Origin of the sequence: Paraburkholderia acidicola, from assembly GCF_002362315.1 — a bacterium.
Taxonomy (GTDB): domain Bacteria; phylum Pseudomonadota; class Gammaproteobacteria; order Burkholderiales; family Burkholderiaceae; genus Paraburkholderia; species Paraburkholderia acidicola.
The window spans coordinates 1,083,718-1,198,538 of record NZ_MTZV01000004.1 but is presented as its reverse complement, the minus strand read 5'-3'; the positions used below and the strand labels follow the sequence as shown (position 1 = coordinate 1,198,538).

Sequence of the window (114,821 nt, the reverse complement as noted above, 5' to 3'; positions counted from 1 at the left end):
CGCCCGACTCGAAAAGCGGCTGAACATCCGGCTCTTCAACCGGACGACCCGCGCGGTTTCCCTCACTGAAGAAGGACGACGGTTCTACGAGCAGGTCATGCCGCACCTGAGGGGCATGGAAGAAGCCGCCACCGCTGCGGCGGGCGGCGGCGCGACAGTACGCGGGAAGCTGCGGATCAATCTCGATCCGGCTTTTCTGCGCATCGCGCTAGGCCCAAAGCTCGACGAATTCATGGATGCGCATCCCGAACTCGAAATCGAGTTCATCGCGAGAGATCAACTGGGCGACCTCATCATGGACGGCTTCGATCTGGCCTTGCGATTCGGCGAACCGCGCTCATCGAGTCTGATCGCGCGAAAGCTTCTGGACACCCCCGTTGTCACCGTTGCGGCACCGTCCTACCTCGCACGTCACGGGCGGCCAGCAGAGCCTCAGGATCTGGGGCGCGGGGAACATCGGTGTATCGAGTTCCGCAACCCGGAAACCGGAAAGCCGTACCCGTGGGAGTTTCATCGCAAGCGCAAAAAGCTTGTTGTCGAGACGAATGGAAAGCTGACGGTGAACGATCCGAGCGCGCTCTTCAACGCGTGTCTGGCCGGCTCGGGCATCGCGCAGATGCTGCTGCTTGGAGCGGAACCTTTGATCCGGGAGGGACGGCTTGTCAATCTGTTCCCGGACTGGCCGGATGAGCGCTTCCCGTTCTATGCGTACCATCCATCGCGACACCACACACCGGCCAAGACAAGGGTATTTCTCGACTTCATCGTTGCCTTGACGAAGACGAGCTAATCAATGCGGCAAGCGATTGGCGACCTTGTCGATGCCGGCCTGGGCGCAGACTTCGTCCTTGTCGCCGCCAGGCGCACCGCCGATACCCAGCGCTCCCACGATCTCGCCGTTTGCCTTAAAGGCGACGGCGCCCGGCAACGCCATCACGTTATGGACGGTAGCCAGTTGCGGAGCAAACGGATTCGTTTTGACCAGTTCAAAGAATCCGCTTGATTTGTCGAAGCCAAATTCAGGCCCGAGTGTCACCACGGTAAACGCCTTGCGCAGGCTCGATTCGCCGGTGTGCACGGTACTTCCATCGCCGCGCAGTACAACCTGCGGAATGCCATCCATATCGAGCACCGTTGCCGTCACCCGATAATTTTTTGCCTCGCATACGCGGACGGCCTCTTGCGCCGCTTCGACCGCAAGCGACAGCGGCAGCACGTAGTGATAGCCCGCGGGCGGCGGAGCTTCAGCGTGCGCGGACGCGCTAAATGCTGCGAGGATGGCGAGTGAGTACAACGCGAATAGACGTTTCATGATGTGCCTGCCGTGTGGATGAGGGATGGGTCCGGTCAGGCGGCATCGCGCAACAGGTCGTGCGAGACTGTATGAGAGAGGCCGCTTACCGACGAGCCACTATATCGCTGGCGATCGTCGGCAAGAACGGCACTCGATGGAACATCAGTTTTGCGCGGCAGTTGTGTTTCGGTAACGGAAGCAGCAGCCAGCCATTCCCGTTGATCGCCGTCCGATACGCTAGATACTCAGCGATATCGGGCCGAGAAGGGCCTTGTAGCCATCGTCGAACAGGTACCACACGTCATACTGCCCGGACGACAGCGCAGTGTTGCCGCTACGGCTCGCCAGCGTCACCGATCCAACGCCCCTGGGCGCATACACCCACGCCAGCGATGCTGACGTGCCTGGCTTTACTCCCTTCGCGTACACGCCTACCCAGTTCTTCGGGCTATGCAGCCATGGCGGCGCGACGTAGTCGAAACGGAGCGTGGCATAGGTCGAACCTTGCATGACAAGTGCTGGGACGAACTGGGTGGTGTTCCCGATAGCCGAATCCGTATACAGCGTTCCCGACTGCTGCTGCACGCAGCCCGCGACACGGCGGAAAAAGTTTGCATCGTCGGGGACACGAATACTCGCGTCGTACCAGCCTGCGTCGCCTAGCCACGTTACGTCGCTGGTTGCGCCCGCGGCGACGGTAGTCGCGGTGTAGGCATTCTTTCCGTACGCGTTATCGGTGAGCTGAAACGTAGCCGCTTGACTGCCTCGGGTGTTGTCAAGCGTGATACGAACGTTGCCGTTCTGGACGTCGTAGCACAACGTGATTTCGACAAGCGACCCCGATGTTCCCGACGAACCGATACTGCCGCGAAATTCCTGCAGAAAACCGTTAGGCCCCGAGACCGAAAAGTCGTAGCTACCGTCAGCGTTCAACGGCAACGTGTCCTGGAGAGCCGCACACCGGCTCGCCGACGCCGCAATCGTGTACGGCCTGGGCGCAGTCGTTGCGTTCCCCGCTCTGACCTGCAGACTCGTCCCCGCTGTTCCCGTGTTGGTGAACGTCAGCGACAACCCTTTCGCCGTTCTGTTCACCTGACCCGCCACGAAGAACTCATAAGGCAACCGACACGCAGGACGCCGGTTGACCGGTTGAACCGGCATCGTCTGCGTGCTGGGTGGGTACGCACCTACCACCGGCCCGCTCGGATTCATATTGCTGGCGGCAGCGGCAATCGATAACGCCGACGAATCCGCGGCAGCAAAATTGAACGCCGATGTCAGGTCGCCGCAGACGGCGCGACGCCATGGCGTGATGTTCGTCTCTTGCAGCGGGGACGTTGCGGTACTGAATCGCGCTTCGATGAAACGGATGATGGAGGTATGGTCGAGCACCTCCGAATTGACGTTGCCGCCCTTCGACCACGGCGACACGACGATCATCGGAACACGCGGTCCGAGACCAAACGGCTGATCGCCTGACAGCGAGCCGTCCGATGCAGTTCCGCTGCTGCTATAGAACTCTGCAGCCGTACTGACGTTGGATTTTCCGTTCGTCGACGCAGGCGGCACCGGCGGCGGAACGTGATCGAACAACCCGTCGTTTTCGTCGTAGGTGATCAGGAAAACGGTACTCGCCCACACCGCGGGATTCGACGTCAGTGCATTCAGCACGTTGTTGACGTACCACTCGCCGCCGCTTGCGGCCCACGACGGATGTTCGCAATAGGCATATGGCGCAACGATCCACGAGACCTGTGGCAGCGTGTTGTTGGCTACGTCGTTCTGCAGTTGCGTGAAGAGCCCGACATCGTATTCTTTGCCTTGTCCTGTCGGATCGATCTGTGTGCCGTTGAACGCGGGAGAGAGCGGATCGGTTGCGCCGAGACTCTGATACTGCGTGAAGTTCAGCAACGCGTTGTCGCCGTAATTACCGTTCCACCACAGGTCACTCGACGTCCCCGTCGCATACTCGCCGACACCACTGTTTGCACCGAGCCCCTGACCCTTGTCCTGATAGACCTTCCAGCTGATGCCGGCCTTGTTGAGGCGCTCAGGCAGCGTCTTCCAGTTGTATCCAGAGGTGCTGTTATCGGTGTGAGGCGACGAACCTGAGACGTTGCCGCAGCAACCGGTCCAGAGATAGATCCGGTTAGGATCGGTCGGCCCGAGCATCGAGCAATGGTAGCTGTCGCATACCGTGAAGGTTTGCGCGAGCGCGTGGTAGTACGGGATGTCCTGGTTCGTGAAGTAGGCCATCGTCGACGAGCCCTTTGCACTGACCCAGCTGTCGTACCACCCTTTGTTCCATGCACTGTGCGTCGAGGTCCAGTCGTGAGCGAGATCCGCGTAATAGATATCGGCGTTCGATGTACTCGACGATGATCCGGGTCTGAACGGCAACACATACGATGACGACGACGTTTGATACCAGGCGGGATAACCGCTCGGCAACACAACCGGGCGAGGATCGCCGAAACCGCGAACGCCCGGCACGTTACCGAGGTAATGATCGAACGAGCGGTTTTCCTGCATCAGGATCACGACGTGCTTGACGTCCTGGATCGTGCCGGTGGGACCGGCGGCGGGTATCGATTGCGCTCTAAGAATGCTTTCCGGCAACACGGTGGCCGTGGCCGATGCGCCTGCAAGCTTGAGGGCATCGAGCAGAAACTGACGTCGGGACGAGGTTTTTTTTAGCATGATCTCTCTTTAGTGCGGATCGGAATCCGGACACACGAACTTGATCAAAACGCGTGCGTGGGCTTAAAGCACACGGACAGCACACCGGGCGATACGGCGTTGTCGTTATGAACAGGAGGCTGCTGCGCAGTGCCAGACGGGGGCCGACGCAGTAGAGGTGCCGGTGCCGGCCGCAGCCGTCGGCTGAGTTGCCGCTGTATTGCCAGAGGTTGGCGATACTGGAGGAGAGGCGCCGTTACTGCCCGATGACGAGGCTGAGGACGACGTCGAGTTGCTAACCGCCGCTATATGCGAGTCACCGCCGCCGCATGCACCAAGCGAGCCGCATAGCACGGCTGCGATCAGGCACGCTGTTGTTTTGCTATTTGTTGTCATGCTCCTCCCTGTGAGGTCAAACTCGAAGACCCGCCTGGCCGTCCGGAAAATACGCGCCGCGGGTTCTGATGAATTTTTCGGAAGCAGAAAGGCAGATCAAGCAGGGACGCCCGTGTGCTAAACCGATCGCACAAGTATCCACACTCTGTATGACAGTTAAGTTTTAGATGCTGGTTGAATGTCGTGCAGCGTAAATCCGCCATCGTCTTGATGGAATGCGACCTACCGGTCTCTTCGATGGTGTGATGGGGAGATTGCCGCAGCGTTCTGCAATCAATGCGGCAATCCGGTGGTGCGGGCTATGGGCGGAAACGAAGTATTGCGGTGCGACAGGCGATGTCGGGGGAGGACAATACAACACAACGTGGATCGGCAGACGCGTCGCTATCACGTCTGCTGCAGGAAGCGTGTGATGTGCGCAGCGATTGCTGCTGGCGCATCGTCATGGCAGTAATGGCCCACTCCAGCCAACCTGTGTATCTCGGCTCGCGGAAACACCTCGCTAAATAGCGGAAGAAAGTGCTCCGCATGCAGCGTGCGATCGGCCATCCCCCAGATCGCCAGCGCAGGCCTAGATTGAATCGTGCGCAAAGCGGTCGCGTCGGGCGTTTCGAAACGGTGTGCGCCAATGGCAAAGCCTTTGGCCCAACCGATCACACCAGCGCAGTCCGCGGGTGTCGCGAAGCGCGAGCCGTAAGCGCGTAACCAGGTGTCGTTGATCAGCGCATGCTTCTCGAAGCCGTTGATCTTTAACGTACTCAGAATGTTGAAGCCGAGTTCGCCAAGCACCGCTTCGAGACGCCCTTCAGGCTCCGCGTTCAGGATCCATCTAAACCACGGCGAGATTTCCGCATTCGCGTTCAGGCGGTCGATCAGCGTGGCTTGCCCAAACGGCGTGGGCCCGTTGGTGCTGATGATGCGCCGGATGCGATCCGGATGTCGCGCCGCCAGACCCATCCCCACTGGTCCACCGAAATCATGCAGGACCAGCGTGATCGCACGCAGATCCAACGCCAGCACGAAACGCTCGAGATTGTCGATGTGATCCTGCAGCCAGTAGCTGCGATCCTGTGGCGTCTCGCTCTTGCCAAAGCCCATGTGATCGGGCGCGATGACGCGATAGTTGCCCCTGAGCGTGGCAATCAGATCTCTGTACAGATAACCCCATGTCGGTTCGCCATGAAGACACAGCACGATCTGTCCGTCGACGGGACCTTCGTCGACGTAATGCATGCGGAAACCAGGTGCGTCGGTAAACCGCGGCTCGTAGGGAAACGTGCCGTCAAACGTATCGTCGGATCGCGTCATGAAGTGTCCTTACTCGAACAAGTAGCCAAACCTGCCTGGAGATTCATGTTGCATATTGCAACTGGTACGTTTTATAGCAGAGTAAGTTTTATATTGCAACTACATGCCGAGATGGTGGAATAGCAAGGACAGTGCTTACTGTCTCAGACAAAAATCGACAAAACAGGACAGTGGCGCCGCGAGCCGTCGCTACAATTTTCCTGCACCTATTGCATTCCAGATTCACACCGATAAACCACCTAAAAGAAGGGATCTGTCATGTACGGAAAATTGCTGTGTTCGTGCGTATTGGCTCTTATGCTCGCCGCATGTGGAGGAGGCTCAGGCTCGGACGCTCTGGGCACATCTGCCAAGGCGCTCACTCAGTCCCCGCAGCAAAACGCGAGCTGGAAGCCGCTGGTTCCCGGCACGAGCTGGCAGTGGCAACTCGATGGCAACACGATCAACGAGACCATCCTCGATGGCGTAAAAAATGCGCGCAAGATGTATGACGTCGACATGGAGCAAACCGATGCACAGACCATCGCGCGGCTGAAGGCAAAGGGTATTTATGTCGTCTGCTATATGGAGGTCGGTGGCTGGGAAAGCTACCGTGACGATCACGACAAGTTTCCGCCCAGCGTGCTCGGTAATCCTATCGACGGCTACAAAGACACCGAGCGCTGGCTCGACATTCGCCAGACAGCGATCCTGATGCCGATCATGCTGGCGCGTCTCGATCGGGCGAAGGCCAAGGGCTGCGATGGCGTGGAACCCGATCTTGACGACTCGTACGCCGAGGACACGAGTTTCCCGATCACACTCGATGATCAACTCCACTACAACGCAGCACTAATCAGTGCCGCGCACGATCGCGGTATGTCGATGGGCTTGAAGAACGGGCCGAAGATCGCCACCGCGATGGCGACAGTGGCCGACTGGGCACTCAGCGAGCAATGCAACCATGACCATGTGTGCGGCGGCTATGCCAGCTTCATCGCGCTGAACAAGGCTGTGTTCAACGTCGAGTACACGCGGCCGGATCACATGAAACTGACGGACTTCTGTCCCGCGGATAACAAGGCCAATTTCGACGGCATCCTGAAGTTGTCGAGTGACACGCTCGCGGCTTTGCCGCGCTCGGCATGCCGGTTCGAGTAAACGCATGATTTACCGGGGCCGTGCAGGCCCTGGTTCAACTATCGGGATTCAACTCAGCTCACATGCACGTCACTGGTAAAATCGCGCACCGTCTACGACAGCAGCGAGTTTCCTATGAGTTACCAGAATCGTCAGTGGTTTTACGTCAAACGCCCCGAAGGACGTGTCAGCGACGCGCATTACGAACTACGCGAGAGCGAGATCGACGCGAGTTTGTCGTCGAACGAGGTGCTGATCCGCGCGCGTATTGTCAGCGTGGATCCGTACATCCGGATTCAGCAGCACGAGCGCAATACCTACGATGTGCCGCATCCACTCGGCATCGTGCAGCGTGCGGGTGTGGTCGGCGAAGTGGTTGCGTCGGCCAGTCCGCTCTTCAAGCAGGGCGACTGGGTGTCGGCGTATAGCGGCTGGCAGTTGTACGCGAGGTGCCATCACAGCGAGCTAACCCGGCTGAATCCCGACGAAGCGCCGGTTTCGACCGCGCTTGGCGTACTCGGTATGCCGGGACGTACTGCGTGGTTCGGTTTGATGGAAGCGGGCAAGCCGCGTCCGGGTGACACATTGGTCGTGTCGGGTGCGGCGGGCGCGGTCGGCTCGCTGGTCGCGCAGTTCGGCAAGCGTGCCGGTTGCCGTGTCATCGGCATTGCGGGTGGCGCGCAAAAATGCGCGTTTCTGACCGACACGTTGAAACTGGACGGTGCGGTCGATTACCGCGCGCATCCCACGCTCGAAGGTTTGCAGTCAGCGTTGCAAGCCGCTACCGGCGGTGTCGACGTCTACTTCGACAATGTAGGCGGCATGATCACCGACGCAGTGATACCGCTCATCAAGCGCCGTGCGCGCATCGTGATCTGCGGCGCGATCGCGCAATACGACGGCGGTCTCGACACGCCCGATCTCGCGCCACGATTCCTGCAGCACATGCTGTTTCAGCGCGCGACGATCCAGGGCATTCTGGCCCGCGACTTCACGCACCGGATGGACGAAATGCTGCAGACGGTCGCGCCGTGGGTGAAGAGCGGGGAGATCGTTTATCAGGAAACCTACGTGGATGGTTTTGATGCGTTGCCGAACGCGCTGAACAGCCTGTTCGAAGGGAAGAACCTTGGGAAGTTGCTGGTCAGGGTGTGACCGGGAGCGCACGACCTGCGACCCCATCGCGCCCCGTTTGATTGACGCCCTCCTGAAAACACCCCACTGGCACCAAAAATATAAATCGCGACAGCAACACCAGAAGCGCCCAGACTGCGCGATAAGGCTGTCGCTTTCGCGACTGGCAATTCAGGAGAATCACATTGGCAAAGAGCGCGACGCGCGGAAATCGCGAGGCTAAGAAGCCCAAACAACCCAAGAAGGCGATCTCTCCTGTGGTGGCCGTGTCCCCGGCAACTACGGGGAAGGCCGCTACAACCGGCGCACCGGCCAGGAAGAAATAACCGGCCTGGGGCACAGATCCGTGCCCTTTCTGCGCTATCCCCTCTCCGGATGTTCCGCTGGAAACCGCATTGACAGGGACAGGGCTACACAAGTGCCCTTGCCTCTCCTTGTTGCCGCATCGGGCCGATCAGGACTGATCCGCCGTTTTCGTACACCGCTAGACGGCCGCTAACCGTTAGCGCATGACGGTGTACCGACGCTCTCCGCTATCCACATCGTCCCAGCGCGATGTTTCGATGCACTGGCGATCCGCAACTGCGTCAGCAGTTGCATCGCGTCATGGCTGAGCACGCCGGCAGAAGCCACGCGTGCCTGCTCCCTCGTCCTCACGAAGTTGCGTGATACCTCCGCATTCGTCGGACCCACCCCAGCCCGCAGGCGCCCACTTACGCGACATACGACACACGTAAGCCGGCCGCTGCGAAGGAAGAACCGATCATGTCCCACTCCGATGAACAGTACGGCGATGCAGCGACGATGTCCGACGCACGCTACCGCGACGCGTTCAATCTGCCGCTAGCGCGAACGTCGCAACAAAGGCGTCTGTGAACGCGCTGCTTCGCTACGTCACGCGGCGTCGCTTCGTGTCGCCGCCGTGGACCGACACCGCTCCAGTGCGAGAGGAACTGTTCGGCGTCGAGCGGCTCGAGCAACACGCGCAGAGTCTCGCTGCCGCGCAACCCGTGACGAAGAAGCCGCCCGTCGTGCTATCGCTGCACACGCGGCTTAACGACAACAGCGCGGTCCTGCTCGCGGCCTACCGCGCGAGCGCCGCAGAACTCGAGAGTGGCCGCGGCGTCGTGCCCGCCGCCGAATGGCTGCTCGACAACTATCACCTCGTCGAAGAACAGATCCGCGAAATCCGCGATGACCTGCCGCACGGTTACTACCGGCAGTTGCCCAAGCTCGCGACCGGCCCGTTTGCCGGCTATCCACGCGTATTCGGCCTCGCGTGGGCGTTCGTCGCCCATACCGACAGCCATCTGGATCCGCAGATCCTGCGGCGTTTCATCGATGCGTATCAACGGGTCCAGCCGCTGACGATCGGTGAGTTGTGGGCCGTTGCGATCACATTGCGCATCGTCCTGATCGAAAACCTGCGCCGTCTGACCGATCAGATTACCGTCGGTCGCAGCGCACGCGCAGACGCCGACGCGCTGACCGACCGTCTACTCGAATCGGGTAGCGCGCGCTCGGCGCTCGAAGCGGACATCTCCACGCGTTCGTCGGGCCTGCTCTCGGAACTGTTCGCCGCGCAACTTGCCAAGCGGTTGCGCGACCAGGATCCGCGCACGACCCCCGCGCTCGGTTGGCTGGAAGAGCGGCTCAAGCTCCAGGGCGCGAGCGTCGATGAAGTCGTGCGGCACGCACAGCAGCGTCAGGGCGCATCGAACGTCACCGTGCGCAATGTGATTACCAGCATGCGGCTGATTTCCGACATCGACTGGGCCGATTTGCTTGAGAGCGTGAGTCTGGTCGACGCCCGCTTGCGTGCCGGCAGTGCTTTCGGTGCAATGGATTTTCCGACCCGCAATCTGTATCGCAGCGCGATCGAGCAACTGGCGCGTGGTTCACACCTCACTGAACTCGAAGTCACCGATCTTGCGCTGCACTCAGCGCAAGCAGCCGCCGGCGCGACAGACGATGCCGCGCATACGGAGCGAGCCAGCGATCCCGGTTACCACCTGATCGCCGAGGGCCGTGGCGCGCTCGAACAGGCGATCGGGTTCCGTCCGCCGTCGCGTTTGCGTATCACGCGATTCAATGTCCGTCTCGGTGCGAGCGGTTATGTCGGCGAGATTCTCACGCTCGCCACGACCTTGCTGGCGCTGGTGTTGTGGGGACTCGGGTCGCTCGCACCGAGAGGTCTCGATGTCGATGTGTTTCTGCTGTTTGCCCTGTGCGGATTTCTGCCTGCTACTGAGATCGCGACTGCGCTGATCAACCGCACGATCACGTGGAGTTTTGGCGCGATCACGTTGCCGGGTCTTGAACTGGCCGCAGGCGTGCCGTCGTCGCTGCGTACCCTGGTCGCCGTGCCGACGCTGCTGACGAGCGAAGCCGACCTGCGCGAGCAGATCGAACGTCTGGAAGTGCATCATCTGGCCGGTGCGGGCGGGGACCTGTCATTCGCATTGCTGGTAGATGGCCTTGATGCGGATCAGGAAGAGGTAGCCGGTGACGCGCATCTGCTGGCCGTCGCCGCCGATGCGATCGAGGCGTTAAACCGCCGTTACGAGCCGGGCCCGAACGGTGCGCGTTTTCTGCTGCTACACCGTCGCCGCGTCTTCAACGCGAGCGAGAACACATGGATGGGCTGGGAGCGCAAGCGCGGCAAACTGCACGAACTGAATCGTTTGCTGCGCGGTGCAACCGATACAACGTTCCAGTCGATCGCCGGTCGAGCACCCCAGGTGCCATCAGGCGTGCGTTATGTGATTACGCTGGACGCCGACACGCGCCTGCCACGAGACGCGGCGTTGCGCCTGATCGGCAAGATGGCCCATCCGTTGAACCGGCCGAAATTCAGTGAAGCCGAGCAACGCGTCGTCGATGGCTACGCGATTCTCCAGCCGCGTGTCACGCCATCGTTGCCGGTCGGACAGGAAGGTTCGCTGTATCAGCGCGTCTTCTCCGGCCCGGGCGGGATGGATCCTTACGCAGCAGCCGTGTCCGACGTTTATCAGGATCTGTTCGGCGAAGGTTCGTTTACCGGCAAAGGCATCTACGACGTCGATGCATTCGAAGCCGCTTTACGCGACCGCGTTCCGGAAAACGCGTTGCTCAGTCACGATCTGTTCGAAGGCGTGTTTGCGCGCGCGGGCCTCGCATCGGATGTCGAAGTCGTCGAGGAAGTGCCGTCGCGCTATGACGTGACCGCCAGGCGGCAGCACCGCTGGACGCGTGGCGACTGGCAGTTGCTGCCATGGATCGTCGGACATCGCGGTCGGGACCGGCATGCCATGCCGGCAATCGGCCGCCTCAAAATGCTCGACAATTTGCGCCGTTCGTTACTCGCGCCGTCGATGATTGCCGCACTCGCGTTGTGCTGGTTGATGCCGATTCGCGCCGCGATGATGGGCGCGCTGCTGGTGCTAGGCGCGCTGGCGATTCCCGCCTTCCTGCCGACGCTCTTCGCGATCGTGCCGCGGCGTACCGGCATCCGTCTGGGTAATCACGTTCGCGTGCTGGCCGCCGATGTACGGCTTGCCGCGCTGCAAACTTTTCTATCGGTCGTATTCCTCGCCGACCACGCGTGGCGTATGGGTGACGCGATCGTTCGGACCTTGACTCGGCTGTTCGTGACGCATCGCCGCCTGCTCGAATGGACAACGGCTGCGCAGTCGAGCGGCAGTCCGCGCCTCGATCTGCGTGGTTTTTATCGGCAGATGACGGGGGGCGTCGTACTTGGGCTTGCGTTATCGGTCGGGGCACTCGTGCTCGTGCCGTCGCATTGGCCGCTCGTGTTGCCATTTGCAGTGCTATGGCTTGCCGCACCGGCGCTGGCGTTGTGGACGAGCCGCTCGCCGGGCGTCGCGCGGCACTTCACGATGTCGGACCCGGACACGCGTGACCTGCGTCTGATTGCGCGGCGCACGTGGCGCTTCTTCGAGACTTTTGTCACGCCGGCTGAAAACATGCTGCCGCCCGATAATTTTCAGGAAGATCCCAAGCCGGTGGTCGCTCATCGGACCTCGCCCACCAATCTCGGTCTTTATCTTCTGTCGGCGGTTGCCGCGCGCGATTTTGGCTGGTCCGGTACGACCGAAACCGTCGAGCGCCTCGAAGCGGCGTTCGCATCGATGGAGAAACTGTCGCGTTTCAAGGGACATTTCTATAACTGGTACGGGACGCTCGATCTCAAGGCATTGGCGCCGGCGTATGTTTCGTCGGTGGATAGCGGCAATCTGGCGGGTCATTTAATCGTTCTCGCCAACGCCTGCGAAGAATGGCGGGATGCGCCGCTTGCGCCGGCCGCGCGGTCCGGGATGATGGATAACCTGCAACTCGCGCGCGAAGCCGTCGATGTGCTGCTGGCCGCAAGCGGCGAGCGTGGCAGGCTGATCACAGCGTGCTTCGACGAAATCGAAGCGCACTTGCAGGGTTCACAGACGCTCGAAACGCTATCGCCATCGCTGGCCCGGTTGACGGAAAAAGCCGCGAAGGCCGCGCGCGACATCGTGCCGGCCAGTGCCGACGATAGTGCCGCCGATCTGCTGTTCTGGATCGATGCATTGAGAAAGAGCACCGTCGAGCATGGTCGCGACCGGCAACAATCCGCCGATGCACCCGAGCTTTTGCAAGCGCGTTTGAAGTCGCTCGCCGACGCGTCGCGTGCCATGGCACTCGGCATGGACTTCGCGTTTCTGCTCGATCCGGAACGCAAACTACTGTCGATCGGCTATTCGCAGTCCGACAACAGCCTCGATCCCAATTGCTATGACCTGCTGGCCTCCGAAGCACGGCTCGCGAGCCTCTTTGCCATCGCGAAGGGCGACGTCACGACGCGCCACTGGTTCCGTCTCGGTCGCTCTGCGACGCCGGTTGGCAACGGCTCGGCGCTGATCTCGTGGTCGGGATCGATGTTCGAATACCTGATGCCGTCGCTCGTGATGCGTGCGCCGGTCGGTAGCCTGCTCGAACAGACGAGCCGTCTGGTAGTGGAGCGGCAGGCGTCGTATGGGCGGTCGCTCGGTATTCCGTGGGGAATTTCGGAGTCGGCTTACAACGCCCGCGACATGGAATTCACCTACCAGTACTCGAATTTCGGCGTGCCGGGTCTGGGTCTCAAGCGCGGTCTTTCGGAGAATCTCGTGATCGCGCCGTATGCAACGGGGCTTGCAGCGATGGTCGATCCGCAGGCTGCGCGGCAGAACTATGCGCAACTAGCCGAGCTAGGCGCGCTGGGGCGCTACGGCTTTTACGAAGCACTCGATTTCACGCGTTCGCGGCTGCCCGACAACGAGACCGTGGCGATCGTGCGCAATTTCATGGCGCATCACCAGGGTATGACGATCGTCTCGATTGCGAACACGCTACTCGACGCGCAGATGCGCGCGCGTTTTCATCGCGAACCGATGATCCAGGCGAGCGAACTGCTGTTGCAGGAGCGCATGCCGCGCAATGTCGCCGTTGCGCAACCGCGTGCCGAGGAAGTGAGCACATCCGCGGTTGAAGCGGGCGCCGTGCCGCCCACGGTCCGGCGCATCGTCGCACCCGCCGAGGCCGATGGCGCACCGGTGACGCATCTGCTGTCGAATGGTCGCTACGCTGTGATGCTGACGGCAACCGGCGCCGGCTACAGCCGCTGGCGTGACACGGCCGTCACGCGCTGGCGCGAAGACGCGACCCGCGACGACTGGGGCTCGTTCATCTTCCTGCGAGATGCGCGCAGTGGTCAGGTGTGGTCGGCGGGCGCGCAGCCGGTGGACAGCGAAGCGGAATATGAAGAAGTCGTGTTCGGCGAGGATCACGCGGAGTTCATCCGTCGCGATGGCTCGCTAACCACCACGATGGATGTACTGGTTTCCGGCGAAGCGGACGGCGAAGTGCGCCGCGTGTCGCTCGCGAACAGTGGACGCCGGGTACGTGAGATCGAGCTGACGTCCTACGCCGAAATCGTGCTGGCGACGCCCGCCGCCGACAACGCGCATCCCGCCTTCTCACGGATGTTCGTTCAGACCGAGCACCTCGCCGAATTCGGTGCGCTGGTGGCAACACGTCGGCCGCGTTCGCATGACGAAAAGCAGATGTGGGCCGCGCATTTCGCGGTAGTCGACGGTGAGATCGCGGCCGATCCGCAATATGAATCGGATCGTGCGCGCTTTCTGGGGCGGGGCCGCAACGCGGGCACGGCGGACGCGATTCTCGGCGATCGGCCGTTGAGCAACAGCGCGGGTACCGTACTCGATCCGGTGTTTGCGCTCCGATATCGCGTACTGGTGCCACCGGGCAAGGTCGCGCGCGTCACGTTCTGGACCGTGGTGGCCGAGTCGCGAGCGCAGTTGCTCGATATGATCGACAAGCACCACGACCGCAACGCATTCGGTCGCGCCAAAACGCTCGCGTGGACGCAAGCGCAGGTGCAGCTACGACATCTCGATGTCGAGGCCGAAGAGGCGGCGGACTTCCAGCGCCTCGCCGCACCGCTCATTTATGCCGATGCGCGTTTCAGGGCACCGTCGGACACGATCGTTCGCGGGGCCGGTGCGCAATCGGGCTTGTGGCCGCACGCGATCTCCGGCGATCTGCCGATCGTGCTGCTGCGTATCGACGACGTCGAAGATATCGCGCAGGTTCGGCAGCTGTTGCGGGCCCACGAGTATTGGCGCATGAAGCGGCTCGGTGTCGATCTCGTGATCATCAACGAGCGCGCGTCTTCGTACATTCAGGAGTTGCAGGGTGCAATCGAAACCGCGGTGCGCAGTAGCCAGTCGCGGCCGCATTTCGGCGAAGAACTCGCGCAGGGAACGGTGTATACGCTGCGCGCCGATTTGATGAGCGTCGAGGCGCGTGCGTTGCTGCAGTCGGTTGCGCGTGTCGCGCTGGTCGCGCGGCGCGGGTCGATTGCCGACCAGCTCGCGCGCTTGCCGCAATCGCAGGGCAAGCCGTCGGCGTTACGCCGGCAGAAGCCACCGATGTCGTCGCTATGGCCCGCACCGATTCGTCAGCCGCGTGTGCCTTCGCTGATTCCAGCGAAGCTCGAGTTTTTCAACGGTCTTGGCGGTTTCGATAAAAACGGCGTGGAATACGTGACGGTGCTGGCGGCGGGCGCGACGACGCCCGCACCGTGGATCAATGTGATTGCCAATCCCGGCTTCGGTTTTCAGGTCGCCGCGGAAGGCAGTGGTTACACGTGGGCTGAAAACAGCCGCGAGAACCAGCTCACGCCGTGGTCGAACGATCCGGTCGAAGACCCCGTCGGCGAAGCCCTCTATGTCCGCGACGAAGTGACCGGCGAGGTGTGGAGCGCGACCGCGCTGCCGATCCGCGACAGCGGGACCTACATTGCGCGTCACGGGCACGGCTATAGCCGCTTCGAACACGAGGTCAACGGCATCGCGCTCGACTTGCTGCAATACGTGCCGCTTGCCGACCCGCTGAAGATTTCCCGGCTGACCTTGCGCAATCTGTCCGGGACACCGCGCCGACTGTCCGTGACGGCATGGCTGGAATGGGTGCTCGGCACATCACGCGGCGCGTCGGGACCGTTCGTCGTGACGGAAATCGACACCGCTACCGGTGCGATGCTGGCGCGCAATCCATGGAGCACCGGGTTCGCGGGGCGCGTCGCGTTTGCCGATCTTGGTGGCAGGCAGACTGCATGGACCGCGGACCGTACCGAGTTTCTCGGCCGCAACGGTCGCACGTCTGCGCCCGCCGCGCTGACCGGCAAGACGCCGCTATCCGGCGCGACCGGCGCGGGCCTCGATCCCTGTGCAGCGTTGCAGGGTGTGATCGAACTGGGGGTGGGTGAGGCTATCGAAGTGGTGTCGTTCGTTGGGCAATGCGCTTCCGTCGAAGCGGTGCGGGCATTGATCGCGCGTTATCGCAAGGCCGATCTCGATGCGGTCCTCGCGGAGGTGACGAACCACTGGCAGAGCGTGCTCGGCGCCGTCCAGGTGAGGACCCCCGATCGCGCGATGGACCTGATGCTAAACGGCTGGCTGCTGTATCAGACGCTCGCGTGCCGTATCTGGGCGCGCTCGGCGTTCTATCAGGCGAGCGGCGCCTATGGCTTTCGCGATCAGTTGCAGGACGGCATGGCGCTGACGCACGTGCAGCCGGACGAGGCGCGGCGGCATTTGCTGCGCACCGCGGCGCGCCAGTTCGTCGAAGGCGATTTTCAGCATTGGTGGCTGCCGCAGTCGGGACAAGGCGTGCGTACACGGATTTCCGATGACCGCGTGTGGCTCGCGTACGCAACGGCGACCTATGTTAGCTGCGCCGGCGACATAGCGATCCTCGATGAGAATGTGCCGTTCCTTGATGGACCGCAGTTACAGCCCGGTGAGCACGACGCATTTTTTCAGCCGCTGGTCGCGGACGAATCGGCGTCGCTGTTTGAACACTGTGCGCGTGGACTCGATCAATGCATCGAACTGACCGGCGCACACGGTTTGCCATTGATGGGCACCGGCGACTGGAACGACGGGATGAATCGCGTCGGTGCGAACGGCAAAGGAGAAAGCGTCTGGCTCGCGTGGCTACTGTTGCGCACCATCGAGCTGTTTGCACCACTGGCCGAGTCGCGCGATGCAGCGTGTATTGCGCGTGCCAGGCGTTGGCGGACTCATGCTGCGTCGGTGCGCAAGGCATTGGAACGCGATGCATGGGACGGCGAGTGGTATCGCCGCGCGACGTTCGACGATGGCACGTGGCTCGGCTCGAAGCAAAGCGAGGAGTGTCAGATCGATTCGATCGCGCAATCGTGGGCGGTGCTGTCGGGCGCGGCCGATCCGGCGCGCGCGGTGCTGGCGATGGACTCGCTGGAAAAGCATTTGATCCGCCGTGACGACGGGCTTGCGTTGCTGTTCAAACCGCCCTTCGATAGAACCGCGCACGATCCCGGCTATATCAAGGGATATCCACCGGGGCTGCGCGAAAACGGCGGGCAGTATAGCCACGCGGCGATGTGGGCGATCCTCGCGTTTGCAAAGCTACGCGATGGCAACAAGGCCGCCGCGCTGTTTTCACTGGTTAATCCCGTCAATCATGCGCGCACGGCGATCGAGGTCGAGCGCTACAAGGTCGAACCTTATGTCGTTGCCGCCGATGTTTATTCCGTGGCACCGCATGTCGGGCGCGGTGGCTGGACCTGGTACACGGGGTCTGCGGGATGGATGTATCGCGCGGGCGTCGAAGGCATTCTGGGCATTCGTCGCGAGGGGGATGCGCTGGTCATCGACCCGTGTATTCCGGACACGTGGCCCGGATTTGCAGCGACAGTGAATGTGCACTCGACACGGTATGACATTCGCGTCGACTCTGCGGCTGGGCACAGTGTGATGCATGCGGTACTCGACGGCGCACGCGTCGATTGCAAGGAAGGATGCGTACGCGTGCCGCTGGATGCGGGTTCGCACACGCTCCTGATTTCGCTGCGCCTTGCAGCAAGCGAGGACGTCGATCATGACGAACAGGTGGTGTGACGATCGACGCTGACTGGCTGTACGCGTTGCGCTTATCGAGGCGCTGGACGATCTGTCCGGCGCCGGAGTTTTGAATCAGGGAAAACAATGTTGGCGTGGCACTACACAACGGGCCGGAAATTGCGGTCCATCACGGCGAGTGGAATGCTGGTCCCAGGCCGCATTGGAAATGAATCGACCGACGAGCCCGTACTCTGGTTCTCGCGAAACCAACACTGGGAGCAAACCGCGGGCAAGGCATGCCATGAGGCCGGACAACCGGTGCGCCGCCTGACGATGCGAGAAACCTACGCGGAGGGCGAAGGGCTCGTGCGCTACGGATGTGACATCAAGCGCCTGTACGCCGGCGAGGTGTTGCGGCGAAAAGCGCGCATCACCCACGAGGACTGGGCGGCTCTATACGAGGCAGGGAAGTTGCAACAGGCGTATCCAGCCGCGTGGTGCGGCTCGGTTGACTCAATGCCGATTGATAACCTGGTGGTGCATGTGATGAGCGAACGGTTCACATGGGAACGCTTTGAGGCATGACGGCTCGAATGCCGTCAACCTGCGGCTCGGCATTGCAGCCTGCCTCTCAGGAAAGCGAGTACCGGTTCTGCGGACCGCTCACATAGCGCTTCCTCGCGATGTCGAGGAGCTTTTCGCGAAACTGGTCGAATGTGCCGAGTATCGAGCGCTCGTCGGAACCCGTGTCAGGTTGCAGGTTCCTCAGCATCGCATCGTCAACCTGGAAGGTAATTTCGCGCGAATTGTCATATCCCCAGAAACACACGCAATGCCTGGAGGCATCGTAACTGCGGCTGGGATTGGGGAATTCGAGCGCCACGATCAGGCTTTCGTTGATGGCACTGAATAACGCCATTTACTCGCTTTCGAATCGATAGAGGCAAAATCGGCGCGTCTTTGTTCTTCTCGCAATGCATCTGCGGTTTCGAGGACAAGGGCGTGGGTCTTGCGTTCGCGCGTATATGCGCTTTCGCCGCCGGTAATCGCCGTGGCTGGTTTTGACTTTAATTGCATGTTGGGTACCGGAGCAGGAGGTCACGAGATGCAGCCTACCATGCCCCACTGTATACCCTTCGGGCGGTGTCCCCGTCTTTTATTACCTGACACTGACCCGGTAGTTTCTGCGCCAGTTGTATCTGTCGGCCGGTTGTCACGTCGGGCAAAATAGCTGTCTCGACGTGCCCCTATCAATACCGGACGGTTGTGTACGATGCCCGACCGTCCGACTCACGCGATGGAAGTGACCCATGACCACGACAAGAACCATCCGCATGTTGACCCGCTACAAAGCATGGGCCAACGACCTCATCTTCTCCGCAGTGAGCGAACTGCCGTACGAAGAAGCGATCAAGCAACGGAACACCCGCTTCGGCAACATCGTGCACACGCTCAACCACGTCTACGTCATAGACGACGTGTTTCAGGCTCATCTTCAGGGACGCGAGCACGGTTATACGGCCCGCAATACACGCGAACACCCGCCGCTCGACGAACTGTGGCGCGCGGTCCGCACACTGGACCAGTGGTACATCGATTACGCCGACGGGTTGTCGGCTGAAGATCTCGATCGACCGATTCACTTCAACTTTATCGGTGGCGGCGAGGGCGTCATGACGCGCGACGAAATGATCCTGCATGTCGTGAATCACGGTACCTATCACCGTGGTTTCGTCAGCACGCTGATGTTCGAGGCAGGTGTTTCGCTGGCGTCTAACGATCTTCCCGTGTTTCTGCGCGACGTTCCGCAGATTTCGACGTAAGCGCGGGTGCCCTGGCTGCACCGCATTCTTCGGTGGATGGGCGTTCCGATTTCAATCGCCCGTTTAGATTGGCTGCGGCTATGATGACCGACAGGATCTGCACGCAAGATGCCGATGCGTGCAGGTTTCATTGCATGCCATTCGAAAGGATCGCAGGCGGGCCGGTCAGCTGCTTCATTGCCCCTTGCCGCTCCAGCCACTCAAGGAAATCGCGCCATGAATACCCCGAATTTTCGTGTCGAATATGATCTGCTGGGAGAGCGGCAGATACCGCAAGAGGCCTACTACGGCGTGCACACGTTGAGAGCCGTCGAAAACTTCCAGATATCGGGTGTGACGATCGCGGCGTACCCTGAGCTGGTGAACGCGCTTGCATCCGTCAAGCAGGCAGCCGCCGAGGCTAACGTGGAACTCGGCCTGCTCGATCCGGCGTTGCGCGACGGCATCGTTGCCGCATGCGTCGAAGTGCGCCAAGGCAAGCTGCACGACCAGTTCGTCGTCGACATGATTCAGGGCGGTGCTGGCACGTCGACGAACATGAACGCGAACGAAGTGATCTGCAACCGCGCGCTCGAAATCCTCGGCCACCATCGTGGCGATTACACGTACCTGCATCCGAACGAACACGTCAATCTCGCGCAAAGCACCAACGACGTCTACCCGACCGCGCTACGCATTGCTACCTGCTTCGCAATCGAACGTCTGCTCGGCGCGATGAAGATATTGCGCGACGCTTTCGCGGAAAAAGCCGAAGAATTCGCCGGGCTGCTGAAGCTCGGGCGCACGCAGTTGCAGGATGCGGTGCCGATGACGCTCGGCCAGGAGTTCTCAACCTATGTGGTGATGCTCGATGAGGACATGGCGCGGCTCGGTGAGACTTCCGCGCTGATCCGCGAAATCAATCTGGGCGCCACGGCGATCGGCACGGGCATTACCGCGCACCCCGAATACGCGGGCAAAGCGCTCATCGCGCTGAACCGGATTACCGGGCTCGAACTGTCCACGGCCCCGAACCTGATCGAAGCGACTCAGGATTGCGGCGCGTTCGTGCAGATTTCCGGCGTGCTGAAGCGGATCGCCGTGAAGCTATCCAAAACCTGCAACGACCTTCGTCTGCTATCGAGCGGTCCACGCGCCGGCTTTGGTGAAATCAACCTGCCGCCGATGCAGGCCGGTTCGTCGATCATGCCCGGCAAGGTGAATCCGGTCATCCCCGAAGTCGTCAACCAGATTGCGTTCGAGGTGTTCGGTAGCGACGTCGCGATCACGTTTGCGGCGGAAGCGGGCCAGTTGCAGCTCAATGCATTCGAGCCAATGATCGCGGTGAGCCTGTTCCGCAGTTTCAAGCATCTGACGAATGGCTGCACGACGCTCGCCGAGCGTTGCGTGAAAGGCATCACGGCGAACCCCGAGCGTCTGCGCGAAACCATCGAACGTTCGATCGCCCTCGCCACCGCGCTCAACCCGTACATCGGCTACAAGAACGCCACCTCGGTTGCTTCCGAGGCACACGCGAACGGCACCACGGTCCGCGAAGTCGTGCTGGCGAGAAAGCTGATGACCGAGAGCGAACTCGACGATGCCTTGCGTCCCGAGGAACTGGTGCGCCCGCGCGTCTATGCCGCGAAAGCGGTGGTGCCGAAGCTGAGCACCGCCGATGAACCGGCCGGCGCACCGGGCCTACCCGCCGACTGACAGTACGAGGCGGCGCTGGCACGGCTCTCAGACTGATGAACGCGCCATCCGGGAATAAAAACGACCCGTCGGCAGTCTTATAGGCATCGGTCCCGGAATTAAAGGTTACTGAAGGGTTCTTCAATGGCCGATCCAATCATCGCGCAACGCTTCGCGGCACTGGTCCTGCCGCATATGAATTCGGCCTTCAACGTCGCGCGTTGGCTGACGCATAACGACCAGGATGCCCAGGACGTGGTCCAGGAGGCGTACCTGCGCGCGTTTCGTTTTTTCGACGGATTTCGCGGCGACGACGCGCGCGCGTGGCTGTTGAGCATTGTGCGCAACACTTTCTACACCTGGCATCAGCAGAACCGGGGGCATGCGGCGCAGACGACCAGTTTCGAGGAAGACCTGCATAGCGTCGAGACATCCGCCGCCGAATCCGACAGTAGTCCGGAGGCGATGTTGATCCGCAGTCAAAGCCAGAAACGGGTGCACTACGCGCTGCGCGCCCTGCGGCTGGAATACCGGGAGGTGATCGTGCTGCGCGAGCTGGAAGAGCTGTCGTACAAGGAAATCGCGACCATCGTGGGGATTCCGATGGGCACGGTGATGTCTCGCCTTGGGCGCGGACGCCAGCAACTCGCGGCGCTGCTCGCCCCGACGGATCGGGAGGCATGATGGATCACGAACACGCATTCGAATTATTGCCGGCCTATATCGATCAGGAACTGAGCCTGTCCGAGGCGCTCGCGTTCGAGCGTCATCTTGCTGGCTGCGAAGAGTGCCAGCGCGTTTATGAGCAGCACCGCCAGGTAAGTGCGCAGCTCAAGCAGGCGGACTTGCGAGTGGATGCGCCGGCGGAACTGCTGAAGCGTATCGAAGCGGCATTGCCGTTGCCCCGGCCGCGCCCGCTCTGGCAGCGGCTGGGCGAGCGGGTGGGTGGATGGTTCGGCGGTGGCGGTAGCGGCGGCGTGCCGGGCTGGGCACCGGTCGGTGCGATGGTGTTGAGCGCGGTCGCGCTAACGTGGAGCGCGGGGCTCTACCTGTCGGTGCCGTCGAGCGAAACGCGTCTGACTCAGGAACTCGTCGATAGCCATATTCGCTCGCTGCAGTTCGATCACCTGTCCGACGTAATTTCAACCGACAAGCACACGGTCAAGCCGTGGTTCGACGGCAAGCTCGACTATGCGCCGCCGGTGGTCGATCTCGTGCAGCAAGGGTATCCGTTGATCGGCGGGCGGCTGGATTACCTCGATGGGCGCTCGGTCGCCGTGATGGTCTATCGCTACAAGCTGCATCCGATCAATCTTTACGTCTGGCCAGGCAAAGATGCGAGCGCCACGCCGCCGCGTATCGTCGAACGACAGGGCTATCACCTCGCACACTGGACGACCGCTGGCATGAACTACTGGGCGATCACCGATGCCGGCGAAGCCGAGTTGAATGGCTTCGTTACGGATCTGCTTGCACATCCTGCGTCCTGAACGCGGAATAAAACTCACGACGTGCCGGTCTACTTCATGAACCCGGTCGAGCGGCCCGCAGGATGATCCTGCGGCTCACTGCTCGCACTGTCATCGTGAGGTCGCTATGCCGTCACATCCTCCTGTCGATCCGTCGCGCCGCGGCGCTTTGAAATGCCTGGCCTTCGGTGGCATGGGCACGTTGTTCGTTCTCGCCGGCGGCGTGCTTGCGCCGATCGATCTTGCGCTTGCCGCGAGCGAGAAAAGCGCGTCAGCCGATTCAGGCGTGCCGCTGTTCCTGCAGATCAGCGACACCCATATCGGTTTTAACAAGGAAGCCAATCCCGACGTCGCGGGCACGCTTAAACAAACGATCGATCTCGTCAACGCGATGCCCGTCAAACCCGCGCTGACGATCCACACCGGCGACATCACGCATCTGTCGAAGGCCGCCGAATTCGATCTCGCTGCCCAACTGCTGTCGGGCCTGAATATCACCGAGCTGCATACGGTGCCGGGCGAACACGACGTGACCGATGGGCCCGGTACCGAGTACTTCAAGCGCTTCGGCCAGGCATCGGACAACAAGGGCTATTACAGCTTTGATCATCAAGGCGTGCACTTCATCGCGCTCGTCAACGTGATGCATTTCAAGCCGAATGGCTTAGGCGGGCTTGGCGACGATCAACTTGCGTGGCTGGAAAGCGATCTGAAGGGGCGCTCGTCGAGCACACCGATCGTCGTCTTCGCACACATGCCGATGTGGACGATCTATGAGCCATGGGGTTGGGGAACAGGCGATGCGGGTCAGGCGATGGGCTATCTGAAGCGGTTCGGTTCAGTGACCGTTCTCAACGGTCATATTCACCAGATCGTGTCGAAAGTGGAAGGCAATATCACGTTCCATACCGCGCGTTCTACGGCTTATCCGCAACCGGCAGCGGGCGAAGGGCCCGGACCGATGCCGTTGACGGTGCCGGGCGATCGCCTGCCGCACATGCTCGGTGTGACCCGCATCAGCGTCGCACAACATCCGCTTGCGGCGACGCTTACCGATACGACACTCGTCTGAACGAGTCGATACGTTTATTTAGCCAGGACTTGCATCATGCCAATGATACTTTCTCGCCGCGCCGTTATCGCCGCGCTCGGCGCCGTGCTGTTTAGCGCTGCTTCCATGGGCGCTTCCATTTCCATCGCACGAGCCGCAGAACCCAGTGCGGTCGTCATCAAGAATTTCATGTTTATGCCGATGTCGTTGACCGTCAAGGCGGGTTCGACCGTCACGTGGAAAAACCTCGATGGCGAACCGCACACGGTTGTGAACGACAGCGGCTTGTTCCGCTCCGGTGCGCTCGATCAGAACGACACCTATCAATTCAAGTTCGACAAGCCGGGTACCTACAAGATATTTTGCGGCATCCATCCGAACATGAAGGCAACGATTACGGTGGAATAGGGCGTGCCTTGCGAGGTGCGCCGCCCTTCTGCCTAAGCCAGTTTCGCCGCGATCGCCTGACCGACATCCGTGGTACTCGCGTTGCCGCCGAGGTCACCGGTATGCGGTCCTTCGATCAGCGTTGCCTCGATAGCCGCCAGAATCGCATCGTGCGCCTCGCGCTCCTTGCCCGCGTGATTGCCGAGAAAGTCGAGCATCATCGCCGCGGACCAGATCATCGCAATCGGATTAGCGATGTTCTTGCCCGCGATATCGGGCGCCGATCCGTGCACCGGCTCGAACAGCGAAGGAAACTTCCTGTCCGGATTCATGTTGGCTGACGGCGCGAGCCCGATCGTGCCGGTACAGGCTGGCCCGAGATCCGACAGGATGTCGCCGAACAGATTGGTCGCCACGACGACGTCGAAGCGATCGGGGTTCAGCACGAAACGCGCGCAGAGAATATCGATGTGCTGCTTGTCCCACGTCACGTCGGGATACTGCGCGGCGATGCCCGCTGCACACTTGTCCCACCACGGCATGCTGATGGCGATGCCGTTGCTCTTCGTTGCAACGGTGATCTTCTTGCGTTCACGCCGTTGAGCGAGATCGAATGCGAACTTCAACACGCGCTCGCTGCCGTGCCGCGTGAAGATGGATTCCTGCAGCACGAATTCGCGCTCGGTGCCTTCGAACATCACACCGCCCACCGACGAATATTCGCCTTCGGTGTTCTCGCGCACGATCCAGAAGTCGATGTCGCCCGCCTTGCGGCCCGCGAGCGGCGAAGGGACACCAGCGAAAAGACGGGCAGGCCGCAGGTTGATGTACTGGTCGAATTCGCGACGGAACTTGAGCAGCGAGCCCCACAGCGAGATGTGGTCCGGCACCGTGTCGGGCCAGCCGACTGCGCCGAACAGGATCGCATCGGCGGATTGCAGTTGGGCCTTCCAGTCGTGCGGCATCATCTGGCCGTGCTTCGCGTAATACGCGCAGCTCGCCCACTCGATGTGCCGGTATTCGAAATCGATGCCGAAACGCTTGCCTACCGCATCCAGTGTCCTGAGTGCTTCGGGCATCACCTCGACACCGATGCCGTCGCCGGGGATCACCGCAATCTGGTACTTGTTCGCCATGTCCTGTTCCTCCGCGAGTCTTCGTGGGTCTGACAGCGGCTAGTCTATTCCTTCTCTTTGATCTTAAAATGGCGGCTTCAGTTAAGTCACTGTGCACGAATCGTGTACAAAGAGGCGAGCCATGAATGCCGTCCCGTCACCCGATCTCGGCGATTTGCGCGTGTTTTGTGAAGTGGCGCGCAAGTCGAGTTTTAGCGCGGCAGCCGAAGCGTTATCGGTGTCGGCCGCATACGTCAGCAAGCGAATCAACGTGCTCGAGGCGACGCTCGGCACACGGCTGCTACATCGTTCCACGCGGAGGGTTGCGATTACCGAAGCCGGCGAACGTGTCTACGCATGGGCGGAAAAGATACTCGACGACGTCGAGCATCTCGTCGAGGACGTCTCCACCACGCGCCGCATTCCGGCCGGCAAGTTGCGCATCTCCAGCAGTTTCGGTTTCGGCAGGCGGTTCATTGCGCCCGCGCTGGCGCGTTTCTCGGAGCAGTTTCCGCAGCTCAACGTGCGGCTCGATCTGTTCGACCGGCTCGTTGACGTAGGCGGTGAAGGCTTCGACCTCGATATCCGCATCGGCGACGACATCGCGTCGCATCTGATCGCGAAGCGGCTCGCGTCGAATCATCGGGTTTTGTGCGCGTCGCCCGATTATCTGGCGCAGCACGGTGCGCCGAAACAGCTCGCCGATCTGTCGTCGCATGCGTGTCTCGCGATCAAGGAGCGCGACCATCCGTTTGGTTTGTGGCGTTTGACGGTGCGCGGCGAAGTGATATCGGTCAAGGTCACTGGGCCGCTGTCGACCAATCACGGCGAGGTGGCCGTGCAATGGGCACTGGCGGGACGCGGCATCGTGCTGCGCTCGATGTGGGATGTGCGGCCGCTGCTCGAGAGCGGCCAGTTGCAGCAGGTGCTGCCCGACGTCACGCAACCGGCGAACCTGTGGGCCGTGTATCCGGCGCGGCTCGCGCAGTCGGCGAAGGTACGGGTGTGCGTCGATTTTCTGAGCGAGGAATTTGCGCAGCCGGGCACCGCCGCCGTCTGAATTAGGGCGCCGCGACTGCCGGCCGATATCGGCCAGGATTCGCACCCGACACGCGTTTCATCAAACGTCGCAGCGCCGTCGAATCGCGGTAGCCCACCGCTTCGGCGACCTGTTCGACCGTCATGCGACTGGTCTCCAGCAGAACCCGCGCCCGACGCATCCGCACGCTTTGCACCAGCGCGAGCGTGCTCTTTCCCGTTGCCCGGCGAACGTGCCGCGACAGCGTACGCTCCGACATGCAGAACTCCTGCGCCAACGCCGTCACAGCGGTTGGATGCGGCAGCGCACATTCGACGCGCGCTGCCAGCCGCGCCACCAGATCGTTTCCGTTAGCCATGACTTCCGGCACGATGAACGGCGCCTGAGCCTGGCGTCCATCGATTAGCAGCATGCGCGACACGATATCCGCGAGCGCATTGCCGCAGCGCTCGCGGATCAGATGCAGCATCAGGTCGGTCTGCGCGAATGCGGCGCCGGCCGTGACGACCGGGCCGTCCGCACACACCATCCGGTCGGCATCGACCGCGCAGTCCGGTCCCATTCTTTTCAACAACGGCGCGAGCCACCACGACGTGGTCGCCCGCCGACCCTGCAGCAAGCCCGCTGCGTTCAACAGAAACACCGCCGAACACGAAGCGGCGACATGTCCGCCGGCCTTCGCATGCCGCGCGAGCGCCTTGATTGCGCGCACCGCATCTTCGTATTCGAGTCGCTGCGTGAGCGACGCCGCTGGACTGACGCCGAGACCCGGCACGACCCATATCGACCGGTCTTCTCTTGAGCGCACCGGCAATCGGGATGTCTCCACCGTCAAGCCAGTCTGCAGTTGAACCGACCCACCATCGACCGAACACAAGCGCCATCGCGGTGCCACGACACCCGCTTGCGCCGCCAGCCCCGTGGCCGCACTGAGGACGTCGAGCGTGATCGTGACGCTGCTGGGATAGGCATCTTCCAGGACGAGAACCGTAAAATCAAACATGTCGGATTAAGCCCTAAAAAAGTTGAATCAGACACTGTGATTTTGACGCTAAAAACACTTCAATACAAGCTTTCTGTTCACTTGCGTATCGATATGCCAAACATTTTTGTGAAGATTCCGCGGGGTTCGTTTGCTGGCTCGAGTCGCGCGGCGCTTGCTGCGGGGATTAGCGACGCAGCGGCATCGGCGGAACAGATTCCGGCCGATCCGGCGAAGCGGTTTCTGTGCTGGGTGTTGATCGAAGAAGTCGAAGCCGGCAACTGGAGTTGCGGAGGAATCGATGTGACGGCGCAGTTTCTGCCGTGCGTGGCGCTGGTCTATGTGCCTGCGGGTGTGCTCGATGACGCTGCACGTAGCCGTTATGTCGAGCTTGTGCATACCGCGTTCAGGCAGTCGCTGCCGGCGGATGAGACGCGCCGCCTGGAAACCTCGGTTGTCTTGCACGACGTGGCCGACGGTGCATGGGGCGCAAGCGGTGTGGTGTGGACGTTTGCCGATTTCGCGCGCGCCGCGGGTTACGCGCATTTGCAGCACACGATGCGCGACGCGTAGCTGTTACACATTCCCGTCGAAATCGGATAGTGCCGGGACAGGCCGTCCGCCTAAGCTTCCTGCGAGATTTCCTTTATCGAAAAGAAGGTGGTGCGAGATCGCTGCATTCAAGCGATCCGCACGATTTCTACGCATGGGAGTGGTGATGAATCAAGGTGGCGTCTGGCGAATGGCGGCGACGTTGGTCGCGCTGGGAGCGTCTGCGGCAAGCGTTGCCGCGCCGCCCCTGAAGACCGAAACGCTCAGCATCGAACCGGTTCCGAAGCCCGGGCCGCATTGGCTCTATCTGGTCGACGCCGCCAACAGCCACATGATCGATGCCCGGCTCGTGATCTACGACGCCGATCACAAGAAGATCGTCGCGCAGGTCGGCGCGGGCTCCTGGCCAGGTCTTGCTGCATCGCCGGATCGTCGCTACAGCTATGTCGCGACGAGCTATCTGTCGCGCGGCACACGCGGCGATCGCACCGATGTGCTCGAGATTACCGACAACAACAGCTTCGAAAAAATCGCCGAAGTCGTGCTTCCGCCGAAGCACGTTCAGGTCGTTACTGCGAGCTTCGATACGTCGGTGAGTCGCGACGGCAAGTTTGCTTACGTATCCAACATCACGCCGGCGACGTCGATCACGGTGGTGGATCTACAGCATCGGAAAGTCGCCGGCGAGATCGATACGGCGGGCTGCGTGTTGTCCTATCCGTCGGGCAATCGTCGTGTCACCGCGCTGTGCGAAAGCGGCCGCGCGTTGACCTTTACGCTTAACGATGCCGGTAAGGAAATCTCGCGCCAGCAAAGCGACGCATTCATCGACGTCGACAAAGACCCGCTGTATGTCAATGCACAACGCCTCGGCGACAGGTACGTGTTCCTGTCGCATCACGGCATGATCCGCACGGCGGATTTCTCGAAGGGTGCGGGGCAGTTCGGGCCACCGTGGAGCTTGTTAAGCGAACCGGAGCGCGCCGCGGGCTGGCGGCCTGGCGGCAATCAACCGTTCGCGCTGCAGGAGAAGACCGGGCGTATCTACGTGGCAATGCATCAAGGCGTCGACGGTTCGCACAAGGACCCCGGCACGGAGATCTGGGTCTACGACCTCGCACGGCGTACGCGCATCGCGCGCTGGAACCTCGCCGCGCTGAAGGTCGAACCGATCACGTCGATCCAGGTATCGCAGGACGACAAGCCCGTCGTGTACGGCACCGGTGGAGCCGACCTGATCGTGCTCGATGCGGCGAGCGGCAAGCTTTTGCAGAACGAAAAGCAGCTCGGCGAAAGCTTCGACGTGATGGCCGCTTACTAGCCGCTACACGCCATCGTGCCGTTCGAATCTGAACGGCACGCAAGTCTGTCACCGGAGAACTCATGTTTGCTCTCGATCCCGTGTTGCGCCACATCAGCGTGGCGGCCGGCGCAATCGTTTTCTTTCTGTCGGCACTAACGAAGTTTCGCAGCCTCACGGCCTTCACCGCGGCATTCGGCGCCTACCGGCTCGTGCCTGCGCGGTTGATGCCTTATGCGGCGCCTGTCGTCCCGGTTCTGGAAGCCGTGTTTGCACTGGGCTTGCTGTATGTGCCGATGCGCCCGTTTGCCGCGCTCGGTCTGGAATGCCTGCTCGGTGTTTTTGCAATCGCGTTGCTGGTCAACCTGCTGCGCGGCAACGATGCAATCGACTGCGGTTGCGGTGGCTTTGTCGAAACGCCATCCGAAGCGGCATCGAGCGGTATCGGTTACTGGCACGTCGGTCGCGTGGCCGCGCTGGCCGTGTTGCTGTGGCCAGCGCTGCAGCCGGTAACGGCGCGCCAGGTATTCGTGCTCGACTACGCGACGGTGTTTTTCGCCGTGCTGTTTATCGTCGGTGCGTACTACGTCGTCGACCTGCTGCTCGCGAATGCACCGAAGCTCAAGAATCTCAGGACGTGACCATGTTGAGCGTCGTACTGGTTTTTAGCCTCGTGCTGTGGATGGCGATTGCTGCACTGTTCCTCGTGAACCACCTCACCGTGTTCTTTTCCGTATTGCTTGTTTTGAGCGTCTGCTTTGTCGTCGATCTGTGGCTATCGAACGTATCGAAACCCAAAAAACCTCGGACATGATCATGTTGAACGCACTGCTGATTTCGAATCTGGTGTTGTGGGTCGCGACTGCGGCTCTGGTTGCGCTGTGTCTCGCGCTCGCGCGGCAAATCGGCGTGCTGTACGAACGTCTGATGCCGGTCGGCGCGCTCGTGATCGACAAGGGGCCGGCCGTCGGCAGCCTCGCGCCGATGTTCGAACTGTTCGATCTGCGGGAGCGTCCGGTGAAGATCGGCGGTCTCGACGAAGCGGGGCGCGGCACGCTGCTGTTCTTCCTGTCGCCGACCTGCCCGATCTGCAAGAAGTTGCTGCCGCTTCTGCCGTCGATCATCGCGAACGAACGTCAGCCGTATCGCGTCGTGCTCGCAAGCGATGGTGAGCGCAGCGAACACAGCGCGTTCTATCGGCGTGCCGGTCTCGAATCGGCGGTTAATCCGGTGCCCTATGTGTTGTCGCAGGAGCTCGGACAGACGTATCAGATCGGCAAGCTGCCGTACGCGGTGCTGCTCGACGAATTCGGCACTGTGCGCGCGAAGGGACTGGTGAATACGCGCGAACACCTCGAAAGCCTGTTCGAAGCGAGGGAGCAAGGTGTCGCATCGATTCAGGAATATTCCGGCAAGCAGCGGCAGTCCGCCGCGCAAGCCTGGTGATCACAACGCGAGGAGCCGCGATGAAATGGTTTGATGCAATGTTCGTTCAATCGGCGCGCAACGTCGCGCAGCGCAGCTCACGCCGTGGCGCATTGGCGCGTCTCGGGCGTGCGGTTGCGGGGGCTGCGGCTTTGCCGCTGTTGCCGTACGACCGTGTCGCCAATGCACAGACGCCGGCCGCTGCTTCTGGTGCATCGGGTGCTTCAGGTGCGTTAGCCGCCGGCGTCAACGATCCGAAGAGCTGCGACTACTGGAAATACTGCGCTGTCGACGGCTGGTTATGCAGTTGCTGCGGCGGCACGTCGACCAGTTGTCCGCCCGGCAGCACGCCATCGCCGATCACGTGGATCGGCACCTGTCGCAATCCCAACGATGGTCGCGACTACATGGTCTCGTACAACGACTGCTGCGGCACGACCAGTTGCGGACACTGCCTGTGCAGTCGCAACGAAGGCGAGAAGCCGCTCTACAAGCTGTCGCTCGACAACGATATCAACTGGTGCATGGCGAACCCGGTGTCGACGTACGTGTGTTCCGTGTCCTACATCCTTGGAGTGGCACAGAAATGAAGGGGTGGAACACGACGCTCACCGCGCTGGTCGTCGCCTGCGCAGCCGGGCCCATGCAGGCGCTTCACGCGCAGCAGATGAACGATCTCGGCAAGACGATCTTCGCTGCGCGCTGTGCGGTCTGCCATCAGGCAGACGGCCGCGGCGTGGACGGCCTGGCGCCGCCGCTGACCGACTATCCCGCGCGTTACATCACGGTCGCACCGGGCCGCAAGCAACTGATCCAGACCCTGCTCAACGGCATGTACGGCGATGTCGCTGTCGGTGCGAAGCACTACAACTTTCGCATGCCGTCGTTTGCGAGCTTGAGCGATGCGGACATTGCGAACGTGCTGAACTACGTCGCGTTCGATCTTGCCGCGAAGAAGGGCAGCAAGGCACTGCCGCTGCGTCCTGAGGACGTGCATGCATTGCATGCGGAAGCGCTCGACGGCGAGCAGGTGCGGCAGCGGCGCAACGCGTTGTTGCCTACGCTGGGGATGTAGCGATGTGGATGGTCAGCCGTGTGATTCGCACGATACGGCGATGCGGTCTCCCGTTCCTGCTACCGCTCGCGTGCGGTGCGGCGAGTACGCATGCGCAGACGCAGACGATTGACAACGCGCGCGCACTGCAGAACTACACGCTGAACTGCATGGGCTGTCACTCGCCGACCGGTGCGGGAGTCGCGGGCAAGATCCCGCCGCTGCGCCACTCGCTGGGCCACTTCATGCATCTGCCGCAGGGGCGCGAATTCGCCGTGCGCGTGCCGGGCGCATCGAACTCGGCGCTCAACGATAGCGAGCTGGCCGAAGTCGTGAACTGGTTGTTGATGAGCTACAACCGCGAAGAGTTGCCGGCGGACTTTCATCCGTACACCGCCGAAGAAGTTGCCCGTCTGCGTCGCCCGGCGCTTGCTGAAGTTGCACAGCGGCGTGCGTATCTGGTCGAATTGCTGCATCAGCAGGGCATCGCGGCGATGAAGCCGTCTTACTGAAACGGTCCTGCTTCGCGTCTGGAGGGTAGTCCACTTCCGCTTGCGAAGCCGCGCACGATACCGGCATCGTGCGTGCCGCTCGAGTGAAGGCGTCGCCAGGTTTGTGACGGCTGCTCGCCGAACATCGCGTGATAGTCGTGTGCGAAGCGGCCGAAATGCAGGAACCCCCAACGCACCGCGGCGTCGGTCACCGACTGCGCGTTCTGCAGTTCATGACGCACGCGGTTCAGGCGGACTGCGCGCAGGTAGTCGACGGGTTTGACGTCGAGTGCATTCTGGAACGCGTGGTAGACCGTGCGTGTCGCGACGCCGAGTTGCGCGCTAAGTTCGGCAACCGACAGCGGGCACGTATCGCTCGATTCGATCAGATCGCGTGCGGCAGCGACCAGCGACCAGTCGCGTGCGGCATGGCTCTGCGGCGGCCTGCATTCGCTGATCTCGTCTTCGAGCAACGCCGCGAGATCCAGCACGACCGATTGCTCGTGTTGCGCGCACAACGCGCTGTCCGACAGCAGATGCGGTGCCGACGAAGCGATCTCAAACAGCGCCATGAGCCGTGCGCGGAACCGGTGCAGCAGACTGTGATCGACGGTCATGATGCCAGGAGACGCAGGCAACAACGCCGCAATACGCTGCAGTCCCGCACACGCGAGCGGTGACCCCAACGATTCGATACGCTGCGCGTCCAGTTCGATATTGCAATCGAGGTAGCAGTCCGGCGACACCAGTTCGAACTCGCGATCGCCGGAAAAGATGTGCAGGCCGTCGGTATGGCTGGTCTGTCCGCACATGCGCGCGTGGCCGCCCAGCTGAAACGGCACGCCGACGGCGATCGTGTCGGCGACGTAGCCGCGCTGGAACACGACGCGGTTCATCTTCTCGACGAGAATGCACACGCCACCGATCTCGATGACGGTCACCGAGCCATCGAAGGTGCCGCGGGAAATCTGGCAGTACGACTGATGCCAGTTACTCAGCAACCCAGCCTGCTCTTCGATGTCGCGGCTGCGGTGCAATTCGACGGTGGATGGGGCAGCGATTGACATCAATGCGGTACCTGAGGAAGCGCAGCAGAACGCGTCAACAGATGCTTGACGAAACGATGAAACAGCTCCGACTGACTGGAGATGCCCAACTTGAAATGAATGTGCTTGCGATGGTTCTTTACCGTCCCTTCGGCGATCTGCAGCGTGCGCGCAATCGACAGGCTCGAATGACCGCGCAGGATCAGACTCACGATCTCCTGCTCGCGCAGCGTGAGGATATCGGTGGCGAAATCGGCGAAGGCGGCATGCAGGTAACCTGCCACGTCGCCTTGCTGTGGCGCGGCCGATGTGGCCGTTGCACTCGCAGCGGGCGGCGCAATCATCAGATAGTGACGGCACAGCAGCGCATTGAGCAGCGGCTGGGCCGCGTCAAGACAATGAATGTCTTCATCGGTGAAGCGCGTCCGGCCATTGCTGCGCATCAACGAGTAAGCCACGTAGGTATCGGGCGCAGGACTACCGATAAAGACGATCTCTTCAGCGAGCGAGCCCGAGGTCATCGAAATGCACGGATGCACATACGGTGAGTGGTAATAGTCGCTGTCGAAGAATTCGTCCGGCGCCAGTTCCGCCATGCGGTACAGGCCGGCTGCCACGCGATCCATACACGCGGAGTAAACCGGATCGAGCAGATAGGTGCCGTTCAGATAGTTACGCATCGCATCGAGTTCGGACACGCCGTTCAGGTTGTCGTGCAGCAATGCCGGCGAATGCGAACGCACGTAGAGCAGCACACAACTCAGATCGAACTCGACCAGTAACTGCAGCGTGTCGTCGAGCTGGCGCATGAACGCATCCTGTCCGATCAGCTCGACCAGCGTCGGCGCGGCGTTCTGCCAGGCGGCAATATCGCGGCCATCGCCAGCACGGCGCGGCCGCGATGCGGGGGAAACGCTCATGAAAATGGCCTCGGAACGATACGATGGGTGCGACTGCACACCGAATCCAGCCATCGTATGTTGTGCCGGGGCCATGCGTCAAACCGCCGAAAAGCAGTTGTCGACGAACAGATGCGTGCCGCTGACGAAGCTCGCATCGTCGGAGGCGAGGAACAGCGCGGCGCGCGCGACTTCTTCCGGTTCGCACAGCCGGCCCTGCTGTTCGGCGATCGCCGCTTCCGATGCCGCCACGCCCATCGCCTGCAGGTCGCGCAATTCGCGAATGCCGTGCGGCGTGCGGATAAAGCCAGGCGCTACCGCATTGCAGCGAATGCCACGGTCGCGATACTCGACGGCGATCGCGCGCGCGAACATATGACACGCGCCCTTGGTCGTGTCGTACAGCACTTCGCCCGGTGTGCCGTACAGCGCGGAAATCGACGACGTGCAAACGATGCTGCCTTTGCCTTTGCGCAGCATCTGCGGCAACACCGCACGTGTCATCAGGTACATGCTCTTTACATTGACCGCCATCAACCAGTCCCACTCGGTTTCTTCGACATCGAGAAACGGTTTGACGATCAGCGTGCCCGCGTGATTGAAGAGGATGTCCGCATCGCCGAGCAGGCGGTGGGTCGCGGCGATGGCTTCCTCGACGTCTTTTGCGCGCGACACATCCGCGGCCAATGAAATGGCGCTACCACCTCCGCTGTTGATGCGCGCCGCAAGCACCTGGCCCGCGGCCGGATCGCGATCGATGATGGCGACCTGCGCGCCTTCCGCGGCGAACAGCGATGCCGCCGCGGCACCGCAGCCGCCCGCGCCGCCGCTGATGATGGCGACCTTGCCGGCCAGCCGGCCTGTCGACTGTGCATTCATGACATTACCCTTTCCAGTTGAGAGTCATACGGTGAGATCAATCGGGCATGCCGCGCCGGCCGCCGCTGACGGCGAAGGCTTCTTCGGGCGACAGCACGAGGTGATGGCGGCGATACAGGCCGAAGTAGCTCAGGCCGAGCAGATACCAGACGGCGGCGCCCAGTGCGGCCCACTTGTAGACCGGATCGACGAACTGGAACAGCAGCGTCGCGCCGGCAATCAGGATCGTCACGACCGCACCGAAGATGCCGAACGGGCTCTTGAACGGACGCTTCAAGCCCGCGTGAAGGCTTCTGAGCCGGATGTAAGAGAGGCTCTGGAAGATGTACGAGATCATCCCGGCGAACACGATCATGCTGACGAGGACACCGCCCATCAGCGCGTTGTCGCGTCGGCCGAAGGTGAACCAGAACGCCATCAGTACGCCTAGTGCCAGCAGCGAGCCGGCGCATAGCGCACGATTCGGCGTCTTCTTGACCGGATGCGTGACGGAGAGCGCAGTCGGCAGATAGCCGGCACGCGACAACGAATAGATGTTGCGACCCGCGGCGAAGCTGCCTGCGAGGAACGACGCAGCGAGACCCAGCACGGCGACGCCCGCGAGAATCTTGCTCGCCGTATGGCCGAACAGCGAACGGAAACCATCGAGTAGCGGCTCCCCCGACGTACTAAGCGCGAACGCACCATTCGGAATGGACGCACTGAAGAACACGATCGACAGCGCGAGCACCGCGAGGATCAGAATGCCGAACATCAATGCCATCGGCATGTGCTTCGTGGGGTTGTGCGCTTCTTCGGCGGTGAGCGGCAGTTGCTCGATGGCGAGGAACATGTAGACCGCGAACGGCAGCGCCAGCATGATGCCGGTCGCGCCGAACGGTAACCACGGGCCGTGACCTGCCGGCAGTTCGACCGGTTTGCCCGCGCTATCTGCGCCGAGGTTCAGCGCGAGATGCGCGAAGTCGACATGTGGAATGGCCGCGAGACAGAAGAAGGCCAGCACGGCGACCGCTGCGATCGTCACGATCACGACGACCCGCATCGACATGCCAAGGCCGCGCATCGACAGCAGCAGCATCACCGCGTAGCCGGCGATCCACCAGAGCGGTTGCGCATCGGCGGGCGTGCCGAAGATGGCGCCGAGATACGCGCCCATGAAGAACATGTTGCCGGCCGGCGCGAGCACGAACTCGATGTTTTCCGCGAGACCGGTGGTAAAGCCGCCCCACGGACCCATCGTCGTCCGCGCAAACGAATAGGCGCCGCCGGTATGCGGTAGCGCGGCCGCCATTTCGCCGATCGACGAACAGAGAAAGACGTACATCACGGCGATGATCAACGTCGCCGCCAGCATGCCGCCGAAGCCCTGCGACAGCCCGAGATTCCAGCCCGAGTACTGCCCTGCGATCACCGCTCCAACGCCGAGCACCAGCAGCGTAAAGAAGCCCGCGTGGCGTTGCAGTTGGCGTTGTTCGAAATATTTGTCGCTAACGTCCTGGTAGCTGACACCTGTCGCGCTGCCTGGTGGCAGATCGGTGCTTAAAGCGCTTCTTTCCGTCACGATTTGTCTCCTTTGTATGAGGCCGTCGGTCGCCTGGGGCGCACGAAGCCGGACTCATCATGAGACGGTGGCGGAAGATTTTGAATGTCCCGAAGGGGATATGCGGGCTTGAGCCGGCCGTGGACGGCCGGGCTCATGCCTTCGTGTTTATGTTTCGATGGTCTCCGGCGCTGGTCGAGAGGGCGTTGTTCCGCGATGTTCGGTGGTTCGTTTCCTTTCGGGTGCAAGCGCTGGTGCTTCTGGTTTGAGCAACCGGCTGATTCCTTCGCGCCGGCTCGCGAGGACCACGATCGGAACCATGATCAGCATGGTCGCAGCCTGCCAGAGATAAAGCTGGCGATAGAGATGATGCCCGGCGCTCAGCGCGACGATGCCGTAAATAGCGAGACCCGCGAGGCCATTGAGCACGTTGAAACTCGCACTCACGCGGCCTTGATAGAGCGGATCGGCGGCGCGCTGTGCCGCGCTCAGCGCGATCACGCTGCTCTGAAAACTGACGCCAAGGCCGACGTAGGTGATGAATGCGACGATCAGGCCGCTGCATTGCGCGAACACCAGCAGGCTGAGTGCCGCGACGAGGAACGCCAGCGTCAGGACGTTGCGCCGACCGAAACGGTTTGCCAGCCGCACCACGAAAAACCCGCTGACGATCGCCCCCAGCGCGTACCCCGCATCGATCTTGCCGAACGCTGCGGCGTCAAGATGCAGTTCCTCGCGCACGAACGGCGCGAGCATCGCGTTGATACCGAAGATCACGGTCAGGTTGGCGAGGATCAGCCCGTAGAAGAACGCGATCGCGGGACGTTGTGCAATGTGGCGCAGACCGTCGCGCAGATCGCTCAAATGCCGGCGTATGCCGCGCTCGGGCGCGTCGGTGCGATGCGCCACGGTGCTGTGCATCCGGCGCGCGACGATGAAACCGGCAAGCGCCGACAGCAGATAGCTCGTACTCGCCACGCCGACCGTAGCGGCCGCGCCGATGGTCGCGAGCACCACACCCGATGCCGCCGCGCCGAGTATCTGCCCGGTCTGCCCGGTGACGACGGTTAGCGCATTGAGGCGGAACATCTGCTCGGAGGAAGCGTGGCGTGTGAGCGCAGCTCGCCACGCCAGCACCTGGATTTCATTGCCGAGAGCGATCAGAAAGCTGACCAGGTACGCGATGGGCGCCGTCGCGTAACCGGCGGCATAGAGCAGACCGTAGCTCATCAGCACGAGCCAGCGAAAAACTTCTGCCCGCCACGCGAGCTGCGCGGGCTCGCTGCGATCGACGGCGAGACCGATGAGCGGCGACAGCAGCAGGCTCGGGAGAATCGTCATGACGAGCGTGATCGCCGCGCTCGACGGACGCCCGGTGATCTCGATGATCAGCCACGTGTTGATGAGGAAGAAAAAGCCTGTGCCGATCTTGGCGCTGGCGATTGCCGCTCCATAGAGGCGTACGGTCTGAGGTGTCACGCGGCCCGTCCTGAGAAAACTGGATTCGGCGACGTTAAGCGCTCTGGAACAATAAGAAAATTGGATAATTCTTATCTGATGAATCTGAAAATCTGAACTGTGGGGTGGGTCGGCCGCGGGTGGGTCATTACCTGGGAGGTAGTTGTGTGGATTCACGCGACCGCTATGATCGAATCATTCCCCGAACGCCTTGCGAACGAACACTCCATGAATTCCGTCACCACCGATACCCGCTCTCCCGCCAGTGACCTCGGCGCGTTGATGCGTCACTGGCGGGACGTGCGCGGCACGAGCCAGTTCGATCTTTCGCTCGATGCGGGTGTGTCGCAGCGACATATCAGCTTCATCGAAGGCGGGCGCAGTGTGCCGAGTCGCCAGACCTTGATGGATCTTGCCCAGGCGCTCGACATTCCGCTGCGCGAACGCAATACGCTGCTGCTGGCAGCCGGTTATGCACCGATCTATCCCGAAGGTGCGTGGAATGCGCAGGAAATGCAGGGCGTAACGAGCGCGCTTGCGCGGATGCTGCGCCAGCACGAGCCGTTTCCTGCGGTGGTGATGGACCGCTACTGGAATGTGCTGATGACCAACGACTCGACGCTGCGTTTCTTCAACTGCTTCATCGATATGTCGGCGCGCAGGAGCCCGCGTAACCTGCTGCATCTGATGTTCGATCCGCAAGGCATGCGTCCGTTTATCGCCGACTGGGAAGCGGTGGCGAAGAGTTTGATTCAGCGGGTTTATCGTGAGTCGGTTGGACGGGTGATCGATGAGAAAACGCGCGAGTTGCTCGATGCGTTGCTCGACTATCCCGATGTACAGGCCGAGTGGAAATCGCCTAAGGCGTTGAGTGCGCTGCCGGTGTCGCCAACGCTGCCGGTTATTCCGCTTGGCTTCGTCAAGGATGGGCAGGTGCTGAATTATTTCTCGATGGTCGCGACGGTGGGGACGCCGCAGACGGTGGCTGCGCAGGAGCTGCGGATTGAATGTATGTTTCCGGCGGATGAGGTGAGTGAGGTGCGGCATGTTGCGTTGATGGAGGAGGCGGCGACGTGAGGTAGTTGGCGTGCGATGGTCGCCTTTCTACCCCGTGACGATTGTCTTCCGATCTCCCGCGGACTATCGACTCAGCGCAGCCTGCGCCCGTTGCAACCACTCGCTGTTATGTTCGCGCGCGTGGCGTGGCCAGTGCTTCGCATCGTGCACAATCTCAGCGTAAAGCTCGTGCGCTCGCTGGCGGTCGGCATCGTTGGGCTGTGCTGTTAGCCAGTCGGCGAACAGGCAACGCGGTGCGGCGTCGCTTGCATTGGCGAGCGCCGTTTCGAACGCGGCGCGTGTGCCTGGTGCGCCAATGGTTGCTAGGGCCCGTGCATACAGCAAGGCAGGCTCGGATTGCTGACGGGCAGGGGGATGGACCGCGAACAGCTTTTCCAGTGTCTCCTGCGTGGCTGCAGCATTACCATTGGCAAACTGCGCGCGTGCGAGCCCCTCGAGTAACGCAGGATCGGATGAGAACGGCCCATTCACCGCCTGTTGGTAATGCTCCAGCGCTTCGGCGGCATTGCCTGCATCGAGCAGTGCGGCACCGAGTCGCATGCGATGTGCGACGGTCGGTGTGCGATCGAAATCCGTGCGCGCCTCGCGTACTGCCCGGTTAGGATCGACAAGCTGCGAGATGGCCCGCGTTGCCGCCCTTGCACCGCGCGACTGGCGCAGCGACGGCAAGTAAATAACGAAGAAGTAAACCAGACTGCCGAGGCCCGGGAAAAGAAACAGGATCAGCAGCCAGTACATGTTCTGCTGGGTACGCATGGCATGCACCGCAAAGAACACGGCGATGATGATGTAAAGGCTGATTCCGAAAATGCGCATTTGCGAAAACGTCAGTTGTGGTGCGTTGCCAGCGGCACGGCTTTGAAACGGCAGAGGGCTATTGTGACAGAAGCTTACCGCCGTGCGCGGTCGCTCAGCGGGGACCTGGCGCCTAAACTCAACTGACAGTCACGCGGTGAAAATGTTCACATCCTCTACCGGCCCGTAGATCGCATGCGGCTGCTGCTTCACTACGGCCCAATACCGGTCGCCATACGACCAGTGCCACCACTCGAATGGGTAGTTGACGAACCCCGCACTTTCTAACGCTGCAAACAGCGTCGAACGGTGTGCGCGTGCAATTGGGTGGAGGCCAACGAAGTGCGAGAAACATGCGCCGTTCGATGCGGTTTCGTCCTCGTCGTAGGCGCAGCCAAGGTCGAGCTCCACTCCATCGTGATCGCTTAAGGTGATGTCGATAGCGCCACCACCTGGATGCCCTGCGACCCAAGGCGGAGCAACAAACTGTGCAGTTCGCGCAATCGCCTCGTGCTCGGTTAGACCGGGGTGCTCCGCCAAAGTCTTCTTTAATCGTCGTTCAAAATAGAATTTCTGCAGCGAGGCCGGACGCAGGGATTCCTTTATCAGCAGGCGATATTCTGCCGGTAGGTTCGTGGCAGCATCGACTAGTCGGCGCGCGACTGTCTTACGCACGGCAAATACAGGCGTATAACCCAGGGTGGCGATGTTCGAAGCTGAATCGTCAATTGACAGTTGGGGATGCAAGCCGACAAGGGGAACGAGCTGCTCCCCACACTCCACTGTGGGCATGGTGGCGATCTGTGGGTCGGAAAGACTGAGCAAGTTCATCGTTGCGGGTATTCGTGTTTTGCTTCCGTGATGTTTTAAGGCAGTGTCGAGGCCTTCCGGTACGCCGGACGAGCCTTACAGCGATCGATCCAGTCCGCTACGTGTGGCCGCTTTTCCCGTTCGAATCGACTCACAAAACCGATAACACTTGCGACATTCAAATCAGCCGCGGAAAAACTAGTCCCGACGAGCCATCCAGATTCCGATAGCGCGAGCTCAAGGCGGTCCAATGGTCCTTGCATCTCGGCAGCGGCTGAGTTTGCTTGTGCCGCATCGCGTGCTGATTCGGGCAGCCAATAGGTATGAGAGGCCCACTGGGTGTAGGCCGATTCAAGCGAAGTTGCTACCCACAGCGTCCATTGCAAAACCTTCGCCTGATCCTTTGGGTCCGGCGGCCAAAGCATTCCAGCCTTCTGCGCCAGATACAGGTTGATAGCAAGCGATTCCGCGAGCACGAAACCGCTGTCCGAAATCGCGGGGATGGTGCCGGCCGGGTTTATCAAAAGGTACCGCGCGTCGTTCCGGCAGGACTGCCATGGCAGTGGTTCATGTTCAAACTCAAGGCCGAGCTCGGTTGCCATCCAGAGAACTCGGAAAGCGCGAGAGCGACTTGTGCCGAAGATTGTTAATGACATTTTCAAAAGACGGAGTGGTTGTGGGCTTTGCTTTATCGATTGTTAGCGTTCGGGTTGGTCATATCGAACTTCTCAAATGGCCACGGCCGGTCCGAACGCCTCACAACGGAGGACGATTCATAGCAACCCAACGTTGAACAGACGGCCTTCGCCACTGATGCGCCGCGTAGTCCGCCAACCTTTGCGGCACCGTATCGCCATTCAGGACGAGCCGGTTCAGCATTAGAGCAAGGTCGGTGTCCGCGATGCACCACTCGCCAAAGAGGTTCGGCGAGTGATCGGTAAGCAATAACTCGCAGGCAGAAAACAGTCTTCCCGCTGCGGAAAGTGCGGCGGCAGATAGCGGCGGCGCGGAAGCGCCATAAAAGACTACCTCGGTGGAGCGCTCCTGCCTGATGGGCATGAGATCGCTTCGCAGCCATGCTTGTACTTGCCGTGCCCGGGCGCGCCGCATCGCATCTTTGGGGTACAACGAGGTGCCCGGAAAAACCTCGTCGAGGTATTCAGCTATCGCCGACGATTCGGACAAAGCGAAACTGTCGTGAACCAGTGTGGGCACACGCTGTGTGAGTGAACTTGCTGCGTATCCATGTTCATGGTTTGCCTTGCTGGCAAGATCGATGGTGACAAGCTCGAACGACAATTCTTTTTCGTGCAGGGCCACGAAGGCCGACATCGCATAGGGGCTTGCGAATTGAGCATCGACGTAGAGGCGCAGACTCGTTGATGGCACATTGGGCTCCTGTTTAGGTCACTGAATATAGTCGCGCGGTTGAACAGTGAAATCCAGCACCTTGCCATTCCGAAGAACGGCGAGTTTGATTGGCGTGCTATCGATGGTTTTGACTCGCGCTTTAATCAGCGAGACAGCTTGCGAAGAGACCGGTTGTTCATCGATCTTGATCACACGATCGCCCTGCTGCAATCCCACCTCGGTGGCCGGAGAATCCGGTGAGACGTAGCTTACCGTTGCAACATTGCCATTCGCGTATTCGATACCGAAACCCGCTCTGTTATAGACCTGGTTTTCCGAATCGACGGGCACATCGAGTCTCGTGAGCCAGAGACGATGTGAAGGGTAATCGAACGTCAAAACGCTCGACTTCAGCAGCGCAGTACCCATGTCGGCGGCAAATTCCGAATCCGTATTCAGCCCGCGATCGAAACTCGTGAACATCCCGATTACATCGTCGAACGTGGTCGACCCGATGGTCAGATGGGGGATCCGTCCGAGCTTGGTCGTTCCGCTTCCTCCCACTCCGGTGAACGGAATACCAATGTCATAGAGCCGTTTCGGCGCAGCAGCGGGATGAACGCTCGCGAATGTCCGATTGACGATGAGCGCGGCATTGGCCCCGGTGTCGAGCCACAGATAATCCGCCACTCCATCGATCTTAGCCGCTACCACCGGCACGGTGTGGTCGAGCATCAAAGGCAACGCGTGTGAATCGTCGAGCGCCATACGATCCGGCGTCAAAGAGAGCGTGATGGTACGCCGGGGAAAATCGAAGGTCGTGATAAAGCGTGCGAGAACTTCGTAGCCAATCGACCCGGCGCTCCCACCAGCGCCCTCGTCGAGAACGGCGGCGTATTGATTCCGCACATGCGCCGCACCTAAACGTAAATCCTTGATTCTGGCGAATCGCGTTGTGATCGCGGTTCCGGCAAACCCCGTGTCGTGTCCTTCTCCAACAAGCTTAAGACCCGCGGCTTCCGCTGTGGCTCTCGATAGGGTGAGCGCACCGCCCGAATCAAACAGAAAACTGAAAGGGCCTTTCCCATTGAGGAAAACATTGACGTGAGGTTCCTCCCTCGAACTCATGGGGACCGTCGTGGTCTCGCCGCCATCGATGCCATAGTCGTTCATCACTGTATCGGGTTTGCGCGCTTTGATAGCGACGATCTTCGGGTCGACTCCGGACTGTATCCGGATGTCATGGAGATCCCATCGATTGCTGTCACGATCCACCACGCTTTGCCTGAACGGAGCGAGTCGATTGTCGACGTGACGGTAGTCAGCGTATGTCGTTGTCGCTACATCGGGTTCGTCCCTACGCGACCAGCGCAATGGCAAATGCGTCGTATGAGAGACCCAGGCCGTTGTGACCTTGCCACCTAGCGGCAATACCTCCAGGACATCGGTATTCGTGCCGTCGATCTGCTCGGTTCTAAGGAAAGTGATTTTCGCTGGCCAGCATTTGTTCAACAGACCGCCGCCCAACCAATACGCGTCGCTGACGATGCCGGCCCGATAGCCCTCGAAGTCCGCATCCCTGACGACACCATCCGCGCCCGTGACCCACGCGCGGGAACCCGACACGCCAAAAGCGAAATTCGCGGGGCCAGTGTCGGTTACCTGGATGGTTGCCACTTGTGCCTGCGGATCGCTTGCGATCAGGAATTTACCGACGAAACCTTTTGAACTGGCCGTTCCTTCGATCAGCATAGGGCGGCAATCCGTCTGCTCGGTTGACAAAACGATGCTGCGTTGGCTATTAACGTCTGGTGCAGCATCTGATGCACTTCCTGCAAAATCTGCTCGCGCGGTGGAGAAAACAAGGCCGGATAGGAGCAACGCCATCAAGCGGCAAGTGCGGGAAAGTGTGAGTGATGAGTGCGGCCGACGCGATTTGGAAAAAGGCATGAGTAGATCGTATGGAGTCGGGAAATGACGCGACAGCGTGAGATTGGCCGATTGTTGCATGAACCTCATAGATGTCCCGGCTGAAGATTGCCGGAACTCGTCAGACGAGCGTCGGTCGGGACAAACCACCCTCTCGTTTTCTGCAGCACGCCATACATCAGCGCGATCGGAAGAACGCATTTCAGAATTACAAGGCTCCAATAATCGAACGGGGTTGCCGGGATCTGCGCATGAGGTAGCGGGCCTGTGAAGAACAGTAATTGCAGCGCCACACAGACGTTCATCATTGAATGCACACCGATCACAAGCTCAAGGCGCTGGTCACGCAAGCTCAAGGCGGAGAAGCCGAGTGAGTCAACGAAGATTAGCGTCTTCATTCGCAAGTCATATTGCGTATGGAAAGCGGCAAATATCACGGCAACCAACGCAACGACGACGATCGAGGAGCGTATGTAGCGCCCGATGGTCTGGGTCAGCCACGCCCGGAAGAAGAGTTCCTCCGCGAATGCAGCGAATGGGATGACGAATAGGTTAACCATCGCTATGACAATCTGGTCACGGTGATGCGGCCACTCGAAGTGTCGAGGTGCAATCACCCATACGCCCGCTCGCATCGAAGTGAAAAGCGAAATTGCCATGAAACTGATTGCATTGGCGGCGAGATACAACGCCGCACCCCGCAAACAACGTCGAATATCGAACGTCAGGTCTGTAGAGATGAGCGACAGGAACGGGCGGCGCAGAATTTTTTTGCACGCGAGCCAAAATCCGAAAATATAGGCAGCGGCATCCACCACTCGGAATATGGGAGTCCTGTCCGCGACCGGGATATGGAACAACCGATGTTCGGAAAAAATGGGCGAAGTCACGACGATCGCGCTAGTGAGCGTAAACAGAAAACTCAGGAATTTAACCAGGAGGTAAGTCAAAATAACACTTCGCCAGTCGATTCGTCCCATGTTGGCGAGATTGATAAAGGCACGCGAAAAGTCGTTTTCTGGTTTCATGAACACAGTTCAAGTGAAACAACGTTTGCTTTGTCTATAGTCTTCAACTGTCCAATCTCACGATTGTCGAGAATTCATCCGCTGCCGTCGAATGATCGAAGCTAACCAAACTCGGGAAACTACACCATCAAGATATGAAACACCTTACGATACTTTGCGTCTGCATAACGCTTCTTATCGGAATCCGTGCGCACGCCACGAGCAACGCCGGCGATTCCCCAGCGCCTAACTCAACCGACACACCTCACGAAGCCACGCTCCTCGCTAATAGCCACGTATTCAAAACGAACGACGGCGTCCGTCTCTGGTACCGCGAAGCAGGTCAGCCAAATGGAACACCGGTTGTCTTTCTCCACGGAGGACCCGGAGAAGGAAGCCAGACCTTCGCACGATATGTTGGTCCAGAGTTAGAGCCGCACCTTCGAATGATCTATCTTGATCAACGCGGTAGTGGTCGATCACAGCGCCCAAAAAATTCAAGTGCTTATTCCATCAATCGAATGGTGCTGGATATTGAGGAATTGCGGCTACAACTAGGCGCGCAGCGTATCGACATCATCGCTCATTCGTTTGGCACGATTCTCGCGCTGGAGTACGCCGCCAGATATCCAGAACACGTATCCCGGCTTGTTCTGGCGTCAACAGCGAACGACATGCCCGCGCTCATGGACAGTCAATGCACGCGCCTGGCAAGTTCCGATCCGGTCGCCTATACACGCGCGGTCAAGGCCGCTGCTGGGAAGACATTTCCACACTGCAATCCCTTCAAGGCTTACCCGGACCAGCGCGAGCAGGCCTACATAGATCGCAATATGTTTCCGGATGAACGAGTCGCACGCGTAGTTGAAGAGGTGGACTCGGCCGATGGACTTGGCAATTCCGGCGAGAGCGCTCGGGCGTTGCTCAACAACGGTCTTACGCGCTACCGTTTTGTGAAGTTCGCGAGAATTAGCATGCCGGTGCTGATCATCGCCGGAGAGCTCGACTTTCAAACTCCGGTTGAAGAGCAACGCACGCTTACGCGAAATCTGCAGCAAGCGACGCTTTTGGTCTACCCGGCTAGTGGCCACTTCATGTTTGTCGAGCAGCCCGCGCGTTTTGGTCGAGACGTAGACCACTTTCTTGCGGAGCATTAGAGATCAATACGCCGTTGCGTCACATGTTCATCACAGACCAACGCTCAAATATCCCCACGTTGATACTCACCATGAAGTCGCCCCGCCGTCGATGAATCGAACAACGTATCAAGACGCGCACGGGCGATCATCTGGCGAAACGTTCCGTGCTGCGTCGCGTCGCCAGCGTCGTGCATCGTTTCCGTCATCCAGACACTGAATTCCTGATACTTCCAGATGTGCGGCAGAACGGTGTCGGAATAACGCTCCAGCCCGATTGTGTCGTGATGCCGTACTGCGCTCGTCAACGCTTGAGCGAGGACATCAACATCGAACAGGGCGAGATTCATTCCCTTCGCACCGGTAGGCGGCACAAGGTGTGCGGCGTCGCCAGCCAGGAAAAGATTCCTGTATTGCATAGGCGCATAGACCGCGGAGCGCAGGGGGACGAAGTCCTTGTCATGCACCACGGCATTCTGGATCGTGCTGTCGCACCGTCGCAGCCGGATTTCATTCCAGAGCCGTTCATCGGGCCAGTCCTCGGGGCCGTCGCTGAGTGGGCACTGGAGGTAGTACCGGCTTCTACCGGGGCCGCGAGGTAGTTGCGCGACAAAACCGTGATCGCTTACGCCCATGACCGGTTGTCCAGTTACCGGAGCCTCGACCAGCGCGGCCAACCACGCATAGCCAAACTCATGACTAAACTTGCTGAGAACGCCATCGGGAATCGAGGCGCGACTAACACCGCGATCGCCGTCACACCCTACGATGTAGTCGCAAAGAATTTCGTGCGGACCCGTCGAATCGGAATAGCTGACGCTCGGTCGACAGTCCTGTTCGTTGTAGATTGCAACGTCCGCAACCGCGAAGCGGACGTCGCCGTCACTCAGATCAATGTGTTCCCGCAACAGGTTGCCGACCAGCATCTGCTGCGTGCAAAACTGACCTTCACTGCCGTCGTCTCCTGATGTTTCAAAGATGCGGCCTACGCCATTCACGCGGTAATCAATGGTCTGCGCGACAGGGCCGCCCAGAAGCTTATCGGCCAACAGCCACCGCTCAAACATGCGCACGCCGCGCGCTTCAACGACACCGGCGCGTTGACGTACCTCGATGGTTGCACGATCGCGCCGCTCCAGTACCACGCAATTCACCCTCGCACTCTGGAGGAAGGTCGCCAGCGTCAGACCCGACACGCCAGCGCCAATGATGACAACCGAGGTTTCCTCGCGATTTGCTTCCATGATGTTCATTCCGTCGTTTGATTTCGATGGAATCAGAATATAATTTTTTAGTTACATTCTCTAATCACATTGCTGGAGTCAATTGCGGCGTGAAGCGAAAGATAGATATCTCATTGAAAAAGCAGGCGAAACAGGGGCGGTCTATCGCGACGGTTGCCGCCATTGCGGAGGCTGCCACTTACATTTTGCGTCGTGAGGGGCCTGGCGGCTTCACGGCCAATAAGGTCTGCGACAGGGCCGGTGTCAACATCGCCTCGTTCTATCAATACTTTCCGAACAAGCAGGCTTTGCTCTTTTATGTAGCCCAGACGGCCTGGGAAAGACAGCTTGCGAAGCTATCGCCAATCCTCCAGCAATCTGGCTCCGATCACCCGGGCAAGCTACGGGAATTTATTCGCGAGTTTTTCAGAATCGAGGCGGCGGAAGCGGATCTGCGTCAGGCATTGAAGACGGCCGCGGTTGATCTCAAGCAGACGAAGGAGTTCAAGGCGCTGATTGCAGAGGGCGCAGCCCTGACAAAGGCGTTCATCAAAGACGCGCTTGAAATCGCAGATACGGAAGACCTCGACTTCGACGTCAACTTCATCGTCCTTCTGGTCACAAGCTTCGCCGAAAGAACCACGGACGAGCGAACCTCTGCGGCAAAACTTGTTCGTCAGGCCGATCTGCTCTGCGACATGCTCATCGCTTACTTCGGAATTCGCGCGAATCCGGAGACGCTACCGGAATGACACTAAACACCCGCCGCCGCCTCCCACCGTGCCTTCAAAAAATCAATAAACAACCTCGTCCGTGCCGGCAACAGCCGCGTTTCCGTAATCGCATGCACAGGCAAGGGCGCGAGGCTCCATTCCGGAAGCACGCGCTGCAACTGCCCCGATACAACATCCTCACGCGCAAGCACGTTGTCCAGCACAGCGATGCCGACACCGAGCTTCGCTAACGCGCGACCCAGACCGATGCTATTCATCGCAAAACGGGACCCTGTCACGACCGTCACGGTCTCATTGCCGCGATGCAGGGTTCTCGCCCCGTCCGGCTGTTTCGTCGTCCCTTGCGCAACGCACATCACGTGATACGCCAGATCGTCGGGATGTTTGAGCGTCGGCGCACTCTTCAGATAACCCGGCGATGCATAGAGATGGCGCGGCAACAACCCAACCGGCCGCGCGACGAGCATCGACGGCGCAGCAGGCGGCTGGCCGATGCGGATCGCCAGATCGAACGGTTCGGTCTGTAGATCGATACGCCGCGGCGTCACGTCGAATTCGAAATCGATCAGCGGATAGGCCTGCGCGAAGTCGCTCAGGATCGGCGCGAGATAGCCGGTGGCGAGATCGACCGGCATCGAGACACGCAACGTTCCGCTCGGTTTCGTCGCAACGTCGCGCAGCGCTTCGTGCGCGGAGAGCGCTTCTTCGACGATGCTCTGGCAGCGTTTGAAGTACACCTCGCCCGCTTCGGTGAGTTCCACCTTGCGCGTGGAGCGATGCAGAAGCCGCAGTCCAACGGCCTTCTCCAGTTCCGCGATCTGCCGCGACAGCGTCGAGTTGGGCATCCCCAGCGCGTCGGCGGCGCGGCGGAAATTCCGGGTTCTCGCGACTTCGACGAACAGGCGCATGCCGTTCAGCACTTCCATGTCGATTGCTCCACTAATGGATCAGTGTTTTCAATTATGCCTGTTTAATCCATCAATGAAGCAATGCAAGATGCTTCCATGCCGACCTAAACAGGAGAACCGACATGAGCAACGACCTTTTTAGTACCGCCCGGATCGGGCGCTATACCCTCCGCAATCGCTTTGTGATGGCCCCGATGACGCGCTCCCGCGCCGATGACAACAGCGGTGTCCCTTCAGACCTCGTCGCCATCTATTACGGCCAGCGCGCCGACGCAGGCCTGATCATCACCGAAGGAACCTACCCGTCGCCGATGGGCAAGGGCTACGTCCGTACGCCGGGCATCCACTCCGCTGCGCAAATCGATGCATGGCGCGCGGTCACTGCGGCAGTGCACGCACGAGGCGGCCGCATCTTTCTGCAGCTCATGCATACGGGGCGAATCTCGCATCCGGATATGCTGCCCGACGGCGCCACGCCGGTTGCCCCTTCCTCGATTCGTCCGGCCGGCCAGGGGTGGACCGCGTCGGGGCAGCAGGATTTCGTTACGCCGCGTACGTTATCGACCGAGGAGGTTGCCGGTGTCGTCGATGAGTATCGGCGTGCCACGCGTCACGCATTGGAAGCGGGCTTCGACGGCGTCGAACTGCATGCCGCATCCGGGTATCTGCCGGAGCAGTTCCTGTCGTCGGGAACGAACCAGCGCGCGGACGAGTACGGGGGCTCGCTGGAGAATCGCGCGCGCTTCATTCTGGAGGTGCTCGCAGCGATGACCGCCGAAGCTGGCGGCGACCGCGTCGGTATCAAGATCTCGCCGGAGATGGGCTTTAACGACATCGTCGATGCCGAGCCGCACGAGACTTATCGCTATCTGGTGAAACAGCTTGCACCGCTCAAGCTGGCCTATTTGCATGTCGCGTGGTCGAAGAGCGGGTTCGACTATCACGGTGCGTTGCAGCCGCTGTTTGGTGGCGCTTATCTGCGTGGCGGCGCGCTGACCAAAGAGACAGCTCAGGCGGCGATCGCGGAAGGGAAGGCGGATGCCGTCGTATTCGGCGGCCTGTATCTGGCGAACCCCGATCTGCCGCAACGGTTTCTTGCGGACGCTCCGCTCAACGCACCGGACCGGAATACGTTGTACTCGCCCGGCCCCGACGGCTACATCGATTACCCGGTACTCGACGCCGGTAACACGACGAACCGTGCGCTTCGTATTCATGCATACGGCGGTGCCGACGCGGTACAGATCGAGCGGATTGCCGAGCCGGTTGCTGGCGCGGGTGAAGTTGTCGTCCGCGTGCGTGCGGCGGGCGTCAACGGTTTCGACTGGAAAGTTCGCGACGGTCTGCTGCATAGCGTTTTTCCGTTGACGTTTCCTGTCACGCTGGGTAGTGAACTTGCCGGTGAGGTGATCGCACTCGGCGCTGGCGTGACAGACTTTGCGATTGGCGATCGCGTGATGGGGCCGATGAGCGGGCCTGGCGCTTACGCGGATCGGGTCGCGGTTGCCGCTGCTAACCTCACGCCGACGCCGCCAAATCTGGACGACGTGCATGCAGCGGCTATCCCCGTGACTGCGCTGACTGCATGGCAAGCGTTGTTCGATGCGGGTGGATTGACCGCTGGTCAAACCGTGCTGATCCACGGTGCGGCGGGTGGTGTCGGCGGATTCGCCGTGCAGTTCGCGCGGCGTGCGGGTGCGCGCGTGGTGGTCACTGCGCGCGGTACGCACGCCGACTATCTGCGTTCGCTCGGTGCGCACGACGTAATCGATTATCGGACTACCGCGTTCCACGAACATGTCGCGGATGTGGACCTCGTGCTCGATCTCGTGGGCGGCACGACGCTAGCCGATTCGTGGCAGGTGTTGCGTGCGGGAGGCCGGATCGTCAGTACCGCGGCCCCCGAGATCCTCACGCAGATCCCGATCGGCAAGAACGGTGTGTGGTTCCAGATGCGCCCCGATCAGGCGCAGCTCGCGGACATCGTGGCGATGGTCGCGCGAGGCGATGTGAAAGTCGACATCGCGAAGGTCGCGGAAGTAGCGGACGCCGCGAACGCCATCGAGCAAAACAAGATCGGGTATGGACGCGGCAAAGGCGTGATCCGGTTCGCGTAGTTGTGGGAACCGGATCGAGGCGAGGCGACTTGAGGTGTCGAGCGCTTCGATCCGGTCACACCGGCACCACAAACACCCCACCCGCATCAATCACCCGCACCGCAAACCCAAAACACCTTTCGATCAACGCCGCCTGCATGATCTCGCGCGGCGTGCCGTGCGCGACGATCGCGCCATCCGCGAGCAACGCCATCGAATCGGCATGACGTGCCGCAAGATTCGGATCGTGCACGATCGCCAGCGCGCCGATGTGCCACTCGCGCGTCAACGCACGCACGGTCGATAGCAGCCGATGCTGATGCGCGAGATCGAGCGCCGCAGTCGGTTCGTCGAGCAACAGATAGCGTGCGGGCCGGTCCGCCGCGCTTTGCGGTGTACCGGTCGGCCAGATCTGTGCGAGCACCCGCGCAAATTGCACACGAGCCAGTTCGCCACCTGACAACGTCGTGATATCGCGCCCCGCCAGACCATCCGCATCGGCACGTTCAAGCGCACTCGCGGCAATCGCGAGGTCTGCGCGCGACATCGCGCCGCGACGCGCATGCGGGTAGCGGCCCAGCAAGACGATCTCCTCGACGCTGAACGGAAATGCCGGTTGCGATGCTTGCGGCAGCACGGCACGCAAGCCTGCGAGACGCGAGGGCGCAATCGTGTCGAGCGATTCGCCGTTGAGCGTGATGGTGCCCGCGTGTCGCGCACTTCCAAGCGGCATGTGCGGTTGAAAATCGCCAGCCAGCATTTTCAGTAGCGTGCTCTTGCCAGCTCCATTGCGACCAAGCAGTGCGGTGAGCCTGCCAGGTTCAACGACCAGCGACAGGTCATCGAGTATCGTCGCAGCACCGTGCGCAACGCGGAGGTGACTGGCGATCAGCATTGTGCGGCAACCTTCGCGTGATAACGGGCGTTCATAGGCCGAGTGTGCTGCGACTGCGCCACAGCAGCATCAGGAAGAACGGCGCGCCGAGCAACGCAGTCAGAATGCCGAGCGGGATTTCGGCGGGAGCTGCCACGGTACGCGCGGCAAGATCGGCGAGTATCGTCAGCGTCGCGCCGAGCAGCATCGCGGCTGGCATCACCACGCGCTGATCGGGACCGCATACGAGCCGCACGCAATGCGGCGCAACGAGCCCGATGAATCCTATCGCACCGGTACACGACACGAGCGCACCGACGCCCAGCGATGACGCAACCAGCACCGAGCGTTTCACTGCACGCGTAGGCACGCCGAGATGATGCGCTTCGGTCTCGCCGAGTTGCAGCGCGTTCAGCGCATAGCTGTGGCGCGCGATCATCGCGATAGCCGCGACGACGAACGGCACGAGTACAGCGAGGGTTGGCCACTGCGCACCGGCCAGGCTACCGAGGCTCCAGAAGGTCAGCGAGCGAAGCTGTGCATCGCTTGCGACATAGGTCAGCAGACCGATCGCCGCGCCTGCGAGCGCGTTGATCGCGATTCCGGCAAGCAGCAGCAACGGCAACGCGACGCGCCCACGCGTTGCGGCCAACCGGTAGACGAGCGCGGCGACGAGCAACGCACCGACAAAGGCAGCAACCGGCAAGCCCGTCGTTCCCACGATGCCAGCGAGGCCCACCAACGGCCCAAGGACAATCCACGCCGCCGCACCGAGCGCGGCACCACTCGAAATGCCGATCAGCCCCGGGTCAGCCAAAGGATTGCGAAACAGCGCCTGCAACGCGCTTCCCGCTGCACCGAAACCGGCGCCGACTAGCAGCGCGAGAACGACGCGCGGTAGCCGGATCGACAGCAGTACGGCGCGCGCCTGGTCGAGTGTGGCATCGCCGGTGGTCGCTGCGCCGCCGTGCACGACGATCGCCCAGATCGTCGCGGGTGTGATCCGGTACGCACCGATGCACGCGGCTGCAACCGTCGATACAACAAGCACAATGCTCAACAACGCGAACGTCGTGCGTGCCTTGCGACGCCGCTTTGCCGACAGGTGCGCGGACGATCGGCTATCCGCACGGCCCGGTACGCTCGCTGCAGATGGCCCGGTTGCGGACGCAGCGGTGGATGTATTCATCGCGCTTCTTCGACTACGGACGTGCGCGATCGCGCGCCAAGTGCACGGGTCATGCGTTCGCGAGTCGTTGATTGAGGGTCGTCACCGCAGCGGGCAGGCGCGGTCCGAAGCCGAGCAGAAACAACGCATCGAGCGACACGATGCGCGACGCGCGTCCCGCCGGCGTCGTCGCGAACCCAGGCGCCGCGAGCATCGCAGCGCTGCCACCTGCAGCCTGTACGCCTTCGTCGGTGGTCAGCACGATGTCGGGTGCCGCAGCGACGAGCGCTTCCGGCGACAGCGGTCGATAGCCGTTGAAGCCCTGCATCGCATTGCCCACACCGGCATAGCGCAGCATCGCATCGGCGGCGGTGTTCTGGCCAGCGACCATCGCCTGATTGCCCGACTGGTTCATCACAAACAGCACGCTTGTCTTCGCAGCCTTGCGCGCCAGCGACGAAGCATCGACGCTCGCACGCGCGCCCTGCCACGCGTCGTCGAAACGGCTGCGCAGCGCGCGACCGGCGGCGTCTGCATCGAGTGCTTTCGCAATCCCGTCGATCTTGCCGCGTACCGTATCCACATCGTGATGTTCCGCAAACAGCACGACTTCGACGCCGGCCTGCTTCACCTGGTCGAGCACCGAAGGCGGCCCCGCTTCGGCGGAGGCGAGCACGAGATCGGGCCGCAACGACAGCAGCCCTTCAGTCGACAGTGCGCGCTGATAGCCGACTTTCGGCAGGTTGCGTGTGGCGGCGGGATACGTGCAGGTGGTGTCGGCGCCGACCAGCGTGCCGTGCGAGCCGTCCTGTGCGCCGAGCGCATAGATGGTCTCCGCGAGCGCACCGCCAATCACGATCACGCGACGTTCATGCGATGTCTGCGCCCGTACGCCGACCGCCGTGGTCAAAAGCAATGCGCCACCGCCGATCAACACACCGCGCCGTTGCGGATCGAAACGTTTCGCGCTCATGCTGTCACTCCAGATGCCAGCGCTTCAAGCGGCGTAAGCCTACCGACCAACGCGCGCCATCCCTCAAGTTCCGGCGTTCCCGGCTTCCGCGCACCGAACAGCATCGCGATGTTTTCGCCCTGCTCGTCGAAGAGTTCGAGCGACGTGACGACGCCATCGCTGGTCGGCTTGCGCACGACCCACGCACTCGCGATGAGATCCGCGCGTAGATGCAGATTGAAACCAGGATCGAGGACGTTTAGCCACGGACCCATCGTGCGGATCGTATGCACCGGCCCCGAGTGAATCTGGATCATGCCGCGATTGCCGACGAACACCATGATCGGCAGCTTTGTTTCGGCCGCACCTTCAAGCACGCTTTGCACCACGTCGCACGCAACCGGATAAGCGTTGCTCCGTTCGGCAAGACGCAACGCCTGGGTGCGCGCAAGTCCGAACTTGCGCAACAGTCCGAAGAACTGATGTGTGTCGGTCATCGCCTGCCACGCGGCATGAAAACCCGGCACATCGATGTCGCTATCGGGACGCGGCTCCGCACGGAGTGGTGCTGGCTCGACGAGCAAACCCGCGACCTGATCCGCCATCGCCCAGCGCTCGACGAACGCATCGAACGCCGCATGATCGCTGTGCTCGCGCAGAAACACCTTGTGCACCGCGTGCCCCTGCGCATCGAAGAACTGCAGGCTCTTCTGCACGCCGTGCGCCGTCTCGTCGCGCACGGCAAATCCCGACGCCCACGCGTGATAGAAGATCCGCAGATCGATGGCAGTGCCAAGCGCAAGCCCCACCGGCCCGTCGTGGCTCATGTCGACATACGGTCCGTCTTTCTCATGCACCGCTGCCTCGTTGCGCGTCAGCGCCATCACGAGGCCGAGCCGCGGCACGTCCTCGAAGAGTTCGACGAACGACGGCTTGAGTCGCACCACATGCGCCCCGACAAACGCCGCGATTGCCTCGCCTTCGCTTACACCGAGCGCATGCGCGGCCTCGCGGTTGCGCAGCTTCTGCGTGTCCTTCGTGTGCAGGAAGTCGCGCCGCAACTGCGCGAGCGATGACGGTTCGGAGTGGGCGGTATTCAACATGGCGTAGTCCTCGCGGGGTTGGGGTAATCGATAGCGCTAGATCGTCGGAGATTGGTCAGAAGTCGACTTTCATGCTGACGGTGAGGTTGCGGCCGGGCGCGGTGTACGCGTCCTTGATCGGCGATGCATCGGCGATGCCGCGCACGTCGGACCAGTTCCAGTACCTGCGGTCGAACAGGTTGTAGATGCCGGCGTAACCGATGACGTGTTTGCTGAAGCGATAGCCGCCGCGCAGATCGACGACCAGCGACGAAGGCGGTGCGAAGCAGGTCTGCGAGTTGCAGTTCTTCGGCGTGATATCGCTCGATTTCTTCGCGGCCTGATACAGCAGATCGGCTTGCGCAAACCAGCGTTCGCTGGGTTCGTAGCGCACGCCGAACACCGCGGAAAACGGATTGATCGTGTCGAGCGGCAGGCTCGGCGTGCCGTTGTTGTCGACGCTGCCTTTGGTGAACGCCATCGCGGTCTTCACCGAGAAGCCGTGCGGCAACATCCATTCGGCGCGACCTTCGAAGCCGTGAATCGACGCCTTCGCATAGTTGACGTACTGAAACACGAGCGGATTGTTCGGCCGCCCCGTCCCGCCGATAACCTGTTGCGAAATAAAGTCGCGATAGCGTCCGGTGAATGCTGCCGCGCTATAGCGCAGCGGTCCGAGCCCGGTGCCGAGCTTGCCGCGCAGACCGATTTCGAAGGTATCGCTGGTTTCGGGTTTCAGGTTCGGATTGCCGATCGAGGTGTAGCCGAACACCGGATTCGCAAAGCTGTTGTTCACCTGATCCGGCGATGGTGCGCGGAAGCCGTGCGCGTACTGCGCATACGGAATCAGCGCGGGAGACACTTCGTAGAGCACGGCAAGACGCGGCGACAACGCGCTGTCGCTCGACGAGACCGGCGTGCCGAGATAGCGTGGATCGCCGGTTTTCGCGCTGAGCCGGTAGGTGTCGAAGCGCAACCCGGGCGTGACCGTCAGCGCGCCATAGCTGATCTGATCCTGCACGAAGGCGCCGAGCAGCCGGTAGTCGGTATCGGGAAACGCCTTGTTTGGAAACGGTGCTTCGCCCACACCGGGCACCGTGCCGTTGCGCAGATTCGTGATGCGATCGATGCTGCCGTCGCCGCCATACAGCAGCTTGTGCGTCAGGATGCCGGTGCGAAAACGGCTCTCCGCAAACGCCGAGCCACCGAACAGCCGTTCCTTGTACTCGTTGTCGCGCGACCGCGAAGGCTGCGAGCCACGTGTCTCGTACGACTTCTGGTTCTGCGACGCGTCCTGGTAATAGAACTGCACGTGCGCAGTCTGGAAGAAGCGCGCGCTATCGTCGTTGAAGTCGTAGTCGAGGCTGTAGCGGTTGCGCTCGAGCTTGCTGTTGTCGGTAAGTCCGAGTGTGGTCGGCGGATTGATCGCCGACAGCACGTTTGTATCGATGCGCTGGCGGACGGTTTCGGCGGTGAACTTGAACGTGTCGTGCGCGGTGGGCTTGACGACCAGCTTGCCGAGCAGCGTTTCGGTGTACGTGTCCTGCGGATTCGCCGTGGTGCGGTTGGGGCCGGCGCTGTTGTTGCTGCCATTGCTATCGAGTTCGTGGCCACGACGACCATCGGCGATCACCATGCCTTGCACAAGATCGTTGCCGCCTGCCGCCGAGACGGTCGCACCAAAACTGCGGTCGCTGGAATCGTAGTTCGGTCGCACGGAAAAATAGGTTTTCTTGCCGTACGTGTCGAGCAGATCCTGCGGATTCTTCGTGATGAAGTTGACCGCGCCCGTCAGCCCATCGCTACCGTATAGCGTCGAGGCCGGGCCGCGCAGGATCTCGAGACGCTCCAGCGTGCCGATGTCCGCGTAGTCGCCGCGACCCGCTTCGAGCGGACCGAACGAGAACGAATACGGCAGACGGATACCGTCTTCCATCAGCAGGATGCGATTGCCTTCGAGGCCACGAATGTTGATGCTCGAATCGCCGTCGCGGCCGCCGCCCTGCGCGGCTGAGACCGGGCGATACGCGGTACGCCGCACGGTGACGCCCGGCTCGTAACGCAGTGCGTCCTTGATGTCGGTGGCTTGCTGTTCTTCGAGATCGTCGGCGGTGATCACCGATACGCTCGCGGCCGTGTGGCTTTGGCTGGTCGCCGTGCGTGTGGTGGTGACGGTGACCGGATCGAGCATGCGCTCGTTGCGCGGCGTGGGGGTGTTGTCCTGCGGTGGCGTGGTGGCGTCAGTGGCCGCGTAGACATGCGCGGACGAGGCGCCGATCACCCCGATGCTAACGACGCCGGACAGCATGGCGGACAGCGGCCGCCGCGCCAGATGAATGTGATGCACGTGTGGTTCTCCCGATCAAACAAACCCGTATGACTGGCTGGGTGAACGAGAGCACCTGGCTGGCACCTGCTGCGCAGGCTGAATGGTAGATGTAAGTAAAGCCTGATGACTTTATTGAAGATGAGAATCATTGTCAATAAGGCCACTACGGGCGGCGCGGGTACGTATCAAGCGGGTCGCGACGGGCTCGTGACGGGCGGGCGGTCCGGCAAACGTCAGCGGGCGAGCTGCGTTTTCAGCCACCGATAGAACTGCTGGATCGTCGCTTCGCGCGGATGGCCTTCGCGCCAGGTGAAGTAGTAGTCGAGCGAAGCGGGGATTCTCACGTGACCGAGCTGGACCAGTTCGCCGCGCTCGAGAAATGCGCGCGCCAGTTGCAGGCGCGCGGTCGCAACGCCTTGCCCGGCGACGGTCGCCTGCAGCAACAAACCGGCGTCGTCGAACATCGGCCCGCGATCGGGTTCGTCGGCGGCGATACCGGCTGCCTCGAAGAAGTCGCGCCATGAGCGCCGCGAAAAGCGCAGCAGCGGCATCTCCGGCAGGTCTTCGATGCGAAACGCCGGGTAGCGCGCGAGCAGTGTCGGGCTGCACACGGCAATCACCTGGTCGTCGAGCAGCTTGCGGGCGAGGAACCCTGGCTCGTCCACCCGTCGATGCCAGATGCCGATATCGACGGAATACGGATCGGGCGGCACGACGTTCGCGTGCATGTGCAGCGACAGGTCGATCAGCGGATGGGTTTCGTAGAAGTCGCCGAGCCGCGGAATCAGCCAGACCGACAGGAAGTCGGACATCCCGCTCAGTTCGAGCCGCGTCACGCCTGCCGCTCCGACGCCGCGCCGTGCCGCATCGAGCGCCTCGCGCAGGTCGTCGAGGTTGTGCCGCACGCGATCCGCCAGTTGGGCGCCTGCCGCGGTCGGGATCATGCGTGCGCCGGCGCGGCGAAACAGCTCGACGCCGAGCTGCGCTTCGAGCCCTCGCAGATGGTGGCTGATCGCGCTGTGCGTCAAATGAAGTTCTTCGGCGGCACGGCTGAAACTACGGCGGCGCGCTGCCGCTTCGAGCGCACGCAGTGCCTGTAGCGGAGGAATGGGAGTCGGCATGACGTCAAATTCTACTCACAATTGCCGTCTAAATCTCTCGCTGGCTCCGCTGCCGATACTCGCGAATAATCGAACCCTGCTATTCGACCCGGGCTGTCCGCATCATGACCTCCACCAGACTGCGCGTTTTCGCGGTATTCGCGCTCGCGTACTTCGTCTCCTATTTGTACCGCGGCGTGAACCTCGGCTTTGCGCCGTTCCTGATGCACGACCTCGGTTTTTCCGCGACCGATCTCGGCACGCTGACGAGCCTTTACTTCCTCGGTTTTGCCGGCGCGCAGATTCCGGCGGGCGTGCTGCTCGATCATTTCGGACCGCGTCGCGTGACCGCCTGCGTGATGTTGATCGCGGCCGTCGGCATCCTGATCTTCGGCACCGGACACACGCTACCGACGATGATGATCGGCCGTGCCCTGATCGGCGTCGGCGTATCGGTGTGCCTGGGCGGCGCGTTCAAGGCGACCGCGCAGCACTTTCCGGCGGCGCAACTGACACTCGTCAATGGGCTCGTGATGGCGGTCGGCGGGCTGGGCGGCGTCGTGGTCGGCACGCCGCTGTCGTGGCTGCTGACGGTGGCGAGCTGGCGCATCATCTGCATCGGGCTCGCGATCTTCACGACGATCGTCGCAGCGAACCTGTATGTGTTCGCGCCGAACGTACGCGACACCCATCACCAGGCCGGCATGTTCGAGCAATTCAAGGGCACGTTGCACATCTTGAAGAGCCACGCGTTCTGGAAGCTGGCCATGTTCTCCGGGCTCACGCAGAGCGTGTTCTACGCGATGCAGTCGCTGTGGGTCGGCGCTTTTCTGCGCGATGTCGTGATGCCGCTGTCGCCTGGCAACGCCGCTGCGGGCGCCGCGTTTCTCGTGTCGGTGCTGGGGGCGGCGTTTATCGTCGGCAATGTCGGCTTCGGCGCGCTGGCTCGCACGCTCGAGCGGCGCGGCGTCAGCGTGCAGCTGTTTTCTGGTCTGACGATGTTGTCGTTCGTGCTCGTGCAGGCTGCGATCGCTGCGCGCGTGCCGTTGCCCGAACCGGTGTTGTGGGCGGCTTACGGTGCGCTCGGCGGTACGGGCATCCTGACCTACACGGTGCTCGCGCGGCACTTTCCGGTGCGGATGGTCGGTCGCGTCAATACGACCTTCACGCTGGTGATCTTTCTCGCGATCTTCGTGCTGCAGGTTGTCATCGGCGCGGCGCTCGGCCACTGGCCTGCGCACGACGGACACTATCCGGTGGTTGCGCATCAGAGCGTGTGGGCGGTGCTGATCGTGATGCAGGCGGCGTGTGCGGTGTGGTACTTCATGCCGGCGCGCGGGCTGCGGGTGACGGTGCAGCCGCGGGAGTCGCAGGCGTAGATCAACTGGGCGCATAGCCCGGTCGAGGAGCGTTCGTTTCTGCGAGCGAGCGAAACCCTTCAACGAGCCCACGTGTTTGCCACGACTGCATGCGTACACGCGGCGCTCAAGGTGAGCAGTTGATATCGTGCGTGCCGTCGTCGCTCATCTCGCAAACGGGTCGCCCGAACTGTCGAATCCGCTCCTCGAGGTTGGGCGCGACGACGTGTAACGTCATGTCTCCGATAAAGGCCGCGCAAGTGAGTAGCGCCATGACGCGCCACCTGCCGTAAAAATAGCGCCATCCGAACCATCCCGCGACGAAAGCGCACAACAGCGGTACGGCGGTCAACGCCCAACCATGCAGTCCAAAGTCCGAGAAGAGTTCTCTTGCCAGCTCGCCTTCATAGACGATGAGACCGACTCCCCTGCGACCCAGGAGAATCACGCCCACGATTGGGACGACGATAGAGGCAATCAGGCTGACTATACGTCTCGGTGTGCTGTCTTTTTTCATACACTCGTCGCATTTACAGCGCGGGTTTGAGGCAACGGTGGGTGCGCAGCCCATGATTGTCGTAGCGTACTACGCGGACATACAACGGATGGCCTCGCGCAAATGCTATCCTGCGCTCCCGCAGCAGACGCTGCGAACATTCTTTTTGCGCCTTTTTTCCAGCATTTTTCCCGGCACTTTTCTGGCATCCAACGCCGCCTGAATTCATGACCCGTGCTTCTCTCACACCACCGTCTTTTACCCTCCGCGAACTGCAGCGCGAGGAACTGGTACGGGTCTGGACCATCGATCGCAGCGAGGTGATCCACCATCTGTACCGCCTCAAAGACGGACAGCTGGAGCGTTACCCCGAGTTCTACGACATGCACGGCTGGCCCGAAGGCGAGGCGGAGCATTACACGCCGATACTGCTCGACTGCTACGACCGTGGTGGCTGGTGCGCGGGGCTCTTCGATGGCGAGCGGTTGATCGGTGCGACGATCGTCGATAGTCGCTGGCTCGGTCCGAACGCGGACATGCTGCAACTGAAGTTCCTGCACGTGAGTTGCGCGTATCGCGGCCGCGGCGCGGGCATGCAGTTGTACCGCGCGGCACAGGCGCATGCGGTGCAGGTCGGCGCGCGCCGCCTGTATGCATCGGCGACGCCTTCCGTGAGCACGATCGATTTTTATCTGCGGCTCGGCTTCGTGGTGAGTGCGCAGCCGGACCCGCAGCTATTCGCGCTGGAGCCCGAAGACATCCATATGGAAGGCCCGCCGCTCACACCGTGTTGAGCATTCCGCCATCGACGAAGTACGTCGAACCGACGCTATAGCTCGCCCGCTCCGAGCACAGAAAGACGATGAAGTCCGCCAGCTCGGCTGGCGTCGCGAAGCGCCGGATCGGCGCGTGATGGTCGGCGACCTGCTGCAGATGACCTTCCCAGTCGCCGCCGGAATCGCTCGTGAGCTGCTTTGCGGTCTTGATCCAGTCGGGTGTCAGCACGAGGCCCGGGTTGATCGTGTTGACGCGGATGTTGTCGCCGATCAGCTCGTTCGCGAGGTTCTTCGAGAACATCATCAGCGCGGCCTTGGTGACGTTGTAGATCGGCTCGTAGCCGAGCGGCTGCACGGCGCAGATCGACGCGTTGTGCAGGATCGCACCGCCGCCGCGCTGCTTCATCGACGGAACGAGACCGCGCGCGAGCCGCACGGCGGCCATCACGTGCAGGTCCCAGTACGCCTGCCATTTTTCGTCCGGCGCGTTCATGATCGTTTCGTTGCTGCCGGTGCCTGCGTTGTTGAACAGGATGTCTGCGCCGCCGAACGCGTCTATGGTCGCCTGCACGAGACGGTCGACGCCTTCGACGGTGGCGACATCGCAGGCAACCGGCACGGTCCGCACGCCGTGCTGTGTCGCGATCTGCGCGGCTGCGGCTTCGAGGCGGTCGGCGGTGCGCGCGGCGAGCACGAGGTTGACGCCTTCGGCTGCGAAGCTCTCGGCTACGGCGAGTCCGATGCCGACGCTCGCGCCTGTCAGTACCGCGACTTTTCCGCGTAGATGCAGGTCCATTGGGGTGTCTCCTTCGATGTTTGAGTTGTCCGGCTGCACGACGGCGCGATGTGCCTGCTCATCATAGGGCATGCAGTTACTACCGCGAAACGGTGCGAGGTGAGTGGTGAGGTGCGCGACAGCAGAACGCCGCCGGACAGAGAACCGCGTGGGATGTACGAGGAGAAAACGTCTGCAGCGAAACAGTCTGCGCAGCGAACACCGCGCAGACTGTTGCTGGTTAGCCGGCGGTATCGGCGGTATCGGCCGTACCGTCCGCAGCAGAACGCCGCGCCGCAATCAAATCAGCGAGCCGAGCGACCTGCTGTCCGTCGACGGTGAAGTTATCGGCGGCGAGCCAGTCCTCGAAGCCTTGCCGGATGGCGGGCCATTCGTTATCGATAATCGAGAACCATGCCGTGTCGCGATTGCGTCCCCGGTAGACAACCACTTGCCGGAACAGCCCCTCGTACGTGAATCCGTACCGCGCGGCGGCGACACGCGACGGCGCATTCAGCGCGTCACATTTCCATTCGAAGCGTCGATTACCGAGGTCTTCGAACACATGCTTCATCGTCAGATACATCGCATCGGTTGCAGTGCGGCTCTTCTGGAGCAGCGGCGAGTAAGTGACGTGGCCGACCTCGATCGAACCGTTCGCGCTGTCGATGCGCATCAGCGCCAGCGTGCCGACCGCCTTGCCGCTCGCCAGATCGATCACCGCGAAATGCAGCGGATCGGTGAGCGTGGTCATCTTCGTGAAGTGCGCCTTCCAGGCTTCGAACGAATCGAACGGGCCTACTGCGAGGTAGGTCCAGATACGCCCGTCGGCGGCTTTGGCGTGGGCCTCGTACAGGTCGCGTGCGTGGCGCGCGACGTTCACCGGTTCGAGACGCGCATAACGTCCGGTGAGCGTGACGTGTGCGGGTGTCTGTGCGCCTTGCCAGTTCGGCACGGGCGCGCCGATCGACTGGCCGTATTCGTTCTGCAGCGGTTTCAAGCGTAGCTCCTTGTGGTGTGGCGGCGAGCAGGTGGGCGGGGTTTCATGCAGACCGGCCTGCTAAACGGGTATGCGGTTTTGTGTCGACAGCATACGGCCATCGTTGTCGCGGTTTTAGAGCCAATCGGTGCGGGCACGCTGGGGCCAGCCTGAGCTGCCCCCTGGTCGACGCAGCGCTGCACGCGCCGGTCGCCGATGCAAATTGCCGTGGCATCTTTTTTATACCCGGGTATAATTCGGCGCAATCGACGGCTAAAGGAGTGGTACGTGAATCGACAGGCAACGACGTGTACAGCGTTCGAAGGCGTGCGAAGGATTGCGGCGGGCAGCCGGCAAGAGGTGGCTGTGGCGCTGAAGAAGCTGGCCGGGCAGGGTGAGCAGGCATCCATCCTGGTCTTCGACGACCTGACCAGCCAGCCCGTCGAGTTCGATCTGCGCGGCACCGTCGACGACGTGCGCGCAAGACTCGCCGGCACGGAGCCGGAGGCCGAGCCGTCCGCAAACGCAGATCAGGAACCCGTCGACGCAGCACCGCGCGGCCGTGGCCGGCCGAAGCTCGGTGTAGTGGCGCGCGAGATCACGCTGCTGCCGCGTCACTGGGACTGGTTGAACGAGCAGTCGGGCGGTGCATCGGTTGCGCTGCGCAAGCTCGTCGACGCCGCGCGGCTCGCGAGCGAGGACAAGGACCGCGTACGCGCTGCGCAGGAGTCGACCTACCGGTTCATGACCGCGCTGGCCGGCAACCTGCGCGGCTACGAAGAAGCGACGCGCGCGCTGTATGCAAACGACCGCACGCGCTTCGACAAGCTGCTCGCAGCGTGGCCAGCCGACGTGCGCGAGCACGCGAGACGATTGGCGGACGGCGCGTTCGCCGTGCGCTGAGGAGCAGGTCCCCCCGGCTTGTCAGCACGATTCCCACTCCGTACACTCGCGCGTAATTCACAACAGCGCTGTTTTCACGGCGCTGCCCAGGATCATCCCGCGTATAAAAAGGAGACCTCTCGCCGTGGCCAATACTTATTTCCCGCGCTGGCGCGCGCAACCGGATGCCGCCGCGGGTCGCATCGTCGGTCCTGACGAGCGGTTGCCCTGGCCGCAGATGATCGCCATGGGCATCCAGCACGTCGTCGCGATGTTCGGCTCGACGGTGCTTGCACCGCTGCTAATGGGCTTCGATCCGAACCTGTGCATCTTCATGTCCGGCGTCGGCACGTTGCTGTTCTTCGTGATGGTCGGTGGCAGGGTGCCGAGCTATCTCGGCTCGAGCTTCGCGTTCATCGGACTCGTGATTGCGATCACCGGCTATACGGGGCACGGCCCGAATCCGAACATTGGGCTTGCGCTGGGCGGGATCATCGCGTGCGGTGTGGTGTACGCGATCATCGGCGCCATCGTGTCGGCGATCGGCACGAACTGGATCGAGACTTTGCTGCCGCCGGTCGTGACCGGGGCGATCGTCGCGGTGATCGGGCTGAACCTCGCGCCGATCGCTGTACACGGCGTGAGCGGCAGCGCGTTCGAATCGTGGATGGCACTCGTGACCGTGCTGTGCGTGGGCGGCGTCGCGGTGTTCGCGCGCGGCATGCTGCAACGCTTGCTGATTCTCGTCGGCCTGCTGATCGCCTATGCAATCTACGCGGTCGTGACGAACGGCCTCGGGTTCGGCAAACCCATCGATTTCTCGATCGTCGCGCAGGCTGCGTGGTTCGGCATGCCGCATTTCACCGCACCGGTATTCAACGCACAGGCGATGACCCTGCTCGCACCGGTCGCCGTGATTCTCGTCGCCGAAAACCTCGGACACATCAAGGCGGTCAGTGCGATGACGGGCCACAATCTCGATCGCTACGTCGGCCGGGCGTTTATCGGCGATGGTCTCGCGACGGTCGTGTCAGGTTTCGCGGGCGGCACGGGTGTTACGACCTACGCGGAAAACATCGGCGTAATGGCCGTGACGAAAATCTATTCGACGCTGGTGTTCGTCGTCGCCGCGGTGATCGCGCTGATTCTCGGCTTCTCGCCGAAATTCGGCGCGGTGATCCAGACGATTCCGGGGCCGGTGCTCGGCGGTGTATCGATCGTGGTGTTCGGGTTGATCGCGGTGACGGGCGCGCGCATCTGGGTTGTCAACAAGGTCGACTTCTCCGACAACCGCAACCTGATCGTGGCCGCGGTCACGCTCGTGCTCGGGGCAGGTGACTTCTCGTTGAAACTGGGCAGCTTCGCGCTTGGTGGCATCGGGACGGCGACGTTCGGTGCGATCGTGCTGTATGCGTTGTTGCGCCGTAAGCCTGTACAGGACCCTGTCGTGTAAAGGGCCGCGGGCATCGGGCACGACGCTGTACCGATGCCGATACCTGCACACGACGCGGTGATCCGCCGCGTTGCGCGCATCAGACTCGACGCTGCACTGCTGCCTGAGCAGCACGCCGTGTTTCGATGCGCCGCGCGTGCATCGGGCACGACGCTGAACGCCGCGCCGTTCAGCCTTTACCGCGGTTACGACTCGTCAGTGCCGTTTCCGCGAGATCTACTTCGCGCATCAATTTGGTCAGCGTTTCGTCGTTGATCTCCTGCGTGCTGCGCAACCCAAGCAGCGTCGCACGTTCCGCGCGCATCGCCGTGAGCTTCATACGGAATTCGAGCGCTTCGGCGGTGCGCGCCGCTTCGCCGGTTTCCTTCTCGTCGGTCAGCGTGACGAGCCTGCGTCGGTAGATGTCCATCACGCGTGCGGTGACGTCAGTGCAGTAAGCTGCCGCCGATTCGTCGAGATCGGCGGTAGCGGTCTCATGCAGATCGTCGACGGCACGAATCGCCGCCTGCGCGCCGCGTGTACGCGCGAGGCGCTCCTCAGCCGCATTCGGATCGCGCCCGCGCCGCCAGCCGCGCAGCAGTAGCGGCAACGCGACCACTGCTACAAGCAGCGACAGCAGAATGACGCCCGACGCGATGAAGATCGCGGTATCGCGCCCCGGCAGCGCAGTGCCGTCGTCGAGCGCGACCGGCAGCGACAGAACGCCTGCCAGCGTGACAGCCCCGCGTACGCCGGCCACCGTCGTGACCGACACGGTGCGCAGCCCCGGCACCGCGCTTTCGACCCCGCGTTTCGCCGCGCCGCGGCTCGCGAACCAGCGCAGCAGCCACACCCACACGAAACGCATCGCGTACAGCGCGAGCGCGACTGCCGCAACGTAGCCGAGCAGTTTCCACACCTGCGCGTTACTGGTGTGATGCGCATCGAGCAGCGCACGGCCGAGCACGTGCGGAAACTGCAGCCCGAGCAGAATGAACACCATCCCGTTGAAGACGAAATCGATCATCGTCCACGTGCTCGCCATGCGCATACGGGTCGCGACAGCAGCGGCTTCGGCGAGCTTCGTGTAGTTCATCATCATGCCCGCGGAGACCGCCGCGAGAATGCCCGAGCACTCGAAATGCTCGGCGAACAGATAGGCGGCGAACGGAATCAGCAGCGTCATGACCACGCCGGGCGCCGGGTCGCCTTCGGCCGACAGGTTCAGAAAATGCGCCGACACGAAGCTGAAGAGCCAGGTGACAGCGATGCCCGTCGCGAGTCCGCCGGAGGCGATCAGCACGAAACTGATCGACGCTTCGCGTAGCGAGAACACGCCGGTCAACGCAGCTGCGACCGCGAACTTGAGCGCGACGAGACCGGATGCGTCGTTCATCAGCGCTTCGCCTTCGAGGATATGCATCAGTTGCGCCGGAAGCCGGTTCTTGCCCGCGATACCGGTCAGCGCCACCGCATCGGTCGGCGACAGCACTGCGGCGAGTGCGAAGGAGACCGGCAGCGAAATCTCCGGCACCAGCGCATGGATGAAGTAGCCGACCGCGAGCACGGTCATGAACACGAGCCCGAGCGCGAGCATCAGGATCGCGCGACGCTGCATGAAGAATTCGCGCTTCGGGATGCGCCAGCCGTCCGCGAACAGCAGCGGCGGAATGAACAGCAGCATGAAGATCTCGGGATCGAACGTGACATGCAGGCCGAGCACTGGCCACGCGAGCACGGCGCCGATGGCGATCTGCATCAGCGGAAGCGGTAGCGAAAACGGCAAGAGCCGGACCGCGATGCCGGAGACGGCGACGGCGAGCAACAGGATCAGAACGGTAAAGACAATTTCCATGGGCGGAGTCGGAAGCGACCGTTTAACGGAACGCCGCACGTGGGCGGCCAGTGAAATTGAAAGGCAGTGGTGCCGGCAGTGTAGCCCGATGCGATGGCGGTCCGGTGCAAAACACACAGACCGCTACGGCCCGGCGCTTACGGAAACAGGCAGCGTGCATAAGGGACCACAATACTCGCTGCGCACTGTTGCGGTGCAGTGAACGCCCTCGCCCGACGCACGAACCTTACGGGCGGTGCAGGCTTCATTGCAAATTTCGCCAACGCGTGGTCCGCTGTGCGCATGGAGCTTGCTTAACCTGTATCGATGACGCACATTTCGAGAACAGACACCGTGCCCCGTTCCATGCGGACTGCATGGGTGCTGCTCTCGCTCGAGAGGAATGCATGACGATTGCGCAACAGGAAAGGACGGCCGTGGGGCCGCACGGCTTCGAGCTGTCAGTGACCTCGGGGTTCGAACGCTATTCGGTGCAGCACGGCGAGCTCACGCTCACCAGCGTATTTCAACCGATCTTCAGTCTGTCGCATATGCGGGCGGTCGGTTATGAAGGATTGCTGCGCGCGCACGATGCACTCGACCGCCCGGTATCGCCGCTCGACGTATTCGGCCAGGCCGCGCGTCTCGGCGAAGTGCTGCAGGTGGACCGGCTCGCCCAGGCGCTGCACCTGGAAAACTTCAAGGTGCTCGGGGCCGAGCGCGAATGGCTGTTTCTCAACGTGCACCCCGGTGCGCTCACCGATCCCTACCATTCCGCCGCGTTGCTCGCGAATCTGCGGCGGCTCGATATCTCGCCGCGCCGCATCGTGCTCGAAGTGCTCGAGCAACGGGCCGAAGACATCGAACGTCTGGCCGATGCCGTGCGTCAATTCCGCGAGCGCGGCTTCCTGATCGCACTCGACGATTTCGGCGCGGGCCATTCGAACGTCGAACGCATCTGGCAGTTGAATCCCGACATCGTGAAGCTCGACCGGGTCATGCTGTCGCACGCCGCGCATCGTGCGGACATGGCGGCGATCCTGCCTGGGCTCGTTGCGCTGCTGCACGAAGCGGGCAAGCTCGTGCTGATCGAAGGTGTCGAGACCGAACACGAAGCGCAGATGGCGCTCGCGTGCAACGCGGATTTCGTGCAGGGTTTTTTCTTCGGCCGCCCGAACCCGGGTGTGGCGGACAGCGTGCAGTCCGCGCAGTGCATCGGCGAGCTGACCGAGCGCCACCGCATCCAGACCGAAGCGCGCGAGCGGCAGAACGCGGCTCGCCTCGCGCCGTATGTGCGCGCCTTCGAACGGGCCGCCGAGCGCCTGAGCGCCGGCGAAGCGCTCGATGAGGTGTGCTGGAATTTTCTCGCACTCGATCACGCGGCGCGTTGCTTTTTGCTCGATGCGAACGGTCGGCAGTCGGGGCGCAACGTCGTGCTGCGCGCGGATCGTGCGGCACACGAAACACGTTTTCTGCCGCTCGCCGATGCGCAGGGCGCGAACTGGCTGCGTCGGCCGTACTTTCGCGCGGCGATTGCGGCACCCGAGCGTGTACACGTGACGCGCCCGTATCTGTCGATCAACGAAGCGATGCCTTGTGTGACGCTATCGGTGGCGACGCGCATTGGTGATGAGACCTGCGTGCTGTGCGGCGACATCGACTGGCTCGATGAGGCGCGCATCTGAGATCATGTCGTCTTTCTGTTCCGAAGACGACGATCCGTTATGCCTGTTACTCCTGTTCTGCTCGAAGTCATCGCGACGACTGTCGCCGACGCGCGGCTTGCCGCGCAGGCCGGTGCTGACCGGCTCGAACTCGTTACCGCGATGGGCGAAGGCGGCCTCACACCGAGTATCGGACTGATCGAAGCGGTGGTCGAGGCCGTGACGATTCCGGTGAACGTGATCGTGCGTCCGCATAGCCGTTCATTTGTTTTCGACGCGCATGACCTTGCCGTGATGACACGCGATGTTCGCGCGATTGTTGCAGCGGGTGCGCACGGCATCGTCACCGGCATGCTGACGCCAGCGCGTGAGATCGATCGAGAGGGGGTGGCGCGGTTGATCGATGCTGCCGATGGTTTGGCCGTCACGTTTCATCGCGCGTTCGACGAAGCACGCGATCTCGCCGAAGCATTCGATACGCTGCTCGGCTTCAAAGCCGTAACGAATGTGCTGACGTCGGGCGGCAAACCTTCGGTGCTGGACGCGACCGATACGATCCGGATGCTCGTGCAGCAATCAGCGGGATCGCATTGCACGGTACTTGCGGGCGCTGGGCTAACCGTCGATGCAATCGCCGGCTTCGTGCGCACGACCGGCGTCGCGGCGGTGCACTTTGGTTCGGGTGTGCGGATCGGTGGCAGCGGTCTTGCGCCGGTCGATCCGCAGCAGGTGGCGCGCGTCAGGGTGTTGCTCGACGCGGTGACTTGATCAACATGACATGACAGCGCGCGCCGCAGACTGCACGGCGCGCGCATTGTCGCTTACTCCGCACTCACTTCGCGCTCACTTTGCGACGACTACTGGAATACCGCGCAGCGTTCCCGCGCCTTTCACCTCAGCAAGCGCCTGCTGAACCGCCGCCGACGTCGCCGCATCGATCTGCAGTTGCTTAACCAGATCGCGCTCGCTGCGTTTCACACCAGCGAGGTTCGCCAGCTTCACGTGACCATAACCGCGCACACGTGCATGCAGATCAGCGAGCTTCGCGATGACTTCGGCGGTGTCGGGCTGCAACACGCTAAAGGCTCGCAGCATGGTGTTTTCGTAATCGTCGGCGAGCGCACGTTCCATGCGCCGTTCAAGCGATTTACCGAACGGATCGAGCATGGTGCCACGCAGTCCACGCCATTTCGAGAGCATACCGAGCACGGGCCACATCCATTGCCCGAACGTCAATTTGCGCGGCACTTCACCGTGCTTCGAACGCGCGAGTCCCGGCGGCGCGAGGTTGAACTTCACACCGAAATCCTTGCCTGCCACGCCTTCGAACTGCGCTTCGAGCGCTTCGCGGAACGCCTTGTCCGTATGCAGACGGCCGACCTCGTACTCGTCCTTCACAGCAAGCAGACGGTAGAACGTCGTCGCGACGGCGCGTGCAATACGGTCGTCGTTGGCGCTGCCTTCGGCCTTGCGTGCCGCATCGACGAGCGCGCGATAACGCTTCACGTACGCTGCGCCGCCATAGCTTGCGAGACGCGTTTCGCGATCGGCGATCAACTGGTCGAGCGTGTCGAGATTCACTGCCGGTTTCGCCGAATGACGCGCCTGCCACAGCGTTTCGAGTGCGCCAGGATCGGCTGCGGCCAGGCGGCCGACTGCGAACGCGAGCTGGTTCATCGGTACGGCGACGTTGTTCAGTTCGATTGCGCGCATCAACGCGCCGAGCGAGACCGGCACGAGCCCGAGTTGCCACGCGAAGCCGAGCATCAGGATGTTCGCGCCGATCGTGTCGCCGAGAAAGCGCGTGGCTAGCGATTGCGCATCGCACGCGGACATGCGTTCGTCGCCGGCTGCGTGACGCATCTTTTCATAGAGCGCATCCGCATGCAGGTTGGCGTCGGGGTTCTGCACGAACGTCGCATTTGGAATCGCGTGCGTGTTCACGACGATGCGGGTGCGGCCATGACGCACGGTCTGCAATGCGTCGGCGCCGGCGCCGACCACCATGTCGCAGGCGAGCAGAACGTCGGCCTGCTGCGTATCGATGCGCACCTGGTTCAGCCATTCGTCGCGTGCGGCGAAACGCACGAACGACAGCACCGAGCCGCCCTTCTGCGCAAAGCCCATGAAGTCGAGCACCGACGCGCTCTTGCCTTCGAGGTGCGCGGCCATGCTGATCAACGCACCGACCGTCACGACACCCGTCCCGCCGACGCCCGTTACCAGGATGTCGTACGGTGCAGCGTCGAGTTGCGGCATCGGCACGGTGAGCGCATCGACCCGCTTGGCCAGCGCTTCGACGTCGAATGCGACGCCCGCGGCTTTCTTCAGCTTGCCGCCTTCGATCGTCACGAAGCTCGGGCAGAAGCCGTTCACGCACGAGTAGTCCTTGTTGCACGACGACTGATCGATACGACGTTTTCTGCCGAGTGGCGTTTCCACCGGCTCGACCGACAGGCAGTTCGACTGCACACCGCAATCGCCGCAGCCTTCACACACAGCTTCATTGATGAAGAGACGCTTGTCGGGATCGGGGAATTCGCCTTTCTTGCGGCGCCGGCGTTTTTCGGCGGCACAGGTCTGGTCGTAGATCAGCACGGTGACGCCGCCAATGTCGCGCAGCAGGCGCTGTACGGTATCGAGTTCGCGCCGGTGATGAAACGTCGTGCCCTGCGGAAAGAGATTGTGATGACCGTCGTACTTCTCCGGCTCATCGCTGACCACAACGAAGCGCGACACCCCTTCCGCTTCGACCTGACGCGCGATCTGCGGCACCGAGATGCTGCCGTCCACAGGCTGGCCGCCCGTCATCGCGACTGCATCGTTATAGAGAATCTTGTACGTGATGTTGGTTTTCGCCGCGACTGCCTGGCGGATCGCGAGAATGCCCGAGTGGAAGTACGTACCGTCACCGAGGTTCTGGAACACGTGCGGCGTCTTCGTGAACATCGAATGCGAGGCCCAGTCGACGCCTTCGCCGCCCATCTGGATCAGGCCCGTCGTGTCGCGCTCCATCCACGACGCCATGAAATGGCAGCCGATGCCGGCTTGCGCAATCGAACCTTCGGGCACCTTCGTTGAGGTGTTGTGCGGACAGCCGGAGCAGAAGTACGGCGTGCGCTTCACTGCATCGGCGGCGTTCGAGAGGATTTGCGGCGCGACGAGATCGACCACGCGTTCGCGCCGATCGAGCGCAGGCTTATGGCGCGCGAGCCAGTTCGCGAACACGGGCAGGATGCGCGACGGGCGCAGTTCGCCCAGCGACGACAGCAACAGCGTGCCGTCCTGCGCGTGCTTGCCGATCACGACCGGACGCGCGCCCTCCTGGCGGTTGTACAGATAGTCCTTGATCTGCTGCTCGATGACCGGACCTTTCTCTTCGATCACGAGTACTTCGGAGAGACCTGCGACGAACGCGTCGATACGCGTCATTTCGAGCGGGAACGACAGGCCGACCTTGTAGATCCGCACGCCTGCCGCTTCGAGGTCCGCGACCGTCACGTCGAGCCGGCGCAGCGTTTCCATCAGGTCGAGATGCGCCTTGCCGCACGTGACGATGCCGACGTTTGCGTGCGGGCTCGGGGCGATCCATTTATCGATGCTGTTGGTGCGCGCAAAGTGCCGTACCGCGTCGAGCTTCGCGGCGAGGCGCGCTTCGATCGTGAGACTCGGCAGGTCGGGCCAGCGGTTGTGCAGGCCGCCCGCGGGCGGTTCGAAGCCGCTGGGGTCGTCCCATGTGGTGTGCAGCGCGTCGAGATCGACGGTTGAGCCCGATTCGACGGTTTCCGAAATTGCCTTGAAGCCGACCCATGCGCCCGAGTAGCGCGACAGCGCCCAGCCGTACAGGCCGAATTCGAGCATATCGGCGACGTTCGATGGATTCACGACCGGCATGTGCCAAGCCATCATCGCGAAGTCGCTTTGATGCGGCATCGATGATGAGACGCAGCCGTGGTCGTCGCCAGCCACGACGAGCACGCCGCCGTGTGCCGACGAGCCGTACGCGTTGCCGTGCTTCAGCGCATCGCCCGCGCGGTCGACGCCTGGCCCCTTGCCGTACCACATCGCAAACACGCCTTCGACGGTGCGCTCCGGGTCCGCTTCGACGCGTTGTGTCCCGAGCACCGCCGTGCCACCGAGTTCTTCGTTGATCGCAGGAAGAAAGCGGATGTCGTGGCTATCGAGCAGTTTCTTCGCTTTCCACAACTGCTGGTCGACCATGCCGAGCGGCGAGCCGCGATAGCCGCTGATAAAGCCTGCTGTGTTCATGCCGCGCGCGCGGTCGGCGTCGCGCTGCATCAGCGCGAGACGGACAAGCGCCTGGGTACCGGTGAGGAAGATGCGGCCGCGCGTAGCGGTGAGGTTGTCCGACAGACGGTAATCCGAGAGGGCGGGCGTTCCGTCGACGGGCAGGCGGGCGGTCATTGTGGAGTCTCCTGTTATGCATTCGCCACGCCGGGCGATCCCGGGCGTGGCGAAAGAGACTCTATTTTTTCGCGCCGAATAGAGAATATTTTTGCTAACTTGCTGCGCTGTCGGTCTGAATGCGCGACGCGCGCGGCGTTTCACCGGTTTTTTGAGTGAGTTCTACCGGGCGCCTGGGTAGGGTGCGCGGGCACCGTCGATAACACGCCCGCCGCCGATGCATTGCTGTACGCTGACGGCTTCCTTTCCGCATCCGGGAGTCGTCAGATGAAACTCTATTACTGGCCGAAGACCCGCGCGTTCCGCGCACTCTGGATGCTCGAAGAGATCGGTGCTCGCTACGAACTGATTCACGTGAACATCCGCGCGGGCGAACAGGGCACCGCCGACTACCGCGACGTCAATCCGATGACGAAGCTGCCTGCGCTCGATGATCATGGCGTGCGCGTGGCCGAGTCGGGCGCGGTGCTGCTGTATCTTGCCGACCGCTTTCCCGCTGCGAACCTCGGTGCAGCGATCGACGATCCGTTGCGCGGGCGTTTCCTGCAGTGGCTATTCTTCACGCCGGGTTGTCTCGAACCGGCGATGGCTGAGAAGATTACCGGTGCTTCCGGCAATACGTTCAGCTTCGGTTGGGGTGATTTCGATCGGGTGAGGCACGCGGTCGACGGCGCGCTTGAAGAAGGCGAATGGCTGCTGGGCGAACGTTTCACCGCTGCCGATCTCTTGCTTGCCGGTACTTTGCAGATTGCGTTCGCCGCGAAGCTGCTGGAGCCGAAAGGCCGGATCGGCGATTTCGTCGAGCGGGCCGTGTCGCGCGATGGTCATGCGCGTGCGGTGGCGGTTGAGCAGCGGGAACTGGCGGCGTTGAAGGTTACGCGGTAATCGGTGTAGGCCTCAACCCCGCTGCGGATCCGGCGCCGACCCCGCCGGAATCATTTCATGCGGCTCAAGCGGCACGACTTCATCGAACTGCGAGTAGTCGATATAGCTCACCCCATCTTCGTCGTGCATCAGATCAATGTAGCGATACTGCCAGCGAATGTCCGCAGCCGGCCATGATTTGCGTTGCTGCATCGTCTGCGCGGTGGTTTCGTCGGAGCCTTCGATGATCGCCAGCAACGATGCGTCGCAAGCTGCCAGCGACTCCGCCGTCTGCCCATACAGCGGACTCGTTTCATCGATGATGTGCATCAGGCTCCAGCCGAGCTGGAAGATCGGATGCTGGTCGCGTATCAGCGCGAGATCGCGGATCTTCCGCGACCGGTAGCCTTCCGGCGTTACTTCGACACGCATCAGCCGTAGCCTTGCGTGCGCTTCGGCAATCACGTTCTGCCGTCCGTTCGCCGAGCGCACGACAAGCGTCATCTTCCCATCGAGCATCCGCACGATCGCGTAACGCGAAAACATGATCTTGGCGTGAGGGCGCGAGAAGCGCGCGAAGATCAACCCGGTCGCCAGCGCGATGCCCGACATGCCGATAAAGATCTCGACGGTCGCGACCAGATGCGCGTAGATCGTCTGCGGATGCATGTCGCCGTAGCCGACCGTCGCCAGCGTTTCGACGCTGAAGAAAAACGCACCGGTGAAGCCCTTCGGAAACTGGTTGGCGATCGGCGTGGTGCCGAGCATGTAGAGCGAGGCAAACGCGGTATTGAGCAGCAGGAACAGCACCGCCAGCGCGACGAAGAAGGATGGCCAGCTGGCGCGCAGCGCCTGGTAGTAGAGGTCCTGCCAGAGCGGCATCGGCAGGCCCTGCGCGAACACGACGCGATCGTCCATCTTCAGCCGGCGACCGCGGCGGCGCATCGGTGCCTCGGCGGTATCGGACGCGGATGCGTCGAAGCGGCGATCGTGTGAGCCTGTAGCCATCGCGTGCCCGTCAAGTTGAAAACGCGCACAGCGTAGCACGCCGGCTACGCGTGTCCACAGCCGCCATGCGCCACGCCGCGTAGGTCGTCAGGTCAGGGAAAGCCGCGCGGCTTCGGAATGCCCGCACCACGCTCGATATCTCCAACAGCCTGCTGATGCGCGGATTCGATCGCATCGGCCTGCTCCAGATAGCCGGCATCGCCGCCGACCGTGGTCCACGGTTTCACTGCCTTGTTGCGATGTCGGATCTCGTATTCGGCGTCCCAGTGTGAGCCCTGCAATTCGAGCGGGCGCACGTGGATCGTATAGACGCCGTAGAGGAAGAGCTGTTCAGCCATCTTCGCCTCCAGCCATGTAGGAAAAGCAGATCAGAAAATGCGGCGCGACGCGCCCGCAAGTGACAGCTCGCACACTACAGATCAATCTCGCCAAGGATGCGATGGGCGAGCGCCTTCGCTTCTTCGAAAGCTTCCTCTGGCGTGGACGAGGTCGACTCCACTTCGTAGAGCGTGTTTTCCGGCTCATCACCTGCGTCGCGAGCAAGCACTACGACGCCCCGATATTTCCCGCCGTCTAACGGCTGCACCGTTGCAGTGGCCGTGTAGATCCCTTTGGTATAGGTGATGTCGTCCATGATGCATCTCCTGCAAGAGGGAGATCCATCCTAGCACGATGATTCGGCGTCGACCGGGCGTAACTTCGTAAGGTTTTCTGAGCCGCCCGCACGGAGGCGGTGCGGCCCGTGTTACGGCTACGCGGCTTGAGAAAGCAGCGCGACGACTTCGTCGAGCGACGGCGAGTGCGCGCCCGCATGACGGCACGCCGCGGCGCCGGCCGCGAGTGCGAACGCGAGATGCTCGTTCCAGTGGCGCTGCGGCGAAGTCATCAGGCTGAACAGCAATCCGCCGATCGATGCATCGCCGGCACCGACCGTATCCGCGACTTCGACGCGCGGCGGCTTCGCTTCGACGATCGTCTCGCCGTCGATCAACGTCGCCGTTTCCGGGCCACGCGTGACAAGCACGACGGCCGTCGGATTCAGCGCGCGCAGTTGCGCGAGCGCGGCCGCTTCGTCGTCGGTCTTGAAGATGAGGCGCAGGTCTTCGTCGGAAACCTTGATCAGATCGGCGAGCGCCGCCATCCGGTGCAATGTCGGCTCGTAGCCGTGCGCCATCAGGTTGCGGTAGTTCGGATCGAAGCTGATTTTTACGCCGCCGGCGCGTAGCGTGGCGGCGAGTGTGGCCAGCGTTTCGCCGAGCGGCTGTCGCACGAGACTGATGCAACCGAAGTGCGCCCACTTCACCTGCTTCATCCAGCCATCGGGCAATTGCGACGGATCGAACGCGAGGTCCGCGCTGTTGTCGCCCATGAAGAAGTAGGTGGGCGGATGGGTTTCGTGGACGATGGCCAGTAGCGGCGCACGATCGATGCGCTGCAGGAAACGCATGTCGAGTCCGGCCGCGACGCTCGCGTTCCAGATCTGGTCGGAGAAATAGTCGGTGCCGAGCGAGCCCGCGCAGCCGGTCGACACGCCGAGTCGCGCGACCGCGCGCGCGACGTTCCAGCCTGCGCCGCCCGGCACCGATAGCCAGTTCGAGGTATCGGTACGGACGAGGTCGGTGAGGATGTCGCCTGCGGAGACGAACTGGGGCAATGTGGTCGGATCGGTCATGCGGTTCACCGTGCGGAGAGGGTCGCGACAGGCGTCACTGCAGCAGCCGATGCAGCCGACGCGCTGTCCAGCCCGTGGATCAGCACTTCGTAGCAGGCGCCCATCGTGTGGTAATCGGTCTTGCCGGCGGGGCTCTTTTCATCGCTGTACTTGCGGTTGTCGCACGTGAGGATGCGATACCACGCGCCGTACTGGTGATCGACGAAATAGGTCCAGCTATAGCGCCAGAGTTCGTCATACCAGTCCCAGAACCGTTCGTTGCCGGTGCGCTTGCCGAGCAGCGCGGCGGTCGCGAACGTCTCGGCCTGGACCCAGAAATACTTGTCGTGATCGCAGACCGTGTCATCCGGTCCGAAGCCGTAGTACAGGCCGCCGTGATCGTTGTCCCAGGCGCGCGACATTGCGGCGTCGAAGAGTTCGATGGCGCGCGGCAGCAGCCACGGTAGCGGCCGGTGCCGTTCGAGGATCAGCAGCAGCTTCGCCCATTCGGTCTGGTGGCCAGGCTGGAAGCCCCACGGACGGAAGATGTTCGAGCTGTCTTCCTCGTTGTAGTGCCAGTCGACCGACCAGTCCGCGTGAAAATGCTCCCACACGAGTCCCTGCGACAGCTTCGCCTGGCGCAGCGTGATGTTCGATGCGACGCGTTCCGCGCGGTCGAGATAGACGAGGTGGCCGGTCGCTTCATAGGCGGCGAGCAGTGCCTCGGTGGTGTGCATGTTCGCGTTCTGCCCGCGATAACCGCTCACCTGCCAGTCGGCCGTCGCTTCGTCGGCGTAGAGACCGCCAGCGGCATCCCAGAAGCGTTTTTCCATCAATTCGAAGGTGGCAGCGATCAGCGGCTTCGCTTCCTCGACACCGGCCATTGCCGCATGCGAGTACGCAAGCAGCACGAACGCGAGACCGTAGCAGTGGCGCGTGCCGTCTAGCGTGTGCTTCTCGCCGTCGCGCCATTCGAGTTCCCAGTCGTAGCCTTCGTGCCGCGGGTCCCAGTGCACTTCGCGCAGGAAGCGCAGCCCATGCCGCGTGTACTCGAGATGCTGCGGATCGCCGAACTGCCGGTACGCCATCGCGTAGTTGAAAACGAACCGGCAACTGCTGACCAGATGCCGCGTGGTGCGGTTGTAGATCGAACCGTCGTCGCGGAAGAAGTGAAAGAAGCCACCGGTCGGATCGAGCGCGTTCGGCGCATAGAAGCGCAACGTGTCCTCGATGTGCGACAGCAGGAAGCCGCGCTCGCGAAAGTTCGCAACGGGCGGCACGGCTACCGGTGCACCTGCGGATTGAGTGGGGTGAAGCGTGTCGGTCTGCGTCATGGCTTGTTCACTGAAGTGCTGGCGCGGGTAATCAGGTGGACGGGTAAGCGGATTTCGAGTTCGGCTGGCGAGTCGGCAAGCAGCAGTTCAACGCCGCGTCGCCCGAGCGCTTCCTTGTCGACGGCGATGGTCGACAGCGGCGGGGTGGCGTGTGCTGCGGCAGGGATATCGTCGAAACCGACGATCGCGATGTCTTGCGGCACGCGTAGCCCACGTGCAAGGCAGACGCGCAGCGCGGCGAGCGCGGCGGCGTCGTTATAGGCAAAGACTGCGTCGGGCCGCGGACCGGGCGCGTCGAGCAGACGCTGCATGGCGAGCGCGGCGCCGGTGTCCGGATCGAGGCCGGCGTCGATCGGTGCTTCGAGCGACGGGTCGAACAACAGGCCCGCTTCGAAAAACGCGCGCCGGTAGCCGAGCGCACGCTCCGCAATACTGAAGTGCGCAAGCGATCCGCCGATAAACGCGATGCGCTTGCGCTTCAGTTCGAACAGATGCTGCATCGCGAGCGCCGCGCCGGCTGCGTTGTCGAGATTCACCGAGCGCAGCCCGTGTGCCCACAGGTCGATCAGCACGAGCGGGCGTTGCATCGCGACCAGCGTTGCCAGCGTTTCGGGTTCGACGAAACCGGCTACTGCGATGGCATCGGGCGCGTGTACGCGCATCTGCTGCACGACGTCTTCGGTTGGGCCCGCGGTGAGCAGCGACGGCACGATGCCGCGTTCGCGACACGCATCCTCGACGCCGTGCAGCACGTGCGAGAAGAACGGTGTGGTCGTGAAGTTGTTGTGCTGACGATGCAGCAGAAACGTGAGCCGGCGAATGCGCGGGCGCAACTGCGCCGCGTCGTAACCGAGCCGGCGCGCGGTCTCGACGACCCGCACCCGGGTCGCGTCCGACAGGCCAGGCTGATTTTTCAGCGCGCGCGAAACCGTGCCGATCGACACGCTTGCTTCACGGGCGACATCGCGAATGGTGGTGGTCATCGATCAGGGCAGACGCGGGTGCGCCGCAGCGGTTTCAGGTGTCGAGGATTGTATAGTAAAACGTCGACTGAAAACCCCTAAACCTACCCGATCAATACGCGTAGATACCCGTATACAGGCTCTCTTGTGATAAATGTTTTGTTTAGTAAAATTCGCTAAACGAGTGTCAAAACCGGTGCTTCGCCGACCCGGAAAATCGCTACGGCCTCGCGCAGCACGGACGCTTCGTCCGCCAGCGCGTTGGCTGCCGAGGCCGCGTTCTGCACCAGCAACGCGTTGTGCTGCGTCATCTGATCCATCTGCGACACGGCCCGGTTGATCTGCTCGATGCCCGAACTCTGTTCGTCGGAGGCATGCGAGATTTCGTCGATCAGCGCGGCCACGCTTTGCACGGAGCCGAGCATCTCGACGATCGTGCTGCCCGCCTTGCGGACCGTCTCGGTGCCGGTCTCGACCTCCGATGTCACCGCGGCGATCAGCGCCGAGATCTCTTTGGCCGCCTGCGAGCTGCGGTGCGCGAGCGCCCGCACTTCCTGCGCGACGATCGCGAAGCCGCGGCCCGACTGGCCGGCGCGCGCTGCTTCGACGGCTGCGTTCAGCGCGAGCAGGTTGGTCTGAAATGCAATGCCTTCGATCACCGAGGTGATGCTGCGAATTTTCTGCGACCGCTCGCTCAGCGATTCCATGCGGTTCATTGCCTCGACGGCGGCTTCGTTGCCGTCTTCCGCTTTCGATGACGCGTGCAGCGCCAGCACGTTTGCTTCGCGCGCGTGATCGGCGTTGGCCTTCACGGTTGCGGCGAGCTGTTCCATGCTGCTGGCCGTCTGCTGGATGCCGGCGGCGTGTTCGTCGGTGCGATGCGAGAGCGCGTGATTGCCGTTCGCGATCTCGCCGGTTGCATGCGAGATGCCGTGCGCGGCGTGCTGGATCGCACCGATCATCGCGGCGAGCCGGTCGCGCATTGCGAGCATCGCGTGCAGCACGCTGTGGGTTGTACCTTGCGCACCGTGTTCTATGCGCACATCGATCGCGAGATCGCCCTGGGCGATTGCGTTGGCGATCGCCGCGGCATAAGCGGGCTCTCCGCCGAGTTGCCGGTACAGCGACCGCGCCATCGTCCAGCACAGCGCACCGACGACGATCACACCGAGCGCAATACACGCGGCGACGAGCGCCTGCACGGTTCGCGCGACGCTCTGCGCGCGATCATATTCGCGCTGCGCCGATTCGACCTGTAATTGCCGCAACTCGGACGTCTCGCGCTTCACGCGCAGTGCCGTGGGCTCCAGCGACTGCGTGACGACCCACTGCGCTTCCGACAGATTGTTCGCCTTCAGAAAAGCTACCGTAGGCGCGATGCCTTTGTCGCGCAGCGTCGCCCAGTCGTCGGCGAAGCGGTTCGCGAGCGTGCGTTCCTGCGGGTCGAGCGGATACGCGCGATATTCGCCAAGCCAGCGATCGATGCTCGCGATATTGCGCGGCGTGGCATCGACCACCGCCGCCGTTTTTGCCGCCGAGGGATCGAGCACTGCATCGCTGATCGCGTAGTGCGTTTGCGCGGCGAGATCGTCGATCGACGAGATGCGTTGCAGCGCTTTCGCGCGGCCTTCGAAGATCTGCTGGAGCGCGGCATCGGTACGCGCGACGCCATACAGACCAATGCCGCCGACGGCGAGCAGAACGAGAACGACGACGGACATCAGCAGATACAGACGGGTTTTGACGGTAAGGCGGGTCATGTGTGTGCGGGAAGTTGAAGCGCGGGTGACAACGCGAATGGCGGGGCGTTGCAGGAATCGGGCGTTGCGCGTCGCGCGATCAGCGTTTCGCTGGTCGGCGCGACGGAACAGAAAGACGACCGCGAGGACATGGCAGAGAGCCGAAAACGGTAGACGTCCGGCTTATCGGCGGGGATGGCGGCGAATTAAGTGAATCTTTGATGAAGCGTCGCACTGTTGCGGTGCATTTGCTGGTTGGGTGGAGCGACGTTGAGCGCCGTGGCCTCCAGGTCAGCCCAGGCCATCTGGCCGAGGCGACAACCCACGCCTTTGCGGGTGAAATGATCGTCAGCAAGAAAAAAGCCGCACGGGGCGGCTTTCATCGATCACGCACAGGAAGGTCTGCGCTCATGAATATCCGGTTCGCATCCGGCGCGGCATCAACGCCGCGCCACCGCCGCAGGGCCGCTTTTTTGCGCGGCCGCGCGTCCTTCGCCACTTGTGTCGCGCGCGCCCCAGCGCTGCGCGAGCGCGGCGCACACCATCAACTGGATCTGGTGGAACAGCATCAGCGGCAGCACGACGGCACCGACCGCATGCGAAGCGAAGATGACCTTCGCCATCGGCACACCGGCGGCAAGACTCTTCTTCGATCCGCAGAACACGATCGTGATCTGATCCGCGCGGTTGAAGCCGAGCCGCTTGCTGACGAACATCGTAAGCGCGAGCGCCAGCGCCAGCAGCACCGCATTGACCACGACGAGCCCACCGAGCGCGCTGAGCGGAATGTGATGCCACAGGCCTTCGTTCACCGCTTCGCTGAATGCGCCATACACGACGAGCAGGATCGAGCCCTGGTCGACGAACTTCAGCACGCCGCGATTGCGTTCGATCCAGTTGCCGATCAACGGCCGCAACAACTGCCCGGCGATGAACGGCACGAGCAACTGCAACACGATGTTCCACACCGTATGCCACGGCGATGCGCCGCCGGCAGACTGGTTGGTGACGATCACGCCGACCAGCGCGGGCGTGATGAAGATACCGAGCAAACTCGACGCGGACGCGCTGCACACCGCGGCGGGCACATTGCCCTTGGCGATCGACGTGAACGCGATGGACGACTGTACCGTCGACGGCAACGTACAGAGGAAGAGGACCCCGGCGTAGAGCGCGGGCGTAACGAGCGGCGAAAGGAGCGGTTTGAGCGCGAGGCCGAGCAGCGGAAACAGCGCGAACGTGCTGAGCAGTACGACGAGGTGCAGGCGCCAGTGCGTCGCTCCCGCCACGATCGCTTCGCGCGACAGCTTGGCGCCGTGCAGGAAGAACAGCAGGCCGATGGCGACGTTCGTCAGCCAGTTGAACGCGACACCGGCCTGGCCGTGTACGGGCACCAGGCTGGCGAAGATCACGGTGCCGATGAGGCACAGCGTGAAGTTGTCGGGAAGCAGTTTCGGGCGGGCCATCTTTGGAATCTCAATACGGTGGTGCTTGAATTGCCGCAGTGTCGTAGCGACGCAACGACAACGACGCGTGTTACGCACGCTCAGGTGCGGCTATTGTCCCGGCAAAGCGATTGAAAATGCAAATTCATTTGAGGCATTGATTGATGACTTACGGGCATGAGACAGGTCTGGTTGCCTTTATCGATCGCCGCCGGTCCGGAGCCGCTATCAGTGGCGGTTTTATCTTTCCGTTTGGTTTAAAAACGAGGGCGTAGTTTTTACTGGAAGCGTTTCTGGTTAAAAAGCGATGAGGGTTTTATCCGTCTATTCAACGCGTGTTTTCTCTGGCGGTTATTCGCCTGATTATTCGCCAGAACACCCCAGTAACACGGTGTTACAACCGTTCAGCGGGCATAACACTTTTTGGCTCGACACGTTTTAGGGGGGCCCATAAATTACTGTACAGAGCCATCGGAGATAGCTGCGGATGTGAAAAATGCGCAGCGGATGTGATTTCTCCGGACAGATTCCGTTGTCGCCCGAGCGGCGGGTCTGGGCGGGTCGTCGGGCAGGTGGATTGCCGTGGAAGCAGTATCGTCAAAAGCGAAGCAGTGGTTAATGGGCGCGATTCTCGTCGCCCTGGCTTCGTTCGCCCATGCGAGACCCGTGATGATGAGTCACGGCGGCTTTGGCGGCGGCGGTGGCCACTTTGCCCATTTCGCGCCCCGATCGTTCGCCGCACGTCCCGATGTCCATAGCTTCAGCAGCTACGGCAATCGTTCCGATCGTGTCATGAATGTGGCGCGTGGCCCGGGCGCCATGCCAGGCGGCAATGGTTTCCGCGGCATGCCGCGCATGACTTCGCGCGTTGCGCCGCAATATGCCGGCGCGATCACACCGGTGAGCGCGGAAGCGCGGCCCGTGCCGCGACCGTCCGGCAACCCGACGATAGTCCGGGCCGGCTCGATCCGCGAAGATGTCGCGCGATATAACGAAGAGCGCGGCTTTAGCCGACCGGCGCCCCGACCGCCCGACGATATGTCGCGCCCGGGCGCATCGCCCTACCGTAACTGAGCGCGCTGGGATAACCCGGCCGGCCCTTTCTGCTTCGTCTTCGCTTCCCTCTGCTTCGTCACCGCCTGGTGACGCGATTTCGCACATCCGCACGTCCATGGCGCACGCCAGTAAGTGACGTATGCACACCACACTTTTTTGAAATTGCTCGCCGGCAAGAAGAGGTTCGTCATCCAATTGTCCGAGGCGTGCGGCAGTGCATCATTCGGGCGCTGATTTATGCCCGATCGAATCCACTGCTTTAACCACGCCGGGCATCAGCCGTCGATCAAGCCGTGTGCGGCAACGCAGTCCACCCTGTTTCATTCGACCCGGTATCAGGTCGATATCAGTAAAAACTAATCAGAACGCTATACCGGCAATAACCGTACATATTTTTGTCCATAAAAATGGTCCGCAAACATGGTTGAGCCCTGATTGGCTCAACGATCGACCGGACATCAACAAGCAGCAAGCAACAACGGTTCGCGTGAGCTCCCCGCCGCACAGCCACCTCACTTTTGACAAAGACTGGAGAATCCATGAGAACAACAATGGTCAGCGATGCGCTGAAAACGTCCTTGAAGGCGATCGTCGTGGCAGGTCTGCTGGCGGGCGTATCGTCGGCGTTTGCGCAATCGAGCGTGCAGCTTTACGGTCAGGTCGACGAATGGGTCGGCTCGCAGAAATTCCCGGGCAACCAGCGCTCGTGGGTGGTCGGTGGCGGCGGGATGTCGACTTCGTACTGGGGCATAAAGGGCAGCGAAGACCTGGGCGGCGGTTACAAGGCCATCTTCACACTCGAAGACTTCTTCCTCGCGCAGAACGGCCAGTACGGCCGCTTCACTGGCGACCGCTTCTTTGCGCGTAACTCCTATGTCGGTATCGAATCGCCCTACGGCACCGTAACGGCCGGCCGCCTGACCACGCAGCTGTTCGTGTCGACGATCCTGTTCAATCCGTTTATCGATTCGTACACGTTCTCGCCGATGGTGTACCACGTGTTCCTCGGCCTCGGCACGTTCCCGACCTATACGACGGACCAGGGCGTGGTCGGCGATTCGGGCTGGGATAACGCGATCCAGTATCAGACACCGAACTTCAACGGCCTGAGTGGGGCCGTGATGTATGGCTTCGGCAACAACGCGTCGGATAACAGCCTGAAGAAGTGGAGCGCGCAGGCGCTGTACTTCCATGGTCCGTTTGCCGCGACCGCGGTGTATCAGTACGTGAACTTCAACACGAGCGTCCCCGCCGATCCGAGCGAACTGAACAGCCTCGTCACCGGCCTGAAGAGTCAGAGCGTCGCGCAACTGGGCCTCTCGTATGACCTGAAGTATGTGAAGTTCTTTGGCCAGTACATGTACACGAAGAATGTGCGTGACGTGTTCGGCAACTGGCATGTGAATACGGCACAGGGCGGCGTTAGCGTGCCGCTTGGTACGGGTACCGTGATGGCGTCGTATGCCTATTCGCGCGACAAAGGTGGGCTCGATCAGACGCACCAGACGTGGGCGCTCGGCTATGACTATCCGCTGTCGAAGCGCACCGATGTGTATGCGGCGTATATGAGCGATCACATCAGCAGCCAGTCGACTGGGGATACGTTTGGGGTGGGGGTTCGGGCGAAGTTTTAGGGGTTGTGCGGGCCGGGCGGATCAGCAGAAGTGGAGGGGCTGATCCGCAGGCCATGGAGCCCGCCAACGTCTGGCGGACTCCTGGAATTCGGGTAGTGGCAACAAAAGACGATGTCGATTTTTGATGGATTTCGATAAAAAAGACGAAATGACAAAATTTATTGCTATATTTCGATAGGAGTTAACGGATTTCGAGCTTGAACCATGTCGGCGATCGGATACCAGCATCTTATCGGGCACTTTTCTCTAGACGTTCGGCCGCTTCAAACACCAGCCACCACAAGCGCGTCGGTGAATCGGCGTGTCGATGCGCCGAATCAGTTGCTGTTTCCAAAAAATGTTGCGATCGAGGAATCCCCAGTCGGGCATCTTGAGTTCGCCCTGAAACATGAAGGGGTGAACCTTGAGGTTATCGACGCGGTGTTCGAGCACATTTCCGCCAATGATCTCGTCCGAACGCTGGAATCCGCGCCCAACCGGGCGACGATCCGCCGAGCCTGCTTTCTGTGGGAATGGCTTACCGGACAAACGCTTTCGTTTCCCACGACGTTGAACGCGGGTTACGTCGACCTGTTTCCCTCGGATACCTACGTCACAGCGACAAGGCCGACAAACAACCAGAAATTTCGTGTTCGGAATAACGCGTTAGGCAACGCGGATTTTTGCCCCGTCGTGCGACGTGCTGCCGTATCCGAGTTGCCGAGTCTCGCGGAACTGATGGAGCAGGCGAAGCGCACGCTCGAGACTTTGACAGATCCGGTTCTCTACGAACGGGCGGTCAATTATCTGTATCTGTCTGAAACGCGAAGTAGCTACGCTATTGAGCGCGAAACGCCGAGCTCAGACAAACAGGAACGGTTCGTACAGTTGCTTCGCCGGGTCGGTGAGACGGCAACCGTCAGCGAGGAATGGCTCGTTGGTCTGCAAAACGCGATTGTGCGAGATGTTTTTAGCCAGGAAGCTTCCTACAGAACTTCGCAGAACTGGCTCGAAGACGGTCTCGGCCGCGTTACTTTTTTCCCGCCGCCACCAACGGACCTCCGCCAGGCAATGCGCGGGTGGGAAGCGTTCGTGAACGACACCACCCGATGCGAGCATGCGCTCGTGAAAACTGCCTGCGCTGCATTCGGCTTCGTTTACCTGCATCCGTTTCTCGATGGGAATGGCCGCTTGCATCGCTTCCTCATCCAGCATGTGCTCGCACCTTCGTCACCCCTGAGCGGTGGCGCGCTGGTGCCAGTCTCGGCCGTCATCCTGAAAAATATTCCCGAATATCTGAGTGTCTTGACGGGGTTCTCTCGACCGGTTACTCAGCTCTGGCGATACCAGCGAGGGGATGTCACTCCAATCGTGGTTCACTCGCCCGGTGGTCGTGCGTATCGGTTCATAGATGCGACGGCGGAAGTCGCGTTTCTTTATCGAATGATTCGCCTGGCGGTCGAAGAAGAGATACCGGGAGAGCTCGCGTGGCTAAGCGGCTATGACAAGGCGTACCAGCAGTTGAATGCGGAGTTCGACCTCCCTAACAAGGATCTGTCAGCGCTCATCCGCATGATTCAGTCGAACAAGGGAGTCCTGGCGATTAACAGACGCAAGCAGTATGTGCACGTGCCAGTGTCAACGCTCGACCGGATCGAACAAGTTGTCCGGGAGGCTTTTAACCCGGTTGGTAACGATGCGGAAGATGTCGAACCAGACTCCGACGGTGGTAAGTAACTGCATTTCGAGGTTTTGGTAGAAATCTGGCAAAAAATTGACCAATTTCGAGTCCGCTTGGCCTATTTCGAAGCGACCTCCACATTTGAGCTGTTTTTTGATGCTCTGCGATAGCCCGCTCAGCGCCGGGATCCCCCATCTTTCGATGCACGAGCCTCACGACGCTAACGTTTAGCGCGTCAAGATACCTGACCCAAACGCCCCCTTTCCCCATCCCCATTTGACAAAGCCCGTAAAATCGACCCGATTGATTCTCATCGTGAGCGATTCCTATGGACACCCTCGTCAGCATGAAAGTGTTTCGGCACGTCGTCGAAGTAGGAAGCTTTATCGGCGCGGCGGAGCGCATGGAGATGTCGGCGGCGATGGCGAGCAAGCATGTGATGCACCTTGAGCAGCAGCTCGGCGCCCGTCTGCTGAACCGCACGACCCGGCGCGTCGCGCCTACTGAAGCCGGCCGCGAATACTACGAGCGCCTGAGTCAGGCGCTCACCGAACTCGAAGAAGCGGCGCAGGTTGTCGGCGCCGCGAGCGTCGTGCCGCAGGGGCGGTTGCGCGTATCGTCGCTCTCCGCATTCGGGTTGCGTCACCTGATGAGCGCGATCGCCGATTACGCCGCGCAATATCCAAAAGTCACCGTTGAAGTCACGCTGTCGGACCGCGTCGTCGAGTTGATCGACGAAGGCTTCGACGTGGCGATCCGCGCATCGCCGACCGGCTTGAAATCGTCATCGCTGATCGCGCGACAGATTGCGACTGCGCATCTCGTGCTGTGCGCGTCACCGGAGTATCTGCGCCGTCACGGCACACCGGCGAATGCCGCCGATCTCCAGCGGCACAATTTCATCCAGTACGCCGGCGTGTCGGCTCAGGACTTCATGACGACGATCGCCAGCGGCGCGCGTATCCAGTTGACCGGCAACATGATCGTCAACCACCTCGAGGCGATGCGCGTCGCCGTGTTGCAAAGCGCGGGCATTGCGCAGCTGGGCACCGAGGTGATCGCCGAAGATCTGCTGGCGGGCCGGCTTGTGCCGCTGCTCGTCGATGAAATGCCGCCGCACGAGTTGCCCATCCATGTCGTGTATGCGAGCCGCCGGCATCTGTCGGCGAAGGTACGCTCGTTTGTCGATTTTCTTGCGGCGCGGTTCGGCAGTGAGAACCTGTGGCCATCCGCCGAAGAAATTTGCGCACTGGCCGCGCGCTGACGCGAGCCAGCCAGCAAGCAAGGAAACAAACAGACTGCTACGTCAAAGCGCCTCAGCGTGCGATAGAAAGCCGCGCGCGCGCATCGTTGTATTCCGTCGTGAGACGCGCCACCAGTTCATCGACGCTCGGCACGTCGCTCATCAGGCCGACGCCCTGGCCTGCACCCCAGATGTCTTTCCACGCCTTCGCCTTGTCGCTGCCGAAATTCATCGCGGTTTTATCGGAAGCAGGCAGCGCGTCGGGATCGAGCCCGGCATTGACGATGCTCTCGCGGATGTAGTTGCCGTGCACACCGGTGAAGAGGTTCGTGTAGATGATGTCCGACGCACTCGCATTGACGATCGCATGCTTGTAGCTGTCGACAGCGTGCGCTTCTTTCGTGGCGATAAAGCGCGTGCCCATGTATGCGAGATCGGCGCCCATCGCCTGCGCGGCAAGAATCGACCCACCATTCGCGATCGCGCCCGACAGCACGATCGGACCATCGAACATACGCCGCACTTCGCCCACCAGCGCGAACGGCGACGTCGTACCCGCGTGGCCACCCGCACCCGCCGCCACGAGGATCAGCCCATCGACGCCTGCCTCAAGCGCCTTCTGTGCATGCCGGATATTGATCACGTCGTGCAGCACGATGCCGCCGTAGCTATGCACGGCATCGACGATCTCCCGCGCCGGTGCGCGCAGGCTCGTAATGAAGATCGGCACCTTGTGCTCGACGCATACACGCACGTCGTGCTCGAGGCGGGTGTTCGATTGATGCACGATCTGGTTCACGGCGATCGGCCCGATCACGGCATCCGGATGCGCTTCCTTGTGCGCGGCGAGCGACGCCTGGATCTGCGTGAGCCATTCGTCGAGCAGTTCTGCCGGGCGCGCATTCAACGCGGGAAACGAACCGACGATACCGGCCTTGCACTGGGCAAGCACAAGCTCGGGGTAGCTGACGATGAACATCGGCGAAGCAACGACGGGCAACGCAAGGTTTTGCAGGACGGCGGGCAGAGCCATGATGCGGGTCTCCTGATAAGTGCGGCTGATGCGGGCGATGCGGCCCACGGATGAGTGTAGCGAGGGACGGAGAAACAAACGTGGCCAACCTTAAAGGCTCGCCCATCCAACCCGGCATATTTAAGAACGATCGTTCGATTATAGGCGAAACGCTGCTTTTGCATGCGTAGCTTCGGGTTGGAAGGAGTGTTCAGTGTCTACGCGTTGTCAGTGGGTTCGGCCTCGCACAGTCACACCGGGCTCCTACAATGCGTTGACCTACAACGACAAGAGACCCGATATGTCCTTCGAGGATTTCACGCCCTTTCGCGTCGCCGTGGGCGACGTCGACATCCATGGGGTGAAGGGCGGTGCAGGTCCGCCTTTGCTGTTGCTGCACGGTAGTCCGCAGACTCATCTGATCTGGCAGCGTTGCGCGTCGCAACTGGCACAGCATTTCACGGTCATCGCGACCGATCTACGCGGCTATGGCGCTTCGGCCAAACCGCCCAGCGACGACACGCACGCTCCGTATTCCAAACGCACGATGGCCGCCGATCAGGTCGCGGTGATGCGCCATTTCGGCTTCGAACGCTTCCTGGTCTGCGCGCACGACCGCGGCGCCCGCGTCGCGCACCGCATGGCGCTCGACTACCCGGACGCCGTCGAACGACTGATGCTGCTCGACATCGCGCCGACGCTCGCGATGTACGAAGCCACCGACCGCACCTTCGCGACGCTGTACTTCCACTGGTTCTTCCTGATCCAGCCGGAGCCGCTGCCGGAAACGCTGATCGGCGCGAACCCCGACGTCTTCGTCGATCGCGTGATGGGCAGCCGTCACGCGGGGCTCACGCCGTTTGCACCCGAAGCGCTCGCGGCGTATCGCGCGGCGCTGCGGCAGCCGGGCGCGGTGCACGCGATGTGCGAGGACTACCGCGCGTCGGCGACGATCGATCTCGAGCACGATCGCGCCGACATCGAACGCGGCAACAAGGTGGCGTGTCCGTTACGCGTGCTGTGGGGCGAGTACGGCGTGATCGAAAAGTGCTTCACACCGCTCGACGAATGGCGGCGCGTCGCACGCGATGTCGGCGGGCGGCCGCTGCTGTGCGGGCACTACATCCCGGAAGAAGCGCCGGATGCGCTCGTGGCGGAGATGCTGGCGTTTTTCGAAGCGGTCGAGCAGTAGCAGTAGCTATCGCAGCTAGCGCACTCAGCCCAGCGGCGGCAGGCGACGCGCAATCGGCGTCGACTTGACGATCGCCGTGCTGGTTTCCGCGCGCTCGGTCACCTTCGAGAGAATCTCGTCGAGCTGATCGATCGAGCGCAGATACAGGCGGCAGATGAAGCAGTCGTCGCCGGTGACCTTGTCGCATTCGACGAACTCGGGAATGCGCCGCAGCACGTCTTCCACCAGGTGCAACTGGCCCGGCAGCGGCTTCACGCGCACGATCGCCTGCAGCGTGTAGCCGAGCGCGCGCGGGTCGAGCTGCACCGTGAAGCGTTCGATCACACCTTGCGTGTCGAGCCGCCGCACGCGATCGGCGGTGCTCGGCGCCGACAGGCCGACACGCCGCGCGAGTTCGCTGACCGGCTGGCGCGCGTCTTCAGCGAGCGCGGCAAGCAGCGCACGGTCGGTATCGTCGAGCGCAACGGGGAGATTGAGCGATGCAAGGTTTTTGTTCATTTTTGCCTTCACTTATTAGGTGATCTTGCCGGTGCTCCATAGTTTAGCCATGTAAATGCGCGATTGCAGCACGTAAACTTTCCTCATTGAATTCGCCAATCCGAGGATCGAAACATGGCTACTAACGAAATCCGCCGTGGTGCCGCCGAGATGAGCGTCGCCATGCTGATGTCGGGCACGATCGGCTGGCTGGTCGTGTCGTCGCAACAACCGGTATCGAACGTGGTGTTCTTTCGCTGCCTGTTCGGCGCTGCGACGATGGCGATTGTCTGCGGGGCGCTTGGGCTGTTCCGTCGCAAGCTTTTCTCCTGGCGCATCATCGGGCTGGCCGTGCTCAGCAGCGCGGCGATTGTCGCCAACTGGGCGCTGCTGTTCGCGGCTTACTCGCGCGCGTCGATCTCGATGGCGACGGCCGTCTACAACACGCAGCCGTTCATGCTGGTCGCGCTTGGCGCTTTCGTGTTCCGCGAACGCGTTACGCCGTCGGCGATTGCGTGGCTGGTGATCGCATTCATCGGCCTTGTCTTTGTCGTCAAGGTGGAACCAGCGGTGCTCGCGGTGCCCGGCCAGTATCTGGAAGGCGTGGCGTATGCGGTCGCTGCTGCATTCCTGTACGCAATCTCGTCGATCATCACCAAACATCTGAAGGGCACTCCGCCTCATCTGCTTGCGCTGATACAGGGTGCGTTCGGCGTGCTGGCGCTCGCGCCGTTCGTCCATTTCGACAACCTGCCTTCGAGCGGCGTGCACTGGCTGCAACTCGTGACGCTCGGCGTCGTCAACACCGGCGCGATGTACGTCCTGCTGTATGGCGCGATCCAGAAGCTGCCGACCGCGATGACCGGCGCGCTGTCGTTCATCTATCCGGTGGTGGCGATCATCGTGGACCGGGTCGCATTTGGGCAGAAGCTCGCGTGGGTGCAACTGCTCGGCGCGCTGCTGATCCTGCTTGCTGCCGCGGGGGTGAATCTGGGCTGGCGTATCGTGCCGCAGCGCCGTCTGGTGTCGTAAATCGCGGAATCGCGGTTGCTACGGATTCCGCAACATGGGGTCACTGTGGTCGCGCCGCCAGTGACGTTGAGGCAACGGCTCGTAAGAAGACTACGAAACGCCGTCAACCTTCTGTAGGGAAATCACCGATGCGTCCGAAAGGTACGCGCGAGTATGATCCGAATCGACGCTGATCACGTCGACCAAATTACGCCGTTCGCCATTACTGGGGAACGGCTTTCTTTTTTGGCGGACTGGAATTTACGCGCTGCGCGCGCGGATGCAGTCGCCGTCTATCGCCAGCGGGCCATCCGCTCGCGCGAGTTCGCCGACAAGTTCGCGCAGCAACGTGGGTGTTTCGTTGCGCGCTCCAAGCATCGATGCCGCTGCGCGCATCAGCGCGGCGTCGTCGAGCATCGCGACGAGCGCATCGAACGGCATGACGCGCACTTCGAGCAGCTTGAACACGATCAACACCTTCAACGCGTTCTTCGCGTTGCGCGCAGGATCGGCACGCAGCCAGGCGACGCGCGACCACGCGCGCTCAAGTGCGGAGTGCACATCGGTGAACGGCGCGCCGTGACCTGGGATCACGACGTCGACATCGAGTGTCGCGATCAGATCGAGCACCGCCTGTTGTTCCGCGAAACCGCTATCGCCGTTCAGTTCCGGAAAGATCACACCGAAGCCGTTTTCCCACAGTGCGTCAGCGCTGATCAGCACGCGCTCGCTGGCGCAATAGAGCATCAGCGAATGCGGATCGTGACCGGGCGCGCCGAGCACGGTCCATTCGAGTGCGCCGAGCGTGACTCGCATACCGGGCGACAGCGTACCGGTGAACGCGAAGCGCTCGCAGGTCTGACCGGTTGCGCGATAGGTGAGGCGCGTCTCGTCCCAGTGGCGAACCGCGTCGGCTTCCTGCGCGGGGATCTCGGTGCGGCAGGGCCACGTAGCCTGCAATAGCGCGTTGCCGCCGCAATGATCCGAATGCAGATGGGTGTTGACGATCAGATCGAGCGGTCGCGTGCCGAGCGCCTTGCGAACCAGTGCGACGGTTTGCGGCGCATGCGTCGCGTAGCCGGTATCGACGAGCGCGGCACACGCGTCGTCGATCAGCAGCACGTTGTTCGACGAGAGCCAGCCGCGTTCGAATACGCGTATCGATGCAGGCAGCGCGATCATGGCGAGCGGGGCTCCGGTTGTGGCCACATCACGATCTGCAATGCGGCGCGCTTCATGGCCGTTCCTGCTGCGCGGCCAGCAACTGAGCGTGACGCGCTTCGATCGCATCCCACACCGCGTGCTTGCGCGTGTCGTCGAACGACGACCAGCCGGCGATCTCGTCGATTGTCCGCAGACAACCCTCGCACCAGCCGGTCGCAGCGTTCATCCTGCACACGTCAATGCACGGTGACGGGACGGACGCGCTGTCGTGCGTCATGCCGATTCGCGCAAGGCGACGTCGGCCACGGGCGCACCGGTCAGCTCGACCAGTTGCTGCGGCGACAGGTTGAACACCGCATGCGGATGACCGGCCGCAGCCCACAGGCTGTCGAGTGCGAGCAGGTCGGCATCGATCAGCGTGACGGGCGGTGTTGCGTGGCCAATCGGACATACGCCGCCGATCGCGTAACCGGTTTTCTCGCGCACGAACTTTGCATCGGCACGACCGATTTCGCCGACCTGCGCGGCGACCTTCTGTTCGTCGACACGGTTCGCACCGCTCGCGACGACAAGCACGGGCGCGTCGTCGTGCTTGCGACGAAACAGGATCGACTTCGCGATCTGCGCAACGGTGCAGCCAAGGCCGGCCGCCGCTTCCGCCGACGTCTTGCCGGTTTCCGCGAGCATCACGACGTGGCCAGCGTGACCGCGCTCGCGCAGCAGTAGCGCGACCCGGCGTGCGGCGTCGGGGAGCGCGTCGAAATCGGCAGTAGGGGGAGTCTGAAGCGATGCGTTATCTGTCATGGTCGTTCGGATGAGTTTCAGGGCAACCGTGTCAGACGCAGGTCTGCGCTTCGCTGCGCGCTTTGGCGAGCAGCGCCTTGCCCGCACGCGACACGTTCGGCTTACCGATCGACGTCGAGATGAAATCGCCGATCGCGACCACCTGTGCGAGATCGACGCCGGTTTCGATGCCGAGGCCGTTCATCAGATACAGCACGTCTTCGGTTGCGACGTTGCCGGTCGCGCCCTTCGCGTAGGGACAGCCGCCCAGCCCTGCCACCGATGCGTGAAAAATCTCGATGCCTTCCTGCAGCGCCGCGTAAATATTGGCGAGTGCCTGGCCGTACGTGTCGTGAAAGTGCCCGGACAGACGCTCACGCGGGAACACTTTGGTCACCGCCTCGTAGACTTCACGCGTGCGCTTCGGCGTGCCGACACCGATCGTATCGGCGATATCGATCTCGTCGCAACCGAGCGCCGCAAAACGCTCAACCACATCGACCACCGACGCGACTGGCACGTCGCCCTGATACGGACAACCGAGCGAGCACGACACGCTGCCACGCACACGCAGGCCTTTTTCTTTGGCGGCCTGCGCAACGGGCACGAAGCGCTCGATGCTTTCCGCAATGCTGCAATTGATGTTCTTCTGCGAGAATGCTTCGCTAGCGGCACCGAAGATCACGATCTCATCCGCGTGCGCGGCGAGCGCACCGTCGAGGCCACGCAGATTCGGCGTCAACACCGAATACAGCGTGCCCGGCCGACGCGCGATGCCGGCCATCACTTCGGCGCCGTCGGCCATCTGCGGAACCCACTTCGGCGAGACGAACGATGCGGCTTCGACGTTGCGAAACCCTGCCGCCGACAACCGGTTGATCAGTTCGATCTTGACCGCGGTCGGGACGAAATCCTTTTCGTTCTGCAGGCCGTCGCGCGGGCCGACTTCGACGATCTTGACTGCTTGAGGCAATGTCATGGGGTGTCTCCTCGCCGCCTGAGGCGGCCTCTGCAATGGGTGTTGAGTACGTGTGTTCGTTAGTAGCCGCGCGCGATATCGACCAGGCCGCCGACCGTTTCGCCACGCGTCAGCGCACCGATCTTCTCCGCGATCTGCGCAATGCCTTCTTCGCGCAACGTCAACGCCGAACTGTGCGGTGTGATCGTGACGCGCGGATGCTGCCAGAACGGGTGATCGGGCCGCAGCGGCTCTTCGCGAAACACATCGAGTGTGGCTGCTGCGATCTGGCCGCTCGCCAGTGCATCGAGCAGATCCTGTTCGACCAGATGCGCGCCGCGCGCAACGTTGATCAGATACGCGCCGCGTGCGAGTTGCGAGAACACGCGGGCGTTCAGGACATCGTGGGTGTCGGGCGTATGCGGCAGCAGATTCACGAGTACCTTCGCGCCATCGAGAAATGCGCCGAACTGCGCTTCGCCCGCAAAGGTCGCGATACCGTCGATCTGTTTCGCACTGCGGCTATAGCCGCGCACGGGGATGCCAAGTGCCGCAATCGATCGCGCAACCTGGGTGCCGAGCACGCCAAGGCCGAGCACACCGACTGTGAACGACTCGCGCGGATGCGGATCGAGCATCTGCCAGCGGCGCTGCGCCTGCAGGGCGGCGTACTCGTCGAAACGGCGCAGGTAACGCAGCACCGAGTGCAGCGTGTATTCGACCATCTGCGGCGCCATGCCGGTGTCTTCGAGACGTACCAGCAGGGCGTCGCGCGGCAGCGTGCCCGGATGTTCGCGTTCGAGCGCAAGGATTGCATCGACGCCCGCGCCCATATTGAACACGGCCCGCAGACCGGCCCGTGGCGCGAACAGTTCGCGCGGCGGACGCCACACCACGGCGAAATCGGCGGGCGCGGTGTCGCCCGGTTGCCATTCGCGCAGATCGGCGCCGGGCAGCGCGCGAGTCAGATCGTGCAGCCACGCGGCGGCGTCGGTGAGCGGCGTATAGAAGAGGATTTTCACAGGCTGGCGGATTGATTGCGTTAGCGATTGCGTGGGCGGATAGGCCTCATTCTACTTTCTTGCCGACGGCGCCGTGCGCCGGAGCGACTACGCCCGCAGTCTCGCGGGCGATTGCGAATCTTTAGCCCATAAACAAAGCACGAAAAATTGGTTCAGAAGCGCGGATCCGGCGTCCACAATGATTTATCGGGTTCCGTCAGCGAGGAAAATCATGTTCTCATGCAGCAAATCGACATGGCCACCCCGCGTCGTAACCGTACCGGGTCTACATGGCAGCGAGGGCGCGCATTGGCAGACGTGGCTCGAGCGGCAGTTTGCGCGTTCGTTGCGCGTCGAGCAGGCGGACTGGGATGCCCCGGATCTCGCGAAGTGGGCCCAGTCGTTGCGCGAGCTGCTCGCCCGCGAGCGCGGCCCGTTCGTGCTGGCCGCGCATAGCTTTGGGTGCCTGGTTGCCGCGCATGTGCTGCAGCAGGCAACGCACGCAGCCGATGTCGCCGGCGTGCTGTTCGTCGCACCGGCCAGCCCCGCCAAGTTCACGTTTGCAGGCACGTTCGACGCACGACGTATCGGCGTGCCGTCAATCATGATCGGCAGCGACACCGACCCATGGATGCCGCTCGCCGACGCCCGCGAACTGGCACAGCGTTTCGGCAGCGCGTTCGTGAATCTCGGCGATGCGGGCCATATCAACACCGCAGCGGGCTACGGTCCGTGGCCACGCGCCAAATACTTCATCGATACGCTCGTGCATTGCGCAGCGCCGTTGCGCTTTCGCGAGGAATCGATCGAACCGGCTACGCACGCCTTCGTTTGATGACATCGTCGTGCGTCGTTGGAGTCACCCGATAGCGCCGCGCAATCCGCTAGAATCCGGCTTCGAGCCGCAGCGGCGGCATCACGCGTTCATCACGTACGGGGCGTAGACACCATGACAGGCAATTCGGGGAATCCAGGACATTCGCGCTGGCTCGCAGCCGGCATCACGGCACTTGTGCTCGCGCTGGGTGGTGTATCGAACGCGCATGCCAACACGTCGCTGCTGAACGTCTCCTACGACGTCACACGCGAGCTGTACAAGGACATCAACGCCGCCTTCATCGCTGCGTACAAGCAGAAGAGCGGCGAGACCGTAGCGATCAGCCAGTCGCATGGCGCATCGAGCGCGCAGGCGCTGTCGGTGCTGCAGGGTCTGCAGGCAGACGTGGTGACGATGAACCAGCCCAACGACATCGATCTGCTCGCCGAGCGCGGCCAGCTCGTGCCCGCCAACTGGCGCGCACGGCTACCCGATAACAGCGCGCCGTACACGACGACGATGGTGTTCCTCGTGCGCAAGGGCAATCCGAAACACATCAAGGACTGGGACGACCTGGCGAAGCCCGGCGTGCAGGTCGTGATCGCCAATCCGAAGACGTCGGGCAACGGCCGTTACGCGTACCTGGCCGCCTGGGGCTATAGCAAGCAACATGGCGGCACCGACGCGCAGGCACAGGACTTCGAAAAGGCGATCTTCCGCAACGTGCCCGTACTCGACACCGGTGGCCGTGGTGCGACCACGACGTTTACGCAACGCGGCATCGGCGACGTGCTGGTGACGTTCGAGAACGAAGTCGCATTGATGGAAACAGGCGTGGGTGCGGGCAGCTTCGAGGCGGTCTATCCGTCGGTGAGCTTGCTGGCCGAACCGCCGGTGACGATCGTCGACAAGGTCGTCGACAAGCGCGGCACGCGCAAGGAAGCGCAGGCGTATCTCGACTATCTGTACACACCGGCTGCGCAGGAGATCATCGCGCAACATCATCTGCGGCCGCGCGATGCGACCGTGCTCGCGAAACACGCCAGCGAGTTCAAGCCGCTGAAAACCTTCACCGTCGAGCAGATGTTCGGCAGCTGGCAGAAGGCGCAGCAGACGCACTTCTCCGACGGCGGGACCTTCGATCAGGTTGTCGTCGACAGGAAGTAGGAAGCGCGAGGTTCGTTGCGAAACAAAGGCCGCCCGATAGTGCTATCGGGCGGCCTTTGTATTTCCAGCATCGGCCGGTCAGTCGGAGAACTTGCGCAGTTCTAATTCGCAGCCGATTGCGCGTGCCCATCGCATGCGTGTTCGCAGCCGTGCGAATCGAGCGGCATTTGCTGCGCGGCTTCCGCGCGCATACCAAGACGCTCGAGCAGCTTCCGGTCCGCTTCCGCCTGCGGGTTGCTCGTGGTGAGCAACTGGTCGCCGTAGAAAATCGAATTCGCACCAGCGAGGAAGCACATCGCCTGCAGCGCCTCGTCCATCTGTTCACGCCCTGCCGACAGCCGCACCATCGCGCGCGGCATGGTGATACGTGCAACCGCAATCGTGCGCACGAACTCGAATGGATCGAGCGCCTCGGTACCGGTGAGCGGCGTGCCTTCCACCTGCACGAGATTGTTGATCGGCACCGACTCGGGGTACGGGTCCATGTTTGCAAGCTGAGCGATCAGCCCGGCACGTTCGCGACGCGATTCACCGAGCCCGACGATGCCGCCGCAGCACACGTTGATGCCCGCATCGCGCACACGCTCCAGCGTGTCCAGCCGGTCCTGATAGGTGCGCGTCGAGATGATCTGCCCGTAGAACTCCGGCGACGTATCGAGGTTGTGGTTGTAGTAATCGAGCCCGGCTTCGCGCAGACCTTCCGCCTGGTGCGTTTCGAGCATACCGAGCGTCACGCAGGTTTCGAGGCCCATCGCCTTCACACCGCGGATCATGTCCTTGATCGGTTCGAGATGGCGGTCTTTCGGATTACGCCATGCGGCGCCCATGCAGAAGCGCGTGGCACCGTTCTCCTTGGCGAGGCGTGCGGCCGCGAGCACGTCGTCGACCGGCATCAGCTTGTCGGCTTTCAGGCCGGTGTCGTGGTGAACCGATTGCGGGCAGTACGCGCAGTCTTCTTCGCAGCCACCGGTCTTGATCGACAGTAGCGTCGAGAGTTGCACGGTGTTGGCATCGAAGTGCTCGCGATGGGTTTGCTGCGCGCGAAACAGCAAGTCGTTGAACGGCAGTTCGTACAGCGCGACGATGTCGGCGATGCGCCAGCGGGCGAGCGTGGCTTCTGAAGCTGTCGCTGCGACGGCAGGTGCGGGGGCAGTTATCGAACCGGTATGCAGTGAAGTCATGTCGTCGATCCTCATGAATGAATGACGGGGAGTCGGGTCGGGTGCTGTGCGATGCGTAACGTGCATAACGTGCGCAGCGTGTGCAGGAGTGCGGCGATGTCGAGATGTTCCGCTGCGACATCGGCGGATGTGGGGTTTAGATGCGGTACGGTGCCGAGCAGCGGTGCGCCGTATCGATGTTCGAGCCGTTCGCGAATCGCGGCGATGTTCTCGTCGGCAAAGCGCATGTTCGGGTCGACACGGTTTGCAACCCAGCCGGCGATGTGCAGCCCACGCGCGGTGATTGCTTCGGCAGTAAGCAATGCGTGACTGATGCAACCGAGCCGCATGCCAACCACGAGCACCACGGGCAGGTTCAGCAGGCGTGCCAGATCGGCGGTGTCGTGGGTGTCGGTGAGCGGCACGCAAAAACCGCCGACGCCTTCGACGACCACCACATCCGCGGTACGCGACGCCTGCGCATGAGACTCGACGATGCGTTCTACGTCGAGCGTCACGCCTTCCAGCGCGGCGGCGACGTGTGGCGCCGCGGGTTCTTTCAGCAGATACGGCGTGCGGATCGCGGGCGGTAGCAGCACGTTCGCGGCGGCGTCGAGTTGATCGGCGTCTTCGTTATGCCAGACACCCTCCACTTCGAACGCGCCCGCTGCGACCGGCTTCATTGCAGCGGCACGCAGTCCCGCGCGCACGAATCCGCGGAGCAACGCGGTGGAAACCAGCGTCTTGCCGATCTCGGTGTCAGTGCCGGTGACGAACAGCGACAGTGCGCTCATGCAGCCTCCGCGACCATTGCAGTGCCGAGTCGAGCGAGTGCTGCGTCGAGACGATCGAGATCGCCGTGCGAATGTGCCGCCGACAACGAAATGCGCAGGCGCGACGTGCCGACTGGCACGGTCGGCGGACGGATCGCGGGCACCCACAGTCCCGCGTGATCGAGCGCGTCGGCCGCGGCAAGCGCCGCTTCGTTGCTGCCGATAATCAACGGCTGCACGGCGGTATGCGAATCGACCGGCAACCACGGTGTCGTCTTGAGCATGGTGCGGGTGCGCTCGATCAACTGCTGCAGATGCGCACGACGCGTATCCCCTTCAGCACCCGCGATGATGCGCACGCTCGCCGATACCGCATGCGCGACAGCAGGCGTCGATGCGGTTGTGAAGATGTACGGCCGCGCGCGTTGCACGAGCCATTCGATCACCGTTGCATGCGCAGTGACGAATGCACCCGACACACCAGCCGCCTTGCCGAGCGTGCCGATCGAGATCAGATGCGGCGAACGCAGCGCCGCTTGGGCAATCGCGCCGCGTCCCTGCGGACCAAGCACGCCGAAGCCATGCGCATCGTCGACGACGAGCCATGCGCCGTGCCGCTCGGCCAGTTCGAGCAACTGCGCCAACGGTGCAACGTCGCCGTCCATGCTGAACACGCTGTCGGTGACGATCAGTTTCGTTTCGGCCGTGGACGCATCGAGCAGCGCGCTCAACGTATCGGTATCGGCGTGCGGATAGATCTGCACTTCGGCGCGCGACAGCCGCGCACCGTCGATCAGCGACGCATGATTCAGCGCGTCTGAAAAGAGCGTCGTGCCGCGGCCCGCGAGCGCGGTCAGTGTCGCCAGATTCGCCATGTAGCCGGTGCTGAAGTACAACGCACGCGGCGCATCGACGAAGCCGCCGGCAAATGCAGCGAGATCGTCTTCGAGTTGCGCATGCGCACGCGAATGGCCGCCGAGCAGATGCGAGCCGCCGCTGCCCGCGCCATAGCGCTGCGCGCCTTCGGCAAGCGCCGCGACAAGCTGCGGATGCGCAGCAAGGCCAAGGTAATCGTTGCTCGCAAAGCCAACGATCTCGCGGCCATCGACCGTCATGTGCGCCGCACACGGCGTATCCGCAATCCGTCGCCGACGGCGCAGGCCGCGTGCGTCAATGTCTTTCAAACCCTGTTCGAGGGTAGCCAGTAGTTGCATCAGCGGGTCTCCTTCAGTGTTGCGTCGAACGTTTCGCGCGTGCGTGTGGCGAGCAGGTCGAGTTCGCTGTCGTCGAGAATGTATGGCGGCATCAGGTACACGGTCGTGCCGATCGGGCGCAGCAGCAGTTCGCGTTGCAGCGCGTGTTCGAAGAAGCGGCGTGAGAATGTTTTCGCGGCGTTTGGGTCGTCGAGCGCGGCATCGAAAGCGAAGATCGTTCCGCATTGACGCAGGTTGCGCACCTGCGGATGCTCGCCGAGCGGCGCAAGCGCCGCGCGCAGCGTTGCTGACTTGCGTGCGTTGGTTGCGAGCACATCGTCGCTCGCGAACAGATCGAGGGTGGCGAGCGCGGCGCGGCATGCGAGCGGATTGCCCGTGTACGAATGCGAATGCAGGAAGCCGCGCGCAGTGTCGTCGTCATAGAACGCCGCGTAGATCTCGTCACGCGACAGCACGATCGACAACGGCAGATAGCCGCCGCTGATGCCTTTCGACAGACACAGAAAATCCGGCCATACCTGCGCCTGTTCGCACGCGAAGAATGTGCCGGTGCGGCCACAGCCCACGGCGATTTCATCGGCGATCAGATGCACACCGTATTGATCGCACAGCGCACGCAGACCAGCGATATACGACGCGTCGTGCATGGCCATACCGGCCGCACATTGCACGAGCGGCTCGACGATCAACGCAGCGATCTTCGTGCTGCGTGCTTCGAACAGCACACGCACGCTGTCGAGTGCGCGGCGGGCGACATCCTGCGCGTTTTCGCCGGGCTGTGCGTGCCGTGCATCGGGCGAAGCGACCACGTGCGCATGTCGGATCAACGGATCGTAGGCGTCCTTGAACAACGCAACATCGGTGACCCCGAGCGCGCCGATCGTCTCGCCGTGATAGCTGTTCGCGACGCAAACGAATTCGCGTTTCTCATCGAAGCCGCGATTGCGCCATGTGTGGAAGCTCATTTTCAGCGCGATCTCGACGGCTGAGGCGCCATCGGAAGCGAAGAACGCATGGCCGAGCGTGTGATCGGTCAGCGCACCGAGCCGCTCGGCGAGTTCGACGGCAGGCTCGTGGGTGCAACCGGCAAGCATCGCGTGCTCGAGCGTGTCGAGCTGTGTTTTCAGCGCGGCATTGATGCGCGGATTCGCGTGGCCGAACAGGTTGACCCACCACGAACTGATCGCATCGAGGTAGCGATGTCCGTCGCGGTCGTACAGCCACGCGCCGGCGCCGCGAGCAACCGCCACGAGTGGCAGGCGCTCGTGGTGTTTCATCTGCGTGCAGGGGTGCCAGACAGCGCGCAGGCTGCGGGCGACCCAGTCTTCGGTTGATGCGGATGGGTTCACACGGACTCCGGGACATGGAAGCAGGCGAACGGTTTGCGCAGCGCGCACCTGAACCGCATTGCGATTCAGGTGCTGAATGTGGGGCTCGATACAGGCTGTCGAGTCGTGCCGTTCGCCATTCCAGGCGGAGATTAGCGTGTTAACCGGCCCGATGCACTACCCCGGAAAAAAGCCGGAGAGCCAGGCTGGGCGGGCGTTAGCGGGTGTTTTCGACAGCACGGAGCCGATCGCGCCAGAAGGGCAGAAAAGACCGCAGATGACGACGGCAAAGTAGTGGGGGGTGACTAAAAAAATCGGATGGCGGGTGGGGGAAATGGAAGACTTTTGATCAGAACGGCGGTGCGGTAGCTGAATTCGAGGGAGGATGGAGCGGTCTCGACGCGATGTTTTTCGCATCGGGCGGTGGGGACGGGGTGGTAGGAACCGGTAAGCGAGAGGGGCCGTGCAGAACGCAACAGCGACGACGCGCAAGCAACTACACGCCGGAGATTATTGCTACAGGGGAAATTAACGGCTCGCGAGCGCGGGCTTATGCACCGCAGGATCAACCGCACCGGGATCAGATGCCGTGGCCGACGTGTCCTTCCACACCACGATGTCGTTCACCGCATACAGCCGGCACGGATCGCTGCTGTGCTTCTGGCAGTTCGAGATGGCCACCGCCTTCGGATCGTCACCGCCTTCGGCCCACGACCACGCTCCCGAATTGGACACCGCGAAAGCACGGCTCGGGTACTGGTGCAGGAAGTTGCGATAGCCGGCGCGACCGCTTTCGTCGACGAACGGCACCGAGTCGATCGCTTCGACCGCCGCGAAGCCGGTCGCCTTCGGCTCGGGCGCCTCTTCCACACGATACTGCACACCCGTCGGCATACCGACACGCGCAAGGAAACTCTCGACGGCGGGCCACCATACGCGCACGCCGTCACGATCGCCGACCAGCCGGTGCGCATCGTCCTTGTAGATACCGAAGTCAATCATCGTCGAACCGACACCGTGCCGCACGTCGGAGCCGAGCGCAGTCGTGTACGTGGTGTACATCTTCGTGATCAGCGCGGCGGGCCAGATCGAATCGTTGTCGCCGTAGAGCCACAGCGACGGCACATGCGTCTTCTCGCCGTAAGCGCCGAACGCGTGGGTCAGGTTGCCCTGCCAGTCGTTGCATGCATCCTGGCGCAGACCGCCCGAGAAATTGATCAGTGCGCGTACGCCCGATGCAGCCTGCGCGCCATAGGCGATCGTGGCGAGGCCACCATGCGAGGTGCCGGCCACGACGATGTGCTGTGCGTCGACATACGGTTGCTTCGACATGTAGTCGATGGTCGCGGCGACGTCGGCGGCCTGGCCGATACCGTTGCGTTCGACATCGCAGCCGTCCTGTTCGTAGACGCCGCCCGATTCCGCAAAGCCGCGCCGGTTCGGTGCGACGACGACGTAGCCGCGGCGCACAAACTCGCGCGCGAACGGCAGCGGATCGCTGCGCGCCTGGTTGCGTGGGTCGCCGGGCATCTTGCCGTGATTGAAGACGATCATCGGGAACGGACCCGCACCGTCCGGCTTGTAGACGGTCGTTTCGAGTGTGATGTCGCCGGAGGAATCGGTGGGGATGCGCAGGATCTGCTGGTTGAGGCGCGCGCTGGGCAACCATGCGTCGTCTTCGAGTGAGAGACGCTGGACCTGCGCGCTGGAGAGCGGGCCGACCTGTTGTTGAGCGGACGCTGAATTAACCGGCTTGACTGGCGCATTCGTCGATGAAGCGAACAGCGGATCGGCGTGTGCGGACGACGCAGTGAGCGCAACGAACGCCGCACATGCACAGACCGCCTTACATCCCGCCTGAACCCTTCTGAACGCCATCTGCTACGCCCACCTTGAAGATCTGCCTTGAAGCCCTTCGCCCGAGGTCATGCAACCGGATCGCCTTACGGACTCGTTACAGCGCCGTTTGACAACAACAAGCCACTGACATGCATGAGCGCTTGCACGCGCACGCTGCTGGAGATCGCAACGAGTGAACCGTCTGTCGACCGACGCGACCCCACGCGCCGAAGATGAGCGCTACGCGATACCGGATCTACACTTTGGTATCGCACGAGGACGGTGTTGAGCCGCTCCTCGCGACGTAACGCTGCACAACCTGTGGAGCGATACTGGCACGACAATTTTGGTTTGTGCAATTCGGGACAAGCCCGCAGCGAAAAAATTGCCGAGTGGCACGTCGCGCTGGAGTGACCGCCAGGTGGCGCCCGGAAGGCGCCGTGCAGAGGCGCAGGACCAGGTGTCGCGGCGATGACGGGAAAACCATGTGGCGTGCGGCCAACACTTGAACAGTACGTGAAGCCGGAGCCGGAAGGGGCTTATGTAACGGGTGGTAAGCAGGACTTGAAGCGCGACACGTGCAGCTCCGACGATATCGCGTCGCTGCGTCAGTCTTCGCGGATGTCGCCGTCAACGTAACGCCAGCCGCTGTCGTCGCGAACGAAGCGGCTCAGTTCGTGCAACCGGTGCGCGCGACCGCCAATCTTGTATCGTGCGACGAATTCGACTTCGGCATGGGTTGCGTCGAGTGGGGTGAAGCGTTTGATCTGGAGACCGAGCCAGCGCGTCGCGTTAGATGAGTTAGATGAGTTCGATGCCTCAGACGCATCGAGATCGGCGGGGCAGGTCTGTGGCGCCCAGGTTGCGCGCAAATAAGCAGTCTTGCCGAGCACGTAGGCGCTGTATCGCGAGCGCATCAACGTAAGCGCGTCCGGCGCAATCGCATCGCCATCGATGAAACGTCCACAACATTGTGCGAACGACGGCGCAGCAGCGCCGCTGCGCTGGCCGGGTGTGGCGCCGCCACAGGGGCACACGGAAGGCACAGGCGCGCTCACCATTCGAGTGGCGTGCCGTCGTACTGATAGAAGCGACCGTTGAATGTCGCGTGCGCGCCCGCGGCCTGCGCGAGCACGTTGCGCATACCGCTGACGCTATGTTCCGGATCGATCGCTGCCTGTGAGCCACCCATGTCGGTGCGTACCCAGCCGGGATGCAGCGCGACGCAAACCGCACGCCGCGTCTGCAGCGAAGCGATCTTCAACGCGTCGTTGAGCGCCGCCTTGCTCGCGCGATACAGCCAGCCCGTCGTGCCGGTCGCTTCCGTGATGCTGCCCATCTTGCTCGACAGCACCGCGAGCACGCCGCCCGCTTCTTCGACGCGCGGTAGCAGCACCGGCAGCAACTGCATCGGTCCGCGCACGTTGGTGATCATCACGTGATCGAAGTCTTCGGACGTGATCGTCTCGACGCCGTCGGTGCGCGGCCCGTACACTCCGGACACAACAAGCGCGACGTCGAGCCGTTCATTGGCGAGCTTGTCACCGAGCGTAGCGATTTCAGCGGGCTCGGTGATGTCGAGTGGAAAGGGTTGTGCGCCGAGCGCGGTGAGCGCATCGAGTGCGTCGTCGTCGCGTGCGGTGGCAAGCACGCGCCAGCCCGCGTGCAGGTACTGGCGGGCGAACTCGCGGCCGATGCCACGCGACGCGCCTACGATCAACGCAGTTTTCATGCACTCACCTCACACGGTTCGTCATTGCTGCGTTCATAGCAGTTCGATGCCCATCGCCGTCGCTTCTCCGCCGCCGATACACAGGCTCGCGACACCGCGCTTCAACCCGCGTTGCCGCAGTGCGCCGAGCAGCGTGACGAGAATACGCGCACCCGATGCGCCGATCGGATGACCGAGCGCACACGCGCCGCCGTTCACGTTGACCCGGTCGTGCGGCAGATGGTGTTCCTTCATCGCGGCCATCGTGACGACTGCGAACGCTTCGTTGATCTCGTACAGATCGACCTGATCCGCGCGCCAGCCGTTGCGCTCGAACAGTTTGCGCAGCGCGCCGACCGGTGCGGTGGTGAACTTCGCCGGCTCCTGCGCGAACGTCGAGTGGCCGACGACGCGTGCGAGCGGTGTCACACCGAGTTTCTGTGCAGTCGACTCGCGCATCATCACGAGCGCCGCGGCCCCGTCGGAAATCGACGACGAGTTCGCTGCCGTCACCGTGCCGGTTTTACTGAACGCGGGCTTGAGCGTCGGAATCTTGTCGAGGTTGGCCTTGAACGGCTGTTCGTCGCGCTCGATGGTGAGCTCGCCCTTGCGGCTCTCGACCTTCACCGGTGCAATTTCCCACGCAAACGAGCCGTCTTCGTTCGCACGTTTCGCGCGTTGCAGCGATTCGATCGCGAACGCGTCCTGCGCCTGGCGCGTGAAATCGAACGATGCTGCGCATTCTTCGGCGAACGTGCCCATCAGGCGACCGCGTTCGTACGCGTCTTCGAGGCCGTCGTAAAACATGTGATCGATCACCTGACCGTGGCCCATACGCATACCGCCGCGTGCCTTCGGCAGCAGATACGGTGCGTTGGTCATGCTCTCCATGCCGCCCGCGACGATCACATCGATCGAGCCGGCCGCGAGCATGTCGTGCGCGAACATCGCTGCGCGCATGCCGGAGCCGCACATCTTGTTGACCGTCGTGCTGCCGGTGGACAGCGGCAGGCCAGCACCGAGCGCGGCTTGCCGTGCGGGTGCCTGGCCGAGGCCGGCGGGCAGCACGCAACCGATCACCGCTTCGTCGATCTGCTCCGGCTTCAGTCCGGAGCGTTCGAGCGCAGCGGCAATCGCCACCGAACCCAGTTGCGGCGCGGTCAGCGTCGCGAAGTCGCCCTGAAACGCCGCCATCGGCGTGCGGGCGGCGGAAACGATCACGATCGGATCGCGCGAAGTTGCGTTTGTCTCACTCATGTTTCAGCTCCTTGATAACACCTGCGACGACAGCGGGTACATCGCCGAGCTTCGCTGCGTCGGCGGCGACCACGTCGTTGTCGGTCGAATGCGCGCGGCCCGCGGAAGCGGCGGCCACACATTGCTTGTAAGCGGGATCGAGATCGTCGAGGCTCGCGATCGTCATGCCGAGATTGCGCACGCGGCCGTCATGCACGCCGTACACCCAGCCATGCACGGTGAGGTCCTGGCCGCGCGCCCATGCGTCGTTGACGATCGTGGTGCGGCATACGTTGACCACCTGCTCGATCGTGTTCAGCTCGACGAGCCGGCGGTGCCGCGCGTCGCCGATCGGCCATTCCTCGAGTAGCGCCGCGTGTTTGGTGCGCACATCCTGCACGTGATGCAGCCAGTTGTCGGCCAGCCCGATACGCCGGCCGTGCAGCGCAGCGCCGACACCTGAGCAGCCGTAGTGGCCGACCACCATGATGTGCTTGACCTTCAGCAGATCGACGGCGAACTGGATCACCGACAGGCAGTTCAGATCGCTGTGCACGACGACGTTCGCGATGTTTCTGTGCACGAACACTTCGCCCGGCGGCAGGCCGATGATCTGGTTGGCCGGCACGCGCGAATCCGAGCAACCGATCCACAGGTATTCGGGAGTCTGCTGGTCGGCGAGCCGCGAGAAAAATTCGGGGTCTTCAGCGAGCTTGCGCTTGACCCACGCATCGTTGTTGTCGAACAGATGCGCGAGCGGGTGGGGCTGGTTCGGGTTTGGGTTCATGGTGCTTTTATGTCGCTTCAACGCGGTGATGGGCCGGCGTATCGGTTGAATCGTGGCGAATGGCTTCGGCCTGGCTTCGCATGATGTCGTCAGGCCGCACGCGCAGCGCGGTCCGGCGGTTGCGCGGTTGTGCCGGCTGCTGTCGCTGTTGTGAAGCGCTCCGGGTAGCGCACGCGGAAGCGGACGCCGCGGTCGTAAGGGAAAAAGTCGGGCAGTTCGCCTTTCATCAGATGCTCCTTGTGCCGTTGCCACAGCGCAGGTTCGAAGAAATCGGCGTGATGCTTGAGAAAGTACTGGCGCACCCGCGGATCGCCGAGCAGGAACGTGCCGTAGGTTTCGGGAAAGATGTCGTGCGGGCCGACCGTGTACCACGGCTCGCCGGACAACTCGTCTTCCTCGTTGCGCGGCGCCGGTACGGCGCGCACGTTGCAATCGGTCAGGTATTCGATTTCGTCGTAGTCGTAGAACACCACGCGGCCGTGCCGCGTCACACCGAAATTCTTGTACAGCATGTCGCCAGGGAAGATGTTCGCCTGCATCAGCTCTTTCACCGCATCGCCGTATTCCTTGATGCCGTGTTCGACGTCCGCGTCGGTGCCGTTCTGCAGGAACAGGTTGAGCGGCACCATACGGCGCTCGATATACAGATGCCGAATGACCAGGTTGTCGCCCTCGTATTCGATCATCGATGGCGCTTCTTTCTGCAGTTCGCGCACGAGTGCTTCGTCGAGACGCGATACCGGCAGCGCGACGCTCGAATATTCGAGCGTGTCGGCCATGCGTCCCAGACGATCGTGACGCTTCACCAGTTGATACTTCTCCTGGATCTGTTCGCGCGTGGTGTCTTTCGGCGGCGGGAAGCTGTCCTTGATCAGCTTGAACACATAGGGAAACGACGGCAGCGTGAACACGAGCATGACGAGCCCCTTGATGCCGGGCGCGATGATGAACGGATCGCTTGAGTGCGACAGGTGGCGCAGCAGGTCGCGATAGAACAGGTTCTTGCCCTGCTTCTGCAGACCTACTGATGTATAGATTTCCGCCTTCGGTTTGCCCGGCATGATCGAGCCGAGAAATTCGACGAATGCGGACGGCACTTCCATGTCGACCAGAAAGTACGAGTGCGAGAAGCTGAAGATGATCAGCAACTGATCACGTTTGAGCAGCACGGTATCGAGCGTGAGCACGCCTGGCGACACGTGATGCACCGGCAGGGCGAACGGCAACACGAGGTCGCCGTTGATAATGCGCCCGATGATGTACGCCGCCTTGTTCCGGTAGAACAGCGACGACAGCACGTGAATCTGGAAGTTGGCGGCTTCGTTGAATTCACCGTACGTATCGCGCACCGCCTGCATCACACAGCCAACGTCACGTTGCAGATCCTCGAACGGCGGCTCCAGCTGGAAGTTGGTGACGATGCGCTCGAGCGTTGCTTCGAGGCCGTCCTTGCCCGGGTAATACGCACGGTAGGTCGGCTTCGCAGCGGGCTCGTCGTTCTCGATGTACTCGGTCGAGATGGCCGGCCGCACAAAGATGAAATCGTTATTGAAGTACGAGCGATGCAGGATCTGGCAGCACACCGAATTGAAGAACGTTTCCGCGCACTCGGGCTGACGGTGCGTGGTCAGCAGACCGATGTAGTGCAGCTTGATCTGCTGCCACACTTCGTCGTCGATGTTCTCCGCATCGTATTCGTCTTCGAGCAGCTCGACGCATTCCTTCACGCGTTCGTCATACGACGTGATGCGCTCGCGCGCGAGTCGTTGCAGCCCGTGCCAGTCGGCGCGCTCGAACAATGTCTTGGCATGGATCGCCGCTTCCCGAAAGATGCGGTAGTGCCGGTCGAAACCTTCGAGCATCGTCTGCGCGAGGTCGAAACCGATTTGCGACGACAGCAGTTTAGGAAAGTGATTCATGGTGACCGTGCATTCATCCAGTGTCGTGACGCCACTCGCGATTGTATCGTTCGGGCGATCCTGCCATGCCGTGCTTGCCGCGTTGGTGCTTGCGCTTGCTCCAATACGTTGAGCGGCGTTCACAGCGGTTCCTGCTAACTCCGTGCAAAGCAGCGATTAATTGCCGGTTGTGCTGTGATCTCCGCACGGAAAAATCTTTCGTCTTCAGTGCAACTGCGTTGCATCAGGCCGTATGCCGCACCGGCTTAGCCTGCGGTTTCGTCGTGACCGGCTGCGCGTCGTCTTTTTCCCGCGTGTCGCCGTCGAGCAGTGCGCGCGCCTGCGCTTCGTACTGCGCGAGATCTTCGAGCGTCGCGTCCAGATCTTCCCGTTGACGTTCAAGCACGTCCCGATGCCGCTTGACCGTGGCGAGAAACGCATTCAGTTGCGCCAGCGTGTCGGTCGGCGAATCGTAGAGATCGAGCAGATCGCGGATTTCGGACAGCGTGAAGCCAAGGCGCTTGCCGCGCAGCGTCAGCTTCAGACGCGTGCGGTCTCGCCCTGAATAGACGCGTCGCAGGCCGCTCGCTCCTTCGCGACTCGGTGAGAGTAAACCCTGGTCTTCGTAGAAACGAATCGCACGCGGCGTGACGTCGAATTCGCGGGCAAGCTCGGTAATCGTGTACTGGGTATCCATTGGGGCATCTCGTAGACCGCCGTGATTGCGCACGAAAACGGATTGAACGATAGAATCGACGTTTACGTTATCGTCAACTTGAACGAAGCGCAACTAGGCTGCACCACGGCCCTGTGCCACCGTGCCATCGACGAATTTTCGAACAATCACACGAAGACACCCGCAATGAACGCACTCGAACATCAACTCGACTACCCGTTCGCCGATACCTTGCCCGAGCCCGGTGTGGCGCACGAGGTCGCTCCCGGCGTGTTGTGGCTGCGCATGCCGCTGCCGTTTGCGCTCGATCACATCAACCTGTGGCTGTTGCGCGATGAAATCGATGGGCAACAGGGCTGGACCGCCGTCGATTGCGGAATTGCGTCGGACACCATCAAGGCGAACTGGGAGCGGGTGTTCGACACCGTGCTGGACGGCCTGCCGATCCTGCGTGTGATCGTCACGCACTGTCATCCCGATCACCTCGGGCTCGCGCACTGGCTGTGCAACGGCGGTGACCGGCAGCGCTGGAACGTGCGGCTCTGGATGTCGCTCGGCGAATACATGATGGGCCGCGTGATGGCCGCCGGCGATGGTTCGAATGCGGGCGGCGAAGGCGCAGCGAGGCACTTCGCGCGTCACGGGCTTACCGACGAAACATCGCTCGATGCCTTGCGCAACCGCAAAAGCTATTACGGAAACCTGGTGCCTGCGGTGCCGGGGCAATATCGACGGATGCGTGAGGGCGATACGATCGCAATTGGCGGGCGTACGTGGCGTGTCGTTACTGGCTTCGGGCATTCGCCGGAACACTGCGCGTTGCATTGCGAAGCGGCTGGCGTGCTGATTTCCGGCGACATGGTGTTGCCGCGCATTTCAACGAATGTGTCGGTGTTCGATATCGAACCGGAAGGCAATCCGCTCGCGCTGTATCTGCACTCGCTCGGTCGCTATGAAACGATGCCCGCCGATACGCTCGCGCTGCCGTCGCACGGCAAACCGTTTCGCGGGGTGCATACGCGCATTAAGCAGTTGCGCGACCACCACGATGCACGGCTCGCCGAAGTGCGTGAAGCGTGCGCGGTGAAACCGCAAAGCGCCGCCGACATCGTGCCGTTGATGTTCAAGCGCGAACTCGACATTCATCAGATGACGTTCGCGTTGGGCGAAGCGCTCGCGCATCTGCATTTGTTGTGGCTCGCGGGTGAGTTGAAACGAACGCACGATGCGGATGGCGTGATCCGCTTCACCGCGTAGTTCGCGCGACGCGAGGCAGCGGCAAAAAAAGAGAAGGCCCGATTGCTTGCAATCGGGCCTTCTGCTTTTCTACGACGCAATGCCGTGACGAATACCGCTACGTTACTGCACGCTCACCGCGCCAAAGTTCTGCCGCCCAAACGGGCTCACCTGATACCCACTCACGTTTGTGCGCGTCAACGCGGTGGCCGTCGGATAGCCGAGCGGAATCCACAGCGCCTGGTCGTGGATGATCTTCTGCGCGGCTTCATACGCCTTCGTACGCTTCGCGAGGTCGGCCGTTGCCTTGCCGTCGGTGATCAGCTTGTCGAGCTGCGGATCGCAGTAGCGCGCGAAGTTGATACCCGACTTCACCGCGTTGCAGCTAAAGAGCGGTGACAGGTAATTGTCCGGATCACCGTTATCGCCGGCCCAGCCCATGAACAGCGTGTCGTGCTGCCCCTGCTTTGCCTGCTTGATCAGCTCGCCCCACTCGATCACTTTCACGTCAGCCTTCACACCGATCTTCGCGAAATCGGCCTGCAGCAGTTCCGCACCGACCTTCGGGCTCGGATTGAGCACGCTGCCATTCGGGCGCACCCAGATCGTCGTTTCGAAACCGTTCGGCAGACCCGCTTCGGCGAGCAGCTTCTTGGCCTGCGCCGGGTCGTACGCCCACGGCTGGATCGCCTTGTCGTAGCTCCACGTGTTCGGCGGATACGGATTGGTTGCGGGCGTTGCCGTGTTGTCGAACACGGTCTTCAGATACGTCGTGCGATCGAACGCGAGGTTCAGCGCCTGACGTACCTTCGGGTTATCGAGCGGCTTTTTCTGCGTGTTCAGTGCGACGAACGCGGTCATGAACGCGGGCGTCTGTTCGATCTTGATCGACTTGTCGTTCTTCGCCTCGGCGATGTCCTGCGGTTTCGGCGACAGCGCGATCTGGCATTCGCCGGCCTTCACCTTTTGTGCGCGCACGGTGGCGTCAGGTGTGATCGCGTAGATGAGCCGGTCGATCTTCGGCTTCGGCCCCCAGTAGGTCGGGTTCACGTCGTAGCGGATGATTGCGTCTTTCGTGTAGCTCTTCAGCACGAACGGCCCGGTGCCGATCGGCTTCGCATTGAGATCGGTCTGCTTGCCGGCCTTCAGCAACTGGTCTGCATATTCGGCCGAGTAGATCGATGCGAAGCCCATGGTCAGGATCGGTACGAAGGTGGCGTTCGGTTCGTTCAGCTCGAACTTGACCGTGCTGTCGTCGACCTTCGATACCGACTTGATCAGCTTCACAAGCCCCATCGACTGCGCATGCGGAAACCCGCTCGCGCCCGTGACCTTGTGCCACGGGTTGCTGTCGTCGAGCATGCGGGTGAAGGTGAACACGACGTCGTCGGCGTTCAGCGCACGGGTGGGCTTGAAGTAGTCGGTAGTCTGGAACGCTACGCCCGGCCGCAGATGAAACGTGTACGTGAGGCCGTCGGCGCTCACGTCCCACTTGTCGGCGAGCGCGGGCGCGACTTTCTTCGCGGCTTCGTCGTAAGAGACGAGCGGGTTAAAGATCACGTCGGCGGAGGCGTTGGTGGTAACGAGCGAGTTGAACTGGACGACGTCGAAACCGTCCGGGCTTGCTTCCGTGCAGACGGTCAGCGGCTTGGCCAGCACGAGCGCAGGGGCGGCAGCGAGCACGACGGCGGCGAGCAGTTTGAAGCGCATAGGATCTCCCAAAACAGGCGTGGTATCAGGCAGTTCGAGGCAGTTCGTCTTCATTCCGGCAGCGACAACCCCGGCCGGGTGTTCTGATCGAGATGCGTGCGATGCGTGCAGTGTCTGTCTGCATTTCGTTGCATTTTGCATCCCCGCCTGGGAGAAAGCTTATCGAAGGGGAGTTGCGCCGACAACCACTTAAACCGCATATGTATATGGACGGGCGAACCGCCGTGCACCGGCTCACGGTGCGCGTACTGCGACAGAAGGCAGAAGGTTCGCTTATCAGTCTGTCTGCCAGTCAGTCCGTCAGTCCGTCAGTCTTCGTCGCGCGGCTTGTGCGGTGCTTTTTCGAAAGCGCGATCGTAGAGCCAGCGTGGCGTGACGTGCAGCAACATCGCGACCACGCGCATCTGCCACGGAAACACCGCGAACGACACCTTGCGTGCGACCGCATCGGCCACTTTCCTGGCGAAGCGATCGGCGTCCATCAAAAACGGCATCCGGTACGGATTGCGATCGGTCATCGGCGTGCGGATGAAGCCCGGTGCGATCGTCACGACGGCCACGCCACGCGGCCGCATCTCGACACGCAGTGCTTCGAGGTATTTCATCGCCGCGGCCTTCGATGCGCTGTACGCGCTCGAGCCCGGCAACCCGCGCACCCCGGCGACACTCGCGACACCCACCAGCGTTCCCGTACGCGCCGCGCTCATCGCAGCGGCGAACGGTTCGAAGGTGGCGACCATGCCGTAGTAGTTGATGTCCATGACTTCGCGGAAGGTCCGCAGGTCGCCGCGACCGCTGACCGCACCGCGGCTGACGCCGGCGTTGGCGATCACGACATCAGGGCAGCCGTGTTGATCGATGAACTGCTGGGCGGCCGAGGCGAGCGCTTCGGCGTCGCGGACATCGGCGGGATAGATCGAAACGGAAGTCTGGGGATGGGCTTGCTGGAACGCGGCGAGTGCGTCGCCGCGACGGGCGACCAGGCCGAGGATCGCGCCGCGCCGCGCATATTCGGCGGCGAGCGCGAGGCCAATGCCACTCGATGCGCCGGTAATGAAAACCTTCAGAGGTGTACTCATTCCGGCGCCTTTGGGGATTACATCTTCTTTGCGCGAACCTGGGCGACCAGGTAGTCGAGCACCTGAATCGTGCCCGGCAGATCGTTCGTGATGGCAGGGCTGGTTTCGTATTTACCCTGCACGGCAAGCGTCGGCACACCGTCGATCTTGTAGTCGTCGAGCAGCTTTTTGTCACGCGCCAGCGCGGTCTGCGTCGAGAACGAGTCGTATGCCTGCTTGAACTTCTTCGGGTCGACACCCTTGGTCGCGAGGAATTTGGCCTGATCTTCCGGCGTCAGCAGGTAATCGTGGTTGACGTGGATTTCGTTGAAGATGGCCGGGGTCAGCTGCTGTGCGAGGCCGAGTGCATCGACAGCGTGGTACAGCTTCGAATGCGGAATGAAGTCGTCGCGGAACGCAACCGGCACGCGCTTGAATACGACGTCCGGACCTTGCTTCTTCACCCATGCTTCGAGGAACGGGTCGAACTCGTTGCAGTGCGGGCAGCCGTACCACATGAATTCGGTGACCTCGATCTTGCCGGCCGGCACTTCGACCGGCTGCGGCGCGGCGAGTACCTTGTAGTCCTTGCCTGCGACCGGTGCGGCCGGTGACGCGTGGGCAGCGCCCGCGACGATACCGACGGAGATGAGGAGAATGCCAAGCAGTTTTTTCATGTCGTGTGGACCTGATAAGGCGGAAATAACGGCGACGTGCGACGGCGGCGTGCCGTAGCGTGCGTCGCCACTACGAAAGTTGTGCGACCGGGGTGATCCTGCGTTTCTGCGCCATCGTACAGGCTACGGCGCCGTTCTGCCGTGATTCAGACCTGCGCCGCGCACTGAAGGTTCAGCGGCGGCGCAGCGTGTTGGCTTACTGTTTGGTGAAGCGAATGACGGCAGTATCGACGCCCGCATCGGACAGCCTTTGACGGGCCGAATTCATGTCGTCGAACTTCGAGAACGGACCGATACGCACGCGATAGTACGTGATGCCACCCGCATCGCGCTGCGTGACTTTCGATTCGAAACCCTGGAACGCGAGACGCGCGCGCTGCTGTTCGGCATCGGCGGAGGTTTTGTAGGCGCCGACCTGCAGGAAGTAGCCGGTATTCGCGTCGGCTGCGGCGTTCGATGCCGTACCCGTTGCCGGTTTGGCGTTGGCTGCATTGGCCGCGTTCGCCGTGGAGCCAGGCTTCGGCGCGGGGTTCGCCGCGTTAGCCGTGGCCGGTGCCGAAGCGCCCTGCGGCTTCTTCGTCGTCTGCGTGCTGTTGTCCTGCGCGGGCTTGGG

General features: G+C 62.0%; 101 protein-coding genes (2 of these 101 only partly in view). 40 read left to right on the top strand and 61 right to left on the bottom strand.

Features of this window, described 5'->3' with window-relative positions; translation table 11 throughout:
- Positions 1 to 790: the 3' portion of a LysR family transcriptional regulator gene (locus tag BWP39_RS15660; protein ID WP_096721619.1), read on the top strand. 125 nt of this gene lie to the left of the window's left edge; only the last 790 of its 915 coding nucleotides appear in the window; its start codon lies off the left edge, out of view; it ends in the stop codon at positions 788 to 790.
- Here BWP39_RS15660 and BWP39_RS15655 read toward each other — a convergent pair whose 3' ends face one another.
- The 3 genes from BWP39_RS15655 to BWP39_RS15645 all read right to left on the bottom strand — a co-directional run bounded on the left by BWP39_RS15655 (position 791) and on the right by BWP39_RS15645 (position 5,677).
- Entirely contained in the window at positions 791 to 1,312 is a 522-nt protein-coding gene (locus BWP39_RS15655) for a GlcG/HbpS family heme-binding protein (RefSeq protein WP_096721617.1), read from the bottom strand.
- A gap of 219 nt (positions 1,313 to 1,531) precedes the next feature.
- On the bottom strand, positions 1,532 to 3,994 hold the full coding sequence (locus tag BWP39_RS15650; protein WP_096721615.1) for a phosphocholine-specific phospholipase C: 2,463 nt from the start codon (positions 3,992 to 3,994) through the stop codon (positions 1,532 to 1,534).
- 762 nt (positions 3,995 to 4,756) lie between these two features.
- On the bottom strand, positions 4,757 to 5,677 hold the full coding sequence (locus BWP39_RS15645) for an alpha/beta fold hydrolase (protein ID WP_096721613.1): 921 nt from the start codon (positions 5,675 to 5,677) through the stop codon (positions 4,757 to 4,759).
- A 258-nt stretch (positions 5,678 to 5,935) separates the two neighbouring features.
- Here BWP39_RS15645 and BWP39_RS15640 point away from each other — a divergent pair, with 258 nt between their 5' ends.
- The 4 genes from BWP39_RS15640 (at position 5,936) to BWP39_RS15625 (ending at position 17,937) form a co-directional block, all read left to right on the top strand.
- A complete protein-coding gene (locus BWP39_RS15640; protein ID WP_096721611.1) occupies positions 5,936 to 6,817 on the top strand; it encodes an endo alpha-1,4 polygalactosaminidase in 882 nt (293 codons plus the stop codon).
- A gap of 114 nt (positions 6,818 to 6,931) precedes the next feature.
- Positions 6,932 to 7,951, top strand: coding sequence for an NADP-dependent oxidoreductase (locus BWP39_RS15635; protein WP_096721609.1), 1,020 nt, complete (start codon positions 6,932 to 6,934; stop codon positions 7,949 to 7,951).
- Positions 7,952 to 8,802: 851 nt separating this feature from the next.
- Positions 8,803 to 17,409 (top strand): GH36-type glycosyl hydrolase domain-containing protein, encoded by an 8,607-nt coding sequence (locus tag BWP39_RS15630; RefSeq protein WP_096721607.1) that lies wholly within the window; start codon positions 8,803 to 8,805, stop codon positions 17,407 to 17,409.
- A gap of 144 nt (positions 17,410 to 17,553) precedes the next feature.
- Positions 17,554 to 17,937: a hypothetical protein gene (locus tag BWP39_RS15625; protein ID WP_133116881.1), complete on the top strand. Its 384-nt coding sequence runs from the start codon at positions 17,554 to 17,556 to the stop codon at positions 17,935 to 17,937.
- Positions 17,938 to 17,983: 46 nt separating this feature from the next.
- On the opposite strand, the gene BWP39_RS15620 is transcribed toward BWP39_RS15625, so the two are convergent.
- Both BWP39_RS15620 and BWP39_RS15615 read right to left on the bottom strand, forming a co-directional pair.
- Complete coding sequence (locus tag BWP39_RS15620) at positions 17,984 to 18,235, bottom strand: DUF1488 family protein (RefSeq protein WP_207556835.1); 252 nt, start codon at positions 18,233 to 18,235, stop codon at positions 17,984 to 17,986.
- Positions 18,236 to 18,237: 2 nt separating this feature from the next.
- A complete protein-coding gene (locus BWP39_RS15615; RefSeq protein WP_096721601.1) occupies positions 18,238 to 18,429 on the bottom strand; it encodes a hypothetical protein in 192 nt (63 codons plus the stop codon).
- A gap of 233 nt (positions 18,430 to 18,662) precedes the next feature.
- On the opposite strand from BWP39_RS15615, the gene BWP39_RS15610 reads away from it, so the two are divergent.
- The 6 genes from BWP39_RS15610 (at position 18,663) to BWP39_RS15585 (ending at position 23,777) form a co-directional block, all read left to right on the top strand.
- Complete coding sequence (locus tag BWP39_RS15610; protein ID WP_096721599.1) at positions 18,663 to 19,175, top strand: DinB family protein; 513 nt, start codon at positions 18,663 to 18,665, stop codon at positions 19,173 to 19,175.
- Positions 19,176 to 19,391: 216 nt separating this feature from the next.
- The gene (gene aspA / locus BWP39_RS15605) at positions 19,392 to 20,870 is read left to right on the top strand and encodes an aspartate ammonia-lyase (protein WP_096721597.1); all 1,479 of its coding nucleotides are present in this window, start codon (positions 19,392 to 19,394) and stop codon (positions 20,868 to 20,870) included.
- 123 nt (positions 20,871 to 20,993) lie between these two features.
- Positions 20,994 to 21,533 carry a sigma-70 family RNA polymerase sigma factor gene (locus BWP39_RS15600; RefSeq protein WP_096721595.1) on the top strand — a complete coding sequence of 180 codons (540 nt, stop codon included), beginning with the start codon at positions 20,994 to 20,996 and terminating at the stop codon, positions 21,531 to 21,533.
- Positions 21,530 to 22,339: an anti-sigma factor family protein gene (locus BWP39_RS15595; protein WP_207556834.1), complete on the top strand. Its 810-nt coding sequence runs from the start codon at positions 21,530 to 21,532 to the stop codon at positions 22,337 to 22,339. Before BWP39_RS15600 ends, BWP39_RS15595 begins: the two co-directional genes overlap by 4 nt.
- A 106-nt stretch (positions 22,340 to 22,445) precedes the next feature.
- Positions 22,446 to 23,390, top strand: a complete 945-nt coding sequence (locus tag BWP39_RS15590; RefSeq protein WP_096721591.1) for a metallophosphoesterase family protein — start codon at positions 22,446 to 22,448, stop codon at positions 23,388 to 23,390.
- Positions 23,391 to 23,426: 36 nt separating this feature from the next.
- Positions 23,427 to 23,777: a cupredoxin domain-containing protein gene (locus tag BWP39_RS15585; protein ID WP_096721589.1), complete on the top strand. Its 351-nt coding sequence runs from the start codon at positions 23,427 to 23,429 to the stop codon at positions 23,775 to 23,777.
- Between the two features lie 32 nt (positions 23,778 to 23,809).
- On the opposite strand, the gene BWP39_RS15580 is transcribed toward BWP39_RS15585, so the two are convergent.
- Positions 23,810 to 24,892 (bottom strand): tartrate dehydrogenase, encoded by a 1,083-nt coding sequence (locus BWP39_RS15580; protein ID WP_096721587.1) that lies wholly within the window; start codon positions 24,890 to 24,892, stop codon positions 23,810 to 23,812.
- A gap of 121 nt (positions 24,893 to 25,013) precedes the next feature.
- Between BWP39_RS15580 and BWP39_RS15575 the strand changes: the two genes are divergently transcribed.
- Positions 25,014 to 25,931, top strand: coding sequence for a LysR substrate-binding domain-containing protein (locus BWP39_RS15575; RefSeq protein WP_096721585.1), 918 nt, complete (start codon positions 25,014 to 25,016; stop codon positions 25,929 to 25,931).
- Position 25,932: 1 nt separating this feature from the next.
- On the opposite strand, the gene BWP39_RS15570 is transcribed toward BWP39_RS15575, so the two are convergent.
- Positions 25,933 to 26,913 (bottom strand): GlxA family transcriptional regulator, encoded by a 981-nt coding sequence (locus BWP39_RS15570; protein WP_096721583.1) that lies wholly within the window; start codon positions 26,911 to 26,913, stop codon positions 25,933 to 25,935.
- A 93-nt stretch (positions 26,914 to 27,006) separates the two neighbouring features.
- On the opposite strand from BWP39_RS15570, the gene BWP39_RS15565 reads away from it, so the two are divergent.
- From BWP39_RS15565 to BWP39_RS15535, 8 genes are all read left to right on the top strand, one after another.
- Positions 27,007 to 27,465, top strand: coding sequence for a tautomerase family protein (locus BWP39_RS15565; protein ID WP_096721581.1), 459 nt, complete (start codon positions 27,007 to 27,009; stop codon positions 27,463 to 27,465).
- 145 nt (positions 27,466 to 27,610) lie between these two features.
- Positions 27,611 to 28,765, top strand: coding sequence for an amine dehydrogenase large subunit (locus BWP39_RS15560; protein WP_207556833.1), 1,155 nt, complete (start codon positions 27,611 to 27,613; stop codon positions 28,763 to 28,765).
- 62 nt (positions 28,766 to 28,827) lie between these two features.
- Entirely contained in the window at positions 28,828 to 29,385 is a 558-nt protein-coding gene (locus BWP39_RS15555; protein ID WP_096721579.1) for a MauE/DoxX family redox-associated membrane protein, read from the top strand.
- A 2-nt stretch (positions 29,386 to 29,387) separates the two neighbouring features.
- Positions 29,388 to 29,558 carry a hypothetical protein gene (locus tag BWP39_RS31740; RefSeq protein WP_157915148.1) on the top strand — a complete coding sequence of 57 codons (171 nt, stop codon included), beginning with the start codon at positions 29,388 to 29,390 and terminating at the stop codon, positions 29,556 to 29,558.
- Complete coding sequence (gene mauD, locus BWP39_RS15550; RefSeq protein WP_096722631.1) at positions 29,558 to 30,190, top strand: methylamine dehydrogenase accessory protein MauD; 633 nt, start codon at positions 29,558 to 29,560, stop codon at positions 30,188 to 30,190. The genes BWP39_RS31740 and mauD overlap by 1 nt, the downstream gene beginning before the upstream one ends.
- A gap of 20 nt (positions 30,191 to 30,210) precedes the next feature.
- On the top strand, positions 30,211 to 30,759 hold the full coding sequence (locus BWP39_RS15545; RefSeq protein ID WP_096721577.1) for a methylamine dehydrogenase light chain: 549 nt from the start codon (positions 30,211 to 30,213) through the stop codon (positions 30,757 to 30,759).
- Complete coding sequence (locus tag BWP39_RS15540; protein WP_096721575.1) at positions 30,756 to 31,244, top strand: c-type cytochrome; 489 nt, start codon at positions 30,756 to 30,758, stop codon at positions 31,242 to 31,244. The genes BWP39_RS15545 and BWP39_RS15540 overlap by 4 nt, the downstream gene beginning before the upstream one ends.
- Positions 31,245 to 31,246: 2 nt before the next feature.
- Positions 31,247 to 31,735, top strand: coding sequence for a c-type cytochrome (locus tag BWP39_RS15535; RefSeq protein ID WP_207556832.1), 489 nt, complete (start codon positions 31,247 to 31,249; stop codon positions 31,733 to 31,735).
- On the opposite strand, the gene BWP39_RS15530 is transcribed toward BWP39_RS15535, so the two are convergent.
- The 5 genes from BWP39_RS15530 to BWP39_RS15510 form a co-directional block, all read right to left on the bottom strand.
- Positions 31,729 to 32,781, bottom strand: a complete 1,053-nt coding sequence (locus tag BWP39_RS15530) for a helix-turn-helix domain-containing protein (RefSeq protein ID WP_096721573.1) — start codon at positions 32,779 to 32,781, stop codon at positions 31,729 to 31,731. The two genes, BWP39_RS15535 and BWP39_RS15530, sit on opposite strands and share 7 nt — an antisense overlap.
- Positions 32,781 to 33,680, bottom strand: a complete 900-nt coding sequence (locus BWP39_RS15525) for a response regulator transcription factor (protein WP_096722627.1) — start codon at positions 33,678 to 33,680, stop codon at positions 32,781 to 32,783. Before BWP39_RS15525 ends, BWP39_RS15530 begins: the two co-directional genes overlap by 1 nt.
- 78 nt (positions 33,681 to 33,758) lie before the next feature.
- Positions 33,759 to 34,538 (bottom strand): SDR family NAD(P)-dependent oxidoreductase, encoded by a 780-nt coding sequence (locus BWP39_RS15520; RefSeq protein WP_096721571.1) that lies wholly within the window; start codon positions 34,536 to 34,538, stop codon positions 33,759 to 33,761.
- Positions 34,539 to 34,575: 37 nt separating this feature from the next.
- Positions 34,576 to 36,099, bottom strand: a complete 1,524-nt coding sequence (locus tag BWP39_RS15515; RefSeq protein ID WP_235851427.1) for an amino acid permease — start codon at positions 36,097 to 36,099, stop codon at positions 34,576 to 34,578.
- Between the two features lie 147 nt (positions 36,100 to 36,246).
- Positions 36,247 to 37,557 (bottom strand): MFS transporter, encoded by a 1,311-nt coding sequence (locus BWP39_RS15510; RefSeq protein ID WP_157915147.1) that lies wholly within the window; start codon positions 37,555 to 37,557, stop codon positions 36,247 to 36,249.
- Between the two features lie 207 nt (positions 37,558 to 37,764).
- Here BWP39_RS15510 and BWP39_RS15505 point away from each other — a divergent pair, with 207 nt between their 5' ends.
- Entirely contained in the window at positions 37,765 to 38,613 is an 849-nt protein-coding gene (locus BWP39_RS15505) for a helix-turn-helix domain-containing protein (protein ID WP_096722623.1), read from the top strand.
- 63 nt (positions 38,614 to 38,676) lie between these two features.
- Here the strand turns inward: BWP39_RS15505 and BWP39_RS15500 are convergent, their stop codons facing one another.
- From BWP39_RS15500 to BWP39_RS15475, 6 genes are all read right to left on the bottom strand, one after another.
- Positions 38,677 to 39,429 carry a hypothetical protein gene (locus BWP39_RS15500; protein WP_096721567.1) on the bottom strand — a complete coding sequence of 251 codons (753 nt, stop codon included), beginning with the start codon at positions 39,427 to 39,429 and terminating at the stop codon, positions 38,677 to 38,679.
- A gap of 129 nt (positions 39,430 to 39,558) precedes the next feature.
- Positions 39,559 to 40,239 carry a M15 family metallopeptidase gene (locus tag BWP39_RS15495; RefSeq protein WP_096721564.1) on the bottom strand — a complete coding sequence of 227 codons (681 nt, stop codon included), beginning with the start codon at positions 40,237 to 40,239 and terminating at the stop codon, positions 39,559 to 39,561.
- A 35-nt stretch (positions 40,240 to 40,274) separates the two neighbouring features.
- Entirely contained in the window at positions 40,275 to 40,874 is a 600-nt protein-coding gene (locus BWP39_RS15490) for a glutathione S-transferase family protein (RefSeq protein WP_096721562.1), read from the bottom strand.
- A gap of 100 nt (positions 40,875 to 40,974) precedes the next feature.
- Positions 40,975 to 41,607 carry a glutathione transferase gene (gene yfcF / locus BWP39_RS15485; RefSeq protein WP_096721560.1) on the bottom strand — a complete coding sequence of 211 codons (633 nt, stop codon included), beginning with the start codon at positions 41,605 to 41,607 and terminating at the stop codon, positions 40,975 to 40,977.
- Positions 41,608 to 41,625: 18 nt separating this feature from the next.
- Positions 41,626 to 43,578 (bottom strand): aspartyl protease family protein, encoded by a 1,953-nt coding sequence (locus tag BWP39_RS15480; RefSeq protein WP_170043859.1) that lies wholly within the window; start codon positions 43,576 to 43,578, stop codon positions 41,626 to 41,628.
- Between the two features lie 5 nt (positions 43,579 to 43,583).
- Positions 43,584 to 44,525 carry a CPBP family glutamic-type intramembrane protease gene (locus BWP39_RS15475; RefSeq protein WP_096721556.1) on the bottom strand — a complete coding sequence of 314 codons (942 nt, stop codon included), beginning with the start codon at positions 44,523 to 44,525 and terminating at the stop codon, positions 43,584 to 43,586.
- A 134-nt stretch (positions 44,526 to 44,659) separates the two neighbouring features.
- Here BWP39_RS15475 and BWP39_RS15470 point away from each other — a divergent pair, with 134 nt between their 5' ends.
- The gene (locus BWP39_RS15470; protein WP_096721554.1) at positions 44,660 to 45,661 is read left to right on the top strand and encodes an alpha/beta fold hydrolase; all 1,002 of its coding nucleotides are present in this window, start codon (positions 44,660 to 44,662) and stop codon (positions 45,659 to 45,661) included.
- Between the two features lie 44 nt (positions 45,662 to 45,705).
- Here the strand turns inward: BWP39_RS15470 and BWP39_RS15465 are convergent, their stop codons facing one another.
- Entirely contained in the window at positions 45,706 to 46,884 is a 1,179-nt protein-coding gene (locus BWP39_RS15465) for a 4-hydroxybenzoate 3-monooxygenase (RefSeq protein WP_096722621.1), read from the bottom strand.
- Between the two features lie 89 nt (positions 46,885 to 46,973).
- Between BWP39_RS15465 and BWP39_RS15460 the strand changes: the two genes are divergently transcribed.
- The gene (locus BWP39_RS15460) at positions 46,974 to 47,615 is read left to right on the top strand and encodes a TetR/AcrR family transcriptional regulator (protein ID WP_096721552.1); all 642 of its coding nucleotides are present in this window, start codon (positions 46,974 to 46,976) and stop codon (positions 47,613 to 47,615) included.
- A gap of 2 nt (positions 47,616 to 47,617) precedes the next feature.
- On the opposite strand, the gene BWP39_RS15455 is transcribed toward BWP39_RS15460, so the two are convergent.
- The gene (locus BWP39_RS15455) at positions 47,618 to 48,523 is read right to left on the bottom strand and encodes a LysR family transcriptional regulator (RefSeq protein WP_096721550.1); all 906 of its coding nucleotides are present in this window, start codon (positions 48,521 to 48,523) and stop codon (positions 47,618 to 47,620) included.
- A gap of 104 nt (positions 48,524 to 48,627) precedes the next feature.
- Between BWP39_RS15455 and BWP39_RS32540 the strand changes: the two genes are divergently transcribed.
- Positions 48,628 to 50,622, top strand: a complete 1,995-nt coding sequence (locus BWP39_RS32540; protein WP_096721548.1) for an oxidoreductase — start codon at positions 48,628 to 48,630, stop codon at positions 50,620 to 50,622.
- 55 nt (positions 50,623 to 50,677) lie between these two features.
- On the opposite strand, the gene BWP39_RS15445 is transcribed toward BWP39_RS32540, so the two are convergent.
- From BWP39_RS15445 to BWP39_RS15420, 6 genes are all read right to left on the bottom strand, one after another.
- A complete protein-coding gene (locus BWP39_RS15445) occupies positions 50,678 to 51,496 on the bottom strand; it encodes a heme ABC transporter ATP-binding protein (protein ID WP_096721546.1) in 819 nt (272 codons plus the stop codon).
- Between the two features lie 31 nt (positions 51,497 to 51,527).
- A complete protein-coding gene (locus BWP39_RS15440) occupies positions 51,528 to 52,664 on the bottom strand; it encodes a FecCD family ABC transporter permease (protein ID WP_096721544.1) in 1,137 nt (378 codons plus the stop codon).
- A 49-nt stretch (positions 52,665 to 52,713) separates the two neighbouring features.
- Positions 52,714 to 53,616: a heme/hemin ABC transporter substrate-binding protein gene (locus tag BWP39_RS15435; protein ID WP_096721542.1), complete on the bottom strand. Its 903-nt coding sequence runs from the start codon at positions 53,614 to 53,616 to the stop codon at positions 52,714 to 52,716.
- Positions 53,613 to 54,698 carry a hemin-degrading factor gene (locus BWP39_RS15430; RefSeq protein ID WP_096721540.1) on the bottom strand — a complete coding sequence of 362 codons (1,086 nt, stop codon included), beginning with the start codon at positions 54,696 to 54,698 and terminating at the stop codon, positions 53,613 to 53,615. The genes BWP39_RS15435 and BWP39_RS15430 overlap by 4 nt, the downstream gene beginning before the upstream one ends.
- A 55-nt stretch (positions 54,699 to 54,753) precedes the next feature.
- A complete protein-coding gene (locus tag BWP39_RS15425; protein ID WP_207556830.1) occupies positions 54,754 to 57,024 on the bottom strand; it encodes a TonB-dependent hemoglobin/transferrin/lactoferrin family receptor in 2,271 nt (756 codons plus the stop codon).
- Positions 57,025 to 57,239: 215 nt separating this feature from the next.
- Positions 57,240 to 58,127 (bottom strand): LysR substrate-binding domain-containing protein, encoded by an 888-nt coding sequence (locus tag BWP39_RS15420; protein ID WP_096721536.1) that lies wholly within the window; start codon positions 58,125 to 58,127, stop codon positions 57,240 to 57,242.
- 104 nt (positions 58,128 to 58,231) lie between these two features.
- Between BWP39_RS15420 and BWP39_RS15415 the strand changes: the two genes are divergently transcribed.
- Positions 58,232 to 59,485: an MFS transporter gene (locus BWP39_RS15415; protein WP_096721534.1), complete on the top strand. Its 1,254-nt coding sequence runs from the start codon at positions 58,232 to 58,234 to the stop codon at positions 59,483 to 59,485.
- Positions 59,486 to 59,591: 106 nt separating this feature from the next.
- Here the strand turns inward: BWP39_RS15415 and BWP39_RS15410 are convergent, their stop codons facing one another.
- A complete protein-coding gene (locus BWP39_RS15410; protein WP_096721532.1) occupies positions 59,592 to 59,981 on the bottom strand; it encodes a hypothetical protein in 390 nt (129 codons plus the stop codon).
- A gap of 206 nt (positions 59,982 to 60,187) precedes the next feature.
- Between BWP39_RS15410 and BWP39_RS15405 the strand changes: the two genes are divergently transcribed.
- Positions 60,188 to 60,754, top strand: coding sequence for a GNAT family N-acetyltransferase (locus BWP39_RS15405; RefSeq protein ID WP_096721530.1), 567 nt, complete (start codon positions 60,188 to 60,190; stop codon positions 60,752 to 60,754).
- On the opposite strand, the gene BWP39_RS15400 is transcribed toward BWP39_RS15405, so the two are convergent.
- Both BWP39_RS15400 and BWP39_RS15395 read right to left on the bottom strand, forming a co-directional pair.
- The gene (locus BWP39_RS15400; RefSeq protein ID WP_096722619.1) at positions 60,741 to 61,532 is read right to left on the bottom strand and encodes an SDR family NAD(P)-dependent oxidoreductase; all 792 of its coding nucleotides are present in this window, start codon (positions 61,530 to 61,532) and stop codon (positions 60,741 to 60,743) included. The two genes, BWP39_RS15405 and BWP39_RS15400, sit on opposite strands and share 14 nt — an antisense overlap.
- A gap of 220 nt (positions 61,533 to 61,752) precedes the next feature.
- Positions 61,753 to 62,511: a GNAT family N-acetyltransferase gene (locus BWP39_RS15395; RefSeq protein ID WP_096721528.1), complete on the bottom strand. Its 759-nt coding sequence runs from the start codon at positions 62,509 to 62,511 to the stop codon at positions 61,753 to 61,755.
- Positions 62,512 to 62,778: 267 nt separating this feature from the next.
- On the opposite strand from BWP39_RS15395, the gene BWP39_RS15390 reads away from it, so the two are divergent.
- The gene (locus tag BWP39_RS15390; RefSeq protein WP_235851425.1) at positions 62,779 to 63,393 is read left to right on the top strand and encodes a DUF2239 family protein; all 615 of its coding nucleotides are present in this window, start codon (positions 62,779 to 62,781) and stop codon (positions 63,391 to 63,393) included.
- 124 nt (positions 63,394 to 63,517) lie between these two features.
- Positions 63,518 to 64,825: a solute carrier family 23 protein gene (locus BWP39_RS15385; protein WP_096721524.1), complete on the top strand. Its 1,308-nt coding sequence runs from the start codon at positions 63,518 to 63,520 to the stop codon at positions 64,823 to 64,825.
- 169 nt (positions 64,826 to 64,994) lie between these two features.
- Here the strand turns inward: BWP39_RS15385 and BWP39_RS15380 are convergent, their stop codons facing one another.
- Entirely contained in the window at positions 64,995 to 66,659 is a 1,665-nt protein-coding gene (locus BWP39_RS15380) for a Na+/H+ antiporter (protein ID WP_096721522.1), read from the bottom strand.
- Between the two features lie 386 nt (positions 66,660 to 67,045).
- On the opposite strand from BWP39_RS15380, the gene BWP39_RS15375 reads away from it, so the two are divergent.
- Both BWP39_RS15375 and BWP39_RS15370 read left to right on the top strand, forming a co-directional pair.
- Entirely contained in the window at positions 67,046 to 68,323 is a 1,278-nt protein-coding gene (locus BWP39_RS15375) for a sensor domain-containing phosphodiesterase (protein ID WP_096722618.1), read from the top strand.
- A 39-nt stretch (positions 68,324 to 68,362) separates the two neighbouring features.
- Positions 68,363 to 69,070 carry a copper homeostasis protein CutC gene (locus BWP39_RS15370; RefSeq protein WP_096721519.1) on the top strand — a complete coding sequence of 236 codons (708 nt, stop codon included), beginning with the start codon at positions 68,363 to 68,365 and terminating at the stop codon, positions 69,068 to 69,070.
- Positions 69,071 to 69,145: 75 nt separating this feature from the next.
- On the opposite strand, the gene BWP39_RS15365 is transcribed toward BWP39_RS15370, so the two are convergent.
- The gene (locus tag BWP39_RS15365) at positions 69,146 to 72,727 is read right to left on the bottom strand and encodes an indolepyruvate ferredoxin oxidoreductase family protein (RefSeq protein ID WP_096721517.1); all 3,582 of its coding nucleotides are present in this window, start codon (positions 72,725 to 72,727) and stop codon (positions 69,146 to 69,148) included.
- Between the two features lie 267 nt (positions 72,728 to 72,994).
- Between BWP39_RS15365 and BWP39_RS15360 the strand changes: the two genes are divergently transcribed.
- Positions 72,995 to 73,612 (top strand): glutathione S-transferase family protein, encoded by a 618-nt coding sequence (locus tag BWP39_RS15360; RefSeq protein WP_096721515.1) that lies wholly within the window; start codon positions 72,995 to 72,997, stop codon positions 73,610 to 73,612.
- Positions 73,613 to 73,624: 12 nt separating this feature from the next.
- Here BWP39_RS15360 and BWP39_RS15355 read toward each other — a convergent pair whose 3' ends face one another.
- From BWP39_RS15355 to BWP39_RS15320, 8 genes are all read right to left on the bottom strand, one after another.
- Complete coding sequence (locus tag BWP39_RS15355; RefSeq protein WP_096721513.1) at positions 73,625 to 74,599, bottom strand: ion channel; 975 nt, start codon at positions 74,597 to 74,599, stop codon at positions 73,625 to 73,627.
- Positions 74,600 to 74,691: 92 nt separating this feature from the next.
- A complete protein-coding gene (locus BWP39_RS15350; protein WP_096721511.1) occupies positions 74,692 to 74,937 on the bottom strand; it encodes a hypothetical protein in 246 nt (81 codons plus the stop codon).
- Between the two features lie 74 nt (positions 74,938 to 75,011).
- A complete protein-coding gene (locus tag BWP39_RS15345; protein WP_096721509.1) occupies positions 75,012 to 75,233 on the bottom strand; it encodes a hypothetical protein in 222 nt (73 codons plus the stop codon).
- A 117-nt stretch (positions 75,234 to 75,350) separates the two neighbouring features.
- Complete coding sequence (locus BWP39_RS15340) at positions 75,351 to 76,271, bottom strand: carbohydrate kinase family protein (protein ID WP_096721507.1); 921 nt, start codon at positions 76,269 to 76,271, stop codon at positions 75,351 to 75,353.
- Between the two features lie 5 nt (positions 76,272 to 76,276).
- Entirely contained in the window at positions 76,277 to 77,584 is a 1,308-nt protein-coding gene (locus BWP39_RS15335) for an AGE family epimerase/isomerase (protein WP_096721505.1), read from the bottom strand.
- Positions 77,581 to 78,567 carry a LacI family DNA-binding transcriptional regulator gene (locus tag BWP39_RS15330; protein ID WP_096721503.1) on the bottom strand — a complete coding sequence of 329 codons (987 nt, stop codon included), beginning with the start codon at positions 78,565 to 78,567 and terminating at the stop codon, positions 77,581 to 77,583. Before BWP39_RS15330 ends, BWP39_RS15335 begins: the two co-directional genes overlap by 4 nt.
- 155 nt (positions 78,568 to 78,722) lie before the next feature.
- On the bottom strand, positions 78,723 to 80,306 hold the full coding sequence (locus BWP39_RS15325; RefSeq protein ID WP_096721501.1) for a methyl-accepting chemotaxis protein: 1,584 nt from the start codon (positions 80,304 to 80,306) through the stop codon (positions 78,723 to 78,725).
- A 419-nt stretch (positions 80,307 to 80,725) separates the two neighbouring features.
- Positions 80,726 to 81,751 (bottom strand): bile acid:sodium symporter family protein, encoded by a 1,026-nt coding sequence (locus BWP39_RS15320; protein ID WP_096721499.1) that lies wholly within the window; start codon positions 81,749 to 81,751, stop codon positions 80,726 to 80,728.
- A 597-nt stretch (positions 81,752 to 82,348) separates the two neighbouring features.
- On the opposite strand from BWP39_RS15320, the gene BWP39_RS15315 reads away from it, so the two are divergent.
- From BWP39_RS15315 to BWP39_RS15300, 4 genes are all read left to right on the top strand, one after another.
- On the top strand, positions 82,349 to 82,804 hold the full coding sequence (locus tag BWP39_RS15315; protein WP_096721497.1) for a hypothetical protein: 456 nt from the start codon (positions 82,349 to 82,351) through the stop codon (positions 82,802 to 82,804).
- Between the two features lie 521 nt (positions 82,805 to 83,325).
- On the top strand, positions 83,326 to 84,420 hold the full coding sequence (locus BWP39_RS15310) for a porin (RefSeq protein ID WP_096721495.1): 1,095 nt from the start codon (positions 83,326 to 83,328) through the stop codon (positions 84,418 to 84,420).
- A gap of 204 nt (positions 84,421 to 84,624) precedes the next feature.
- On the top strand, positions 84,625 to 86,136 hold the full coding sequence (locus BWP39_RS15305) for a Fic family protein (protein WP_096721493.1): 1,512 nt from the start codon (positions 84,625 to 84,627) through the stop codon (positions 86,134 to 86,136).
- A 272-nt stretch (positions 86,137 to 86,408) separates the two neighbouring features.
- A complete protein-coding gene (locus tag BWP39_RS15300; RefSeq protein WP_096721491.1) occupies positions 86,409 to 87,344 on the top strand; it encodes a LysR family transcriptional regulator in 936 nt (311 codons plus the stop codon).
- Between the two features lie 52 nt (positions 87,345 to 87,396).
- Here BWP39_RS15300 and BWP39_RS15295 read toward each other — a convergent pair whose 3' ends face one another.
- On the bottom strand, positions 87,397 to 88,356 hold the full coding sequence (locus tag BWP39_RS15295; RefSeq protein ID WP_096721489.1) for an NAD(P)H-dependent flavin oxidoreductase: 960 nt from the start codon (positions 88,354 to 88,356) through the stop codon (positions 87,397 to 87,399).
- A gap of 280 nt (positions 88,357 to 88,636) precedes the next feature.
- On the opposite strand from BWP39_RS15295, the gene BWP39_RS15290 reads away from it, so the two are divergent.
- A complete protein-coding gene (locus BWP39_RS15290) occupies positions 88,637 to 89,527 on the top strand; it encodes an alpha/beta fold hydrolase (RefSeq protein WP_096721487.1) in 891 nt (296 codons plus the stop codon).
- A 24-nt stretch (positions 89,528 to 89,551) separates the two neighbouring features.
- On the opposite strand, the gene BWP39_RS15285 is transcribed toward BWP39_RS15290, so the two are convergent.
- Entirely contained in the window at positions 89,552 to 90,025 is a 474-nt protein-coding gene (locus BWP39_RS15285; RefSeq protein ID WP_096721485.1) for an Lrp/AsnC family transcriptional regulator, read from the bottom strand.
- A gap of 114 nt (positions 90,026 to 90,139) precedes the next feature.
- Here BWP39_RS15285 and BWP39_RS15280 point away from each other — a divergent pair, with 114 nt between their 5' ends.
- Positions 90,140 to 91,036, top strand: a complete 897-nt coding sequence (locus tag BWP39_RS15280; RefSeq protein ID WP_096721483.1) for a DMT family transporter — start codon at positions 90,140 to 90,142, stop codon at positions 91,034 to 91,036.
- Between the two features lie 240 nt (positions 91,037 to 91,276).
- On the opposite strand, the gene BWP39_RS15275 is transcribed toward BWP39_RS15280, so the two are convergent.
- The 5 genes from BWP39_RS15275 to BWP39_RS15255 are packed head-to-tail and all read right to left on the bottom strand — an operon-like array spanning position 91,277 to position 94,942.
- Positions 91,277 to 92,197, bottom strand: a complete 921-nt coding sequence (locus BWP39_RS15275) for an MBL fold metallo-hydrolase (protein ID WP_096721481.1) — start codon at positions 92,195 to 92,197, stop codon at positions 91,277 to 91,279.
- Positions 92,198 to 92,249: 52 nt separating this feature from the next.
- The gene (locus tag BWP39_RS15270) at positions 92,250 to 92,456 is read right to left on the bottom strand and encodes a DUF1289 domain-containing protein (protein ID WP_096721479.1); all 207 of its coding nucleotides are present in this window, start codon (positions 92,454 to 92,456) and stop codon (positions 92,250 to 92,252) included.
- Entirely contained in the window at positions 92,453 to 92,983 is a 531-nt protein-coding gene (locus BWP39_RS15265) for a YbaK/EbsC family protein (protein ID WP_096721477.1), read from the bottom strand. Before BWP39_RS15265 ends, BWP39_RS15270 begins: the two co-directional genes overlap by 4 nt.
- Before the next feature lie 31 nt (positions 92,984 to 93,014).
- Positions 93,015 to 93,941, bottom strand: a complete 927-nt coding sequence (locus BWP39_RS15260) for a hydroxymethylglutaryl-CoA lyase (protein WP_096721475.1) — start codon at positions 93,939 to 93,941, stop codon at positions 93,015 to 93,017.
- A gap of 59 nt (positions 93,942 to 94,000) precedes the next feature.
- Entirely contained in the window at positions 94,001 to 94,942 is a 942-nt protein-coding gene (locus BWP39_RS15255; RefSeq protein WP_096721473.1) for a 2-hydroxyacid dehydrogenase, read from the bottom strand.
- Positions 94,943 to 95,153: 211 nt separating this feature from the next.
- Here BWP39_RS15255 and BWP39_RS15250 point away from each other — a divergent pair, with 211 nt between their 5' ends.
- Entirely contained in the window at positions 95,154 to 95,756 is a 603-nt protein-coding gene (locus BWP39_RS15250; protein WP_096721471.1) for an RBBP9/YdeN family alpha/beta hydrolase, read from the top strand.
- A gap of 114 nt (positions 95,757 to 95,870) precedes the next feature.
- Entirely contained in the window at positions 95,871 to 96,905 is a 1,035-nt protein-coding gene (locus tag BWP39_RS15245; protein ID WP_096721470.1) for a sulfate ABC transporter substrate-binding protein, read from the top strand.
- 101 nt (positions 96,906 to 97,006) lie between these two features.
- Here the strand turns inward: BWP39_RS15245 and bioB are convergent, their stop codons facing one another.
- The 11 genes from bioB to BWP39_RS15185 all read right to left on the bottom strand — a co-directional run bounded on the left by bioB (position 97,007) and on the right by BWP39_RS15185 (position 109,548).
- Complete coding sequence (bioB, locus tag BWP39_RS15240) at positions 97,007 to 98,086, bottom strand: biotin synthase BioB (protein ID WP_096722616.1); 1,080 nt, start codon at positions 98,084 to 98,086, stop codon at positions 97,007 to 97,009.
- Positions 98,087 to 98,097: 11 nt separating this feature from the next.
- Complete coding sequence (gene bioD / locus BWP39_RS15235; protein ID WP_096721468.1) at positions 98,098 to 98,859, bottom strand: dethiobiotin synthase; 762 nt, start codon at positions 98,857 to 98,859, stop codon at positions 98,098 to 98,100.
- Positions 98,856 to 100,052, bottom strand: coding sequence for an 8-amino-7-oxononanoate synthase (gene bioF / locus BWP39_RS15230; protein ID WP_096721466.1), 1,197 nt, complete (start codon positions 100,050 to 100,052; stop codon positions 98,856 to 98,858). Before bioF ends, bioD begins: the two co-directional genes overlap by 4 nt.
- Positions 100,052 to 101,401 (bottom strand): adenosylmethionine--8-amino-7-oxononanoate transaminase, encoded by a 1,350-nt coding sequence (gene bioA / locus BWP39_RS15225; RefSeq protein ID WP_096721464.1) that lies wholly within the window; start codon positions 101,399 to 101,401, stop codon positions 100,052 to 100,054. The genes bioF and bioA overlap by 1 nt, the downstream gene beginning before the upstream one ends.
- Before the next feature lie 507 nt (positions 101,402 to 101,908).
- Positions 101,909 to 103,258: a dienelactone hydrolase family protein gene (locus BWP39_RS15215; protein WP_096721460.1), complete on the bottom strand. Its 1,350-nt coding sequence runs from the start codon at positions 103,256 to 103,258 to the stop codon at positions 101,909 to 101,911.
- Positions 103,259 to 103,827: 569 nt separating this feature from the next.
- A complete protein-coding gene (locus BWP39_RS15210) occupies positions 103,828 to 104,280 on the bottom strand; it encodes a YchJ family protein (protein ID WP_096721458.1) in 453 nt (150 codons plus the stop codon).
- Positions 104,274 to 104,951, bottom strand: a complete 678-nt coding sequence (locus BWP39_RS15205) for an SDR family oxidoreductase (protein ID WP_096721456.1) — start codon at positions 104,949 to 104,951, stop codon at positions 104,274 to 104,276. Before BWP39_RS15205 ends, BWP39_RS15210 begins: the two co-directional genes overlap by 7 nt.
- A gap of 33 nt (positions 104,952 to 104,984) precedes the next feature.
- Complete coding sequence (locus tag BWP39_RS15200) at positions 104,985 to 106,187, bottom strand: acetyl-CoA C-acetyltransferase (protein WP_096721454.1); 1,203 nt, start codon at positions 106,185 to 106,187, stop codon at positions 104,985 to 104,987.
- Positions 106,180 to 106,953, bottom strand: a complete 774-nt coding sequence (gene can / locus BWP39_RS15195; protein WP_096721451.1) for a carbonate dehydratase — start codon at positions 106,951 to 106,953, stop codon at positions 106,180 to 106,182. Before can ends, BWP39_RS15200 begins: the two co-directional genes overlap by 8 nt.
- An 89-nt stretch (positions 106,954 to 107,042) precedes the next feature.
- Positions 107,043 to 108,872, bottom strand: coding sequence for a bifunctional isocitrate dehydrogenase kinase/phosphatase (gene aceK / locus BWP39_RS15190; RefSeq protein ID WP_096722614.1), 1,830 nt, complete (start codon positions 108,870 to 108,872; stop codon positions 107,043 to 107,045).
- 223 nt (positions 108,873 to 109,095) lie between these two features.
- Positions 109,096 to 109,548, bottom strand: coding sequence for a MerR family transcriptional regulator (locus BWP39_RS15185; RefSeq protein ID WP_096721449.1), 453 nt, complete (start codon positions 109,546 to 109,548; stop codon positions 109,096 to 109,098).
- Between the two features lie 165 nt (positions 109,549 to 109,713).
- Here BWP39_RS15185 and BWP39_RS15180 point away from each other — a divergent pair, with 165 nt between their 5' ends.
- Positions 109,714 to 110,784: an MBL fold metallo-hydrolase gene (locus BWP39_RS15180; protein WP_096722612.1), complete on the top strand. Its 1,071-nt coding sequence runs from the start codon at positions 109,714 to 109,716 to the stop codon at positions 110,782 to 110,784.
- A 102-nt stretch (positions 110,785 to 110,886) separates the two neighbouring features.
- Here BWP39_RS15180 and BWP39_RS15175 read toward each other — a convergent pair whose 3' ends face one another.
- The 4 genes from BWP39_RS15175 to BWP39_RS15160 form a co-directional block, all read right to left on the bottom strand.
- Positions 110,887 to 112,473 carry an ABC transporter substrate-binding protein gene (locus BWP39_RS15175; RefSeq protein WP_096721447.1) on the bottom strand — a complete coding sequence of 529 codons (1,587 nt, stop codon included), beginning with the start codon at positions 112,471 to 112,473 and terminating at the stop codon, positions 110,887 to 110,889.
- A gap of 308 nt (positions 112,474 to 112,781) precedes the next feature.
- Positions 112,782 to 113,552: an SDR family oxidoreductase gene (locus BWP39_RS15170; RefSeq protein WP_096721445.1), complete on the bottom strand. Its 771-nt coding sequence runs from the start codon at positions 113,550 to 113,552 to the stop codon at positions 112,782 to 112,784.
- 17 nt (positions 113,553 to 113,569) lie between these two features.
- Complete coding sequence (locus BWP39_RS15165) at positions 113,570 to 114,208, bottom strand: thiol:disulfide interchange protein DsbA/DsbL (RefSeq protein ID WP_096721443.1); 639 nt, start codon at positions 114,206 to 114,208, stop codon at positions 113,570 to 113,572.
- 196 nt (positions 114,209 to 114,404) lie between these two features.
- On the bottom strand, positions 114,405 to 114,821 hold the 3' portion of the coding sequence (locus tag BWP39_RS15160) for an SPOR domain-containing protein (RefSeq protein ID WP_096721441.1). Its footprint extends 378 nt past the window's final position; 417 of the gene's 795 nt are visible here — the last part of the coding sequence; its start codon lies beyond the right edge, outside the window — the gene reads right to left on this strand; the stop codon is at positions 114,405 to 114,407.

What these genes read in the sequence shown, in the direction of transcription:
- BWP39_RS15625 (WP_133116881.1), top strand. Translation starts at nt 17,554, where the DNA reads ATGCTGGTCCCAGGCCGCATTGGAAATGAATCGACCGACGAGCCCGTA.
- BWP39_RS15500 (WP_096721567.1), bottom strand. Translation starts at nt 39,429, where the DNA reads ATGCGCATTTTCGGAATCAGCCTTTACATCATCATCGCCGTGTTCTTT.
- BWP39_RS15480 (WP_170043859.1), bottom strand. Translation starts at nt 43,578, where the DNA reads ATGCAACAATCGGCCAATCTCACGCTGTCGCGTCATTTCCCGACTCCA.
- aceK (WP_096722614.1), bottom strand. Translation starts at nt 108,872, where the DNA reads ATGAATCACTTTCCTAAACTGCTGTCGTCGCAAATCGGTTTCGACCTC.
- BWP39_RS15570 (WP_096721583.1), bottom strand. Translation starts at nt 26,913, where the DNA reads ATGTTTGATTTTACGGTTCTCGTCCTGGAAGATGCCTATCCCAGCAGC.
- BWP39_RS15530 (WP_096721573.1), bottom strand. Translation starts at nt 32,781, where the DNA reads ATGTCAATCGCTGCCCCATCCACCGTCGAATTGCACCGCAGCCGCGAC.
- BWP39_RS31740 (WP_157915148.1), top strand. Translation starts at nt 29,388, where the DNA reads ATGTTGAGCGTCGTACTGGTTTTTAGCCTCGTGCTGTGGATGGCGATT.
- BWP39_RS15440 (WP_096721544.1), bottom strand. Translation starts at nt 52,664, where the DNA reads ATGAATACATCCACCGCTGCGTCCGCAACCGGGCCATCTGCAGCGAGC.
- BWP39_RS15295 (WP_096721489.1), bottom strand. Translation starts at nt 88,356, where the DNA reads ATGGCTCTGCCCGCCGTCCTGCAAAACCTTGCGTTGCCCGTCGTTGCT.
- BWP39_RS15610 (WP_096721599.1), top strand. Translation starts at nt 18,663, where the DNA reads ATGACCACGACAAGAACCATCCGCATGTTGACCCGCTACAAAGCATGG.
- BWP39_RS15410 (WP_096721532.1), bottom strand. Translation starts at nt 59,981, where the DNA reads ATGAAAAAAGACAGCACACCGAGACGTATAGTCAGCCTGATTGCCTCT.
- BWP39_RS15560 (WP_207556833.1), top strand. Translation starts at nt 27,611, where the DNA reads ATGAATCAAGGTGGCGTCTGGCGAATGGCGGCGACGTTGGTCGCGCTG.
- BWP39_RS15640 (WP_096721611.1), top strand. Translation starts at nt 5,936, where the DNA reads ATGTACGGAAAATTGCTGTGTTCGTGCGTATTGGCTCTTATGCTCGCC.
- BWP39_RS15380 (WP_096721522.1), bottom strand. Translation starts at nt 66,659, where the DNA reads ATGGAAATTGTCTTTACCGTTCTGATCCTGTTGCTCGCCGTCGCCGTC.
- BWP39_RS15205 (WP_096721456.1), bottom strand. Translation starts at nt 104,951, where the DNA reads ATGAAAACTGCGTTGATCGTAGGCGCGTCGCGTGGCATCGGCCGCGAG.
- can (WP_096721451.1), bottom strand. Translation starts at nt 106,953, where the DNA reads ATGAACCCAAACCCGAACCAGCCCCACCCGCTCGCGCATCTGTTCGAC.
- BWP39_RS15445 (WP_096721546.1), bottom strand. Translation starts at nt 51,496, where the DNA reads ATGCTGATCGCCAGTCACCTCCGCGTTGCGCACGGTGCTGCGACGATA.
- BWP39_RS15525 (WP_096722627.1), bottom strand. Translation starts at nt 33,680, where the DNA reads ATGAGCGTTTCCCCCGCATCGCGGCCGCGCCGTGCTGGCGATGGCCGC.
- BWP39_RS15210 (WP_096721458.1), bottom strand. Translation starts at nt 104,280, where the DNA reads ATGGTGAGCGCGCCTGTGCCTTCCGTGTGCCCCTGTGGCGGCGCCACA.
- BWP39_RS15310 (WP_096721495.1), top strand. Translation starts at nt 83,326, where the DNA reads ATGAGAACAACAATGGTCAGCGATGCGCTGAAAACGTCCTTGAAGGCG.
- BWP39_RS15355 (WP_096721513.1), bottom strand. Translation starts at nt 74,599, where the DNA reads ATGGCTACAGGCTCACACGATCGCCGCTTCGACGCATCCGCGTCCGAT.
- BWP39_RS15275 (WP_096721481.1), bottom strand. Translation starts at nt 92,197, where the DNA reads ATGATCGCGCTGCCTGCATCGATACGCGTATTCGAACGCGGCTGGCTC.
- BWP39_RS15545 (WP_096721577.1), top strand. Translation starts at nt 30,211, where the DNA reads ATGAAATGGTTTGATGCAATGTTCGTTCAATCGGCGCGCAACGTCGCG.
- BWP39_RS15575 (WP_096721585.1), top strand. Translation starts at nt 25,014, where the DNA reads ATGAATGCCGTCCCGTCACCCGATCTCGGCGATTTGCGCGTGTTTTGT.
- BWP39_RS15405 (WP_096721530.1), top strand. Translation starts at nt 60,188, where the DNA reads ATGACCCGTGCTTCTCTCACACCACCGTCTTTTACCCTCCGCGAACTG.
- BWP39_RS15360 (WP_096721515.1), top strand. Translation starts at nt 72,995, where the DNA reads ATGAAACTCTATTACTGGCCGAAGACCCGCGCGTTCCGCGCACTCTGG.
- BWP39_RS15285 (WP_096721485.1), bottom strand. Translation starts at nt 90,025, where the DNA reads ATGAACAAAAACCTTGCATCGCTCAATCTCCCCGTTGCGCTCGACGAT.
- BWP39_RS15595 (WP_207556834.1), top strand. Translation starts at nt 21,530, where the DNA reads ATGATGGATCACGAACACGCATTCGAATTATTGCCGGCCTATATCGAT.
- BWP39_RS15270 (WP_096721479.1), bottom strand. Translation starts at nt 92,456, where the DNA reads ATGACGCACGACAGCGCGTCCGTCCCGTCACCGTGCATTGACGTGTGC.
- BWP39_RS15370 (WP_096721519.1), top strand. Translation starts at nt 68,363, where the DNA reads ATGCCTGTTACTCCTGTTCTGCTCGAAGTCATCGCGACGACTGTCGCC.
- bioD (WP_096721468.1), bottom strand. Translation starts at nt 98,859, where the DNA reads ATGAGCGCACTGTCGCTGTTCGTCACCGGCACTGACACCGAGATCGGC.
- BWP39_RS15615 (WP_096721601.1), bottom strand. Translation starts at nt 18,429, where the DNA reads ATGCAATTAAAGTCAAAACCAGCCACGGCGATTACCGGCGGCGAAAGC.
- BWP39_RS15465 (WP_096722621.1), bottom strand. Translation starts at nt 46,884, where the DNA reads ATGGAAGCAAATCGCGAGGAAACCTCGGTTGTCATCATTGGCGCTGGC.
- BWP39_RS15280 (WP_096721483.1), top strand. Translation starts at nt 90,140, where the DNA reads ATGGCTACTAACGAAATCCGCCGTGGTGCCGCCGAGATGAGCGTCGCC.
- BWP39_RS15470 (WP_096721554.1), top strand. Translation starts at nt 44,660, where the DNA reads ATGAAACACCTTACGATACTTTGCGTCTGCATAACGCTTCTTATCGGA.
- aspA (WP_096721597.1), top strand. Translation starts at nt 19,392, where the DNA reads ATGAATACCCCGAATTTTCGTGTCGAATATGATCTGCTGGGAGAGCGG.
- BWP39_RS15345 (WP_096721509.1), bottom strand. Translation starts at nt 75,233, where the DNA reads ATGGACGACATCACCTATACCAAAGGGATCTACACGGCCACTGCAACG.
- BWP39_RS15455 (WP_096721550.1), bottom strand. Translation starts at nt 48,523, where the DNA reads ATGGAAGTGCTGAACGGCATGCGCCTGTTCGTCGAAGTCGCGAGAACC.
- BWP39_RS15555 (WP_096721579.1), top strand. Translation starts at nt 28,828, where the DNA reads ATGTTTGCTCTCGATCCCGTGTTGCGCCACATCAGCGTGGCGGCCGGC.
- BWP39_RS15340 (WP_096721507.1), bottom strand. Translation starts at nt 76,271, where the DNA reads ATGACCGATCCGACCACATTGCCCCAGTTCGTCTCCGCAGGCGACATC.
- BWP39_RS15435 (WP_096721542.1), bottom strand. Translation starts at nt 53,616, where the DNA reads ATGAGCGCGAAACGTTTCGATCCGCAACGGCGCGGTGTGTTGATCGGC.
- bioB (WP_096722616.1), bottom strand. Translation starts at nt 98,086, where the DNA reads ATGACTTCACTGCATACCGGTTCGATAACTGCCCCCGCACCTGCCGTC.
- BWP39_RS15505 (WP_096722623.1), top strand. Translation starts at nt 37,765, where the DNA reads ATGAATTCCGTCACCACCGATACCCGCTCTCCCGCCAGTGACCTCGGC.
- BWP39_RS32540 (WP_096721548.1), top strand. Translation starts at nt 48,628, where the DNA reads ATGAGCAACGACCTTTTTAGTACCGCCCGGATCGGGCGCTATACCCTC.
- BWP39_RS15475 (WP_096721556.1), bottom strand. Translation starts at nt 44,525, where the DNA reads ATGAAACCAGAAAACGACTTTTCGCGTGCCTTTATCAATCTCGCCAAC.
- BWP39_RS15540 (WP_096721575.1), top strand. Translation starts at nt 30,756, where the DNA reads ATGAAGGGGTGGAACACGACGCTCACCGCGCTGGTCGTCGCCTGCGCA.
- BWP39_RS15330 (WP_096721503.1), bottom strand. Translation starts at nt 78,567, where the DNA reads ATGACCACCACCATTCGCGATGTCGCCCGTGAAGCAAGCGTGTCGATC.
- BWP39_RS15365 (WP_096721517.1), bottom strand. Translation starts at nt 72,727, where the DNA reads ATGACCGCCCGCCTGCCCGTCGACGGAACGCCCGCCCTCTCGGATTAC.
- BWP39_RS15520 (WP_096721571.1), bottom strand. Translation starts at nt 34,538, where the DNA reads ATGAATGCACAGTCGACAGGCCGGCTGGCCGGCAAGGTCGCCATCATC.
- BWP39_RS15290 (WP_096721487.1), top strand. Translation starts at nt 88,637, where the DNA reads ATGTCCTTCGAGGATTTCACGCCCTTTCGCGTCGCCGTGGGCGACGTC.
- BWP39_RS15215 (WP_096721460.1), bottom strand. Translation starts at nt 103,258, where the DNA reads ATGGCGTTCAGAAGGGTTCAGGCGGGATGTAAGGCGGTCTGTGCATGT.
- BWP39_RS15650 (WP_096721615.1), bottom strand. Translation starts at nt 3,994, where the DNA reads ATGCTAAAAAAAACCTCGTCCCGACGTCAGTTTCTGCTCGATGCCCTC.
- BWP39_RS15265 (WP_096721477.1), bottom strand. Translation starts at nt 92,983, where the DNA reads ATGACAGATAACGCATCGCTTCAGACTCCCCCTACTGCCGATTTCGAC.
- BWP39_RS15420 (WP_096721536.1), bottom strand. Translation starts at nt 58,127, where the DNA reads ATGCCGACTCCCATTCCTCCGCTACAGGCACTGCGTGCGCTCGAAGCG.
- BWP39_RS15170 (WP_096721445.1), bottom strand. Translation starts at nt 113,552, where the DNA reads ATGAGTACACCTCTGAAGGTTTTCATTACCGGCGCATCGAGTGGCATT.
- bioF (WP_096721466.1), bottom strand. Translation starts at nt 100,052, where the DNA reads ATGCAACTACTGGCTACCCTCGAACAGGGTTTGAAAGACATTGACGCA.
- BWP39_RS15185 (WP_096721449.1), bottom strand. Translation starts at nt 109,548, where the DNA reads ATGGATACCCAGTACACGATTACCGAGCTTGCCCGCGAATTCGACGTC.
- BWP39_RS15180 (WP_096722612.1), top strand. Translation starts at nt 109,714, where the DNA reads ATGAACGCACTCGAACATCAACTCGACTACCCGTTCGCCGATACCTTG.
- BWP39_RS15535 (WP_207556832.1), top strand. Translation starts at nt 31,247, where the DNA reads ATGTGGATGGTCAGCCGTGTGATTCGCACGATACGGCGATGCGGTCTC.
- BWP39_RS15635 (WP_096721609.1), top strand. Translation starts at nt 6,932, where the DNA reads ATGAGTTACCAGAATCGTCAGTGGTTTTACGTCAAACGCCCCGAAGGA.
- BWP39_RS15600 (WP_096721595.1), top strand. Translation starts at nt 20,994, where the DNA reads ATGGCCGATCCAATCATCGCGCAACGCTTCGCGGCACTGGTCCTGCCG.
- BWP39_RS15430 (WP_096721540.1), bottom strand. Translation starts at nt 54,698, where the DNA reads ATGTTGAATACCGCCCACTCCGAACCGTCATCGCTCGCGCAGTTGCGG.
- BWP39_RS15645 (WP_096721613.1), bottom strand. Translation starts at nt 5,677, where the DNA reads ATGACGCGATCCGACGATACGTTTGACGGCACGTTTCCCTACGAGCCG.
- BWP39_RS15315 (WP_096721497.1), top strand. Translation starts at nt 82,349, where the DNA reads ATGGGCGCGATTCTCGTCGCCCTGGCTTCGTTCGCCCATGCGAGACCC.
- BWP39_RS15565 (WP_096721581.1), top strand. Translation starts at nt 27,007, where the DNA reads ATGCCAAACATTTTTGTGAAGATTCCGCGGGGTTCGTTTGCTGGCTCG.
- BWP39_RS15245 (WP_096721470.1), top strand. Translation starts at nt 95,871, where the DNA reads ATGACAGGCAATTCGGGGAATCCAGGACATTCGCGCTGGCTCGCAGCC.
- BWP39_RS15580 (WP_096721587.1), bottom strand. Translation starts at nt 24,892, where the DNA reads ATGGCGAACAAGTACCAGATTGCGGTGATCCCCGGCGACGGCATCGGT.
- BWP39_RS15490 (WP_096721562.1), bottom strand. Translation starts at nt 40,874, where the DNA reads ATGTCATTAACAATCTTCGGCACAAGTCGCTCTCGCGCTTTCCGAGTT.
- BWP39_RS15400 (WP_096722619.1), bottom strand. Translation starts at nt 61,532, where the DNA reads ATGGACCTGCATCTACGCGGAAAAGTCGCGGTACTGACAGGCGCGAGC.
- BWP39_RS15325 (WP_096721501.1), bottom strand. Translation starts at nt 80,306, where the DNA reads ATGACCCGCCTTACCGTCAAAACCCGTCTGTATCTGCTGATGTCCGTC.
- BWP39_RS15655 (WP_096721617.1), bottom strand. Translation starts at nt 1,312, where the DNA reads ATGAAACGTCTATTCGCGTTGTACTCACTCGCCATCCTCGCAGCATTT.
- BWP39_RS15250 (WP_096721471.1), top strand. Translation starts at nt 95,154, where the DNA reads ATGTTCTCATGCAGCAAATCGACATGGCCACCCCGCGTCGTAACCGTA.
- BWP39_RS15300 (WP_096721491.1), top strand. Translation starts at nt 86,409, where the DNA reads ATGGACACCCTCGTCAGCATGAAAGTGTTTCGGCACGTCGTCGAAGTA.
- BWP39_RS15305 (WP_096721493.1), top strand. Translation starts at nt 84,625, where the DNA reads ATGTCGGCGATCGGATACCAGCATCTTATCGGGCACTTTTCTCTAGAC.
- BWP39_RS15260 (WP_096721475.1), bottom strand. Translation starts at nt 93,941, where the DNA reads ATGACATTGCCTCAAGCAGTCAAGATCGTCGAAGTCGGCCCGCGCGAC.
- BWP39_RS15175 (WP_096721447.1), bottom strand. Translation starts at nt 112,473, where the DNA reads ATGCGCTTCAAACTGCTCGCCGCCGTCGTGCTCGCTGCCGCCCCTGCG.
- BWP39_RS15585 (WP_096721589.1), top strand. Translation starts at nt 23,427, where the DNA reads ATGCCAATGATACTTTCTCGCCGCGCCGTTATCGCCGCGCTCGGCGCC.
- BWP39_RS15415 (WP_096721534.1), top strand. Translation starts at nt 58,232, where the DNA reads ATGACCTCCACCAGACTGCGCGTTTTCGCGGTATTCGCGCTCGCGTAC.
- BWP39_RS15375 (WP_096722618.1), top strand. Translation starts at nt 67,046, where the DNA reads ATGACGATTGCGCAACAGGAAAGGACGGCCGTGGGGCCGCACGGCTTC.
- BWP39_RS15590 (WP_096721591.1), top strand. Translation starts at nt 22,446, where the DNA reads ATGCCGTCACATCCTCCTGTCGATCCGTCGCGCCGCGGCGCTTTGAAA.
- BWP39_RS15335 (WP_096721505.1), bottom strand. Translation starts at nt 77,584, where the DNA reads ATGACGCAGACCGACACGCTTCACCCCACTCAATCCGCAGGTGCACCG.
- BWP39_RS15200 (WP_096721454.1), bottom strand. Translation starts at nt 106,187, where the DNA reads ATGAGTGAGACAAACGCAACTTCGCGCGATCCGATCGTGATCGTTTCC.
- BWP39_RS15350 (WP_096721511.1), bottom strand. Translation starts at nt 74,937, where the DNA reads ATGGCTGAACAGCTCTTCCTCTACGGCGTCTATACGATCCACGTGCGC.
- BWP39_RS15165 (WP_096721443.1), bottom strand. Translation starts at nt 114,208, where the DNA reads ATGAAAAAACTGCTTGGCATTCTCCTCATCTCCGTCGGTATCGTCGCG.
- BWP39_RS15320 (WP_096721499.1), bottom strand. Translation starts at nt 81,751, where the DNA reads ATGGCCCGCCCGAAACTGCTTCCCGACAACTTCACGCTGTGCCTCATC.
- BWP39_RS15495 (WP_096721564.1), bottom strand. Translation starts at nt 40,239, where the DNA reads ATGAACTTGCTCAGTCTTTCCGACCCACAGATCGCCACCATGCCCACA.